The sequence below is a fragment of the Streptomyces sp. NPDC030991 genome (genome assembly GCF_055571235.1).
On the sequence record NZ_JBVIFR010000001.1, the window covers coordinates 167,528 to 280,469 of the forward strand.

The 112,942-nt window shown below is 72.4% G+C and carries 98 protein-coding genes and 2 pseudogenes (2 of these 100 cut by a window edge); 50 read left to right on the top strand and 50 right to left on the bottom strand.

Annotated elements, in window-relative coordinates; genetic code table 11:
* A protein-coding gene (locus ACZ45E_RS00785) for a beta-xylosidase/alpha-l-arabinosidase (protein WP_468214837.1) crosses the window boundary here: on the top strand, positions 1-834 show its 3' portion. 1,551 nt of this gene lie to the left of the window's left edge; 834 of the gene's 2,385 nt are visible here — the last part of the coding sequence; the start codon falls outside the window, past its left edge; the stop codon is at positions 832-834.
* A gap of 146 nt (positions 835-980) precedes the next feature.
* On the opposite strand, the gene ACZ45E_RS00790 is transcribed toward ACZ45E_RS00785, so the two are convergent.
* On the bottom strand, positions 981-1,247 hold the full coding sequence (locus tag ACZ45E_RS00790) for a hypothetical protein (RefSeq protein WP_468214839.1): 267 nt from the start codon (positions 1,245-1,247) through the stop codon (positions 981-983).
* A 143-nt stretch (positions 1,248-1,390) separates the two neighbouring features.
* Between ACZ45E_RS00790 and ACZ45E_RS00795 the strand changes: the two genes are divergently transcribed.
* Together ACZ45E_RS00795 and ACZ45E_RS00800 are read left to right on the top strand one after the other, a co-directional pair.
* Positions 1,391-2,071, top strand: a complete 681-nt coding sequence (locus ACZ45E_RS00795; RefSeq protein WP_468214841.1) for a M15 family metallopeptidase — start codon at positions 1,391-1,393, stop codon at positions 2,069-2,071.
* Between the two features lie 66 nt (positions 2,072-2,137).
* The gene (locus ACZ45E_RS00800; RefSeq protein ID WP_468214843.1) at positions 2,138-2,707 is read left to right on the top strand and encodes a DinB family protein; all 570 of its coding nucleotides are present in this window, start codon (positions 2,138-2,140) and stop codon (positions 2,705-2,707) included.
* Between the two features lie 16 nt (positions 2,708-2,723).
* Here the strand turns inward: ACZ45E_RS00800 and ACZ45E_RS00805 are convergent, their stop codons facing one another.
* The 3 genes from ACZ45E_RS00805 to ACZ45E_RS00815 form a co-directional block, all read right to left on the bottom strand.
* Complete coding sequence (locus tag ACZ45E_RS00805; protein ID WP_468214845.1) at positions 2,724-3,785, bottom strand: PP2C family protein-serine/threonine phosphatase; 1,062 nt, start codon at positions 3,783-3,785, stop codon at positions 2,724-2,726.
* 90 nt (positions 3,786-3,875) lie between these two features.
* Positions 3,876-5,693 (bottom strand): bifunctional sugar phosphate isomerase/epimerase/4-hydroxyphenylpyruvate dioxygenase family protein, encoded by a 1,818-nt coding sequence (locus ACZ45E_RS00810; protein WP_468214847.1) that lies wholly within the window; start codon positions 5,691-5,693, stop codon positions 3,876-3,878.
* Positions 5,694-5,745: 52 nt separating this feature from the next.
* Complete coding sequence (locus ACZ45E_RS00815) at positions 5,746-6,648, bottom strand: shikimate dehydrogenase (RefSeq protein WP_468214849.1); 903 nt, start codon at positions 6,646-6,648, stop codon at positions 5,746-5,748.
* Between the two features lie 165 nt (positions 6,649-6,813).
* Between ACZ45E_RS00815 and ACZ45E_RS00820 the strand changes: the two genes are divergently transcribed.
* Positions 6,814-7,482, top strand: coding sequence for a TetR/AcrR family transcriptional regulator (locus ACZ45E_RS00820; protein WP_468214852.1), 669 nt, complete (start codon positions 6,814-6,816; stop codon positions 7,480-7,482).
* Between the two features lie 177 nt (positions 7,483-7,659).
* Positions 7,660-9,021 carry an MFS transporter gene (locus ACZ45E_RS00825; RefSeq protein ID WP_468214854.1) on the top strand — a complete coding sequence of 454 codons (1,362 nt, stop codon included), beginning with the start codon at positions 7,660-7,662 and terminating at the stop codon, positions 9,019-9,021.
* A gap of 61 nt (positions 9,022-9,082) precedes the next feature.
* On the opposite strand, the gene ACZ45E_RS00830 is transcribed toward ACZ45E_RS00825, so the two are convergent.
* The gene (locus ACZ45E_RS00830) at positions 9,083-10,471 is read right to left on the bottom strand and encodes an MFS transporter (protein ID WP_468214857.1); all 1,389 of its coding nucleotides are present in this window, start codon (positions 10,469-10,471) and stop codon (positions 9,083-9,085) included.
* A 157-nt stretch (positions 10,472-10,628) separates the two neighbouring features.
* Positions 10,629-11,504, bottom strand: a complete 876-nt coding sequence (locus ACZ45E_RS00835) for a LysR substrate-binding domain-containing protein (protein ID WP_468214858.1) — start codon at positions 11,502-11,504, stop codon at positions 10,629-10,631.
* Between the two features lie 135 nt (positions 11,505-11,639).
* Here ACZ45E_RS00835 and ACZ45E_RS00840 point away from each other — a divergent pair, with 135 nt between their 5' ends.
* Together ACZ45E_RS00840 and kdgD are read left to right on the top strand one after the other, a co-directional pair.
* Complete coding sequence (locus ACZ45E_RS00840) at positions 11,640-12,812, top strand: L-talarate/galactarate dehydratase (RefSeq protein WP_468214860.1); 1,173 nt, start codon at positions 11,640-11,642, stop codon at positions 12,810-12,812.
* 44 nt (positions 12,813-12,856) lie between these two features.
* A complete protein-coding gene (gene kdgD / locus ACZ45E_RS00845) occupies positions 12,857-13,810 on the top strand; it encodes a 5-dehydro-4-deoxyglucarate dehydratase (protein WP_468214862.1) in 954 nt (317 codons plus the stop codon).
* Here kdgD and ACZ45E_RS00850 read toward each other — a convergent pair.
* Complete coding sequence (locus ACZ45E_RS00850) at positions 13,752-14,072, bottom strand: YkvA family protein (protein WP_468214865.1); 321 nt, start codon at positions 14,070-14,072, stop codon at positions 13,752-13,754. The genes kdgD and ACZ45E_RS00850 overlap by 59 nt on opposite strands.
* A 40-nt stretch (positions 14,073-14,112) precedes the next feature.
* Positions 14,113-14,907: an SDR family NAD(P)-dependent oxidoreductase gene (locus ACZ45E_RS00855; protein ID WP_468214868.1), complete on the bottom strand. Its 795-nt coding sequence runs from the start codon at positions 14,905-14,907 to the stop codon at positions 14,113-14,115.
* 66 nt (positions 14,908-14,973) lie between these two features.
* Here ACZ45E_RS00855 and ACZ45E_RS00860 point away from each other — a divergent pair, with 66 nt between their 5' ends.
* Entirely contained in the window at positions 14,974-15,189 is a 216-nt protein-coding gene (locus ACZ45E_RS00860; RefSeq protein WP_468214869.1) for a hypothetical protein, read from the top strand.
* Positions 15,190-15,221: 32 nt separating this feature from the next.
* Here ACZ45E_RS00860 and ACZ45E_RS00865 read toward each other — a convergent pair whose 3' ends face one another.
* Together ACZ45E_RS00865 and ACZ45E_RS00870 are read right to left on the bottom strand one after the other, a co-directional pair.
* Complete coding sequence (locus ACZ45E_RS00865; protein WP_468214870.1) at positions 15,222-15,728, bottom strand: DUF5709 domain-containing protein; 507 nt, start codon at positions 15,726-15,728, stop codon at positions 15,222-15,224.
* Positions 15,729-15,819: 91 nt separating this feature from the next.
* A complete protein-coding gene (locus ACZ45E_RS00870) occupies positions 15,820-16,236 on the bottom strand; it encodes a hypothetical protein (RefSeq protein WP_468214873.1) in 417 nt (138 codons plus the stop codon).
* An 85-nt stretch (positions 16,237-16,321) separates the two neighbouring features.
* On the opposite strand from ACZ45E_RS00870, the gene ACZ45E_RS00875 reads away from it, so the two are divergent.
* On the top strand, positions 16,322-17,647 hold the full coding sequence (locus ACZ45E_RS00875; protein ID WP_468214874.1) for an SLC13 family permease: 1,326 nt from the start codon (positions 16,322-16,324) through the stop codon (positions 17,645-17,647).
* Positions 17,648-17,838: 191 nt separating this feature from the next.
* The gene (locus ACZ45E_RS00880) at positions 17,839-18,273 is read left to right on the top strand and encodes a Ser-Thr-rich GPI-anchored membrane family protein (RefSeq protein ID WP_468214876.1); all 435 of its coding nucleotides are present in this window, start codon (positions 17,839-17,841) and stop codon (positions 18,271-18,273) included.
* A 26-nt stretch (positions 18,274-18,299) separates the two neighbouring features.
* Here the strand turns inward: ACZ45E_RS00880 and ACZ45E_RS00885 are convergent, their stop codons facing one another.
* From ACZ45E_RS00885 to ACZ45E_RS00895, 3 genes are read right to left on the bottom strand one after another with little or no spacing between them, the layout of a single operon-like run.
* A complete protein-coding gene (locus ACZ45E_RS00885; RefSeq protein ID WP_468214879.1) occupies positions 18,300-20,945 on the bottom strand; it encodes an FUSC family protein in 2,646 nt (881 codons plus the stop codon).
* Entirely contained in the window at positions 20,942-21,412 is a 471-nt protein-coding gene (locus tag ACZ45E_RS00890) for a MarR family winged helix-turn-helix transcriptional regulator (RefSeq protein WP_468214881.1), read from the bottom strand. The genes ACZ45E_RS00885 and ACZ45E_RS00890 overlap by 4 nt, the downstream gene beginning before the upstream one ends.
* 55 nt (positions 21,413-21,467) lie before the next feature.
* Positions 21,468-22,268 (bottom strand): helix-turn-helix transcriptional regulator, encoded by an 801-nt coding sequence (locus tag ACZ45E_RS00895; protein ID WP_468214883.1) that lies wholly within the window; start codon positions 22,266-22,268, stop codon positions 21,468-21,470.
* 127 nt (positions 22,269-22,395) lie between these two features.
* Here ACZ45E_RS00895 and ACZ45E_RS00900 point away from each other — a divergent pair, with 127 nt between their 5' ends.
* The 5 genes from ACZ45E_RS00900 (at position 22,396) to ACZ45E_RS00920 (ending at position 29,128) form a co-directional block, all read left to right on the top strand.
* Complete coding sequence (locus tag ACZ45E_RS00900) at positions 22,396-23,133, top strand: SDR family oxidoreductase (protein ID WP_468215964.1); 738 nt, start codon at positions 22,396-22,398, stop codon at positions 23,131-23,133.
* A gap of 89 nt (positions 23,134-23,222) precedes the next feature.
* Complete coding sequence (locus ACZ45E_RS00905; protein WP_468214885.1) at positions 23,223-25,823, top strand: ATP-binding protein; 2,601 nt, start codon at positions 23,223-23,225, stop codon at positions 25,821-25,823.
* A 98-nt stretch (positions 25,824-25,921) separates the two neighbouring features.
* The gene (locus ACZ45E_RS00910) at positions 25,922-27,337 is read left to right on the top strand and encodes an FAD-binding oxidoreductase (RefSeq protein WP_468214888.1); all 1,416 of its coding nucleotides are present in this window, start codon (positions 25,922-25,924) and stop codon (positions 27,335-27,337) included.
* 58 nt (positions 27,338-27,395) lie between these two features.
* Positions 27,396-28,028: a DUF6629 family protein gene (locus ACZ45E_RS00915; RefSeq protein ID WP_468214891.1), complete on the top strand. Its 633-nt coding sequence runs from the start codon at positions 27,396-27,398 to the stop codon at positions 28,026-28,028.
* Positions 28,029-28,168: 140 nt separating this feature from the next.
* Positions 28,169-29,128 (top strand): NAD-dependent epimerase/dehydratase family protein, encoded by a 960-nt coding sequence (locus tag ACZ45E_RS00920; RefSeq protein ID WP_468214894.1) that lies wholly within the window; start codon positions 28,169-28,171, stop codon positions 29,126-29,128.
* A gap of 304 nt (positions 29,129-29,432) precedes the next feature.
* Here the strand turns inward: ACZ45E_RS00920 and ACZ45E_RS00925 are convergent, their stop codons facing one another.
* Positions 29,433-29,975: a helix-turn-helix domain-containing protein gene (locus tag ACZ45E_RS00925; protein ID WP_468215967.1), complete on the bottom strand. Its 543-nt coding sequence runs from the start codon at positions 29,973-29,975 to the stop codon at positions 29,433-29,435.
* 131 nt (positions 29,976-30,106) lie between these two features.
* Between ACZ45E_RS00925 and ACZ45E_RS00930 the strand changes: the two genes are divergently transcribed.
* The 4 genes from ACZ45E_RS00930 to ACZ45E_RS00945 all read left to right on the top strand — a co-directional run bounded on the left by ACZ45E_RS00930 (position 30,107) and on the right by ACZ45E_RS00945 (position 34,265).
* Positions 30,107-31,438, top strand: a complete 1,332-nt coding sequence (locus ACZ45E_RS00930) for a benzoate/H(+) symporter BenE family transporter (RefSeq protein WP_468214896.1) — start codon at positions 30,107-30,109, stop codon at positions 31,436-31,438.
* Between the two features lie 365 nt (positions 31,439-31,803).
* On the top strand, positions 31,804-32,658 hold the full coding sequence (locus tag ACZ45E_RS00935) for a fructosamine kinase family protein (RefSeq protein ID WP_468214898.1): 855 nt from the start codon (positions 31,804-31,806) through the stop codon (positions 32,656-32,658).
* Between the two features lie 39 nt (positions 32,659-32,697).
* Entirely contained in the window at positions 32,698-33,780 is a 1,083-nt protein-coding gene (locus ACZ45E_RS00940; RefSeq protein ID WP_468214900.1) for an NAD(P)H-dependent amine dehydrogenase family protein, read from the top strand.
* A gap of 5 nt (positions 33,781-33,785) precedes the next feature.
* Complete coding sequence (locus tag ACZ45E_RS00945; protein ID WP_468215970.1) at positions 33,786-34,265, top strand: carboxymuconolactone decarboxylase family protein; 480 nt, start codon at positions 33,786-33,788, stop codon at positions 34,263-34,265.
* Positions 34,266-34,305: 40 nt separating this feature from the next.
* On the opposite strand, the gene ACZ45E_RS00950 is transcribed toward ACZ45E_RS00945, so the two are convergent.
* Together ACZ45E_RS00950 and ACZ45E_RS00955 are read right to left on the bottom strand one after the other, a co-directional pair.
* Positions 34,306-35,940: a GMC oxidoreductase gene (locus tag ACZ45E_RS00950; RefSeq protein WP_468214902.1), complete on the bottom strand. Its 1,635-nt coding sequence runs from the start codon at positions 35,938-35,940 to the stop codon at positions 34,306-34,308.
* A 244-nt stretch (positions 35,941-36,184) separates the two neighbouring features.
* Positions 36,185-36,970 carry an SAM-dependent methyltransferase gene (locus ACZ45E_RS00955; RefSeq protein WP_468214905.1) on the bottom strand — a complete coding sequence of 262 codons (786 nt, stop codon included), beginning with the start codon at positions 36,968-36,970 and terminating at the stop codon, positions 36,185-36,187.
* Positions 36,971-37,221: 251 nt separating this feature from the next.
* Between ACZ45E_RS00955 and ACZ45E_RS00960 the strand changes: the two genes are divergently transcribed.
* Entirely contained in the window at positions 37,222-37,686 is a 465-nt protein-coding gene (locus ACZ45E_RS00960) for a cupin domain-containing protein (protein ID WP_468214907.1), read from the top strand.
* Between the two features lie 17 nt (positions 37,687-37,703).
* Here the strand turns inward: ACZ45E_RS00960 and ACZ45E_RS00965 are convergent, their stop codons facing one another.
* A complete protein-coding gene (locus tag ACZ45E_RS00965; protein ID WP_468214909.1) occupies positions 37,704-38,666 on the bottom strand; it encodes a D-2-hydroxyacid dehydrogenase family protein in 963 nt (320 codons plus the stop codon).
* A gap of 227 nt (positions 38,667-38,893) precedes the next feature.
* Here ACZ45E_RS00965 and ACZ45E_RS00970 point away from each other — a divergent pair.
* A pseudogene (locus ACZ45E_RS00970) lies at positions 38,894-39,742 on the top strand (glycoside hydrolase family 16 protein); the annotation flags it as partial.
* 69 nt (positions 39,743-39,811) lie between these two features.
* Here the strand turns inward: ACZ45E_RS00970 and ACZ45E_RS00975 are convergent.
* The 4 genes from ACZ45E_RS00975 to ACZ45E_RS00990 all read right to left on the bottom strand — a co-directional run bounded on the left by ACZ45E_RS00975 (position 39,812) and on the right by ACZ45E_RS00990 (position 43,252).
* On the bottom strand, positions 39,812-40,522 hold the full coding sequence (locus tag ACZ45E_RS00975) for a ribonuclease H family protein (protein WP_468214911.1): 711 nt from the start codon (positions 40,520-40,522) through the stop codon (positions 39,812-39,814).
* A 7-nt stretch (positions 40,523-40,529) separates the two neighbouring features.
* Positions 40,530-42,176, bottom strand: a complete 1,647-nt coding sequence (locus ACZ45E_RS00980) for an acyl-CoA dehydrogenase family protein (protein WP_468214913.1) — start codon at positions 42,174-42,176, stop codon at positions 40,530-40,532.
* Positions 42,160-42,783, bottom strand: coding sequence for a TetR family transcriptional regulator (locus ACZ45E_RS00985; protein WP_468214915.1), 624 nt, complete (start codon positions 42,781-42,783; stop codon positions 42,160-42,162). Before ACZ45E_RS00985 ends, ACZ45E_RS00980 begins: the two co-directional genes overlap by 17 nt.
* A gap of 73 nt (positions 42,784-42,856) precedes the next feature.
* Complete coding sequence (locus tag ACZ45E_RS00990) at positions 42,857-43,252, bottom strand: nitroreductase/quinone reductase family protein (protein ID WP_468214916.1); 396 nt, start codon at positions 43,250-43,252, stop codon at positions 42,857-42,859.
* Between the two features lie 139 nt (positions 43,253-43,391).
* Here ACZ45E_RS00990 and ACZ45E_RS00995 point away from each other — a divergent pair, with 139 nt between their 5' ends.
* Entirely contained in the window at positions 43,392-44,735 is a 1,344-nt protein-coding gene (locus ACZ45E_RS00995) for a S41 family peptidase (RefSeq protein WP_468214919.1), read from the top strand.
* Between the two features lie 211 nt (positions 44,736-44,946).
* A complete protein-coding gene (locus ACZ45E_RS01000) occupies positions 44,947-45,774 on the top strand; it encodes an endo alpha-1,4 polygalactosaminidase (RefSeq protein WP_468215973.1) in 828 nt (275 codons plus the stop codon).
* On the opposite strand, the gene ACZ45E_RS01005 is transcribed toward ACZ45E_RS01000, so the two are convergent.
* Entirely contained in the window at positions 45,758-47,635 is a 1,878-nt protein-coding gene (locus ACZ45E_RS01005; RefSeq protein ID WP_468214922.1) for a hypothetical protein, read from the bottom strand. The two genes, ACZ45E_RS01000 and ACZ45E_RS01005, sit on opposite strands and share 17 nt — an antisense overlap.
* A 123-nt stretch (positions 47,636-47,758) precedes the next feature.
* Positions 47,759-48,703 carry a helix-turn-helix domain-containing protein gene (locus ACZ45E_RS01010; RefSeq protein ID WP_468214924.1) on the bottom strand — a complete coding sequence of 315 codons (945 nt, stop codon included), beginning with the start codon at positions 48,701-48,703 and terminating at the stop codon, positions 47,759-47,761.
* Between the two features lie 74 nt (positions 48,704-48,777).
* On the opposite strand from ACZ45E_RS01010, the gene ACZ45E_RS01015 reads away from it, so the two are divergent.
* Both ACZ45E_RS01015 and ACZ45E_RS01020 read left to right on the top strand, forming a co-directional pair.
* Entirely contained in the window at positions 48,778-49,578 is an 801-nt protein-coding gene (locus ACZ45E_RS01015) for an alpha/beta fold hydrolase (RefSeq protein ID WP_468214926.1), read from the top strand.
* 38 nt (positions 49,579-49,616) lie between these two features.
* Positions 49,617-49,856, top strand: a complete 240-nt coding sequence (locus ACZ45E_RS01020; protein WP_468214929.1) for a hypothetical protein — start codon at positions 49,617-49,619, stop codon at positions 49,854-49,856.
* Here ACZ45E_RS01020 and ACZ45E_RS01025 read toward each other — a convergent pair.
* From ACZ45E_RS01025 to ACZ45E_RS01050, 6 genes and pseudogenes are all read right to left on the bottom strand, one after another.
* Positions 49,853-50,808, bottom strand: a pseudogene (locus tag ACZ45E_RS01025) (IS481 family transposase). The gene ACZ45E_RS01020 and the pseudogene ACZ45E_RS01025 sit on opposite strands and share 4 nt — an antisense overlap.
* A gap of 144 nt (positions 50,809-50,952) precedes the next feature.
* Positions 50,953-51,993 (bottom strand): SDR family oxidoreductase, encoded by a 1,041-nt coding sequence (locus ACZ45E_RS01030; RefSeq protein ID WP_468214930.1) that lies wholly within the window; start codon positions 51,991-51,993, stop codon positions 50,953-50,955.
* Between the two features lie 112 nt (positions 51,994-52,105).
* Positions 52,106-53,470 (bottom strand): GH1 family beta-glucosidase, encoded by a 1,365-nt coding sequence (locus ACZ45E_RS01035; protein ID WP_468214933.1) that lies wholly within the window; start codon positions 53,468-53,470, stop codon positions 52,106-52,108.
* 41 nt (positions 53,471-53,511) lie between these two features.
* Positions 53,512-54,393, bottom strand: a complete 882-nt coding sequence (locus tag ACZ45E_RS01040) for a carbohydrate ABC transporter permease (RefSeq protein WP_468214935.1) — start codon at positions 54,391-54,393, stop codon at positions 53,512-53,514.
* A complete protein-coding gene (locus ACZ45E_RS01045; protein WP_468215975.1) occupies positions 54,386-55,387 on the bottom strand; it encodes a carbohydrate ABC transporter permease in 1,002 nt (333 codons plus the stop codon). The genes ACZ45E_RS01040 and ACZ45E_RS01045 overlap by 8 nt, the downstream gene beginning before the upstream one ends.
* Positions 55,388-55,407: 20 nt before the next feature.
* Positions 55,408-56,724 carry an ABC transporter substrate-binding protein gene (locus ACZ45E_RS01050; protein ID WP_468214936.1) on the bottom strand — a complete coding sequence of 439 codons (1,317 nt, stop codon included), beginning with the start codon at positions 56,722-56,724 and terminating at the stop codon, positions 55,408-55,410.
* A 179-nt stretch (positions 56,725-56,903) separates the two neighbouring features.
* On the opposite strand from ACZ45E_RS01050, the gene ACZ45E_RS01055 reads away from it, so the two are divergent.
* The 3 genes from ACZ45E_RS01055 to ACZ45E_RS01065 all read left to right on the top strand — a co-directional run bounded on the left by ACZ45E_RS01055 (position 56,904) and on the right by ACZ45E_RS01065 (position 59,348).
* Complete coding sequence (locus ACZ45E_RS01055; RefSeq protein ID WP_468214939.1) at positions 56,904-58,250, top strand: ROK family transcriptional regulator; 1,347 nt, start codon at positions 56,904-56,906, stop codon at positions 58,248-58,250.
* Positions 58,251-58,318: 68 nt separating this feature from the next.
* Positions 58,319-58,837 carry a GNAT family N-acetyltransferase gene (locus tag ACZ45E_RS01060; protein WP_468215978.1) on the top strand — a complete coding sequence of 173 codons (519 nt, stop codon included), beginning with the start codon at positions 58,319-58,321 and terminating at the stop codon, positions 58,835-58,837.
* A gap of 43 nt (positions 58,838-58,880) precedes the next feature.
* Complete coding sequence (locus ACZ45E_RS01065) at positions 58,881-59,348, top strand: pyridoxamine 5'-phosphate oxidase family protein (protein WP_468214940.1); 468 nt, start codon at positions 58,881-58,883, stop codon at positions 59,346-59,348.
* Positions 59,349-59,407: 59 nt separating this feature from the next.
* On the opposite strand, the gene ACZ45E_RS01070 is transcribed toward ACZ45E_RS01065, so the two are convergent.
* Both ACZ45E_RS01070 and ACZ45E_RS01075 read right to left on the bottom strand, forming a co-directional pair.
* A complete protein-coding gene (locus ACZ45E_RS01070) occupies positions 59,408-61,012 on the bottom strand; it encodes an MDR family MFS transporter (RefSeq protein ID WP_468214942.1) in 1,605 nt (534 codons plus the stop codon).
* Between the two features lie 157 nt (positions 61,013-61,169).
* Positions 61,170-61,808, bottom strand: coding sequence for a TetR/AcrR family transcriptional regulator (locus ACZ45E_RS01075; RefSeq protein WP_468214945.1), 639 nt, complete (start codon positions 61,806-61,808; stop codon positions 61,170-61,172).
* 126 nt (positions 61,809-61,934) lie between these two features.
* Here ACZ45E_RS01075 and ACZ45E_RS01080 point away from each other — a divergent pair, with 126 nt between their 5' ends.
* Both ACZ45E_RS01080 and ACZ45E_RS01085 read left to right on the top strand, forming a co-directional pair.
* Entirely contained in the window at positions 61,935-62,486 is a 552-nt protein-coding gene (locus ACZ45E_RS01080; protein ID WP_468214947.1) for a DUF4232 domain-containing protein, read from the top strand.
* 313 nt (positions 62,487-62,799) lie between these two features.
* A complete protein-coding gene (locus ACZ45E_RS01085) occupies positions 62,800-64,581 on the top strand; it encodes a coagulation factor 5/8 type domain-containing protein (protein WP_468214949.1) in 1,782 nt (593 codons plus the stop codon).
* 6 nt (positions 64,582-64,587) lie between these two features.
* Here ACZ45E_RS01085 and ACZ45E_RS01090 read toward each other — a convergent pair whose 3' ends face one another.
* Together ACZ45E_RS01090 and ACZ45E_RS01095 are read right to left on the bottom strand one after the other, a co-directional pair.
* Positions 64,588-64,848: a DUF5133 domain-containing protein gene (locus ACZ45E_RS01090; protein ID WP_468214952.1), complete on the bottom strand. Its 261-nt coding sequence runs from the start codon at positions 64,846-64,848 to the stop codon at positions 64,588-64,590.
* Positions 64,849-64,965: 117 nt separating this feature from the next.
* Positions 64,966-65,685, bottom strand: coding sequence for a PP2C family protein-serine/threonine phosphatase (locus tag ACZ45E_RS01095; RefSeq protein ID WP_468214954.1), 720 nt, complete (start codon positions 65,683-65,685; stop codon positions 64,966-64,968).
* A gap of 344 nt (positions 65,686-66,029) precedes the next feature.
* Here ACZ45E_RS01095 and ACZ45E_RS01100 point away from each other — a divergent pair, with 344 nt between their 5' ends.
* Positions 66,030-67,763, top strand: a complete 1,734-nt coding sequence (locus ACZ45E_RS01100) for a sensor histidine kinase (protein ID WP_468214956.1) — start codon at positions 66,030-66,032, stop codon at positions 67,761-67,763.
* Between the two features lie 8 nt (positions 67,764-67,771).
* On the opposite strand, the gene ACZ45E_RS01105 is transcribed toward ACZ45E_RS01100, so the two are convergent.
* Positions 67,772-68,476 carry a response regulator gene (locus tag ACZ45E_RS01105; protein ID WP_468214958.1) on the bottom strand — a complete coding sequence of 235 codons (705 nt, stop codon included), beginning with the start codon at positions 68,474-68,476 and terminating at the stop codon, positions 67,772-67,774.
* 96 nt (positions 68,477-68,572) lie between these two features.
* Positions 68,573-69,031, bottom strand: coding sequence for a cyclic nucleotide-binding domain-containing protein (locus tag ACZ45E_RS01110; protein ID WP_468214960.1), 459 nt, complete (start codon positions 69,029-69,031; stop codon positions 68,573-68,575).
* A 506-nt stretch (positions 69,032-69,537) separates the two neighbouring features.
* Between ACZ45E_RS01110 and ACZ45E_RS01115 the strand changes: the two genes are divergently transcribed.
* From ACZ45E_RS01115 to ACZ45E_RS01155, 9 genes are all read left to right on the top strand, one after another.
* Complete coding sequence (locus ACZ45E_RS01115) at positions 69,538-70,401, top strand: universal stress protein (protein WP_468214964.1); 864 nt, start codon at positions 69,538-69,540, stop codon at positions 70,399-70,401.
* Between the two features lie 74 nt (positions 70,402-70,475).
* Positions 70,476-72,083, top strand: coding sequence for an alpha-amylase family glycosyl hydrolase (locus tag ACZ45E_RS01120; RefSeq protein ID WP_468214966.1), 1,608 nt, complete (start codon positions 70,476-70,478; stop codon positions 72,081-72,083).
* Positions 72,084-72,228: 145 nt separating this feature from the next.
* Positions 72,229-73,134, top strand: coding sequence for a TIGR03619 family F420-dependent LLM class oxidoreductase (locus ACZ45E_RS01125; protein ID WP_468214968.1), 906 nt, complete (start codon positions 72,229-72,231; stop codon positions 73,132-73,134).
* Between the two features lie 93 nt (positions 73,135-73,227).
* Entirely contained in the window at positions 73,228-74,241 is a 1,014-nt protein-coding gene (locus ACZ45E_RS01130; RefSeq protein WP_468214970.1) for a LacI family DNA-binding transcriptional regulator, read from the top strand.
* Between the two features lie 242 nt (positions 74,242-74,483).
* Complete coding sequence (locus ACZ45E_RS01135; protein WP_468214972.1) at positions 74,484-75,902, top strand: extracellular solute-binding protein; 1,419 nt, start codon at positions 74,484-74,486, stop codon at positions 75,900-75,902.
* Positions 75,903-75,938: 36 nt separating this feature from the next.
* Positions 75,939-76,889, top strand: a complete 951-nt coding sequence (locus ACZ45E_RS01140) for a carbohydrate ABC transporter permease (protein ID WP_468214974.1) — start codon at positions 75,939-75,941, stop codon at positions 76,887-76,889.
* 42 nt (positions 76,890-76,931) lie between these two features.
* The gene (locus tag ACZ45E_RS01145) at positions 76,932-77,807 is read left to right on the top strand and encodes a carbohydrate ABC transporter permease (RefSeq protein WP_468215980.1); all 876 of its coding nucleotides are present in this window, start codon (positions 76,932-76,934) and stop codon (positions 77,805-77,807) included.
* Positions 77,808-77,894: 87 nt separating this feature from the next.
* On the top strand, positions 77,895-79,490 hold the full coding sequence (locus ACZ45E_RS01150; RefSeq protein WP_468215983.1) for a glycoside hydrolase family 13 protein: 1,596 nt from the start codon (positions 77,895-77,897) through the stop codon (positions 79,488-79,490).
* Positions 79,491-79,730: 240 nt separating this feature from the next.
* Positions 79,731-81,167 (top strand): PP2C family protein-serine/threonine phosphatase, encoded by a 1,437-nt coding sequence (locus ACZ45E_RS01155; protein ID WP_468214976.1) that lies wholly within the window; start codon positions 79,731-79,733, stop codon positions 81,165-81,167.
* An 18-nt stretch (positions 81,168-81,185) separates the two neighbouring features.
* Here ACZ45E_RS01155 and ACZ45E_RS01160 read toward each other — a convergent pair whose 3' ends face one another.
* Positions 81,186-82,676 (bottom strand): DNA-binding protein NsdB, encoded by a 1,491-nt coding sequence (locus ACZ45E_RS01160; RefSeq protein WP_468214978.1) that lies wholly within the window; start codon positions 82,674-82,676, stop codon positions 81,186-81,188.
* Positions 82,677-82,908: 232 nt separating this feature from the next.
* On the opposite strand from ACZ45E_RS01160, the gene ACZ45E_RS01165 reads away from it, so the two are divergent.
* Both ACZ45E_RS01165 and ACZ45E_RS01170 read left to right on the top strand, forming a co-directional pair.
* On the top strand, positions 82,909-84,060 hold the full coding sequence (locus tag ACZ45E_RS01165) for an aminoglycoside phosphotransferase family protein (protein WP_468214981.1): 1,152 nt from the start codon (positions 82,909-82,911) through the stop codon (positions 84,058-84,060).
* Between the two features lie 307 nt (positions 84,061-84,367).
* The gene (locus ACZ45E_RS01170; protein ID WP_468214983.1) at positions 84,368-86,347 is read left to right on the top strand and encodes an N-acetylmuramoyl-L-alanine amidase; all 1,980 of its coding nucleotides are present in this window, start codon (positions 84,368-84,370) and stop codon (positions 86,345-86,347) included.
* Positions 86,348-86,365: 18 nt separating this feature from the next.
* Here ACZ45E_RS01170 and ACZ45E_RS01175 read toward each other — a convergent pair whose 3' ends face one another.
* The 3 genes from ACZ45E_RS01175 to ACZ45E_RS01185 all read right to left on the bottom strand — a co-directional run bounded on the left by ACZ45E_RS01175 (position 86,366) and on the right by ACZ45E_RS01185 (position 90,537).
* A complete protein-coding gene (locus ACZ45E_RS01175; RefSeq protein WP_468214985.1) occupies positions 86,366-86,863 on the bottom strand; it encodes a hypothetical protein in 498 nt (165 codons plus the stop codon).
* Positions 86,864-86,921: 58 nt separating this feature from the next.
* Positions 86,922-89,804 carry an ATP-binding protein gene (locus ACZ45E_RS01180; RefSeq protein WP_468214987.1) on the bottom strand — a complete coding sequence of 961 codons (2,883 nt, stop codon included), beginning with the start codon at positions 89,802-89,804 and terminating at the stop codon, positions 86,922-86,924.
* Between the two features lie 100 nt (positions 89,805-89,904).
* Entirely contained in the window at positions 89,905-90,537 is a 633-nt protein-coding gene (locus ACZ45E_RS01185) for a CGNR zinc finger domain-containing protein (RefSeq protein WP_468214990.1), read from the bottom strand.
* A gap of 91 nt (positions 90,538-90,628) precedes the next feature.
* On the opposite strand from ACZ45E_RS01185, the gene ACZ45E_RS01190 reads away from it, so the two are divergent.
* A complete protein-coding gene (locus ACZ45E_RS01190; RefSeq protein WP_468214992.1) occupies positions 90,629-91,351 on the top strand; it encodes a leucine-rich repeat domain-containing protein in 723 nt (240 codons plus the stop codon).
* An 11-nt stretch (positions 91,352-91,362) separates the two neighbouring features.
* On the opposite strand, the gene ACZ45E_RS01195 is transcribed toward ACZ45E_RS01190, so the two are convergent.
* The 6 genes from ACZ45E_RS01195 to ACZ45E_RS01220 all read right to left on the bottom strand — a co-directional run bounded on the left by ACZ45E_RS01195 (position 91,363) and on the right by ACZ45E_RS01220 (position 97,137).
* The gene (locus ACZ45E_RS01195; protein ID WP_468214993.1) at positions 91,363-92,331 is read right to left on the bottom strand and encodes a universal stress protein; all 969 of its coding nucleotides are present in this window, start codon (positions 92,329-92,331) and stop codon (positions 91,363-91,365) included.
* A gap of 136 nt (positions 92,332-92,467) precedes the next feature.
* Positions 92,468-92,710 carry a DUF397 domain-containing protein gene (locus tag ACZ45E_RS01200; RefSeq protein ID WP_468214995.1) on the bottom strand — a complete coding sequence of 81 codons (243 nt, stop codon included), beginning with the start codon at positions 92,708-92,710 and terminating at the stop codon, positions 92,468-92,470.
* Between the two features lie 105 nt (positions 92,711-92,815).
* Positions 92,816-93,991: a thiolase domain-containing protein gene (locus ACZ45E_RS01205; protein WP_468214997.1), complete on the bottom strand. Its 1,176-nt coding sequence runs from the start codon at positions 93,989-93,991 to the stop codon at positions 92,816-92,818.
* Positions 93,988-95,052 carry a thiolase domain-containing protein gene (locus tag ACZ45E_RS01210; protein WP_468214999.1) on the bottom strand — a complete coding sequence of 355 codons (1,065 nt, stop codon included), beginning with the start codon at positions 95,050-95,052 and terminating at the stop codon, positions 93,988-93,990. Before ACZ45E_RS01210 ends, ACZ45E_RS01205 begins: the two co-directional genes overlap by 4 nt.
* Positions 95,052-96,014 carry a Zn-ribbon domain-containing OB-fold protein gene (locus ACZ45E_RS01215; protein WP_468215001.1) on the bottom strand — a complete coding sequence of 321 codons (963 nt, stop codon included), beginning with the start codon at positions 96,012-96,014 and terminating at the stop codon, positions 95,052-95,054. The genes ACZ45E_RS01210 and ACZ45E_RS01215 overlap by 1 nt, the downstream gene beginning before the upstream one ends.
* A gap of 322 nt (positions 96,015-96,336) precedes the next feature.
* The gene (locus tag ACZ45E_RS01220) at positions 96,337-97,137 is read right to left on the bottom strand and encodes a crotonase/enoyl-CoA hydratase family protein (RefSeq protein ID WP_468215003.1); all 801 of its coding nucleotides are present in this window, start codon (positions 97,135-97,137) and stop codon (positions 96,337-96,339) included.
* 186 nt (positions 97,138-97,323) lie between these two features.
* Here ACZ45E_RS01220 and ACZ45E_RS01225 point away from each other — a divergent pair, with 186 nt between their 5' ends.
* Positions 97,324-98,961, top strand: coding sequence for an acyl-CoA synthetase (locus ACZ45E_RS01225; protein WP_468215006.1), 1,638 nt, complete (start codon positions 97,324-97,326; stop codon positions 98,959-98,961).
* Positions 98,962-99,076: 115 nt separating this feature from the next.
* The gene (locus ACZ45E_RS01230; RefSeq protein ID WP_468215008.1) at positions 99,077-99,934 is read left to right on the top strand and encodes a GNAT family N-acetyltransferase; all 858 of its coding nucleotides are present in this window, start codon (positions 99,077-99,079) and stop codon (positions 99,932-99,934) included.
* Here ACZ45E_RS01230 and ACZ45E_RS01235 read toward each other — a convergent pair.
* Entirely contained in the window at positions 99,868-100,707 is an 840-nt protein-coding gene (locus ACZ45E_RS01235) for an alpha/beta fold hydrolase (protein WP_468215010.1), read from the bottom strand. The genes ACZ45E_RS01230 and ACZ45E_RS01235 overlap by 67 nt on opposite strands.
* Positions 100,708-100,867: 160 nt before the next feature.
* On the opposite strand from ACZ45E_RS01235, the gene paaK reads away from it, so the two are divergent.
* A complete protein-coding gene (gene paaK / locus ACZ45E_RS01240; RefSeq protein ID WP_468215013.1) occupies positions 100,868-102,169 on the top strand; it encodes a phenylacetate--CoA ligase PaaK in 1,302 nt (433 codons plus the stop codon).
* Between the two features lie 189 nt (positions 102,170-102,358).
* Here paaK and ACZ45E_RS01245 read toward each other — a convergent pair whose 3' ends face one another.
* Together ACZ45E_RS01245 and ACZ45E_RS01250 are read right to left on the bottom strand one after the other, a co-directional pair.
* Positions 102,359-103,015, bottom strand: a complete 657-nt coding sequence (locus tag ACZ45E_RS01245; RefSeq protein ID WP_468215015.1) for a class I SAM-dependent methyltransferase — start codon at positions 103,013-103,015, stop codon at positions 102,359-102,361.
* A gap of 64 nt (positions 103,016-103,079) precedes the next feature.
* Complete coding sequence (locus ACZ45E_RS01250; RefSeq protein ID WP_468215016.1) at positions 103,080-103,589, bottom strand: hypothetical protein; 510 nt, start codon at positions 103,587-103,589, stop codon at positions 103,080-103,082.
* Between the two features lie 447 nt (positions 103,590-104,036).
* Here ACZ45E_RS01250 and ACZ45E_RS01255 point away from each other — a divergent pair, with 447 nt between their 5' ends.
* The 3 genes from ACZ45E_RS01255 (at position 104,037) to ACZ45E_RS01265 (ending at position 108,609) form a co-directional block, all read left to right on the top strand.
* Entirely contained in the window at positions 104,037-104,786 is a 750-nt protein-coding gene (locus tag ACZ45E_RS01255) for a DUF6879 family protein (protein ID WP_468215018.1), read from the top strand.
* 15 nt (positions 104,787-104,801) lie between these two features.
* Positions 104,802-105,653 (top strand): helix-turn-helix domain-containing protein, encoded by an 852-nt coding sequence (locus ACZ45E_RS01260; RefSeq protein ID WP_468215021.1) that lies wholly within the window; start codon positions 104,802-104,804, stop codon positions 105,651-105,653.
* A gap of 535 nt (positions 105,654-106,188) precedes the next feature.
* Positions 106,189-108,609 (top strand): penicillin acylase family protein, encoded by a 2,421-nt coding sequence (locus ACZ45E_RS01265; RefSeq protein ID WP_468215023.1) that lies wholly within the window; start codon positions 106,189-106,191, stop codon positions 108,607-108,609.
* Positions 108,610-108,715: 106 nt separating this feature from the next.
* Here ACZ45E_RS01265 and ACZ45E_RS01270 read toward each other — a convergent pair whose 3' ends face one another.
* Positions 108,716-110,272: an acyl-CoA synthetase gene (locus tag ACZ45E_RS01270; RefSeq protein ID WP_468215025.1), complete on the bottom strand. Its 1,557-nt coding sequence runs from the start codon at positions 110,270-110,272 to the stop codon at positions 108,716-108,718.
* 259 nt (positions 110,273-110,531) lie between these two features.
* Entirely contained in the window at positions 110,532-111,632 is a 1,101-nt protein-coding gene (locus ACZ45E_RS01275; protein WP_468215027.1) for an NAD(P)H-dependent flavin oxidoreductase, read from the bottom strand.
* Between the two features lie 168 nt (positions 111,633-111,800).
* Here ACZ45E_RS01275 and ACZ45E_RS01280 point away from each other — a divergent pair, with 168 nt between their 5' ends.
* On the top strand, positions 111,801-112,942 hold the 5' portion of the coding sequence (locus ACZ45E_RS01280; protein ID WP_468215029.1) for a serine hydrolase domain-containing protein. It continues 637 nt past the right edge of the window; only the first 1,142 of its 1,779 coding nucleotides appear in the window; its start codon is at positions 111,801-111,803; the stop codon falls past the right edge of the window.

Here is a 112,942-nt window from a genome sequence, read left to right on the forward strand (position 1 = left end):
GGCGACCGGGCCGGCCTCTTCGGGCGCGGCACCAGCGGCGAGGGCTGCGACGCCGCCTCCCTCGACCTGCCCGGGGCGCAACAGGAGCTGCTCGACGCGCTGTTGGACACCGGTACGCCCGTCGTCGTGACGCTGCTCGCCGGGCGCCCCTACGTCCTGGGCCGGGCGGCGGACGAGGCCGCCGCCGTCGTGCAGACCTTCTTCCCCGGCGAGGAGGGCACGCGCGCGCTGGCCGGCATCCTCAGCGGTCGCGTCCGCCCCTCGGGCCGGTTGCCGGTCGGTGTCCCCCGACAGGCCGGGGCGCAGCCCGCGACGTATCTCGCGGCGCGGCTCGGGCACGCCTCCGAGGTGTCGAACCTCGATCCGGGCCCGGTCTTCGGGTTCGGCCACGGGCTGACGTACACGACGTTCGAGTGGAGCGAGCTGGAGGTGGCGAACCGCGTGGCCGCCACCGACGGCGAGTTCGAGATCGCGTGCACGGTCCGCAACACCGGGGCGCGGCCCGGCACCGAGGTCGTCCAGCTGTATCTGCACGACCCGGTGGCCTCGGTGGTGCAGCCCGTCCAGCGGCTCGTCGGCTACGTACGCCTCGACGAGCTGGCGCCGGGCGAGGCGGTGCGGGTCCGGGCGAGGGTCCCGGCCGATCTGGCCTCGTTCACCGGGCGCGCGGGCCGGCGGATCGTCGAGCCCGGCGAGCTGGAGCTGCGGCTGAGCGCGTCGAGCACCCGGCCCCTGCTGACCGCGCGCGTCACGCTCACCGGCGCCGTCCGGGAGGTCGACCACCGTCGCGGGCTGCACGCCCGGCTGACGTCGGAGCCGGCGCCGGGCGCCTGACCGGGCCCGTCCGTCCGGCCGCCGGTCAGGGGCGGCCGGATGGGAGCCGCCCGACCTGCCGAAAAACTTTCGGCGATCGCGCGCCCCGCGGCTGCGGACGTCACGCCGCTGTCAGGTCGACGCGCTCACCCTCCCTCCGCCCGGCGTCACGGCGCATCGCCCTGCCAGGCGAGACGGCGCCCGGCGGCGTCCACCGGCCCGTACAGCGCGCGGCCCCCGGGGCCGAACGCGCCCAGTTCGGTCAGGAGCGCGACGACACCGCGCGCTTCCTCGGCGGACCGCTCGGTGACGTCCAGGAGCAGCCCGTCGAGCGGGCCGCCCACCAGCTGCGCGTAGGTACGCCAGGGCCGCGGGCCCGCGTCCTCGTGGTCCGCCCCGTACACCCGGCCCCGCATGAACTCCTCCTCGTCCATGCCCTCCACCCTCGCAGGCGCCACTGACAATCGGCCGCCGCGCCTCCCGCGGGGCGTGGCCCGGATGGTGCCAGGGGGTCTCGTACGCAGCAGTCCCGGCGTTTCACGGGGGCCGCGCGGGACGCGCCCTCTACGTTGACCCGGTGCCCCACCGATTCCGCTTCCTCCTGTTGACGGCCGCTCTCGCCGCGGTGCTCGCCATGGTGTCCGTTCCGCCGGCGGGCTCCGCCCCGGCCCGCGCCGCGGCTGCCCCACCGCCCCGTTTCACGTACGAGGTCAGTGGTGTCACCGCCGCCCAGCTGGGCCGTACCTGGCATCGCGGCTGCCCGGTCGGCCCGGACCGGCTCCGCCTGATCCGGCTCGACCACTGGGGGTTCGACGGGCAGGTGCGCCGCGGCGAGATCGTCGTGCACCAGGCCGTGGCCGACAAGGTGGTGTACGTCTTCGAGAAGGCGTTCGCCGCACGGTTCCCGATCCGCAGGATGCGGACCCTGGCGGCGTACGACGGCAGCGACATCGCGGCGATGGCCGACGACAACACCTCCGCCTTCAACTGCCGTGAGGTGACCGGGAATCCGGGGGTGCTCTCCCAGCACTCCTACGGTGACGCCGTCGACATCAACACCCTGGAGAACCCGTACGTGGACGTGCGCGGCCAGGTGCATCCGGCGGCCGGTGCCCCCTTCCTCGACCGGCGCAGGCGGGACCCGGGCATGCTGCGCGCCGGGGACGCGGTGACCACGGCGATGCGCGACATCGGCTGGCCGTGGGGGGCTCGCTGGGCGCACCCCGACTACCAGCACTTCTCCGCGAACGGCCGCTGAGCCGCGACTGCCCGCACCCGGTGCCCCCCTTGGGCCGGGCCGGGGGGGGCAGGGCAGACTCCCGGCATGAGCGAGAGCGAACAGAAGAAGGACCTGCTCCTGTACCTCCAGCAGGCCCGCGACGCGCTGCTGTGGAAGCTGGAGGGCCTCTCGGAGTACGACGTCCGCCGCCCGCTGACGCCGACCGGCACCAACCTGCTGGGCCTGGTCAAGCATGTGACCGCGGTGGAACTGGGGTACCTCTGCGACACCTTCGGCAGGCCGCACGGCGAACCGATGCCCGGCCCGGACGACGATCTGTACGCCACCCCCGACGAAACGCGCGAACTGATCGTGGAACGCTACCGGCGAGCCTGGGCCCACGCCGACGCCGCGATCCGTGAACTCCCCCTGGACACGGTCGGCACGGTGGCGTGGTGGCCGCAGGAACGCAATGCGGTGACGCTGCATCACGTGCTGGTCAGGGTGCTGGGCGACACGCAGCGCCATGCCGGGCACGCCGACATCCTGCGGGAGGGCCTCGACGGCGCGGTGGGGTGGCGCGAGGACAACGACAGTCTGTCGTCGAACGATCCGGCCTGGTGGCAGCGGTACCGTGACCGGCTCCAGCAGGTGGCCGAGCAGGCCGCGACGTAGCCGGACGCCGGGCGGGTCAGGGCTCGCGGTGGCGGAGCAGCAGCATCGCCGCGTCGTCGTGCAGCGGACCCTTCGCGTGGTCCACGAGGTCCGAGCGCAGCCGCTCGATGGCGGCTTCGGCGTCGGGGTCCTTGAGCAGGGCCCCGCGCTCCGCCAGCGGGTAGAAGTCGCCGGCCCCGTCCCGTGCCTCGCTCACCCCGTCGGTGTACAGCAGGAGTTGGTCGCCGGGTGCGAAGGGGACGGTGTACGGGGTCGGCCGCTCCCCGCCGTGCATGCTCAGGCCGAGCGGCAGCGCGTACTGGGGCGGCTCCGGGAACAGCGCGGTGCCGTCGGCGCGCACGATCAGCGGGGCGGGGTGCCCGAAGTTGAGGAAGGTGACGTCGCGGCCGCCCCTCGGCACCTCGACGAGCAGGGCGCTGACGAACCGCTCGCCGTCCAGCTCCCGGTCGACGGCGCGCGCCAGTCTGCGGCCGAGGCCGGCCAGTCCGGGCTCGTCGTGGGCGGCCTCGCGGAAGGCGCCGAGGACGAGCGCGGCGGTCTCCACGGCCTCCAGGCCCTTGCCCTGTACGTCCCCGATGACGGCCCGGGTGCTGCCGGGGGCCACCACGACCTCGTACAGGTCGCCGCCGATCCGCGCCTGGGCCACGGCCGAGGTGTAGGAGACCGCCACGCGCAGTTCGCCCGCGACGCGCGGCACCGGCCGCAGCAGCACCCGCTGTGCGACCTCCGCGATGGAGCGGACACTGGCCAGTTCGGCGTCGCGGCGCTCCCTGAGGGCCACCGCGAGCAGCCCGGCCGCGGTCACGCCGGCGATGCTGACCGCCGCGATGTAGACGCGTCGCCGGCCCAGCGTGCCGTCGCAGGCGGCGAGCCCGACGCACAGCAGGACGGCCAGGGCGCCGATGCGGGCGGTGCGTCGTTTGCTGCCGACGAGGCCCGCGAAGGCCGGGCCCAGCGACATGAGGGGCAGCAGGCCGAACCCGGTGGGCGTCGCCGCTTCGACGGCGGCCACGAAGGCCATCACGCAGTACGGCAGAGCGGGCAGCACCCGCCCGTCACGCCCCGTCGTCCCGCTCATGCGCTCCCCGCCCGGCGTCTCGTCAGTCGCTCCCGTCGTTTCTTGAGCGTATGCCGGTTCTCTTGGGGTCAGATGAGATCGCGGTGCTCGTTATCCGATCGCAGTCCGTGGCACCGCCCCCGATCCGTGCTGGGCCGCGAGCCGCACGGGGGCGTTCTGCGCGCCGTACCCGCGGTAGCCCGTGGAGCGCTGGGTCAGTTCGAAGAAGACGCGGCCCAGGGTGTGCGTGTAGCAGTGCCGGAAGACACCGTGGCTGTCCCGGTCGTAGAGGATGTCGAGCTCCTGGTACGTCTCCAGCTCGCCCGGGGCGAACTCGTACCGTGCGGCGAGGTCGTCGTAGTAGTTGGCCGGCATGGGCAGCAGGTGTCCGCCGGCCGCGCGGAAGCGGCGGGCCGCCGCGACGACGTCGTCGGTGGCGAGGGCGATGTGCTGGGCGCGGGCGTGCTCGTCGCCGGGGGCCGGGCCGACGCCGAGGGCGATGCGGACGGCGCCGTCGGCGCTGGTGAAGGCGCGGCTGCGGAGCAGTCCGTAGGGGTCGGCGACGTCGACGCTCTGCTGGGCGTCGAGGCCGAGGACGCCCCGGTGGAACAGGGTCGCCTCGTCGAACTGGTGCCAGGGCTGGCTCAGTGCGAGGTGGTCGATGCCGCGGACGCCGGTGTCTTCGTCCGGCTGTTCGCCGGTGGGCGTGAAGTCGCCGGTCCAGCTGGGGAGCCCTGGCCGGTCGGTGGCGCAGAAGAAGAGTTCGGTGCCGTCGGGGGCGGCGACGGCGTCGAGCAGGACGTCACCGGTGGAGCGGCGGCGCGGCAGCACGGGCGCGAGCAGCGCCTCGGCGCGGCGGGCGGCGGCGGCCGGGTCGGGGGTCTCCAGGCCGACGGCGGCGAGGACCGTGCCGTCGCGGCGGGCGCCGGGCCCGGTGTTGAGCAGGACGCGGGCGGCGCCCTGCTCCCACAGGTCGACCGGTTTGCCGCGGTGGCGTCCGGTGCGGGTGAAGCCGAGCGCGGTCAGCAGGGCGGCGGCGGGTTCTACGTCGGGGGTGACGACTTCGGCGAACGCGACCCCCGTGGGCGCGGCGGCAGGCGGCAACTCCCCTTCGCCGACGGCTCCTTGGAGGACGAGGAGGGAGCGCAGGGCGTCCACGGCCGTGGGCCCCGCCTCGGCCTGGCGGAAGACGTCGTTGAACACTTCCAGGGAGAGCGGCCCCGCGTAGCCGGTACGCAGCACCTGGCGCAGCAACCCCGCGACGTCGAGGTCGCCCTGGCCGGGGAAGCAGCGGTAGTGGCGGCTCCACTGGAGGATGTCCATGGCGAGCAGGGGCGCGTCGGCGAGCTGGAGGAAGAAAACCTTGTCGCCGGGGATGTCCGCGATGCCTTCGAGGTCCTTGGGGTCGCGGCTGCGGGAGAGGATGTGGAAGCTGTCGAGGCAGGTGCCGAGGGCCGGGTGGTCGGCGGCCTCGACGATGCGCCAGGCGTGGTCGTAGGTGTTGACGTGGCGGCCCCAGGCGAGCGCCTCGTAGGCGACGCGGACCCCGGAGTCGGCGGCGAGCTCGGCGAGTTGCCGCAGTTGCCGGGTGGCGAGGGCGTCGTCGTCCACCGCGTGCGGGGAGACGCTGGAGCAGACGAGGACGGTGTCCGCGCCGAGGCGCCGCGCCACGCGGAACTTGTGCTCGGCGCGGCGCAGGTTGTCGGCGAACAGGTCGGCGGGCACGGCCTCGATGTCGCGCACCGGCTGGTACAGGTCGATGCCCAGGCCGAGATCGGCGCAGAGGCCGCGGATCTCCTCGGGGGTGAGGGGGCTGGCGAGCAGGTCGTTCTCGAAGATCTCGACGCCGTCGAACCCGGCGCGGGCGGCGGCGGTGAGCTTCTCGGTGAGCGACCCGCTGAGCGAGACGGTGGCGATGGAGGTGCGCACGACGGACTCCTGTGGGGGTTCGGGACGGCTGGTGGGCTCGACGGAGGTGCGGTCAGCTGGTCCTCGCCGCCGCCCCCGAGCTCCTCAGCTCGCCGTCCGGTGAGGTGAGCCGGGCGAAGTGGTCGAGCATCCGCCCGGCGTCCGGCTCGCGCCCGGTGAAGAGCCGGAACGCGTCGACGGCCTGGAAGACCGCCATGCCGCCGCCGTCGAGCACCGCGCAGCCGAGGGCGCGGGCGGTGCGCAGCAGTTCGGTCTCCAGGGGCCGGTACACGACCTCGGCGACCCACAGGCCGGGGTGCAGCAGGGCGGCGGGGAACGGCAGTCCTGGGTGTGCGGCCATGCCGGTCGGGGTGGCGTGGACGATGCCGTCGGCGCCGGCGAGCAGGGCGGCGAGCGCGTCGGGCGTGGCGGCGGATGCGCGTCCGGCGCCGAAGTGCTGTTCGAGGGAGGCGGCCAGCGCGGCGGCCCGCTCGGGCGCCGCGTCGACGAGGGTGATCCGGCCGGCGCCGAGGGTGAGTACGGCGTGTGCGACGGCGGCGCCCGCTCCCCCGGCGCCCAGTTGCACCACGTGGTCCATGCGGGCCTCGGGCAGGCCGCGGGCGAAGGAGGCGGCGAACCCGGTGACGTCCGTGTTGTGGCCGGTGGCGCGGCCGTCCGCGATCACCACGGTGTTGACGGCGCCGAGCGCCTCGGCCCCCGGTGACAGGGCGTCGAGGTGCTCGATGACGAGTTGCTTGCACGGGTGGGTGATGTTCAGCCCGTCGAAGCCGAGGTCGCGGGCGGCGCGCAGCAGTTCTCCCACGCCGTCCGGGCGCAGGCCGAGGGTGTCGATGTCGAGGAGGCGGTAGAGGTAGCGCAGCCCCTGCCGGTCGGCCTCGCGCTCGTGCAGGGCGGGGGTGAGCGAGGGGCCGATCCCGGCTCCGATCAGGCCGACGAGATACGAGTCCTGGGGCACGTGGGACCTCCTGGCCGGGTGGGGATCCGGCGCTAATGTACGAACTGGTTCGTTACTCATATCAAGTCGAGCGCCGCGAGGGAAGGGCCGCGCCAGGAGCCGCCTCGCGTTCTGCTTCTACAATCACCTGCACAGGCCCGCCGTCCGCCCGCCCGAAGGATCCTGATGACCACTGTCGAAGAACCGGCGCGACGCGAGGGCCGCATCCGCGACGCGGCCCGTACGAAGGCCGAGATCCTCACGGTCGCCACCGAGGAGTTCGCCCGCGCCGGGTACACCGGGGCGCGCGTCGACGAGATCGCCGCCCGCACCCGCACCACGAAGCGGATGATCTATTACTACTTCGGCGGCAAGGAGCAGCTGTTCACGGCCGTCCTGGAGCGTTCGTACGCGGTGATCCGGCACGCGGAGCGGGATCTGGACGTCGAGCACCTCGACCCGGTCGCCGCGATCCGCCGGCTCGCCGAGCTGACCTTCGACCACCACGAGGCCCACCCGGACTTCATACGGCTCGTCAGCATCGAGAACATTCACGACGCCGAGCACATCGCCGCCTCCGAGACGCTGAGTTCCCTCAACTCGCCCGCCATCGACGTGATCCGGCGGATCCTGGAGGCGGGCCGCTCGCAGGGGCTTTTCACGGCGGACGTGGACGCCGTCGACCTGCACGCGATGATCAGTTCGTTCTGCTTCTTCCGGGTCTCCAACCGGCATACGTTCGGCGCCCTGTTCGGCCGCGACCTGACCGCAGGCGACCGGCGCGAGCACTACCGCACCATGCTCGGCGACATGGTCATCGCCTATCTGACGGCGGAGCGCCCGGCAGGCCGGTGAGCACCCACCGGCGCCGCACGACCTCTTGACAGGCGGGAAACACCGGCGCAACATCCGTAGCCACCCGCTACTAACTATCCAGTGGGTTAATTAGCCGGACGCGCTTCCGGCCCGCCGACCCGCTCACCCCACCGGGCCCCGGCACCTCTCCCCTTCCCGTCCCCCGAAGGAGCCCGTGTGTCCGTCCCCGCCGCGCCGCCCCGCACCCCGCAGGGCCAACCGCGCAAGGCCGCGCTCGCCGCTTGGATCGGCAGCGCCCTGGAGTACTACGACTTCTTCATCTACGGCAGCGCCGCCGCGCTGGTCTTCCCGAAGGTGTTCTTCGACGAGTCGGACCCGGCGAACGCGACGCTGCTCTCGCTCGCCACGTTCGGTGTCGCCTACGCCGCACGCCCGGTCGGCGCGTTCTTCCTCGGCCATGTCGGCGACCGGCTCGGCCGCCGCAAGATCATGGTGTTCACGCTGGTCCTGATGGGCCTCTCGACGTTCCTCATCGGCTGTCTGCCCTCGCGCGGCCAGGTCGGCGCCCTCGCCCCCGTGCTGCTGGTCCTGTGCCGGGTGCTCCAGGGCATCTCGGCCGCCGGTGAACAGGCAAGCGCCGGATCGATGACGCTGGAGCACGCCCCCGCGCACCACCGCGCCTACTTCACGAGTTTCACGCTCAGCGGCACCCAGGCCGGGCAGCTCCTGGCCACCCTGGTCTTCCTGCCGATCGCGGCCCTGCCGGAGGACCAGCTCCTGTCGTGGGGCTGGCGTGTCCCGTTCTGGCTGAGCGTCGTGGTCGCCGTCGTCGGCTACGTCATCCGTCGCACGCTGCACGAGACCCCGGAGTTCTCCCGCCAGTCCGCCGCCTCGGACGGGGTGGCGCGGCTGCCGCTGGTGGTGCTGGTGCGCGACCACTGGGCGGACGTGCTGCGGGTGATCGGGGGCGCGCTCGTCGCGTCGGTCAGCACGATCTTCACCGTGTGGGCGCTGTCCTACGCGACGAGCGACGCGGTCGGCATGGACCGGTCGGCGATGCTCTGGGTCGGCGCCCTCGCCAACGTCGTGGCGCTCGGCGCGATCCCGCTCTGGGCCCGCCTCGCCGACCGCGTCGGCCGCCGTCCCGTCTATCTGACCGGCGCCGTGGGCAGCGCCCTGCTGATGTTCGGCTACCTCTGGGCGATCTCGACGGGCTCCTACCCGCTGACGTTCCTCTTCGGCATCCTCGCCTTCGGCGTCGTCTACAGCGCGGCGAACGCGGTGTGGCCGTCGTTCTACGGCGAGATGTTCCCGACGCGGGTGCGCCTGTCCGGCATGGCGATCGGCACCCAGATCGGTTTCGCCGTGGCCGGGTTCGCGGTGACGTTCGCGGCGCGGATCGCGGGGCCCGACGGCGCCGACTGGTTCGCGGTGGCGCTGTTCACGGCCGCGCTGTGCGTGCCGCCGGTGATCGCGGGTGTCACGGCGCGGGAGACCCACAAGGTGCCGACGGAGCAGCTCGGCGAGCGGCGGCCCGTGGCCGCGGAGGCCGAGGACGCGCGGCCGGTGGGGGTCTGAGGGGCAAAGACGGCGAGGGCGGGCCGTGTCCTACGGCCCGCCCTCGCTGTCGCGGTGGTCGTCAGACGGCCTGGGGGGTGCGCGGGGCGCCCGCGTTCTCGAGTTCGCCCAGGTCGAGCCGTTCGATGTCCTTGACGATGACGGCGTAGCTGACGACGGCCAGGGCCGCGCAGACGCTGACGAAGGCGAGGGCCAGGTCGAAGGAGCCGGTGGCGTCGATGAGGTAGCCGACGACCAGGGGCGTGACGATGCCGGCGACGGCTCCGAAGGCGTTGAAGACGCCGCCCGCGAGGCCCGCGATCTGCTTGGGGGCGACATCGCCGATCACGGCCCAGCCGAGGGCGCCGAGCCCCTTGCCGAAGAAGGCGAGCGACATGATGAGGACGACGAGCCAGGACGCTGTCACGTAGTTGCAGACCATGATGGTGGTGGAGAGCAGCAGACCCGTGATGATGGGGATCTTCCGGGCCCTGGTGAGGCTGACGCCGCGCCGGGCGAGCAGGTCGGAGAGGTAGCCGCCGAGGACGCCGCCGGTGAACCCGCACAGGGCGGGCAGTGACGCCACGAACCCCGCTTCGAGGATGCTCATGCCGCGCTCCTGGACCAGGTAGACGGGGAACCAGGTCAGGAAGAACCACGTGATGGTGTTGATGAAGTACTGGCCGACGAAGATGCCGAGCAGGTTGCGGTTGGTCAGCAGCGTCTTGAGGTGGCGCAGACCGCCGTCGTGTCCGGCCGCGGCCGTCGCGGGGCTGTCCATGTCGATCAGCGCGCCGCCGGCGCCTATGTGGTCGAGTTCGGCGGACGTCATGCGGGGGTGGCTGCGCGGCGGGTGGATGACCCGGGTCCAGATCAGCGCCAGGACGACACCGACCCCGCCGATCACGGTGAAGACGTGCTCCCAGCCCAGGGCCGTCACCAGCCAGCCCATGAGGGGGGCGAAGGCGACGGTGGCGAAGTACTGCGCGGAGTTGAACAGCGCGGACGCGAAGCCGCGCTCCTTCGTCGGGAACCAGGCGGCGACGATACGGGAGTTGCCCGGGAACGAGGGGGCTTCGGCGAAGCCGACGACGAACCGCAGGACGAACAGCAGCACGACCGCGGCGCCCGAGAAGAACCCGATGGCGCCCTGCGCCATGGTGAACACGGACCACAGGAAGATGGCCACGCCGTAGACCCTCTTCGAGCCGAAGCGGTCGAGCAGCCAGCCGCCCGGGATCTGCGCGATGAGGTACGACCACGAGAACGCGGAGAAGAGCAGGCCCAGCTCTCCGGAGCTGATGCCCAGGTCCTTCTGCATGGTGTCGCCGGCGATCGACAGGGTGGACCGGTCCGCGTAGTTGATGGTCGTGACCACGAAGAGCATGGCCAGAATGGCGTACCGGAGGCGGCCGGTTCTGGTGGGGGCAGCTGAAGTCACCGGGGCGTCCTGCCGGTTGGGCGCTGTCATTGCGGTCGTTCTCCTAGACCTGGAGGGGCGGCGGCTCTGCCGCGTGTGGTCCGAGCCACATGACCAGTGGCTGGAGTTGACCGTAGGTTCGCCGCCCATTCCCGTCTAGATCGATTTTTGTAGGCTGCGATACCTTCCTTGCATGATCGACGCCGGATCAGAGGTGCTGGAGCAGGGCGTGCAGCGCGGGGTTGTCGTTGGTTCTCCGCCACGCCAGGTGCAGCTCGACCGGGGTGGGGTCGGGCAGTTCGAGCGTTCTGAACGTGATGCCGGAGAAGCGCATCTGCGCGGCCGCCTCCGGTACGAAGGCGATGCCCCAGCCCGCGTTGACCATGGCGAGCAGGCTGTGCACCTGGCTGAGGTACTGGGTGAACCGGGGCGTGACCCGTGCCGTGCGGAAGACGCTGACCAGCAGTTCGTGGAAGTACCGCGCCTCGACCGGCGAGTACATGAGCACCTCCTGCCCGTCGAACTCGCGCATCCGCAACGGCGCTTCGCCCTCGGCCAGCGGATGGTCCAGCGGCACGGCCGCGAGCAGGCCCTCCTGGAGGGCGGGCCGGGTCACGAGGTCGGGGCCGGTGCTGGAGGGGCGGATCATGCCGAGGTCGAGGGAGCCGTCGGCGATGGCCTCCAGCTGGTCGCGGGTCACCTTCTCGCGCAGCACGATCTCCGTACCCGGCATGACCGAGCGGGCGACCTCCAGGAGGGTGCCGAGCGCGGAGTAGGCGCCGGCCGCGGTGAAGCCGACGGCGATGGCCCCGGCCTCGCCCGCGGAGACCTGTTTCGCGGCCAGCGTGGCGGCCTCGGTCTGGCGCAGGATGGTGCGCGCCTCATGGAGGAAGGCCCGGCCCGCCGGGGTGAGCCGGACCGTGCGGTTGGTGCGGTCGAGGAGCTGTACGCCCAACTCGTGCTCCAGGAGCTGGATCTGGCGGCTCAGGGGCGGCTGTGTCATCCGCAGCCGTTCGGCGGCCCGTGTGAAGTGCAGTTCCTCGGCGACGGCCACAAAACCCACGAGCTGAGCGAGCGTGAACAACGATGCCCTCCGGGTATCAACGCATCCAAAAACTATGTTTGACGTGGATCAATCGCCGACCTTAGCGTCAAGGACATCAACGGCGAGCCCTCCCACCCCGCCGTCCGCACATCCCAGGAACACGAAGTGGTGACCATGAAGCACGCAGCCACCCCCGTCGCCGACCTCCGGGGCGAGGCCACTCTCGACTCGATCGCCTGGATCAAGCTCTCCTCGGTCGCCCTGCCGCTGGCCACGCCGATCAGTGACGCCAAGGTGCTCACCGGCCGCCAGAAGCCGATGACCGAAGTCGCCTTCCTGTTCGCGGAGATCGAGACCGCGCAGGGGCGGACGGGTATCGGTTTCAGCTACTCCAAGCGCGCCGGCGGCCCGGCCCAGTTCGCCCACGCCAAGGAGATAGCGGACAACCTGATCGGCGAGGACCCGAGCGACATCGGCCGGCTGTGGACCAAGCTGGTGTGGGCCGGCGCCTCCGTGGGCCGCAGCGGCGTCGCCACCCAGGCCATCGCCGCGCTCGACATCGCCCTGTGGGACCTCAAGGCCAAGCGGGCCGGTCTGCCGCTGGCCAAACTCCTGGGCGCGCACCGCGACTCGGTGCGCTGCTACAACACCTCCGGCGGCTTTCTGCACACCCCCACCGAACAGGTCCTGGACAACGCCACGGCGTCGCTGGCGCACGGCATCGGCGGCATCAAGATCAAGGTGGGGCACCCGGACGGCCGGCAGGACCTGCGCCGCCTCACCGCCGTACGCGAACACATCGGTGACGACGTGCCGTTGATGGTCGACGCGAACCAGCAGTGGGACCGGCCGACCGCCCAGCGGATGGGCCGCGCCATGGAGGAGTTCGGCCTCGTCTGGATCGAGGAGCCGCTCGACGCGTACGACGCCCAGGGGCACGCGGCGCTCGCCGCCTCGCTGGACACACCCGTCGCCACCGGCGAGATGCTGGCGTCCGTCGCCGAGCACTACGAGCTCATCCGGCAGAACGCCGCCGACATCATCCAGCCCGACGCCCCGCGCATCGGCGGCATCACGCAGTTCCTGAAGCTGGCCGCCCTCGCCGACCACCACCACCTGCAACTCGCACCGCACTTCGCCATGGAGATCCACCTCCACCTGGCCGCCGCCTACCCGATCGAGCCGTGGGTGGAGCACTTCGACTGGCTGGAGCCGCTGTTCGAGGAGCGGCTGACGATCAGCGACGGCCGGATGCACGTCCCGGCGCGGCCCGGTCTCGGCATCACCCTCACCGACCAGGCCCGCGCCTGGACCCAGGGCACCCACGAGGTGGGCAAGCGCGCCTGACCCGGTCCCGCCCTCCTCCCCTTCCTCCTCCGGAGCACCCCACCATGACGTCCTTCACCCCGTCGGAGCTCGGCCGCCGCATCGGCTCGGGCCTGCTCTCCTTCCCCGTCACGCACTTCGACGCCGACCTGTCCTTCGCCGAGGACGCCTACCGCGCCAACATCGAGCGGCTGTCCACGTACGAGGTCGGCGGCCTCTTCGCGGCCGGTGGCACCGGCGAGTTCTTCTCGCTGACCGCCGCCGAGACCGAGCAGGTGGTGCGCGCGGCCGTGCAGGCCGCACCGGCGGGCACCCCCATCCTGGCGCCGGCCGGGTACGGCACCCGGACCGCGATCGAGTACGCCCGGGCCGCCGAACGCGCGGGCGCCCACGGCATCCTGCTCTTCCCGCCCTACCTCACCGAGGCCGACCAGGAGGGGCTCGCCCAGCACGTCGAGGCGGTCTGCCGCGCCACGAGGCTCGGCGTCATCGTGTACGGCCGCGCCAACGCCGTCTACAGCGCCGGCACGCTCGCCCGGCTCGCCGACTCGTGCCCGAACCTCATCGGGTACAAGGACGGCATCGGGGACATCGACGCCATGACCCGGATCTACACGCGGCTCGGCGAACGCCTCACGTACGTCGGCGGTCTGCCCACCGCGGAGACGTTCGCCCTGCCCTACCTCGAACTCGGCGTCACCACCTACTCGTCCGCCATCTTCAACTTCCTGCCCGAGTTCGCCCTCGACTTCTACGGAGCGGTACGCGACCGGCGCCACGGCACCGTCATCGAGTACCTCCGCGACTTCGTGCTGCCGTACACCGAGATCCGCAACCGGCGGGGCGGCTACGCGGTCAGCATCGTCAAGGCGGGCATGACCGCCACCGGCCACGGCGCCGGTCCTGTCCGCCCGCCGCTGACCGACCTGACCGCGGCGGAGCTGGCCGAACTGACCGCGCTCATCGAGGGCGTGCCCGCACCTCGTGCTCAGGACCGGGCCGGCTCCGTCCCGGCGTGACGGCGCGCGCCGCGGAGTGCAGCGACTTCAGCGCGACGAGGAGGAGCCCGATGTCGTCGAGGTAGATCGGGTCGGGGAGCAGGTCGACCGGGGAGACCGTGTAGATCACGGCGACCCAGAACAGGGCCTTGCTCCGCAGCGGGATCCCCGCGTCGACCAGGAGTCTGCGCGCCTGGAAGACGCGTACGAGGAGGTAGCCGGCGGCCACCAGCATGATGAGGGCCGCCACCGCCGCCAGGACGAACCACGTGTGGTCATCCATCAGTCCTCCACCCTTGTCCGGTCACTGTGCGGGCACCCGCTCACGGCAGGATGGAGTCCACGTACCCGCCGTCGACCCGTACCGCACCTCCTGTCGTCGCCGAAGCCTGGTCGGAGCCGAGGTAGACGACCATGTTCGCGATCTCCTCCGGCTCGATCAGGCGCTGGAGCAGCGACTGCGGCCGGTGCTCCCGCATGAAGGCGCGCTGTGCCTCGTCCCACGGCAGGTCCCGGTCCACGAGTTCGTACACGAAGTCCTCGACTCCCCCGGTGTGGGTGGGCCCGGCGAGCACCGAGTTCACGGTGACGCCCGTGCCCGCGGCCCGCTTGGCGAAGCCGCGGCTCACGGAGAGCAGGGCCGTCTTGGACATGCCGTAGTGGATCATCTCCGCGGGTACCGCGACGGCGGAGTCGCTCGCGATGAACTGCACCCGCCCCCAGCCGCGCTCCATCATGCCCGGCAGGAACATCCGGGTGAGCCGGACGCCCGCGAGGACGTTCACCTCGAAGTAGCGCCGCCACTCCTCGTCGCTGATCTCCAGCGGTTCCGCGGAGCCGAAGATCCCGAGGTTGTTGACCAGGATGTCGGTCTGCGGGAGCGCCTCGGCCACGCGCCGCGCGCCCTCCTCGGTGGCGACGTCCGCGACCACCGGCACGAAGTCGGCCCCGGGGGTCTGCGCCGCCAGCCGCGCGATGCTCTCCTCCACCCGCTCGGCCGAACGCCCGTTGACCCCCACGCGCGCGCCGGCCCGCGCCAGGCCCGTGGCGATGGCCGCCCCGATGCCCTGGGTGGAGCCGGTGACCAGCGCCGTGCGCCCCTTCAGATCGATCTGCATACGCTTCGTCCTTTCTCGGCGGGGCGCTGCCGTCCGTGTGCGGCGCACCGCGCGTCACGCGAGGATGTGGACCGGCCGGGGGCGGAGTTCCGAGACGAGGAGATCGACGCCGTGCTCATCATCGTCGCCATGGTCCTGGGCGGGATCAGCGTGGTCTGCATCGGCATCACGGCCCGCCAGTGCGCGACGGACGACGTCGCGCCGGGGCCGCCGGTGGTCGCCCTTCTGGCCGCGTTCACCTCGGTCGCGCTGATGCTCACGGCCACCGCCTACGGACACTGAACTCCGCCCGCCGTCAGAGCAGGCCGCCGTCGTCAGAGCAGGTCGTCGTCCTCGTCGACCACGTGGACGGCGGCCTCCTCGGCCGACGCCGCGCCGCCGTCGATGCCGACGTCCTCGGCCAGCATGTCCTTCTCCGCGTCCTCATGGGCGCCCTCGTCGGGTGCCACGAGGCGGCCCGCGCGCCCGTCGCCGACCTCGGCGTCGAGCGGTTCGCCCTCGCCGTCGCGCAGGTCGCCGACGTCGTCGCCCACCGCCTCGCCCGACTCCAGCGCCTCGTACTCGTCGACCACGGGGTCCGTGCGCTCCTCGGCCAGCCGCTCGTCGAGGCTCTCGCCCTCGCGCTGCTCGGCCGCGGTGGTCCCGGTGTGCTCGACGCCGAGCGGACGCTCCGGGGGCGACCACCCTTCGTCGTGCGGGTCGACGCCGCGGTCGCTCAGCATGTCCTCCGCCTCCAGGGCGCCTTCCTCGTCACGCGCCTGCGGCTCGCTCGGCTGGTAGACCTCGTCACCCATGAGCGTCTCGTCGTTCCCGTCGGTCATCCCGTGTCACCTCTTCTCCTTCTCCCCCGTCCCGGTGGGCCCCCGTCCCCGTCACGTAACCAGCCTGCGGCAGGTCACGCATGTCGGCCCCTTATCCGTTTACGCGTGGCGCAATCCCCGTCCGGACGTCGTGAGGCACCACGACGATCTGCACGTCGTCCTCGTAGACGACGCGGCCGGGGTCGGCCGAGGTCACCTTCGCCCAGCGGACGCCGTGCGCGTCGAGGATCTTCAGGTAGCCGTGGATGCGCTCGACGAGATGCGTGGCGGTCGGTTTGAACCAGGCGGTGGCGCCCGGGTTGACCTCGGGGTCGTAGACCGTGGGGTCCACCGTGGAGGGGTCGGTGTACGCCGTGTCGTACCAGGAGTTGCTGGTCCGCCGGAACCGCTCCTGCTCGGGGCTGAGCCGGCCGCTGCGGCCCAGGTTGTTCACCAGCCCGAACACGCCCTTGCCCTGGCCGTGCCGGTTCGTCTCGACTGCTTGGTAGCGCACGTATTCGATCACCATCAGGCGATCTTTTCACGCACACATTGTTGACAGGCTCATGCCTGGCGGGGAAATTGGCTGAGCCACTCATCCACTTGGAGTCGCCGTGTCCGCAGAGCTGCTCTCCATCCTCGTCCTGGCCGTCATCTTCGTGATCGCCACCACCCGCTCCGTCAACATGGGCGCCCTCGCCTTCGCCGCGGCCTTCGCGGTCGGCGGGCTCGCCGCCGACCTCGACGCCGACGCCGTGTTCGCGGGCTTCCCCGGAGACCTGTTCGTAGTCCTGGCCGGGGTCACCTATCTGTTCGCCATCGCCCGCGCCAACGGCACGACCGAGTGGCTCGTGCACGCCTCGGTCCGGCTGGTCGGCGGCCGGGTCGCGCTGATCCCGTGGGTGATGTTCGCCGTCACCGCCGCGCTCACCGCGATCGGCGCCGTCAGCCCGGGGGCGGTGGCCATCGTGGCGCCGCTGGCGCTCGGGTTCGCCGCACAGTACGGGATCAGCCCGCTGCTCATGGGGATCATGGTGGTGCACGGTGCACAGGCGGGCGGCTTCTCGCCGACCAGCGTCTACGGCTCGACGGTGAACAGCATCGTCGAGCGCGAGCACCTGCCCGGCAACGCGGGCGTCCTCTTCCTCGCGAGCCTCGTCGTGAACACGGTGGTGGCAGGCATCGTCTACACCGTGCTGATGCGGCGCGGCGGCGTCCCCGCCCGCGTACCGGAGCCCGCGGCGGCGACGGTCGGCGGCGACCCGGCCGCAGGCTCCTCAGCGGCGCAGGAACCGCCTGCGGAACCCTCGCGGAACGAGGCCCCGGCTCCGGCCGGTCCCCGCCTGGACGGCCCGCGCGCCGTCACCCTCGCGGGGCTCGTGGCCCTGATCGTCGGCGCGCTCGTCCTCGACCTCGACGTCGGCCTTACGGCCATCACGATCGCGGTCGTCCTCAGCGTCGTGTGGCCCGCGACGAGCAGGACGGCGGTCGCCGACATCTCCTGGCCGACGGTCTTCCTGATCTGCGGCGTGCTCACCTACGTCGGCGTGCTCGACGAGATGGGCACGATCGAATGGGCCGGGGAGGCCGTCGGCGACATAGGTGTCCCGCTGCTCGCCGCGCTGCTGCTCTGCTACATCGGCGCGATCGTCTCGGCGTTCGCCTCGTCCGTCGGCATCATCGGCGCGCTGATCCCGCTGGCCGTGCCGTTCCTCGCGGCGGGTGAGGTCGGCGCCGTGGGCATGGTGGCGGCGCTCGCCGTCTCGGCGACCGTGGTCGACGTCAGCCCGTTCTCCACGAACGGGGCGCTGGTGCTCGCCAACGCGGAGGACGTCGACCGGGACCGCTTCTTCCGGCAGCTGATGCTCTACGGGGCGGCGGTCGTGGTCGTCGCCCCCGCCGTGGTCTGGCTGGCGTTCGTGGTGCCGGGCCTCGGCTGAGAGGTGGTGGCGCGGCGCGAACGCAGGGTGCGCCGTCCCGGCCACCCTGTCCAGCCGAGTCGTCCGCTTCGGGGACAACGGCGTACCCCGTGGGGTGGCGCTGTCCGCCGCCCCCTTACGGATCTTGCCGGGGTGGAAGGGCTGACCAGGTCGGCATTCTCACGCGTCCCCTATCGGAACGAGGTCGTCGCATGCGCCGTACCGGATTCCTGGCCCTGGCCGCCGCTCTCGCGCTCCCGCTGTTCGCCTTCGGTCCCGCGGCGGAGGCCGGCCCGGCCGTCACCGTGACCGCGCCGGCCGCGGGCTCCGTGTACCCGTCGGGCAGCAGCACCGTCGTGACCTGGCGCAACAGCACCGGCCGCGAGGTGGACATGTGGCTCGTGCACGACAGGACGACGCGCGTGGCCCAGCTCGCCGCGAAGGTCAGCGACGCCCCGTCGGGCGAGAAGGCGACGGTCCTGCCCGACGTGAAGCAGGGGGCGGGCTACGCCATCGAGGTCGTGGCCCGCGACGGCGGCGAGCACGGCTACAGCCCGTCCTTCACCGTGGGGCGGCCGCCCCAGGGCGCGCCGGCCCGGCGCGCCACCGGGTCCATGCTCCTGGGGCAGCTGATCGGCGCCCGCTAGACAGGGGCCCGCCCGCTGGACAGGACCTAGCCGCGCAGCTCGACGTCGTGCCGTACCGTCCCCGACCGGCCTTCCACCGTGACCAGTTCGGCTCGCGGCGCGTGCCGGGAGGCGGAGACGACCAGCGTGTGTGTCCCGGGCGGCAGCGCCTCCACGGAGTAACCGCCCGCGGTCACCGGTGACTTGGCGAGGCGCTTGCCGCGGGCGCTGATCACCGTCACCCACGCGGCACAGCCCTCGGGGTGCGCGGGGCAGTGCACGCGGCCCTCGACGCGGGCCGCTCCGGTGGGCGCGGGTGCGCGGTGGCGCGGTTCGCTCCAGGCCGCCACCACGGTGCGGGTGCGCCGCTGCATGGGCGAGGCGGGGGCCTGCGCGGTGCGGCCTTCCGCGGCGACCGGCAGACCGGCCTGCTCGGCGTAGGCGGCGAGGGTCTCGTCGACGGCGTCGAGTTCGCGCAGCGCGGTGGCCAGGCGCCGGGCGCGGGGTCCGGGCGGGGCCGGGGCCAGTTCCGCCTCCAGTTCGCGTACGAGCGGGCCGACCCGGCGCCAGGCACCGGCGTCGGCGCTCTCGGGGGCGCCGCTCGCGAAGAACCGGTCGAGTTCCTTGAGGGAGGCGGTGAGGGTCGTGGTGATCAGCCGGGCCCGTTCGGCCAGGCGCGGCGGCAGGTCCACGTCGATGTCGGCGGCCACGGCCAGCGCCCGGGCGTGCCCGGTCGCCGTGGCGAGGAGTGCGGCCCGGTGCTCGGCGGCGGGCCCGCGGACGCCGACCGGCATCCGTACCAGCGGGCGTACGACGCTCTGCACCTGGCTCAGCGCCGCGTCCACGGCGCGGGCGGCGCCGCGCAGCCGCACGGGTTCGTCCGGATGGGTCCAGCGCTGCTCGACCTGCATGACGACCTGGGCGAGCGCGTCGACGTAGCCGCGTTCGGCCTCCTTGACGACCGTGCGGCGCGACAGGGGGAAGATCAGGGCGGCGCAGGCGGTGGCGACGAGGACGCCGATGCCGTTGTCGAGGAGCCGCTCCCCCAGCAGATGGTTCATGCCGCTGTCGGGCGTGGTGAGGGCGTAGAGCTGGGTGAGGGCGACGACGAGGCCGACGACCCAGCAGGCGTAGGCGCGCTGCATGCCCCAGGCGCCGAAGGCGAGTCCGGCGACGATGACGGCGAGCGTCGCGTACACGTGGTCGCGGCCGATGAGGTGCAGGACGACGATGCCGAGCACGGCGCCGATCACCGTGCCGACCATGCGGTGGCCGAACTTGCGCAGGCGTTCGTGGGTGGTGTTGGTGCCGAACAGCGTGATCATGACGCCGACCAGGCCCCAGTAGAAGCGGTGCGGGTCGATGGCGTCGGCGATCGGGCAGACGATGGCGGCGGCCACGGCGGCGTGCGCGGGGACACGGACGAACGGGATGGCGCGGCGCCAGCCGGACTCCGACCCCGCGGCGAGGACGCGGCGGGTGGGGCCCGCCGAGCCGGGCAGCCGGTTGTTCTCCAGGGCGACGGTGGGCTGGAAGGGGACTTCCGCCGGGGTGGCCGAGGTGGTGTGGCCGAGGGCGAGCCAGCTGCGGAGGGACGCGGCGAGCGAGTCCAGGAGGTGGCCGATGCGGCGGGCGAGCACGGCGGCCTCGACGTCGTCGGCCGGTGCCGCGGCGTCGCGCAGGATCGTCTCGGCGCGCTCCTGTACGTGGGCGGCGACCGGGTGCAGCCCCTCCGCCTGGCCGAGCGGGGTGTCGCGGGCCAGCACGAGGCCGACGGCGAGGGCTTCGCGCAGCGGTGCGGGGACGGGCCGCCGGGCCAGTTCGGCGGTGGCCTGGCCGATGCCGCGCAGGGCGAGTTCGGCGTCGAAGAGGTGGCGGTGCAGCAGTTCGGCGGCGGCCGGGTCGGCGGCCACCTCGGGCTGGGCGAGGCGCCCGTCGATGGTGACGGTGGTGATGTTCAGCCGGCGCAGGGAGCGGTCCATGCGGCGCACCGCGCGCTCCGGGTCGGCGTCGGGGTCGAGGGCGTCGACGGCGGCGTCGGCCACCCGCCGGGCCTCGACGACGAAGGCCCGCTGGGTGCGCAGCAGGTCTTCGCGGGGCATGGGGTAGCAGAGCAGCAGCCGGGTAGCGAGGACGGCCGCGGCGGAGACCAGGGCGACGGCGAACGCCTTGCCGACGAGCGCGGCGGGGATGCCCGCGAGCATGCCGACCATCAGCCCGTTGAAGAGCATCATGCCGGTGATCAGGGCCATCGGCCCGAACCTGGCGAGGAAGAAGGTGAGGGCGAGCGCGCCGATCATCAGGATCATCTGCGGGACGCGCTGTCCGTTCAGGGTCGCGCAGAGCCAGAGCACGGCGGTGTACGGGAACGGCATCCACAGGATGGCGCGGGCGAGGCGGTCCCAGGTGTTCTCGGCGACCGCGAACGCGCTCATCAGGCCCATCATCCCGGCGACCATCATGCCGATCATGACCGGGATCTTCAGCGTCTCGGCCATCCCGTAGCCGACGGCGAGGGAGGTGACCATGGCGACCAACGACCGCCAGCCCGCCTGGAGTTGGCCGAGTCCCGGGTCGGCGGCGAGTACCCAGTCCCACCATCTGCGCGGTCCCGCGACCCGGTGGGGGGCGAGATCCGCGGCGGCGACCGCGGGCGGGGCGGCGGTGTCCGGCAGTGTGTCCGGGGTGGTCAACTGGTCTCCGATTCCATGGCGTCGACGAGTACGGCGATGGCATCCCGCGCGGATCCGACCGCGCGCTCCGAGTCGTCGATGCCGCCGTCGAGGGCGGCGAGCAGGGCGCCGGCCATGCGCTGACGGCCGCGTTCGAGCAGGTCGCGCCCGGCGGGCGTCAGCTCGGTGCGCACCGCGCGCCGGTCGTCCGGGCAGCGCTGCCGTTCGACGAGCCCGGCCTCCTGGAGCTTCTGCAGGATCACGGTGACGCGCGGCTGCGCCATCCCGGTGCGGGCGGCGAGCTCGGTCACCCGGCGCGGCCCCGGTTCGAGCGCGTCGAGCAGGGCGACCTGGCTGCGCGTGAGGCCGAATTCGCCGGCCTTGAAGAGTGCCTGGGTCAGTTGCCCGATCCCCCGCAGGAGGCCGCGAGCGGCGCCTTCGATGCGCTGGGCCTCGGCGGGTTCGACGGACCCCGAGGATAGATGCATATGGAAATTATATACATGTCACATACAAACACCTAACCGCGCCGGTCGCGCGGCCCTACTCCCCGGCCCCGGCCGCCTCCGCGTAGATCACGAGCGTGTGCTCCGGCCGGCCGGCCACATGGAACGCGGTGTAGTCGTACGCGACCACGCCCCGCTCCGGGGTCCGCAGCCGCTTGCGCCCGCCCGATCGCGCCTCCACCTCGAATCGGGGCCACCAGTCCCGCACCTCCGCGCAGCCCTCGTGCAGCTCCTCGACGAGGCGCGCGTGGCGGGCGTCGCCCGGGTGCGCTCCGGCCAGGGTGCGCACCCGGGCGAGCAGGCCCCGCGCCTCGGCCTCCCAGTCGACGACGACGTCCCGCGCCAACGGCTCCAGGAAGGTCCAGCGCGCGAGGTTGGGGCGGCGGCCCCCGCCGGTGACCAGACCCGGGAACACCTCCTCGGTGGCCGGGTTGTGACTGAGCACGTCGTACGTGCCGTCGATGACGTACGCGGGGTGCGGCTGGAGCAGCAGCGGGACCGCCGCCACCTCGGGGGCGAGCGGCTCGGCGTCGGCGAGTCCGGCGGCCGGGGCCCGTCCGGCGAGCCGGAACAGGTGGCCGCGCTCGTCCGGCGCGAGCCGCAGCGCGTTCGCGAGGGCGTCGAGGACCTGGTCGGAGGCGCGGATGTCCCGGCCCTGCTCCAGATACGTGTACCAAGTGGCGCTCATCCCGGCGAGCAGCGCCAGCTCCTCCCGGCGCAGCCCCGGCGTCCGGCGCCGGCCGGTCATCGGCAGCCCCGCCTCGACGGGCGTGACGCGGGCCCGGCGGCTGCGCAGGAACGCGCCGAGTTCCCGCCGGCGCTCAAGCGTCCGGGACATGGTCCTACCACCTTTGGTTCCAGAATAAAGCGGCTCTGGATACCAGGCTAAAGCCTGCTCAGACTGGCACCGCGGCATCGGCAGAACCATGAGGAGCAAGGAGAGACGCATGCCAGAGATCACGGGCATCACGGGCATCACGGGCAAGGTCGTGGCCGTCACCGGGGCGAGCAGCGGGATCGGCGCGGCCACCGCGCTGTTGCTCGCCGAGCGCGGAGCACGCCTGGTCCTGGGCGCGCGGCGTGCGGAGCTGCTGGCGGAGCTGGTCGCCCGCATCGAGAAGGCGGGCGGCGAGGCGGTCGCCCTCCGCACGGACGTGACCCGCCTGGACGACGTCCGCGCGCTGGTCGGGCTCGCCGGCGAGCGGTTCGGCCGGCTCGACGTCCTGGTCGGCAACGCCGGGGTGGGCACCATCTCGCCCCTGGACGATCTGCGCGCCGAGGAGTGGGACCACATGGTCGACGTCAACATCAAGGGCGTCCTGCACGGCATCGCCGCGGCCCTGCCGGTCTTCCGGGCCCAGGGCGGCGGCCACTTCGTGACGACCGCGTCGACCGCCGCGTTCCGCGTCGTACCGGCGATGGCCGTCTACGCCGGGACGAAGGTCGCCGTACGGGCCATCTGCGAGGGGCTGCGCCAGGAGGCGGGGCCGACGGTACGGGTGACCACCGTCTCGCCCGGGGTGATCGACACGGACTTCGCCGGAGCGTCGTCGAACGAGCGGGTCCGCGCCGACGTGGCCCGGATGCGGGACCAGGTCGCGATCGCGCCCGGGGCCGTCGCCCGCGCCATCGCGTTCGCGGTCGAGCAGCCCGCCGACGTGGACGTCAACGAGATCGTCGTCCGGCCGACGGCGCAGGCCTGAGACAGGCTCTGAGCGGCGCGCCTCGGTCGAACGGCGTATCCGGGCCGCCAACGCGCCCGCGGACGCCGCCGCGGTGGGAGGATCCGGACGTGGACGGGGGGATCCTCGAGCGGGATCTCGAACTGGAGCGGCTGGCCGCCGCCGTGCGGGACGCCACGGCGGGCGCCGGCTCCGTCGTGCTCGTTCTGGGCGAGGCCGGGATCGGCAAGTCCTCCCTCGTACGGGCCCTGCCGGGCGTCCTGCCCCCCGGCGCCCGCCTCCTCGTCGGGCAGTGCGACGACCTGGTCACCGGTCGCCCCCTCGGGCCCCTGCGGGACCTCGTCGGCAGCGTCGGCGCCGAGCTGGCGCGGGCGCTGCGCGACGCGGGCGACCGGCACCGGGTCCACGAGGCGCTCCACGCCGAGCTGGCCGGCGCTCCGCACCCCGCCGTGCTGGTCGTGGAGGACGTGCACTGGGCGGACGAGGCGTCCCTGGACGCGCTGTGCTACCTGGTGCGCCGGGTCGAGGCGCTGCCCGTCGTGCTCGTCCTCACCTACCGGGACGACCAGCTGGGCCGCGGGCACCCGTTGCGCCAGCTGCTCGGACTGGTGTCGGGAGCCGCCCGGGTGCACCGGCTGCCGCTGGCCCCGCTCTCCCCCGAGGCGGTGCGAGCCCTGAGCGCGGCGGCGGACCTCGATCCGGCGCAGGTGTACGCCGTGACGTCGGGCAACCCGTTCTTCGTCGCCGAGGTGATCGCGGCGGGCGGCACCGGGGTGGTGCCGCCGACCGTGGTCGACGCCGTCCTGGCCCGGCTGCGCGGGCTCACCGACGTGACCCGGGACGCGCTCGAACAGCTGGCCGTGGTCCCTTCGGCGGTGGAGCGCCCCCTCGTCGACGCCCTGCTGCCGGACGGTGACGACGCGCTCGCGGCGGCCGAACAGGGCGGGCTGCTGGTGGTGGCGGTGGACCGGGTGGCGTTCCGGCACGAGATCATCCGCCGTGCGGTGGTCGACTCGCTGCCCGCGGCGCGGCGGATCGCGCTCGACCGGGCCGTGCTCGCCGCGCTGGTGGCCACCCCCGGCGCCGACCGGTCGCGGATCGTGCACCACGCGGCCGCCGCCGGGGAGACCGGCGCCCTGACGCGGTTCGGCCCGGGGGCCGCCCGGGACGCCGCGCGGGCGGGTGCGCACCGGGAGGCCGCCGCGCAGCTGCGGCTCGTACTGCGGCACCGGCACCGGTTCGGCCCCGCCGAACGGGCCGATCTGCTGGAGCAGTTCGCGGTCGAGAGCTACACCATCGGGGACTCGGTGGCCGCTGTCGCCGCCCAGGGCGACGCCGTACGACTGCGCCGGGAGCTGGGTGATCTGCGGGCGCTGGGGGCGGATCTGCGCTGGCTGTCGCGCATCCACTGGTGGGCCGGGGACGCGGACGCGGCGCAGGAGGCCGCCCGCGAGGCGCTCAGCGTCCTCGAACAGGCCGGCGACGACCGCCTGCTGGCCCTCGCCCTGAGCAACACGGCCCAACTGCGCATGCTCTCCGACGAGTACGCGCAGGCCGTCGAGTACGGCGAGCGGGCCATGGCGCTGGCCCGCGCGGTGGGCGACACGGCGATCCTCGCGCACGCGCTCAACAACGTCGGCAGCGCCCGCTGGCGCTCCGGGGACCCGTCGGGGCAGCGGCAGTTGGAGGAGAGTCTGCGGGTGGCGCTGGCCGCGGGCGAGGTGGAGCACGCCTGCCGCGCGAACGCCAACATCGTCTGGTTCCTCCTCGACGACCTGCGCCTCGCCGAGGCGGACCGCTTCCTCACGCCCGCCATCGAGCTCGCCGACCGCGCCGAGCACCTCGGCTTCCTCACCTACCTCCAGGTCGAGCGGGCGCTGCACCGGTTCGCCGAGGGCGACTGGGCGGCCGCCGAGCGGTTCGCGCTGCTCGGCACCGACGTGTTTCCGCCCGCCCGCTGCCCCGCCCTCACCGTCCTCGCGCGGGTACGGATCCGGCGCGGCGCCCCGGGCGGCGGCGAGCTCCTCGACCGGGCGTGGGGGATCGCCCTCGACACCCGCGAGCTGCAGCGCACCGGGCCCGTGGCGGCGGCGCGGGCGGAGGCCGCCTGGCTCCGCGGTGATCCGGCCGGCGTCGTCGCGGCGGTCGAGCCGGTGTACGCGCGGGCCAAAGAGCTGGCCGCTTCGCCGTACGCGGCCGAGCTCGGCTACTGGCTGGCCAAGGCGGGCCGGTCCGTGCCGCCGGACCGCTCGGGTCATCCCTACGCGTTGCAGGCGGCGGGCCGGTGGGACAAGGCGGCCCGGCTCTGGCAGGAGGCGGGCTGCCCGTACGAGCACGCGGCGGCCCTCGCGGAGAGCCCGGATCCGGCGGACAAGCTGAGCGCGCTGGGGGCCCTGGACGGCCTGGGCGCGGTGCCGCTGGCCCGGCTGGTCCGGGCCGAGCTGCGCGCGCTGGGGGTGCGGCGCGTACCGCGCGGCCCGCACGCGACGACCCGGCGCAACCCGGCGGGGCTGACGGCCCGTCAACTCCAGGTGGTGCGACTGCTGGTGGCGGGGCTGACCAACCCGGAGATCGCGGACCGGCTCGTCGTCTCCGTCCGCACGGTCGACAACCACGTCCGGGCGGTCCTGGAGAAGCTCGACGCGCCCACCCGGCGGCTGGCCGCCGCGCGGGCCAGGGAGCTCGGGCTGCTGGGTGACGACGAAACGTAGGTAGGCCGCCGGCCAGAGGTAGGTGTCCGGCACGCATGCCGGGAGCGCCCGGCGGCCGTAGAACGGTCGGACCACATCCATCGCTCTCGGGGGACCGCATGACCATCACGCCCGCACAGGCAGCGCGCCGTGAACTCGCCGATTTCCACGGCGAGTTGACCGGACCGCAGGATCCGGGGTACGACGCGGCACGCGCCGTCTACAACGCAATGATCGACCGGCGCCCCGCGCTCGTGGCGCGCTGCGCCGACGCCGATGACGTCGCGCGCGTCATCGCCTTCGCGCGGCGCCACGAGCTGCCGCTCGCCGTACGGGGTGGCGGCCACCACGGGGCGGGCCTCGGCACCTGCGACGGCGGCGTCGTCGCGGACCTGGCGCCGATGGACTCCGTCGAGGTGGACGCCGCGGCCCGCACCGTGCGCGTCGGCGGGGGCGCCACCTGGGGGCAGGTCGACGCGGCCACGAACGAGCACGGGCTCGCCACCCCCAGCGGCATCATCTCCACGACCGGGGTCGGCGGCCTCGCGCTCGGCGGTGGGCTCGGCCACCTCACCCGGCGGTGCGGCCTGACGGTCGACAACATCCTGGCCGCGGAGGTCGTCCTCGCCGACGGCACCCGTGTGCGCGCGGACGCCGACGAGAACACGGACCTGTACTGGGCGCTGCGGGGCGGCGGCGGCAACTTCGGCGTCGTCACCGAGTTCACGTTCCGGCTGCACGAGGTGGGCACGGTCGTGGCGGGCCCCACGTTCTGGGCCGCCGAACAGAGCGCCGAGGTCCTCGCCGCCTACCGGGAGTTCCTCCCCTCCGCTCCGCGTGACGTCAACGGCTTCTTCATGTTCGCGACCGTGCCGCCGGCGCCGCCCTTCCCCGAGGAGCTGCACCTGCGCAAGGTGTGCGCCGTCGTGTGGTGCCACACGACCGACGACCCCGAGGCGGCCGGCCGGGCGATGGCCCCGCTCCTCGACCGGCTCCCGGCGCCTCTCCTGCACGCGGTCGCGCCGATGCCGCACCCGGTTCTCCAGTCCATGTTCGACGGCCTCTACCCGCCGGGCGACCAGTGGTACTGGCGGGCCGACTTCGTGCGGGACATCCCCGACGAGGCCGTGGCGCTGCACGCCAAGTTCGGGCCGCAGGCGCCCAGCATGCAGTCCACGATGCACCTCTATCCGATCGACGGCGCCGCGCACGACCGCGGCGCGAGCGACACCGCGTTCCATTACCGGGACTCGCGGTGGGCGAGCGTCTACGCGGGCGTCGACCCCGACCCGGCCAACGCCGAGCTCGTCAAACGCTGGACGGTCGACTACTTCGAGGCCCTGCATCCGTTCTCGGCGGGCGGCGCCTACGTCAACATGATGATGGACGAGGGGCAGGAGCGCGTACGGGCGAGCTACCGCGGCAACTACCCGCGGCTCGCCCGCGTCAAGGCGGCCCTGGACCCGGAGAACGTCTTCCGCCACAACCAGAACATCGAGCCGGACCCGGGCGCCCGCTACGAGGCCCGGCCCTGACCGCTCGTGGTCCGCTGTCGACGCGCCGCATGAGCTGGGGGAACGTAGCGTTGCCCGCATGTGCTGGAGCGCGACGGCCGATCTCGTGGCGGGCAGCGCGGTCGCCGCGGTGGGGGTCGCCTGTGTGGTGCGGGCGGCCCGTACCCGGCCCCGCGCGCTGCCGCTCGCGGCGCTTCCGCTGCTCCTCGGCGCCCACCAGATCATCGAGGCGGTGATCTGGAACGACGGCGGTGGGCGCGGGCCCGCCGTCGTCGTCTGGGCGGTGATCGCACTGCCGCTGCTGCCGCTCTGGGTCCCGGCGGGCGTGCTGTGCGCGGCGCCGCCCCGGGCCCGCCGCCGTCTGGCGGTGCCCCTCGCGTGCGGCGTGGTGACCTCCGCCGCTCTCGCGTACGTACTGGCCACGAAGAACGTCACGGCCACGATCCGGGGCCACACCATGGCCTACGAGATCGGACTGCCGCACGGCGGGTGGCTGGTCGCCGGCTATCTGGCGGCGACGATCGGCGCCCTGCTGCTCTCCGGCGACGCGGGGCTGCTCCTGCTCGGCGTGCTGGTCGCGGTCGCCGCCGCCGTCTGTACGGCGCTGTGGCGGTGGGAGTTCCTCTCGACCTGGTGCGCCTGCGCCGCCGTCTGCTCGCTGGTGCTGTACGCCTGGTCGGGCCGACGCGCGCCCGTCCCCCGCGACGCATGAGACCTCCGCGCCTCACCTCCTGACGTACGAGACCTCCCCCCACCCCTTCTTGCGATAGCCATACGCAAGCGTTAGAGTCTCTAACAGACGCGATGAGCAGTAACGCCAATGCCGCCGAGCGGCTCTCGAAGGGACCCCTCATGACCAGCACCCAGCCCCCGCACGCCGTCCTCGGCTCCGGCCCCGCCGGGACCGCCCTCGCCGAGGAGCTTGTGCGCCGCGGCCATCCCGTACGTCTGGTCGACCGCAAGGGCGAAGGAGCCGCCCTCCCCGGGATCGAGCGACTCGCCGCCGATGTGGGTACCGCGCAGGGCGCGCGCGCCGCCGTCGCAGGCGCCGCCGTCGTGTACCACTGCGTCAACGTCGCCTACCACCTCCAGGTCGCGGTGATGCCGGGCATCCAGGAGGCGGTGCTGGCCGCGGTGGAGGAGAGCGGGGCGCGTCTCGTCGTGCTCGACACGCTGTACCCGTACGGGGAGACCGGCGGGGCGGTGATGACGGAGGACTCTCCCTGGCACGCCACGTCGCAGAAGGGACGGATGCGGGCCGACCTCGACGAGAAGTATCTGGCGGCACACCGTGCGGGGCGCGCCCGCGTGGTACTCGCCCGGTCCGCCGACTTCTTCGGGCCGGGTGTCCTGAACTCGACGCTGGGAGGCGCCGTCTTCCCGGCCGCGCTGACCGGCGGCGAAGTACCGGCCTTCGGTGACATCGACCAGCCGCACAGCTACACCTATATAGGGGACGTCGCGGCCGGGCTCGCCACGCTCGGCGAGCGCCCCGACGGTGACGGCCGTGTCTGGCACCTGGCGACCGCCGCGGCCCTGACCACCCGCGACGTCCTCGCGATGGTGGAGGCCCGCACAGGGCGGCCGATGCGGCTGACGCCCGTGCCCGAGCCGCGGCCGTTCGGCCCGTTCGACGAGGAGTTCATGGCCGCGTACGCCGAGATGTTCTACCAGCACACCGAGGCACAGATCATGGCGTCGGCCGCCTTCGAACGGCACTTCGGCGTCCGCCCCACGCCACTGGCCGATGCGCTGGACGCCACAGTGGCGTGGTACGACGCCTGGCTCGCCGCGCGGCCCGCCGGTCGGTGACGGTCACGCGCGGCAGGCCGACGCTCTCCGCGCTCGACGTGCCGGCATCGTCGGGATCAGGCCGGACTCGGGCATCCGTACGTGCGCGAGGGCACCTCGGAGTTACCGCCGCCTGAACCGGCGGGCCGGGCGTGCTCTCCGCCGAACGTACGCCGGTACGCCTACGGGTTGAGAGTTGTCCGGCGACCGGCTCGGCTGGAAGCAGGCCGTCACCAAGCCGCTGCGGCTGAATCTGGGGTTCACCGTGACCGTCGACGGCGACACCCTCGCGGGGAGGGCGGCAGCGGGGCCCCGGACCGCGTTCCTAGGCGCCGCTCCTCGGATACCGCACGAAGAGGATTCCGTGGACCTCGCCGTGCGGCGCGGCGTAGTGGTGCGGGGCGTCGGCGTGCCAGTGGGCGTGGCCGCCGGGGCCGACGGTCTGCGGTGCGCCGGGCAGGCCGACGACCGCGGTGCCGGAGAGCACCATGAGGCTCTCCGTGGTGTGCGGGACATGCGCGGCCGACTCCTGGGTGGCGCCGTCGGCGATGGTGACGCGGAAGACGTCCGTGGCGGCGGCGTCGTCCTCGTACCGCTCCAGGAGTACCGCGGTGACGGCGCTGCCGGAGACCCCGCCCGCGCCGTCACGCACACCGGCCGGCGGATCGTCCAGTACCGCGCTCAGCGGGCTGCCGAGCGCGGTGGTCAGCGCGTACAGGGTCTCCAACGTCGGGTTGCGCCGCCCGACCTCCAGCTCGGAGAGGGTGGCTTTGCCGACGCCCGAGCGGCGGGCGAGTTCCGACAGGGACAGGCCGCGTTCCCGGCGCAGCCCTCTGAGTCTGCGCCCCACCTCGTCGTTGAGGCCCATCGCCGCCGCTCCTGTCTCCCGCCCGGCACTTTGTTGACGGTTCACCGTCCGCCTCCTTAGTGTTCCATATACAGAACGTTCCGTTTATGGAACACCTCGCTCCATGCCGCGCCCCCGGAAGTGATGCCCGCATGTCCCTCCTCGCCCGCATACGCGCCCTCGCCCCGCCCTCCGCCGTGGCGGCGGGGCTCATCGCCGTCACCGTCGGCGTGACGAGCTCGGCCGCCCTGGTCTTCACCGCCGCCCGGGCCGCGGGCGCGGACGCGCGGGAGATCTCGTCGTGGATGCTCGCCCTGGGCATCGGGCTCGCCGTGACGTCCGCGGGGCTCTCGTTGCGGTTCCGGGCGCCGGTGGTCACCGCCTGGTCCACGCCCGGGGCGGCGCTGCTGGCCACGGGGCTCAGCGGGGTCTCGATGGGCAAGGCCGTCGGGGCGTTCGTCCTCAGCGCCGTACTGATCCTGCTGAGCGGGGTCACCGGCTGGTTCGCCCGCGTCATGGACCGCGTCCCGGTACCGCTGGCAGCGGCGCTCCTCGCCGGGGTCCTGCTCCAGTTCGGCACGGGGCTGTTCGCCGAGATGGACGGCAGTTTCGGCGTCGCCTTCCCGATGTTCGTGCTCTATCTGCTGGGGCGCAGGTTCCTTCCGCGGTACGCGGTCCTGCTCGCCCTGGGCGGTGGGATCGTCGCCTCCGCCCTGACCGGTGGCTGGCACCTGGAGAAGGTCCGGCTCTCCCTGGCTCAACCGGTGTTCACGGCGCCGGAGTTCGACTGGAAGGTGCTCGTCAGCGTCGGCGTGCCGCTCTTCGTGGTCACCATGGCCTCGCAGAACCTGCCGGGCGTCGCCGTGCTGCGCGGCTCCGGGTACCAGGTGCCCGTCTCGCCGCTGCTGACCTGGACCGGCGCGGTGCAGGCGGTACTCGCCCCGTTCGGCTCTTTCGGCATCAACCTGGCCGCGATCACCGCCGCGATCTGCACCGGCGAGGAGGCCCACCCGGACCGCGAGCGGCGCTTCCTCGCCGCTGTGTGGGCGGGCGTCTTCTATCTGTGCGTGGGGCTGCTCGGTGCCACCGTCGCCTCGCTGCTGGTCGCGATGCCGCACGCGCTGGTGCTGGCCGTCGCAGGCGTCGGGCTGCTCGCCACGATCGAGGCGTCGCTGGCCTCGGCCCTGAGCGATCCGGCCTCCCGGGAGGCGGCGGCCGTCACGTTCCTCGCGACCGCGTCCGGCATGACGCTGCTCGGCATCGGCTCCGCGTTCTGGGGGCTGCTGGCGGGAGTGCTCACGAGCGTCATCGCCGCACTCGGCCGCCGCAGGCGAAAGACCCCGGCGGTCCCCGACCCCGGCGCGCCGGCGTCCGACGGACCCCCGGCCGACATCTCCCGGGGGCCCCAGGCGCCGCTGCGGAAAAACCCGGCGAACACGAGCACCAACGGCGCCTCGACGACCACCGCCGACGCGAGCCACTGAACCCGGGGCCGATCGGCCCAGCCGTGCGCGCCGGCACCCGCCCCGAGCCCGATCGGCTCAGCCCACGCGCACCGACCCCCAACCCGAGCCCGACCGACCCACCCCGCCCACGCGCACCGGCACCCGCCCCAGGTCCAGCCGACCCACCCCGCCCGCACCGACACCCAACCTGAGCCCGACGGACCCGGCCGTGCGCGCCAGCATCCGCCCCGGACCCGGCCAGCCCAGCCCAGCCCGCCCGCACCGATACCCGCCCTGCCCGGGCACGCCGCCGCCACGTCCACGCCGGGGCCCGGGCGCCCAGCCCGCCGGGGCAACGGCAACGGCACCGGCGTGGCCCGGACCGCGGTCGTACGCTGAGGCACATGTCCCATCCCGCTGCCGCCGCCGCACACCACACCGGACGCCGGGCCGTCGAGGAGCGCCGCCTCTCCGCCGAGCTGACGGAGGTCTTCCTCGACGACGGGCGGGTGGTCATGGCCAAGCACGCCGACCGGCCCGGTGCGGTGCGGGCGGAGGCGGCGGGCCTGCGGTGGCTGGCGGCCTCGGGCACCGTCGCCGTCCCCGAGGTGTACGGGCACGACGAGGAGTGGCTGGTGACCGACCGCGTGGCCGGTGGGAGCGCGACCGTGCGGGGCGCGAGGCGGTTCGGCGCGGACCTGGCACGGCTGCACGCCGCGGGCGCCTCCGCCTTCGGCGCGGCCCCGCCCGGCGGCCCGACGGACGCGTTCATCGGTCTCGCCCCGATGCGCAACGTCCCCGGCCAGGACTGGCCGCGGTGGTACGCCGAGCACCGCGTGCTCCCGTATGTCCGGCTCGCGGTGGACGCGGGCACTCTGCGCGCCGCCGAGGCCGCGACCGTCGAGGAGGTCCTCGATCTGCTGCCGGGGCTCGCGGGCCCCGCGGAGCCGCCCGCCCGGCTCCACGGCGACCTGTGGAACGGCAACGTGCTGTGGGGCCCGGACGGCGGCGCGTGGCTGATCGACCCGGCCGCGCACGGCGGCCACCGCGAGAGCGACCTGGCGATGCTGCACCTGTTCGACGCCCCGCATCTCGACCGGATCCTCGACGGCTACCAGGAGACGGCGCCCCTCGCGTCCGGCTGGCAGGACCGCGTCCCGCTGCATCAGCTGTTCCCGCTGCTGGTGCACACGGTCCTCTTCGGCCGGGGCTACGCCGAGCAGGCCCTGACCGCGGCCCGCGACCAACTGGCCCGGTAAGTCTATGAACTGACGGCACGTCAGGTTACTCTCCGGCGCATGACTTCCACGGTGGTCTGGGGCACAGGGAACGTGGGCCGCGCGGCGATCCGGGCCGTCGACGCCCACCCCGGGCTCGAACTCTGCGGCGTGCTCGTGCACGACCCCGCCAAGGACGGCCGCGACGCGGGCGACCTGGCCGGGCTCGACCACGCCCTCGGTGTCACCGCGACGACCGATGTCGACGCGGTGCTCGCGGCCCGGCCCGGCGCCCTCTTCTACGCCGCCTCCGGTGAACTGCGCCCCGACGAGGCCCTCGCCGACATCTGCCGCGCCCTGCGCGCCGGCGCCGTCGTCGTCAGCCCGGCCCTGTACCCGCTCTACGATCCGCGCAGCGCGCCCCCGGACTTCACCGATCCGGTGCGCGCGGCGATCGACGCGGGCGGCGGCTCGCTGTTCGTGTCCGGCGTCGACCCCGGCTGGGCCAACGACGTCCTGCCCCTCCTCGTCAGCGGCCTCGGCACCCGCGTCGACGTCCTGCGCTGCCAGGAGATCTTCGACTACTCGACGTACGACCAGGAGGACTCGGTCCGCCATCTCGTCGGCATGGGGCACCCCATGGAGTACGAGCCGCTGATGCTCGCCGAGTCCGTCCCCACGATGGTGTGGGGCGGGCAGCTGCGGCTGATGGCAAGGGCGCTCGGCGTCGAACTCGACGAGATCCGCGAGTCGTTGGAGCGCCGCCCCCTGGAGAGCGCGGTGACGACGGCGGCCATGGGCGACTTCGCGGCGGGCACCCAGGGCGCCGTCCGCTTCGAGGTGCGCGGCATCGTCGACGGCGAGGCCCGCATCGTCGTCGAGCACGTGACGCGGATCCATCCGTCGTGCGCGCCCGACTGGCCGGTGCCGCCCGGCGGCGGGGCCGGCGCGCACCGCGTGATCGTGGAGGGCCGGCCGCGCATCGAGGTCACCGTCCAGGCCACCGACGAGGGCGGCAACCACGCGGCGGGCGGCAACGCGACCGCGGTCGGCCGGCTCGTCGGCGCGATCGACTGGCTGCTGGCCGCGCCGCCCGGACTGTACGACGCGCTCGACGTGCCCGTGCTCCCCGCCGCCGGCCGACTCGGAAGGAAGCAGCCATGACAGTCATGCGGATCGACGTACCCGACGGCGAGGAGCCGATCCCCTACGTGTGGGGCGAGATGGTGCCCGGCATCGGACCGGTGGCGGCCCAGTTCTCCATGGCGGTGTACGACCGTTCGTCCTTGGGGCTACGGGAGTTCGAGGCGGCACGGCTGCGTGTCGCGCAGATCAACGGCTGTCTGTTCTGCCTGGACTGGCGTACCGAGCGGGACGGCGAGAAGGTCGAGGAGTCGTTCGCCGACGCGGTGGCCGACTGGCGTGCCACCGCCGCGTTCGACGAGCGGACCCGGCTGGCGGCCGAGTACGCGGAGCGTTACACCGTCGACCACCACGGGCTCGACGACGCGTTCTGGGAGCGGATGACCGCCCACTACAGTCAGGCCGAGATCGTGGAGCTCAGCATGGCCATCGGCTCGTGGCTGGCCTTCGGCCGGCTCAACCACGTGCTCGGGCTCGACACGGTGTGCGCCCTGCCCGGGCCGTGAACCGCCCGGCGGCGGCCGCGACCCGGGCAGGGCCCGGCCGTCACAGGTCGGTGGCGACGATACGGTCGATGTTGCGCTCGGCGAGCGCTGTGATCGTCACGAACGGGTTGACGCTGGTGTTGCCCGGGATCAGCGAGCCGTCGATGACGTAGAGGCCGGAATAGCCGTGCAGGCGCCCGTAGTTGTCGGTCGCCCTGCCCAGCACGGCGCCGCCCAGCGGGTGGTAGGTGAGGTGGTCGCCCCAGATCTTGTACGTGCCGAACAGGTCGGTGCGGTAGATCGTGCCCTCCTTCGAGTTGATCTTGTCGAAGATGGTCTTGGCCGCGTTGATCCCCGGCTGCTTCCACGCGGTCTGCCAGTCGAGGTCGACCCCGCCCGACGCCGGGTTGTACGTGAACTGCGCGCGGTTCGGGTTCTTCGTGATGGACAGGTAGAACGACGCGAACGTCTCGATGCCGGTCGGCAGCGGCGCCACCTCGGCGAACGCGCCGCCCGCGGCCCAGTTGTCGATGCCGCCGGTGGGGATCGCCGACTGGAGCGCACCGGTCGGGTCCCACAGATGGTTGGCACGTCCGCACATGACGTTGCCGTTGTCGCCCCAGCCCTTGCCGATCTCACCGTTGAGCGCGGGCAGCGCGCCGGTCGCCTTGAGCTTGGTGAGGAGCTTGCTCGTGCCGACGCTCCCCGCGGCGAAGAACACGCGCTCCGCGGTGACCTCCTTGGTGGCAGTGGTGGCGCCCGTGGTGTCGAGCTGGTCGATCCGCACGGTGTAGCCGCCGCCGGGGGCCGGGCTCACCGACGTCACTTTGTGCAGCGGTGAGATGGTGACCCGGCCGGTGGCCCTGGCCCGCGGGAGGTAGGTCTTCTGCAACGACTTCTTGCCGTGGTTGTTGCCGTACAGGATCTCGCCGGCCAGCGCGGACCTGGGGGCCGTGCCCGCCTGCTCCTGCTTCATGTACTCCCAGTCGTAGACGTCCGGGACGAAGACGAAGGGGAAGCCCGAGCGCTGGGCTTGCTTGCGGCCGACGCGCGCGTACTGGTAACACTCCGCGCTCTCGAACCAGTTCGGGTCGATGGTGGCGACCCCCAGGCCGGCGTTGGCCCGCGGGTAGTACGTGCCGTACATCTCGTTCGCGTCGACGGAGGGCAGGATGGCGGCGAAGTTCTCCCGCTTCGGCGTGACGGCCATGCCACCGTTGACGAGTGAGCCGCCGCCGACGCCCCGGCCCTGGTAGACGGTGATGCCGGCGAAGTCCTCGGCGTCGAGGATGCCCGTGTAGCGCGGGATGTCCTTGTCGATCGGGAACCCCAGGAAGTTGCTCAGGGGTTGCTTCGTGCGCGTTCTGAGCCAGAAGGATCTGTTGTCGGGGCTGGTGGTGTTGGCGAAGATCTTGCCGTCCGCCCCCGGGGTGTCCCAGGCCATGCCCATCTCCACCATCTGCACGTCCACACCGGCCTCCGCGAGCCGGAGCGCGGCGACAGAGCCGCCGTATCCGGTGCCGATGACCAGGGCCGGGATGCGTGCGCCGTCGGCGACGGCCGAGGTGGCGCCGCGCTCCGCGGCGACGGCGTGCCCGGACAGGGCCACGGCCCCGAGAAGAGAACCTGTTCCTGCGAGGAAGCCACGACGGGAGACACCGTTGCGGGCCACTTCAGGGCGGGTCGAGTCGGTCATTCTGTGTTCCTCACTCTCGACGGAATAGGAACGAGTTCTACTGTTTATCGCCTATCAAGTCGATGCATACCGATTGGTAATGTGCGCGCATTTCTGCCGACTTCCCCTGATCTTGTCCACTGCCGACTTCCCCTGATCTTGTCCATCTGCCGGGGTGGAGCGGGAACGACGGAGCGGTGTGGCAACCATGCGTCGCCACACCGCTCCGTTCGGATCGCCCCCGGCCCGGTTCAAAGACAGGCTCTCAGGGCTTGCGGGCCACTACGGCGTAGATCCCGCTGGCCTCGGGTTCGGGCGCTTGCCCTTCCTGGTACCACTCCGTCGCCGTGACCAGGCCCGGCGCCACCGGCTCCAGGCCCTCCAAGAACCGGGCCACGCCGTCGCGGGTACGGAAGCCCAGCTTGATGCCGCCCTTCGCGTACTCGGCGGTCACCTGGTCCGACAGCTCGGGGAAGATGTCGGACGAGGCGTGCGACAGGACGAGGTGGCTGCCGGAGGGCAGCGCGGAGACCAGCGTCGACACGATCGCGTACGGGTCCTGCTCGTCCGAGATGAAGTGCATGAGCGCGATCAGCGACAGCGCGATCGGGCGGTCGAAGTCGAGGATCGTGCGGGCGTGTTCGAGGATCGCCTTCGGGTCGCGGACATCGGCCTGGATGTAGTCCGTCGCACCCTCGGGGGTGCTGACGAGGAGGGCCTCCGCGTGCCGCAGGACGATGGGGTCGTTGTCGGTGTAGACGACCTTCGCGGCGGGGACGACACGCTGCACGATCTGGTGCAGGTTCGGCGCGGTGGGGATGCCGGTGCCGACGTCCAGGAACTGGTCGACGCCCTGGCCCGCGAGCCAGGCGGACGCCCGGTGCATGAACTCCCGGTTCTGCCGCGCCGCGTCGCGCGCCTCGGGCGGCAGCTGCGCGCCGACGGCCTCGTCGACGGGGTAGTTGTCCTTGCCGCCGAGCAGCCAGTCGTAGACCCGTGCGGGGTGCGCCTGGCTGGTGTCGATCCGGGGCCGGGGGGCGGGTGCCGTCATGGGCGGGCTCCATCGTCGCGAGGGGCGGGACGGGTCGGATGACCTTGGTGGCAGTCTGCCATGTCAACTCTCCTCGCTGATCAGGGCGTTGGCAGTTCACGCCTGGTACGGGCCCGTGCGCGGACGGTGGCGGCGATCATGCGGCGGCGCGCGCCGCAGCGCCGAGAGCGCCGGGCGCCCGTAGGGTGACGGGAACGCCCGTGCGGTGACGGGTGCGCGGAGGAACCGCGGAGCGGCCGGAGGGAGCCCAGGTGCGTGACTGGCAGAGGGAACTGGGGCTCGAACGGCACGGCGAGGGCGGATACTTCCGGCGGATCTACAGCGGGCCGCGGGGGATGGCGACCGCCCACGGCCCGCGCCCCTCGGCGACGTCGATCTACTACCTGCTCGACGCCGCGCAGCCGAGCGGCCTGCTGCACCGCAATCGCAGCGACATCCTGCACTTCCTCATCGACGGCGGCCCGCTGGAGTACGTCACGGTCGACCCCGCGGGGACACTTTCGCGGACCACGCTGGGCGCGGACGCCGAGCGGTTCCTGCTGGTGCCCGGGGGGTGGTGGAAGGCGTCGCGGCTGACCGGCGACGCGCGCCACGGTCTGGTGGCGGAGGTCGTCACGCCCGGGTTCGACTACGCGGACCACGAGTTCGCCACGCCTGCCGTGCTGGACGAACACCCGCAGCTGGCCGATGAGTTGCGGGCGTTCGTGCGGGCGTAGGGCCTGCGGTCCGTGGTTCAGCCGAGGGTACGGACCGGGGTCCCTGCCAGGTATGCCTCGATGTCCTCGACCGCGCCCTGGAAGTAGCCGTCGTAGTTGCGGCGGGTGACGTAGCCGAGGTGGGGCAGGCCGAGGAAGTTCGGCGCCGTGCGCAGCGGGTCGTCGAGGGGCAGCGGCTCGGTCTCGAAGACGTCGCTGCCGGCCCCGGCGATCCAGCCCTCGCGCAGCGCACGCAGCAGCGCTTGTTGGTCGACGATCGCGGCGCGCGAGGTGTTGACGAGATAGGCGGTGCGGCGCATCCGCCGCAGTTCGTCGGCGCCGACCAGGCCGCGGGTCCGCTCGCTCAGCACCAGGTGGACGGAGACGAAGTCGCTGGTCCCGAGGAGTTCCTCCTTGGAGGCGGCGAGGGTGGCCCCGGCCTCGGCGGCGCGCTCCGCGGTGAGGTTCTGGCTCCAGGCGGCGACGTCCATGCCGAAGGCGGCGCCGACGCGGGCGACCCGGGTGCCGATCTTGCCGAGTCCGAGCAGGCCGAGGCGGCGGCCGTGCAGGTCGGCGCCGAGGGTGGACTGCCAGGGGCCGCCGGAGCGCAGGTTGCCGTTCTCGGTGACGACACCGCGGGCGAGGCCGAGGAGCAGGGCCCAGGTCAGCTCCACGGGCGGCTCGGAGCCGCTCGGGGTGCCACAGACGGTGACGCCGTGCGCGGCGGCGGCGTCCAGATCGATGGAGGCGTTGCGCATGCCCGAGGTGATCAGCAGCCGCAGCTTGGGCAGGCGCGCGAACAACTCGGCCGGGAACGGGGTGCGTTCGCGCATCACGACGACGATCTCGCACTCCCCGATCTCCGCCACGAGGTCGTCGTGGGCCGTGATGTGGCGGTGGAGGAAGCGGACGTCGACCCGGTCCGCGAGGCGCGCCCAGTCGCCCCGGTCACGGGCGACGTCCTGAAAGTCGTCGAGTACGGCACAGCGCAGCGTGGTCACCAACACTCCCCGGTTCGATCTTGTGCGGACAGCCTAGTACGGGGTCCACCGGTGCGACTTCTCTGAACCGCTCGACGACTTGGTACGGACGCATACCTTGACGGGGCTTCTGCCCGTCTCTTAAATCAACTCTTGAAGTTAACGCACCACGCGCACCCCCCTTGTCTTCACTTTCTGGCGCGCCCGAGACAGGCGCGATCCCCCTACCCGAAGTGACGTGATCCCCCATGCGCATACCCCTTCGTCACCGGCTCCCCCTGGCCGCCGCCGCGCTCCTGTGTCTGGGCGCCGGCCTGGCGCCCACGGCACACGCCGCCGACGCCGACAGCCGCGCCGCGGCCGCCGCGGTCACCTTCTCCGACGACTTCGACGGAGCCGCGGGCTCGGCCGTCGACGGTTCGAAGTGGCAGACCGAGACCGGCGACAACGTCAACAACCACGAGCGGCAGTACTACACGTCGGGCAACAAGAACGCGGCGCTCGACGGCCAGGGCCACCTGGTGATCACCGCCCGCAAGGAGAACCCGGGCAACTACCAGTGCTGGTACGGCAGTTGCCAGTACACCTCGGCGCGCCTGAACACGTCGGGCAAGTTCACGACGACGCACGGCCACGTCGAGGCGCGGATGAAGATCCCGCGCGGGCAGGGCATCTGGCCGGCGTTCTGGATGCTCGGCAGCGACATCGGCTCGGTCGGCTGGCCCAACTCGGGCGAGATCGACATCATGGAGAACGTCGGCTTCGAGCCCTCGACGGTGCACGGCACGATCCACGGCCCCGGCTACTCCGGCTCGGGCGGCATCGGCGCCGGCTACTCGCTGCCCGGCGGACAGGCGTTCGCGGACGACTTCCACACCTTCGCCGTCGACTGGTCGCCGAACTCCATCAAGTGGTCGGTGGACGGCACCGTCTACCAGACGCGCACGCCCGCCGACGTCGGCGGCAACCAGTGGGTGTTCGAGAAGCCGTTCTTCGTCATCCTGAACCTGGCGGTCGGCGGGTACTGGCCGGGCGACCCGGACGGCAGCACGCAGTTCCCGCAGCAGCTGGTCGTGGACTACGTGCGGGTCTCCAACTAGCGAATGCGACGGGGCTCCGCCCGGTCGCCGCGCCCCTCGCGGTGACCGGACGGAGCCCCGGCTCGCTCAGGCCGACGCGCGGCACTCCGGGTGGCCCCAGCCGTCGGGGTTCTTGGCGATCTCCTCGCCCGCCGCGTACGAGCGGCCGCAACGGCAGCGGCCGGGGAACTTCGCCTTGAGCGTGCGCGACGAGGCGGCGGAGCCCTGCGTGGAGCCGGCCGTGCGCTTCCTCGCGCTCCCCGCGCGGGTCGAGCCGCCCGATGCCTTGGGCGCCTTGGACGACGGGGACGAGGGCGGCGGCACGGGCGAGCCGAGGGCGCTGCCCGCGTCCTCCTGCTGGACCGCGGCCTGGCTGGCGGCGCGGTCGGCGAAGTCGTTGAGCGGGTCGCCGTCGACCTGGTGCGCGGGCACGTACTTGAACTCGACCTCACGCCCATCGAGCAGCGCGTCGATCCGGGCGACCAGCTCCTGGTTGGCGACGGGCTTGCCGGAGGCGGTCTTCCAGCCCTTGCGCTTCCATCCGGGCAGCCAGGTCGTGACCGCCTTCATCGCGTACTGGGAGTCCATCCGGACCTCCAGCGCCACGTCGGCGGCCACAGTGCTCAACAGCCTTTCCAGGGCGGTGAGTTCGGCGACGTTGTTCGTCGCGGTGCCCAGCGCGCCGGCCTCCCACTGGACGGGCCGCTCGTCACCGTCGGCGACGACCCATGCCCATCCCGCGGGTCCGGGGTTTCCTTTCGACGCGCCGTCACACGCGGCGATCACACGTTCTGCCATGCCCCGATCATGCCAGGGTCCGCGCCCGATCGAGGATTGCTGACGTGTCCACGCCCAGCGGAAGGGTGCCGAAGGCGACGCCCCGGTCCCGGTCGAGCCGGGAGGCGCAGAAGGCGTCGGCGACGGCCGGGGCCCCGTGCCGCACGAGGAGGGAGCCCTGGAGGACGAGCGCCAGCGACTCGACGAGGGCGCGGGCGCGGAACTGGAGGGCGTCGGGGTCGGCGCCGAGACCGGCGAGGTCCTTGCGGAGCCGGGTCGTGGCCTCGTCGAGCCGCCGGTCGGCGCCGGCGGCCAGGTCGACCTCCTCGAAGTACGCCTCCACGGTCGCGGGCTGCCGGGCCATGGCGCGGAGCACGTCGAGCGCGGCCACGTTGCCTGAGCCCTCCCAGATCGAGGGCAGCGGCGCCTCGCGGTACAGGCGCGGCATGCCGGACTCCTCGACGTAGCCGTTGCCGCCGAGGCATTCGAGGGCCTCGGCGGCGTGCGCGGGGGCCCGCTTGCACACCCAGTACTTGGTGACGGCGAGGCCGATGCGGCGCAGCAGGTCCTCGGAGTCGTCGCCGCGGGCGGAGCGGTCCACGGCGCCCGCGAGGCGCAGGGCCGCGACGGTGGCGGCCTCCGCCTCGACGGCCAGGTCGGCGAGGACGTTGGTCATCAGCGGCTGCTCGACGAGCCGGGCCCCGAAGGCGCTGCGGTGCGTGGCGTGGTGCACGGCCTGGACGAGGCCCTGGCGCATACCGGAGGCGGAGCTGACGGCGCAGTCGAGGCGCGTCATGTTGACCATCTTGATGATGGTGGCGACGCCCCGGCCCTCCTCGCCGACGAGGGTGGCGAGCGCGCCCTCGTACTCGATCTCGGAGGAGGCGTTCGACCGGTTGCCCAGCTTGTCCTTGAGGCGCTGGAGGCGGAGCGCGTTGCGGGTGCCGTCGGGCAGGACGCGTGGCACCAGGAAGCAGGAGAGGCCGCCGGGCGCCTGGGCGAGGGTGAGGAAGACGTCGGACATGGGCGCGGAGGTGAACCACTTGTGCCCGGTCAGCGCGTACTGCCCCTCCTCCCCCGTCGGCACGGCGCGGGTGGTGCCCGCGCGGACGTCGGAGCCGCCCTGCTTCTCGGTCATGGACATCCCGGCGATGAGACCACGCTTGCCGGTGGGCTCGCGCAGCCCGAAGTCGTAGACACAGGAGGTGAGCAACGGCTCGTAGACGGCGGCCAGTCGCGGTGCGGTGCGCAGGGCGGGCACGGCCGCGTAGGTCATGGAGATGGGGCAGAGGTGGCCGGGGTCGGCCTGTCCCCAGACGTAGATCTTGGCGGCGCGGGCGACGTGGGCGCCGGGCCGGTCGTCGGCCCAGGGCGCGGCGTGCAGGCCGCGCTCGACAGCGACGGTCATCAGCTCGTGCCAGTACGGGTGGAACTCGACCTCGTCGACGCGGTGGCCGTAGCGGTCGTGCGTGTGCAGGACGGGGTGGTTCCGCTCCGCCAGCCTCCCCCACTCCTGGACCTTCTCCGATCCGGCGAGGGTGCCGAGGTCGTGCACTTCGGGTTCGGCCCAGGCGGCGCCCTCGCGGCGCAGGCCCTCCAGGAGGGCGGGGTCGGCGGCGACATCGTGCCCGGTCAACGGCGGTACCTGGTTGGTGACTTCATGCGTGGTCGGCATCGACGGCTCCCATGGTTCCGAGGGCTCGCAGGGTGAAGGTGAGCAGGGCGGGTACGGCGTCGGGCCCCCGGTCCGGGTCGGACAGCGGGCCGATGAGCGCCTCGGCACCCGCGCCGACCAGTGCGGAGGCCGTCAACTGAGCATCCTGAGGCGGCAGTTGTCCGGCCCGTACGCCGTCGGCGATGTGCTCGGCGAACACGTCGCGGAACGCGCGCCGGAAGACGAGGCGCTCGGTGTCGACCGCCGGGTCGACGGGTTCGGCGAGCAGCGCGTACGCCAGGCGCGGCGACTTCAGGGCGCGGCGCGCGAACGTCTCGACGACGGCGACGACCCGCTCGGCCGGTGCCTCGGCGGGCCGGGCCGCGGCCTCCCGCACGGCGGCCACCTCGCGGGTGACGACGCGCCGGAACAGCTCGACGGACAGCTCGGCCTTGCTGGGGAAGTGCCGGTACACACTGCCGGTGGCGATGCCCGCGCGCGCGGCGACGGCGGACATGGAGCAGCCCGCGTAGCCCTGCTCGGCGAGCAGGGTGGTGGCCGCGTCGAGGACGGCGGTGCGCTGGGCGTCGATGCGGGCCTGCACGGCCGGGGTCCGTCGGTAGGGCACGTAAGAAGTGAAGCACTGATTCATTGCTTCAACAAGAGGTGCGCCGGGTGCCGCCCTTGTGCGGCGGGCCGGTTCAGGTGGTCAAGTCGATCCGGATCGTGAGGAGTTGCGTACCGAAGGCGCGGACGGCCGCGCTGTTGTAGCGCGGCAGGGTCTTCAGGCGGGCGCGGGCGTCGTCGTCGGGGAGCAGGTGGGCGGTGCCGGAGTGCCAGCGGCCGCCGAGGCGGACGCGGACCGTCGGATCGGCCTGGATGTTGCGCACGTACTGCGAGGCGAGGCCGAACTCGGAGACGAGCCAGAACGAGTCGCCGACGCGCCGCCCGCCGACCGGGGTGCGCCGGGGCAGGCCCGAGGTGCGGCCCGTGGTCTCGACGAGCACCTGGCCGGGCAGCCGGGTCGACAGCGGGTTGGCGACCTTGCGCTGGAACGTGGTGACGATGCGGTGTTTGGTCTCCTGGGCGCGCGTCATGTCGGCACTGTAGCGGGGGTTGTCCCCCGTGCCGATCGACCGGGAGGCCCGATGGTGTCGGGCGGCCCGGTCGGAGATCGTCGATCTACTCGAACAGCACGCGACGGACTCGGCACGAACGTACGGGGAGAAGATGACGGTGCGGCAGAAGAATTTCAGGACGGCGGCGGCTCTCGTGGCACTGGCGCTCGCGGGCGGCGCGGTGGCGCCCGCGGCGGCGGCCGGGCGGCCGTCCGTCGAGGGCGTCTGGCGGGTGACCGGCTACGGCACGGTCCTGTCGATCACGGACGGGCGGCTCCAGGAGTACCAGACGTCGGAGGCCGGCTGCGTGCCCGGCGACACCGCGCGCCGGACGGCGCCGGGCACGTACACGAACGACGAGGGGACGGTGCTGACCGTCAGGGCGCGGGGGACGCTCCAGGTGTCCGGTTCGCCCGGCCACCGGGAGCTGCGGCGGATCGGGGCCCTGCCCGCGGAGTGCGACCGTCCGCTGCCCGCGGACCCGGTGGCGGCGTTCGACGTCTTCTGGCACTCCTTCGAGGAGAACTACCCCTTCTTCGCCGCCAAGGGCATCGACTGGCACTCCGTGCGGGACACCTACCGGCCGAGGGTGCACGCCGGGACGACACGGGACGAACTCTTCACCGTCTTCAGCGAGATGGTGTCACCGCTCTACGACGCGCATGTGGCCGTCCTCGACGGCGACCGCCACTTCGCACGGATCCGGCCGGGCACCACGATGCCCAGCGAGGAGCTGGACACCAAGGTCAGAAAGTACGTCGAGCGCCGCGACCTCGGCGGCAAGGGACTGCGGGAGTTCGCGGGCGGCCGGATCGGCTATGCGGACCTGCCCGGCGGACAGGGCTATCTGCGTATCTCGGGATTCGCGGGCTACGCCGGTCAGCAGCGCTCGTACGCGGCTCATCTCGCGGAGCTCGACAAAGCGCTGGACGCCGTCCTCACCGCGGACCGCACCGCCTCCCTCAAGGGGCTGATCATCGATCTGCGGATCAACGGGGGCGGTTACGACTCCCTCGGCCTGCACATAGCCGAGCGGCTCACGGACTCCCCGTACGTGGCCTACCGCAAGCGGACCCGGTACACCCGCCCGCAGCCGATCACGGTGGAGCCGGCGCGCGGCGTCCCGCGCTACACGGGTCCGGTCGCCCTGCTGACGGGCGGCTCGACGGTGAGCGCGGGTGAGACGTTCACCCAGGCCCTCATGGACCGGCCCGGCAGGACGGTCCGTGTCGGCGAGGCCACCCAGGGCGTCTTCTCGGACACGCTGGACCGGAAGCTGCCCAACGGGATGGAGGTATGGCTCCCCAACGAGGAGTTCCTGACCCGCTCGGGGCGGACCTTCGACGGCACCGGCATCCCGCCGCACCTGCGTACGCCGGTCTTCACCGATGAGGAGTTCGCGAAGCACCGCGACTCGGCCTTCGACGCGGCGGTCGCGGCGCTCGCCCACCGGGGCCGCTGAGAATCCGCGGCAGGGCGGCCACGGCGGCGGCGGGACGGCTTGAGGATGAGCACGGATGGCGGTCGCCTCTCGGCGGGGGGCTCCGCAGGGCTTCAGCCGAACGATCTTCCCTGCGGGCTATGGGTGAGGCCCGCCACCTGCGCCCAAAGGGCCGTGCTCCTGCCGTACTCCCCCGCTCTGTGACCCGCCCGTGAGGACATAGGGTGCCGTGGTGATCTTCGTCCCGGTTTCCCGTCGGCTGTCCGCCCTGTGCCTCGTCCTCACCGCCGCCCTGCTGTCCGCCTGTTCGTCGGCCCCTTCCTCGCAGGAGGAGCGGCCGCGCGTCGAGCGGCCCACGGCGGACATGGCCTTCGACTACCAGATCGGCGGCGCCTACCGGCCGCCCTCCGGGGTCCGCGCGGTCTCCCGCGACCGGAGCTCGGCGCCGGCCCGCGGGCTCTACAACGTCTGCTACGTCAACGCGTTCCAGGCCCAGCCCGACGCGCTGCGCTGGTGGCGGAAGAACCACCCCGACCTGCTGCTGCGCGACGGGGACGGCGACCTGGTGATCGACGAGGACTGGGACGAGGCGCTCCTCGACCTCTCCACCGCGGGCAAGCGGGCCCGGCTCGCGAAGATCGTCGGGCCGTGGATCGACGGCTGCGCGGACGACGGCTACCAGGCCGTCGAGCCCGACAACCTCGACTCGTACGAGCGTTCCGACGGTCTGCTGAAGCCCGCGGACGCGGCCGCCTTCGCGAAGCTGATCGCCGACCGCGCGCATGCCGCGGGGCTGGCCGTCGGCCAGAAGAACACGGCCGAGCTGCTGCCCGAGCACGCCGCCATGGGGCTCGATTTCGCCGTGGCGGAGGAGTGCGCCCGCTACGACGAGTGCGGGGCCTACGCGTCGGCGTACGGCGACCGGGTCTTCGTCATCGAGTACCGCGCCGCCGATTTCACGCGTGCGTGCCGGGCGTGGGGCGAGCGGTTGTCGATCGTCCTTCGGGACCTGGACGTGCGTCCGGCGGGCTCCAAGGGGTATGTCAGGAAGGCTTGTTGACCGGTGCCGCGCCGAGCGCGTCGAGGCGGCGCCGGATCGCCTCCAGCGCCCCGGGGCGCCGTCCCGGGACCTGACGGCGCAGGGCGGTGAGAGCGTCGGCCTGGGCGTGGGCGCGGACCGGGTCGCCGACCTGCTCCCACTGATGGTGGGCCCGGTCGACGGCGGCCTCCACGTCCTCGTCGGTACGGGCCTCACCGCGGGCGAGCCGGGCCTGGGCCACCGCCGTCCACAACTCGCAACTGCGGGGCGGGTCCTGGGCGAGCCGCGCCAGATCCGCCCGCACCTCCAGCCAGTGGATGGCCTGCGGCGAACCGGCGCCGTGCGCGCGCAACGCCTCGCTCTCCCACATCGCGGCGATCGCGGAGGCCTCCCCGTGCCGCCCGGCCTGCGCCGCGGCAAGCAGCACCACATGCGGATCGGCCCCACCGGCCGGAGTCCGGGACGCCGGTACGGAGGCGGGCGCCGGGCGGGTCGGCGCGGCCGGGGCTCGGAAGGCTCCGGCGGTCGTCGCCGGCACGGCCGTCACCGGATCCACCTCGGCGGGCAGGGCCTGCGCACGGGCCGCCTGGGTGGGAGCTACCGGGCCGGGGGCGGTCGCGGCGGGCCCGGCCGGGGGCGCGACGACCGGTGCCGGGGCTGCTTGGACGGGGAGGGTCCGGGCTGGTGCGGCCTGGGCGGCGGCGGGATCGGCGGCGGTCGGCGCTGGAGCGGCCTGAGCGGGGGCGGCCTGCGCCGGGGCGGCGTGTGCTGAGGCAGCTTGAGCCGGGGTGACCTGCGCTGGAGCGACCTTGGCGGCGGCGACCTGCGCCGGGGCGGCGTGTGCTGGGGCAGCTTGAGCCGGGGTGACCTGCGCGTACGGGACCTGAGCGGGCGCGGCTCCGGCAGACCCCGCGTGCGCGGACACGGCCTGGCCCGGAAGGGCGTGAGCGGACCCAGTCTGACCAGGCGCGGCATGATCGGACCCAACCGGACCAGGCATGGCGTGAGCGGACCCGACCTGACCGGGCACAGCCCCACCAGCCGTAGCCCGCCCAGGGGCGACCCCACCAGCCGCGACCTGCCCAGGCGCAACCCCGGCAGGGGCCACCTGTGTCGGTCCAGCCTGGGCGGACGTCGCCCGCACCGGCCCCGCCGGCCCCGCCGGCCCCGTATGCCCCGCCGGCCCCGCGGCACCCCGCGCTGTCGGCATCGCCGGGTACGACGTGTCCTGTGCCAGGAACAGCGCGTTCGCCGGGCCCGAGCGCGCGGCCGCCGTCTCGTGCAGGTGGGCCCGCGCGGGACGCTCGCCGCTGCGCCAGATGTCGGCGTAGGCCTTGAGGTAGGCGGGGGTCAGGACGGTGCGCCGGGGCGGCGGCGGGGTCACACGGCCGTAGAGGCGTACCCCGTGGCCGAGGCCGAGGCCGCCCGTGCCGACGTGCTCCCAGGCGGCCGCGTCGGTGACCAGGTCGAGGACGACGGTGGTGGTGTGCGGGCGCCGCAGGGCGAGTTCACCGGTGAGCCAGTGCCAGGGCAGAGCGGTGTAGCGCAGCGTGGCGGGGGTGGTGCGGGCCAGCGCGAAGTGGAGCAGGCGCTGGCGGTGGTCGAGGTGGAGCTGGCCGGTGACGTACAGGTGGAGCGGTCCTGGCAGCGCCGCGGCCGTGCGGATACGGGTGAGGACGGTCTGCGGGTCGAGCGGGTCGGCGAGTTCGACGACGGTGGCCGCGGCCGTGCCGGTGAGCGCGCTCGGCGGGACCGCCGCGAGCGTCGGCAGGACTGCGGCCGCGTCGATGAGGCACCCCTTGCCCGCGGGCGCGGCCGCCAGCAGCAGCGCCGTCCCCGGCTCGGTGGAGTGTGCCTCGTATGTGCCTTGCGCGTTGATCACCCCAGCACCGTAACCGCAATCCGGCAGGGTGCGCGCCCCGAAGCAGCACCCCAACTGGTCCGGCTACGGGTGATTTTCGGCCTCTTTGACCGGCCGGGCTCGGCCGCTCGTACCGAGCCAGGATCAGCCGGTCGCGGGCACCCCGGGGCGGGTTCGCAGCGCCGCGCAGAGCCAGTCGTGGGCCGCGCCCATCGTGGGCGGCGCGGACGGGTCGACGGCGGCGGCCAGCTGCCAGTAGTGGTCCACGGCCCGGTCGGTGGTGCGGGCCAGGAGCACGCGCAGCCGCGACCTGAAGTCGTCGGTGTCACGCCCGCCCTGGGCGTCGGCGTGCGCGGCGACGAACGCGTCGAGCGCGGGCCCAGGCCCGGGTGCGCGCCCCGCGGCCACGGCGGCGGCGCCCAACTCGTAGGCCACGCCCAGCCCTTCGTACAGGGTGACCGGGTCGCAGCCCGCGTCGCGAGCGGGCAGTGCGGGCCCCGGCGTGGTGCGGGCGAGGGCGTGCAGCCGGGCGTAGGCGAGCAGCCGGTCCGGGGCGGGGTCCTGCGCCGGGGTGCGGACGGCGGCGTCGACGATGGCCGTGGCGAGCGGGCGCGGCAGCCGGCGCAGCGGCAGTCGGCGACGCCAGAACCGGGCGAGTTCGGTGGTGTCGGGCGGCAGCGGCGCGGCGGCGAGCACGGCGAGCCGGTCGGCGCGCTCCGCCGGGGAACGGGACTCCTCGACGAGTCGCAACGCGCTCTCGCGCCAGCGCAGCGCGGTGAGTTCGCCCTGGATGTCCGTGAGCCGGCGGGCGACGGCGTCGCGCAGCGCGCTCTCCTTCCGCACGGCACGCTCGATGTCGGGCACCGGCACGTCCAGCGCGCGCAACCCCCGGATCGTGCGCAGCTGTTGGAGCGCCTCGTCCCCGAAACGGCGGTGGCCGCCGGCGGTGCGGGGGCGCTGGGGCAGCAGGCCGCGGTCCGCGTAGAAACGGACGGTCTTCACGCTCGTCCCGGCGCGCTCGGCGAGTTCTCCGATGCCCATGTCACCCGGAGCGGCGTCCGGATGGTGCGGGTCGTGGTGCGGGGTCACGCTTGAATCTCCCTCCGGGGGAGTTCCTACGGTACGGCCGTCGCACACGTATTGAAGGAGAAGGGGCACGCATCATGACGGCATTCGTGCTGGTGTCAGGGGGGTACACGGCGGGCTGGATCTGGCGGGACGTCGCGGCGGCGCTGCGCGCGGACGGGCACCAGGTGCATCCGGCGACGCTGACGGGCCTGGGCGACCGGCGCCATCTGGCCCTGCCCACCACGGACCTGGACTCGCACATCGAGGATCTGATGCAGCTGGTCGACCACGTGGAGGAGCGGGAGGTGGTCCTGGTCGGGCACTGCTACGGCATCCATCCGGCGCTCGGCGCCGCGTCGCGCCGGCCGGAGCGGATCGCCCGGCTCGTCTATCTCGACGCGGGGCTGCCCGGCGAAGGGGACAGCGCCATGGACCTGGTGACCGAGGACGTACGCGCGTATCTGCTTGAGCGGGCGCGCACCGAGGGCGACGGGGTGCGCGTGCCGCCGCCCGCGCTGTCGCAGACGCGGGTGTGGGGGGACCTCCAGGACCTCGGGCCCGCCGAACGCGAGCGGCTCGCGAGGTTCGCGGCGCCGATGCCGATGGGTGTGCTGACGCAGCCGCTCCGGATGGAGTCGGCGCTGGACCCGGAGCTGCCGACGACCGGGATCTTCTGCACGCTGGGCGGTGGGCCCGGCATCGGCACGATCGCGTCGCTGGTGGCCACGGGCGATCCGCGGTTCGCCGTGCTGGCGCGGCCCACCGTGGGGTACTTCGAGCTGGCGACGGGGCACTGGCCGATGCTGTCCGCTCCACGGGACGTGGCGAAGGTGCTGGTCCGGGCCGCCGCGGACGAGGGAGAGCGGCTGTCGCCGGCCGCGCCGCCGGCCGGCTGAGCGTGCGGACTCTCCCCCGAAGTACGAAGCTGAGGGGCATGGACGGACTCGACGGATACCCCTCAGTAGTCGTGCACGCGGCACAGCCCGGCGGGCGACGGGTCGCCATCCGCGGCGAGGACGCGGGCCTCGCGACCTCGCGGGCGGACGTGGTGGAGTTCCTGCGCCGCGCCGGGCTCCAGGACGCACCGCTCGACGACCCCGACTTCATCGAGTGGCGCGGCGGCGGCAGCGCGATCTGGCCGACCCGGATCGACGACCCGGACGACGGGATCTAGGTGTATTGACCCGCAGCGTTGTTGACGCGGCTGATCGGTGGGTGGCCTCCGAGTGCGGTGTGGCAGCGGTGGTGGTTGTAGGTATGGAGGAAGTCTGCCAGGGCTGCTGTGCGTTCGTCGTTCGAGGTGTAGGGCCGTAGGTAGGCCCATTCGTCGAGCAGGGTTCGGTTGAAGCGTTCGACCTTGCCGTTGGTCTGGGGCCGGTAGGCGCGGGTGAGTTTTCCGGCCGCGCCGAGGTCGGCCAGCGCCTGGCGCCAGGCGAAGCTTTTGCGGTAGGGCCAGGCGTTGTCGGTCAGGACCCGCTCGATGCGGTCGATGCCCGTGGTCTGGAAGAAGGCCGCGGCGCGGCGGAGGAAGGCGGCGCAGGTGTCGGCTTTCTCGTCGGGATGGACCTCGCTGTAGGCGAGGCGGGAGTGGTCGTCGACGGCGGAGTGGATGTAGTCGAAGCCTGCCCCGCTGCGGGTGGCGCGGCCGGCCTGCCGGCCCAGGACCTTGTGGCCGCCGCCGTCGGGGATGCGGCCGAGTTTCTTGACGTCGACGTGGATGAGTTCGCCGGGCCGGTCGCGTTCGTAGCGGCGGATGAGCTGGCCGGTGGGCCGGTCCATGTGGGTGAGCCGGTTCAGGTGGTGGCGGACCAGGATGCGGTGCACGGTCGAGGCGGGCAGGCCCAGGATGGGGCCGAGGCGGGCGGGGCCGAGTTTGCGGTCCTGGCGCAGCCGGCATACCCGGGCCTCGGACTCGGCCGGTGTCCGTGCGGCGTCGTGCGGGGACGGCTGGAGCGGTCGTGCAGCCCCTGCTCGCCCTCTGCCCGCCAGCGGCGGATCCATTTGTGGGCCGTGGCCCGGGAGATGCCCATTTCCGCCGCGACATGCGCGACGGGGCGGCCTGCGCAGACACGTTCCACGAGCAGGCGCCTGCCGTGAACGGTCAGCCGGGCATTACGGTGGGACACGAAGACCTCCGTGTGGTGCGTTCCTAGACAGCTCCACCACACCGGAGGTCTTCGCCATGATCAAGCACCGATGAGTGTCAACAACGCTCGTGATCAATACACCTAGGGCGTGTTTCGAAAGTCCCGCCTGCCCCGCCTCCCGGGTCACCGGTACCCGGTGACGTCGGCGGGCTTGCCCGCGTCCTGGACCTCGACGAGGTAGCGCCACGCGTCGGGCCTGCTGCCGTCGAGGTCGGTGAAGCCGTGGACCTGGGCGAGGCCGCCGCTGGACAGTGAGGTCCCGTTGTGGCGGTGGACGTCCGGGTCGGCGGCGAGGGCGGCGACCGCGCGGCCGACGTAGCGGGGGGACTCGGAGATGGCGAAGTGCGGCTCGACCTCGATGGCGTCGCGCCAGGTCTCCTCGGTGACGCCGAAGTGGTCGAGCATGATCTCCGAGCGCATCCAGCCGGGTGTGAGTGCCACGGCGGTGGCGCCGCGCGAGCCGAGTTCGTGGCCGAGGGAGAAGGCCATCCGCAGCACGGAGCTCTTGGCCAGGTCGTAGAAGAAGGAGTTGCGGTAGTTCGCGCGGTTGTACTCGGCGGTGCCGTCTGTCATCTCGATGACCAGCCCGCCCGGCCGGCGCAGCAGCAGGGGCAGCGCGAAGTGGCTGGTGATGGCGTGGGTCTCGACGGCGAGGCGGAGCAGCCTGATCCCCTTGTCGAGGTCGTGTTCCCAGAGGGGGGCGGACCAGGCGAAGAGCAGTTCGCCGCCCCAGACGTTGTTGACCAGGAGGTCGAGGCGTCCCTGCTCGGTGTCGACCCGCTCGACCAGGGCGCGGACCTGGTCGGGTTCCAGGTGGTCGGCGGGGACGGCGATGCCGTGCCCGCCCGCCGCGGTGACCAGGTCGGCGGTCTCCTCGATGGTCTCGTCGCGGTCGTACTCGGAGCGCCGGTCGCGGGTCGTGCGGCCGGTGACGTAGACCGTGGCGCCGGCCGCGCCGAGCTCCACGGCGGTGCCGCGGCCCGCGCCCCGGGTGGCGCCCGCGACGAGGGCGACCTTTCCGGCGAGCGGTGTCCGCGGGTCCGCCGGGCTGTCCTGCCGGCCTTGCTGCTGCGAGTGCGTCACGTGTGTCTCCCGGGTCGTCGCCGCGCTGTCCGCCGCGTCGTCCGCGGCATCTTCGTCCAGCGTCTGCGCGAATCCCGACATCTGCTGTCCGGTTTCCGGCCCGGGTTCACCCGTGCGGCACGCCGCGTCCTCGCGTACGTCCCTGACCGTGCGGGCGGGGCCGTTCCCGGCGGCTCCGCCCGCACAGCGGCTGTCAGGCGGCGCGCCGGGCGCGGGTCCCGTGGCGGCGCACGATGTCCGCGTACCGGTGGCCGCTGCCCTTGATGGTGCGTGCCTGGGTCGCGTAGTCGACGTGGACGAGACCGAACCGCTTGTCGTAGCCGTACGCCCACTCGAAGTTGTCCAGCAGCGACCACGCGAAGTAACCGGCGAGCGGGGCCCCCTTGCGGGCCGCGCGGGCGCAGGCCGCGATGTGGTTCACGAGGTACTCCTCGCGCTCCGGGTCGTCGACGGTGCCGTCGGGGCGTACGACGTCCGGGAAGGCCGAGCCGTTCTCGGTGACGTACAGCTTGCGGGCGCCGTACTCGTGGGTGAGGCGGAGCAGCAGCGTCTCCATGCCGTCCGCGTCGATCTCCCAGTCCATGCCGCTGCGCGGGACGCCGAGCCGGCGCACGGCCTGCGCGTACGGGGCCGGGCCCGCCGGGTGGTCGGCGATCGTGGACGGGAAGTAGTAGTTGAGGCCCAGCCAGTCGAGCGGTTCGGCGATGGTCGCCAGGTCCCCCGGCTTCTCGGGGAGTTCGACGCCGTACACCTCGACCATGTCGGCGGGGAAGCCGCGGCCGTGCACCGGGTCGAGCCACCAGCGGTTGGAGTGGCCGTCCATGCGGCGGGCCGCGGCGATGTCCTCGGGGCGGTCGGTGGCGGGTTCGACCTGGGCGAGGTTGTTGACGATGCCGACCTCGGCGTCGGGCACGGCGGCGCGGATCGCCTGGGTGGCGAGGCCGTGGCCGAGCAGCAGGTGGTACGAGGCCTGGACGGCGGCGGTCAGATCGGTCCAGCCGGGCGCCATCCGGCCTTCGAGGTGGCCGATCCAGGCCGAGCACAGCGGTTCGTTGAGGGGCGTCCAGTGCTTCACGCGGTCACCGAGCCGCTCGGCGACGACGGCGGCGTACGCGGCGAAGTGCTCGGCGGTCTCGCGGGCCGGCCAGCCGCCCCGGTCCTGGAGCACCTGGGGCAGGTCCCAGTGGTAGAGGGTGACCGACGGGGTGATGCCCTGGGCGAGCAGCGAGTCGATCACCTCGTCGTAGAAGTCGAGGCCCTTGGCGTTGACGGCGCCGTCGCCGCCGGGCACGACGCGCGGCCAGGCGACGGACAACCGGTAGGCGTTGGTGCCCAGTTGACGCATCAGGCCGATGTCCTCGCGCCAGCGGTGGTAGTGGTCGCAGGCGATGTCACCGTGGTCGTCGTTGTCGATCTTGCCGGGGGTGTGCGAGAACGTGTCCCAGATCGAGGGCGAGCGGCCGTCCTCGCTGACGGCTCCTTCGATCTGGTACGCCGACGTGGCCGTGCCCCACAGGAAGTCGTGCGGGAAGGCGGCGAGGTCAAGGGGGTCGGACACAGGGTTCCTTTCACGGATACGTGCGCTGGTACGGGGGTCGGTCACTTGACGGCGCCTGCGGTCAGTCCGGTGACGAGGTAGCGCTGCAGCAGCAGGAAGCCGGCGACGACGGGCACGCTCACGACCAGGGAGGCGGCCATGATCTGGTTCCAGTACACGTCGTTGAGGTTGGCGTAGGCGCCGAGGCCGACCGAGAGGGTGCGGGTCGTCTCGTTCGTCATGACGGAGGCGAACAGCACCTCGCCCCAGGCCGTCATGAACGAGTAGACGGCGACCGCGACGATGCCGGGGATCGCGGCCGGCACGATGATCCGGAACAGGGCGCCGAGCGGGCCGCAACCGTCGACGAGGGCGGCCTCGTCGAGGTCGCGCGGCACCGACTCGAAGTACCCGATCAGCATCCAGATCGAGAACGGCAGCGTGAAGGTCATGTAGGTGAGGATCAGTCCGCCGCGCGAGCCGAACAGGGCGATCCCGGTGGCGTTGCCGATGTTGACGTAGATGAGGAACAGCGGCAGCAGGAAGAGGATGCCGGGCAGCATCTGCGTCGACAGGACGGTCACCGTGAAGACGCGCTTGCCGCGGAAGCGGTAGCGGCTGACCGCGTACGCGGCGAACACGGCGATGACGACCGAGCAGACCGTCGCCGTGCCCGCCACGATCACCGAGTTCGTGAAGTACCGGGCGAGCGGGACGGTCGACCAGATGTCGATGTACGGCCGGATGGTCAGCCCGCTGGGGATCCAGTGGAACTCGCCCTGGACGTCCTCCAGCGGCTTGAGCGAGCTGGAGACCATGACGTAGACGGGCAGCAGGACGAAGCCGGTGAGCAGCGTCAGGAAGATCCGCCGGCCCCAGACGAAGGAGTGGGGCGCGGCCATCGGGGACCTGTGCCGTGCGGCGGCCGTTCGTGTCTCAGACATCGGCGGTCTTCCTTCCCCGTGACGTGAGCGCCAGGTACACGCCCGTCACCACGAGCAGGAACAGCAGGAGCAGGACGGACATGGCGGAGCCGCTGCCGAAGTTCCAGGTGACGAAGGACGATTGGTAGATGTGGACCGAGATCAGGTCCGCCGCTTTCGGCGCCGCCTTGCCGAACATCACGTAGGGCGTGTTGAAGTCGTTGAAGGTCCACAGGAACAGCACGAGCACGAGGACCTGGTTGACGGGGCGCAGCGAGGGCAGGGTGATGCGGCGCAGCTGCTGCCAGAGTCCGGCGCCGTCGAGGGCGGCCGCCTCGTACATCTCCTTGGGGATGTTCTGCAGTCCGGCCATCACGATGAGGAAGGCGAACGGCCAGCCCTTCCAGACGGAGACGGTGAGCAGCGCGTAGAAGCTGTTGTCGCCGATGAGCCAGAACGACGGCTTGTCGGTGACGCCGAGCTGGTCGTGCAGGACGTGGTTCACCAGGCCGTTGTCGTGCTGGAACATGAAGACCCAGGTGATCACGGCGGCGTAGACGGGCAGCGCGTACGGGATCAGGAACAGGGCGCGCAGGATGCCGCGTCCCTTGAACGTCTCCTGCATGTAGATCGCCGCCGCGGTGCCGATCGCCCAGCACAGGGCGACGGACAGGACGGTGAACAGGCAGGTGACGAAGAAGGAGTGGAGCAGGGCCTGGCCGACGGGGGCGTCGAAGTCGACGGCCACCTTGAAGTTGTCGAGTCCCGCCCATGGGGCGGTGCCCCAGTCGCGGATGTAGAACTGGGTGAGCTCGCGGAAGCTCATCACGATGCCGATGACCATCGGCACCAGGTGCACGAGGAGTTCGAGGGCCAGGGCCGGCAGAAGCAGCAGATACGGCAGGCCGATCCGGCGGATCCGCCCGGGGCGGCGGTTCTTGCCGCGCGCCGCCCCGGGGGAGTTCTTGCCGACGGCCTGCCCCTCCCCCGCCTCGGCGGGGGTGGTGGCGGTCATGGTCATGTCGGTCTCCGCACTCACTTCGTCGGCATCGACTGCTGGGCCTTGGTCAGCGCGGCCTTCACGGACTCCGTGGTGACCGGCTTGCCGGCGGCGGCGTCCGCGAAGAGCTCCTTCACGGCCGTGCCGACGGCCGTCTCGAACTGCGACTCGTCCGCGACCTGCGGCAGCGGTGCCGCGCTCTTGGCGAGGGTGTCCTTGACGATGGAGGTGGACGGCGTGCCGAACGCCGTGTCCGCCTGTGCGGCCTTGACCGGCGGGACCGAGCCGTAGGCCTTGTTGAGGATCTTCGACTCCTCGTCGCTGGTCATGAACTTCACGAACTTCGTGGCGCCGTCGAGGTTCTTGGTGTTCTTGAAGACGGCGATGTTGATGCCGGCGACCATGGAGTTGACGCTCTGCCCCGGCCCGGGGGTGCCGGACTGCACGGGCGCGGGCACGACGCCCCACTCGTCGTCCTTCATTCCCTGCGAGGCGAAGGTGGACGCGGCGGCCTGCCAGAGCACCATCGCGGTCTTGCCCTTGGAGAAGTCGCTCAGGGACTGGTTCTGCGCGTACTCGGCGTTGCCCGGCGCGATGATCTTGTCCTTGGCCATCAGATCGACGTACTGCTTCACGCCCGCTACCGCTCCGTCGGAGGTGAAGTCCGGCTTGCCGTCGGCGGTGAACCAGTCGGCGCCGTGCTGCTTGGCGAGGACGAAGATCTGGTGGATGTTGTTGGACAGGTTCGACCCCTCGGCGGCCAGTCCCCACTTGCCGCCCTTGGAGATCTTCTTGCCGTCGGCGACGATCTCGTCCCAGGTCGTCGGGGGCTTGGCTATCCCCGCGTCCTTGAACATCTTCTTGTTGTAGAAGAGCGCGTACGACAGCGAGTACAGCGGTACGGCGGCGGGGTCCTTGCCCACGGCGCCGGCCGACTCGACCGCAGACTCGACGAACCGGTCCTTGCCGCCGATCTTCTCGAAGTTCTTCGCGTCCCACGGCAGCAGCGCGCCGCTGGCCTGGAGCGAGGCGCTCCAGGAGTTGCCGATGTTGAGGATGTCGGGGCCCTGTCCGGAGGTGGTCGCGGTGAGGATCCGGTTGAGCAGGTCCGACCAGGGGACGACCTCGAGCTTGACCTTGATCCCGGTCTGCTTCTCGAACTTGTCGATCTCGGGCTGGAGGACCTTCTTGTCGACCGAGATGCTGGGGCCCTGGTTCGACGCCCAGTACGTGAGGGTCTTCGGGGAGTCGTTGGATCCGCCGCCCGAGGACGAGCCGCCGCCGCAGGCGGTCGCGGCGAGGGCGAGCGAGAGGGTGGCGGCGCCGACGGCTGCGGCTCGGATTCTGGTCATGGCTCCAGGTGTCCCTTATCCGGAGGAACCCCGACCGCGTTCAGGTAATGAACGCCCTCAGGGCTTAATTTAGGCTGTGAGTTAAGCCGCACAGGAAGAGGGCGTCAAGGGATCGCGCACGGGTATCTTGCGCAAGTCGGGGGTTGTTGGCGTCTTGTCGACGCAGGGAGAGGGAGATCATGGCCGGGCGGAACGGGCGTACGGTGCACGACCTGCGGCGCGAGAATCGCGCGGCCCTATTGCAACAGTTGTATTTCGATGGACCGTTGAGCCGGTACGAGCTGGGCCCGGCGACCGGGCTGAGTTCAGGTTCCGTCAGCAATGTGGTGGCCGAGCTGGCCGCCGAAGGGCTGGTGGAGGAGGCCGGCAGCGTCGAGTCCGACGGCGGGCGGCCCCGCACGCTGCTGCGGATAGCCCCGGGCAGCGGCCTGCTGATCGGCGTGGACGTCGGCGAGAACCTGGTCCGCGTCGAGCTGTTCGACCTGGTCCTGACCGAACTCGCGCGGGTGGAGCGGCCGTTGGCGGTACGGGACCGCTACGACGTCGATCTGGTGGTGCGGCACATCCGGGACGGTGTCGCCGACGTGCTCGCCGCGGCGGACGCGGACCCGGGGCAGCTGCTCGGCGTGGGCGTCGGCGTACCCGGCATCGTGGCGCGGGAGCCCGAACGCGGAGCGGTGGTGCACGGCCAGACCATCGGCTGGCGGGCGGTGCCACTGGAACAGCTGCTGCGCGAGGGATCCCAACTCCCGTCGTCCGTCCCGTACTTCATCGACAACGGCGCCAAGACGCTCGGGCAGGCGGAGATGTGGTTCGGGGCCGGGCGGGGCGCCGGCAGCGCGGTGGTGGTGCTGTTCGGCTCCGGCGTCGGGGCCTGCGTGGTCGCCGAGGACGGGGCCGAGGGGCGGGCCGTCGAATGGGGCCACCTGACGGTGCGGGTGCGGGGGCGGCGCTGCCGGTGCGGGGCACTCGGCTGCCTGGAGGCGTACGCGGGAGCACAGGCGCTCGTCGAACGGTGGCGGGAGGCGGGCGGGGCGCCGAGCGGCGACGACGGCGAGGAGGCGGCGCTGACCGAACTCCTGGAGACCGCGTACGGGACAGGGCTGCTGGAGACCTCCGCGCTGGAACGGGCGCTGGCGCTCTCGGTCCTGGAGGAGACCGCCGAGTACCTGGGCGCGGGCCTGTCCGACCTGATCAACCTCTTCCAGCCGGAGCGCATCCTGATCGGCGGCTGGGCCGGACTGCGGCTCGGTCCGCGGTTCCTTGAGTCGGTGCGGCGCCACATCGGGACGTACGCGCTCGAGTACCCGGTGGGGCGGGTCGGCGTTGAGCTTGGCCGCCTCGGCCCCGACGCGGTGACGGTCGGCGCGGCCACGCTGCCGCTCGCGGGGTTCTTCGCCCGCGGTGGGCGCCGTGCGGAACCGGCCCCCGCGCAGGAACTCGCCGGGTGGCAGCGGGCGTTGGTGGCGCGACGGAGTGTGCGGGGACGGGCCCCGGCGGCGGGCGGGCAGCTTCCGGGGCAGTGAAGCGGCGGGCGGACAGCTTCCGGGGCAGCGAAGCGGCGGGCGGGACGTGTTTCCATGAGGCCGTGCCAATGATCTCCAGCCTCTCCCGCCCCCTGGTCAGGGCGCGCCGCGACGACGATCTCGGGGCGTGCGTCCGCGTGCTGGCCGCGGTGCACGCGGCCGACGGATACCCGGTCAACTGGCCGCCCGATCCCGCCGGTTGGCTGAGCGGCGCCGGAGCCGGGGCGGCCTGGGTCGCCGAGTGGGACGGGCAGGTCGCCGGGCACGTGGTGCTGGGGCGGCCGGGCCCGGGCGATGCGGCGCCGGGCCTTCTCGGGCGGGCCACGGGCACCGAGGCGGCCGTCGTCCGCCGGCTGTTCGTCGGCCCCGCGGCCCGCGGGCACCGGATCGGGGCGGCGTTGCTCGACCGGGCCGTGCGGGAGGCCCGGCGGCGCGGGGCACGCGCCGTCCTCGATGTCGTCGCGACCGACCGCGCGGCCGTCGCCCTGTACGAACGGCTCGGGTGGGAGTTCCTGGCCGCGGCGCGCCAGGAGTGGGGGCCGGGTGATTGGGTGGACGTACGGTGTTACGCGGCGCCAACGCCCTGACGGCGCGCACCCTTTCGACGATCCCCGCCCCGAAGGAGCTTTCATGGAGCAGGTGGCGCCCGCCCGTTCGGCCGAGCAGCGCAAGCAGGACACCCTCGCCCGGCTGGAGACGGACGTCGACGCGTGGGTGGCGACGGCCGGGCCCGGAGGCGGGCAGCCGTATCTCATGCCGCTGTCGTTCCTGTGGCAGGACGGAACGGTCTACGTCTCCACCCGCGCCACGAACCCGCTCGCCCGCAACCTCGTCGCCACCGGGAAGGTGCAGCTGACCATCGGGGGCACCCGGGACGTCGTGCGGATCGTGGGCGAGGCCGAGGTGCTGCCCGACGCGGAGGTCACGGCCGCGTTCGGCGACACGTTCGCGAAGAGGTCCGGGTTCGACCCGCGCACCTGCGACGGGCCGTACCCGTACTTCCGGATCCGCCCGCTGCTCATCCAGGCATGGCGCGAGGTGAACGAGATCGCCGGCCGGGACCTGATGCGCGACGGCGAATGGCTCGTCGCGGGCTGACACACGTGTGCCCCTCGCCGCGCGGGCGGCGAGGGGCACAGCGGGCTGTTCGGGACGCGTCAGCCGACCGGGGCCGGCTCCTTCTCGCCGACGGCGTCGCCGGACGCCGTGTTCTCGGCGTGCCAGTCGGCGTTGTCGGCGAGCGGCTTCTCCTTCAGGACGAAGGCGAGGACCAGGCCGACCGCGAAGACGGGCACCAGGTACAGGAAGATCGGGACGAGCGCTTCCTGGTACGAGGTGACGACGGTCTCGCGCAGGTCCGTGGGGAGGGCGCGGACCAGGGCGGGGGTGAGCGAGTCGCTGTCGCCGACCTTGGCCGCGGCCTCCGCCGGGATGCCGGCGGCGAGCTTGTCTGTGAGGCGGCTGGCGAACACGGCGCCGACCACGGCCACGCCGAGCGTCGCGCCGATCTCCCGGAAGAAGTTGTTCGCGGAGGTGGCGGTGCCGACCTCCGAGGCCGGGAAGTCGTTCTGCACGGCGAGGACCAGGGTCTGCATCATCAGGCCGACACCGGCGCCCGCGAGGCCGACGTAGACGCACACGAGCCAGACCGGGTCGGAGACGTCCAGGGTTGACATCAGGTAGGCGACGATCATGATGACGGCGGTGCCGGCGATCGGGTAGATCTTGTAGCGGCCGGTCCTGGACATGATCGCGCCGGACGGCAGGGCGGTGGCCATGATGCCGACGACCATGGGGATCAGCAGGAGGCCGGACTCCGTGGCCGTCTTGCCGTAGACCATCTGCAGGTACGTGGGCATGTAGCCGACGATCGCGAACATGCCGAGGCCGATGACGATCATGCCGAGCAGCGTGGCCACGTTGAAGATCGGGCTGCGGAACAGGTGCGGCGGGATCACCGGCTCGGCGACGCGCTTCTCCACGGCGAAGAACAGGATCCAGGCGACCACCGCGCCGACGCCGAGGCCGATGACCAGCGGGTCGGACCAGGCGTACTGGGTGCCGCCCCAGCTCGCGAAGAGGACGGTGCAGGTGACGGCGGCGGCCATCAGCGCGGTGCCGAGGTAGTCGAGCGTGACCTGAACGGCCTTGCGCGGCAGCTTGATGGCGACGGCGGCGACGAAGAAGGCGAGGACGCCGAGCGGCAGGTTGACCCAGAACGCCCAGCGCCAGGAGTGCTCGTCGGTGAACCAGCCGCCGAGCAGCGGCCCGACGACGGAGGACAGACCGAAGACGGCGCCCATCGGCGCCATGTACTTGGCACGCTCGCGCGGCGGCACCAGGTCGGCGATGATCGCCTGCGAGGTGATCATGAGGCCGCCGCCGCCGAGACCCTGGAGGGCGCGGCCGGCAATCAACGTGCCCATGTTCTGGGCGAGTCCGCAGACCACCGAGCCCACCAGGAACAGGGCTATGCCGGCGAGGAAGATGTTCTTGCGGCCCATGAGGTCGCCGAGCTTGCCGTAGACGGGCATGCCGATGGTGGCGGCGAGGATGTACGCGGTGGTGATCCACGCCATGTGCTCGATGCCGTTGAGCTCGCCGACGATGGTCGGCAGGGCGGTCGACACGATGGTCTGGTCGAGGGCGCCGAGCAGCATGGTCAGCATCAGCGCGGCGAAGATCAGCCCGAAGTTGTGCGGTTTGGCGGTGCTTTCGACGGACTCGGTGTCGATGCCCTCGGCTGCGGGGGCGTGCGTCATTGCGTGGTTCTCCGATGTACGGGTGCGGATGTGTCTGCTGACCGTGCGGCCGCGGGGAGAGCGGTGGCCGCGTACGGGTGGTGCGGGGTCCGGGGCAGCGGTGCGGGGCGGCCGCTCGGGGGTGGCCGCTCGGGGCGGTCGTGGAGTGTGGGTGCGCCTACCGCACCGCGGCCTGCCCGAGCAGGGTGCGCAGTGTCGTGAAGGAGTCCCGCACACAGGTGGCGGGGCCGCCCTGGTGGTCGCTCGACTGCGACCACCGTTTCAGCGCGCTGCGGACGGTCGCCATGGCGATGCCCGCGAGCAGTTCGGCGGTCTCCCCGTCCGCGGGGGTGCCGGTGCGCCGGGCGATGGTGCCGGCGAGGTCGCGCTCCACCGCTTCGCACTGGGCGAGGAAGGTGGCGAGGACGGACGGCACGCCTTCGGCGATGCGCAGCATGTCCTCCAGCTCCCGGGGGCTCGGGGTGGCCTCCTGGAGGTGGTCGGCGAGCACGTCGCCGAGGTCGCGCAGGACGGCGTCGGTGTCCTGGCCGGTTCCTCTCGCGAACCGGTCCGCGAGGGCGGCGGGCAGGGTGCCGGGCAGGGCGAACAGCGCGGCTTCCTTGCTGGGGAAGTAGTTGAAGAAGGTACGGGGTGAGACCCCGACCTCCGTGCTGATCATCTCGACCGTGACGTGCGCGAAGCCGAGTTCGCGGACGAGCCGCACCGTGGCGGCGTGCAGTTCGGCCCGCGTACGGCGGCGCCTGCGGGCGCGCAGCCCTTCGGCGGGGGCGCTCTGCTGCGGGTCGGTGGTGATCACGCCGAGGATTCTTGCACACCGTGCAAACTTGCGGTCACTCCACCCCCGGGCCTGTGGCGATGTACAGGGCCGCCCGTCCGGGCTAGCCTGATATGTCCGTATTGCCGGAACGATCTGGGGATTCCGATGCGCGCACGTCCAGCCACGGCGGCCACCATCGCCGCAGTCGTCCTGACCGCTCTCGCCGCCCCCGCCGCCTGGGCGGGAGCCTCCGCCGCGAAGCCGTCGCCCTGCGCCGAGAAGAACCTGACGGTGCGCGCCGAGCCGTCCGACGACAGCGACGGTGTGCTGAAGCTGAGCGTCCGCAACGATTCGGCGCGGGCCTGCCTCGTCGACCGCGTCCCGACCGTCACGTACGGCGACCTGGACGGGGCGGCCCTCCCGGTGCCGGCGATGCCGCACGCGGGCCGGACCCTGGCCGCGCACGGCACGGCGCACGCGGCGGTCCGCTCGATGTCGGACTCCGAGGACGGCGAGAAGGAGGCCCGCACCGTGATGTCCGTGCACGTGGCCGCCGTCCCGGACCATGACGGCCGTACGTTCCAGGTGCTGAAGCTGGGCGCCCCGGCCGGGCTGCGCGTCTGGGAGCCGGTGACGACCCTGTGGCAGACGTCCGCCGGCCGGGCGGCCGAGGTGCTCCAGGAGGAGACGACGGGCCGGGGCGTCCTCGCCGTCTAGCCTGGCGGCGCCCGAAGCCGGGGTATGTCCAGGGCCTGGCGGCGTCCAGGGCCCGGCGTCCCGTTCCCTCCCCGTCCCGGGTGTCAAGCAGGGCGGCCGGGACCGATGCGAAGGCGGCCCCTTACCGTCACTTCCTGAACCGCCGGTACCAGCCAACTGCCCACTCTGGGCGTTTTGTTGGGTCTACGGCCGCGTAATCGCCGCGAAGTTCGGTCACAACTCTTGACGCCCGTTTCACGTACCTGAAACATGCGTCGCCAGGAGAGCGCTCCCACACCCCCACTCGTTCACTTCATGAACCAGGAGAGCCGCTGTGACCCACCTCCCCCTGCCCCCCTCCCGCCGCACGGTCCTCGGCGCGGCCGCCGTCTCCGCGGCACTGCCCGTGCTCGGCTCGACGGTCGCGTCCGCGGCGCCGGCCGCGTCCTCGACGGCATCGGCGAAGCCGCTTGCCGGTGGCGGCGATCTCGGCCCCAACGTGATCGTCTTCGACCCCTCCACCCCCGGCATCCAGGCCAAGCTCGACGAGATCTTCAAGAAGCAGGAGACAGCGCAGTTCGGCACCGGCCGCTACGCGCTGCTCTTCAAGCCGGGTACCTACAACGGCCTCAACGCCCAACTGGGCTTCTACACCTCGATAGCGGGCCTGGGCCTGTCCCCCGACAACACCACCATCAACGGGGACGTCACGGTCGACGCCGGCTGGTTCAACGGCAACGCCACGCAGAACTTCTGGCGCAGCGCGGAGAACCTGGCGCTGGTTCCGGTCAACGGCACGAACCGGTGGGCGGTCGCGCAGGCGGCCCCGTTCCGCCGGATGCACGTGCGCGGCGGCCTCAACCTGGCGCCCGCCGGCTACGGCTGGGCCAGCGGCGGCTACATCGCCGACAGCCGGATCGACGGCAGCGTGGGGCCCTACTCCCAGCAGCAGTGGTACACCCGTGACTCGTCCGTCGGCGGGTGGGCCAACGCCGTCTGGAACATGGTGTTCTCGGGCGTCGAGGGAGCGCCCGCGCAGGGCTTCCCCAACCCGCCGTACACCACGCTGAACACCACGCCGGTCTCCCGCGAGAAGCCGTTCCTGTACCTGGACGGCGCCAACTACAAGGTCTTCCTGCCGGAGAAGCGGACCAACGCGCGCGGCACGAGCTGGGGCAACGGCACACCGCGCGGTACGTCGGTACCGCTCACCCAGTTCTACGTCGCCAAGCCGGGGGACAGCGCGGCCACCATCAACGCCGCCCTGTCCCAGGGGCTCCACCTGCTGCTGACGCCCGGCGTCTACCACCTGAACGCGCCGATCCAGGTGAATCGCGCGGGCACGGTCGTCCTCGGTCTCGGCTACGCCACGCTCGTGCCCGACGGCGGAGTCACCGCGGTCAAGGTGGCCGACGTCAACGGCGTACGGCTCGCCGGATTCCTCATCGACGCCGGGACCGTCAACTCCCCCACTCTGCTGGAGGTCGGCCCGCAGGGCGCGTCCGCCGACCACTCGGCCGACCCGATCACCGTGCAGGACGTGTTCGTGCGGATCGGCGGCGCGGGCGCGGGCAAGGCGACCACCAGCATGGTGATCAACGCGCGGCACACCATCGTCGACCACACCTGGGTGTGGCGCGCGGACCACGGCGCGGGCGTGGGCTGGGAGACGAACCGCGCCGACTACGGCATCGTCGTCAACGGTGACGACGTACTGGCCACCGGCCTGTTCGTCGAGCACTTCAACAAGTACGACGTGCAGTGGAACGGCCAGCGCGGGCGCACGATCTTCTTCCAGAACGAGAAGGCGTACGACGCTCCCAACCAGGCGGCGATCCAGAACGGCTCGGTGAAGGGGTACGCCGCGTACAAGGTCGCCAACTCCGTGACCAGTCACGAGGGTTGGGGCCTCGGCTCGTACTGCTACTACAATGTGGACCCGACGATCCGGCAGGGCCACGGCTTCGCGGCGCCGAACACGCCGGGCGTGAAGTTCCACGGCCTGCTGGTGGTGTCGCTGGGCGGCAACGGCCAGTACGAGCACGTGATCAACAACATCGGGGCCGCCACCTCGGGCACCTCCACCGTGCCGTCGACGGTGGTGTCCTACCCCTGACCGGGGTCACACCCCGGTCAGCCGCGCCGTCCTGGGGCGGGCCGCCCCGATGAGCGAGTCGTCGTGGACCCGGGCACCGGGCAGCCGGTGCCTGGCCGCGATGAGGGCGGCGTCGATGTCACGGGTGCCGGTCGCGACACAGAGCGTGTAGGTCACGTCGTCCAGGCGGCGCCGCGCCTCGGCGCCGCCCTCGTCGGCGTCGAGCAGGCTGAGCGCCTCGTACTCGCGGACGAGATCGGCCAGCAGGGCGGGGTGGGCCAGCAGCATCGTGAGGGCTCCTTGTCGTCGCGGGGTCCTCGCCCTTGTGCCCCGCCGATCACCACACAAACGGACGGAAGTACCCCGCCTTGAGGCGGCCTTGAGGCCCGCGCGCCATGCCGGCCGCTACACCGTGGAGGGCGTGGGCGCCGCCTCCACGGCGAGGAGTGTGGCGTCGTCCTGCAAAGGACCCCGTACGTAGTGCAGCAGATCCGCGGCGAGGGCCGCGGTGAAAGCGGCGAGAGGGACCTCGCTCAGCTCGGCGGCGCGCTCGGCGAGGGGGTAGAAGGTGCCGGTGGCGTCGCGCGCCTCGGAGGCGCCGTCCGTGTGCAGCAGCATCCGGTCCCAGGCGGTGTGCGGGACGGGCTGGGCGGCGCACCAGCCGTGCGCGAGGTCGAGCAGGCCGAGCGGGGGCGCCGGAGCGGGGACGGCGGCCGGCACCGCGCCGCCGCCGCGCAGCAGCAGAGGCGGCGGGTGACCGCAGCAGACGAGCTCGGCGGAGCCGTCGGGGGCGACGCTCAGCAGGGTCGCGGTGACGAACCTGTCGGGTTCCTCGGAGTGGGCGACCAGAGAGTGCAGGCGCACCGCAAGCACCTCCAACGACCGCTGCCGTACAGCCAGTTGACGCCAGGCGTCGAGAACGGCGTCGGCGGTGCGGGACAGCTCGGGGCCCTTGCCCATGACATCCCCGATGAGCAGCCGGGTGCCGAACGGCGTGGCGACGGCGCCGTGCACGTCGCCGCCCCTGCGGTCGTGCCCGGCGCCCGAGGTCAGACGGCGGGCACAGACGCTGAGGGTGCCGACCGTCTCAGGGAGGGGGCTCGTCGTACGCGGACGGGTGGTCATGGGAGCCTTCCGAGGGCGAGCCGGGCGGGCGGTTCCGGCGGGAGAGGGCGTGGCTGTTTCGATGTTCCGGAGAGTGTAGTCATCCGGGAGCGCTCTGTGACGGTTTCCCCGAAGCATGCACCGAATGTGCCCGGGGCATTCCGATCGTGGCACGCGCGCGGCCCTCGGGAGAAGGAAGTTTCCCGTTTTCGTCCCCCGTACGAGGGGTGGTCCGGTGAGCCGCCCGGTGCGCGGCGGGGCCGGACGCCGGGGTTCCACCGCCCAAGGCGTGACGAAGCAGGTCATGACGGCGGCCGGGGCCGCTACGGTGAGTACAAGGACGTGCGAGGTCCCGTGGAGGGCGGATGGGCGACGATGCTGCACGGGGGCCCGGGCCGATGCCGAGGCTGCGGCTCGACGAACTGCTCGAGGAACTCCAGTCGCGGATCGATGCCGTGCGCGGCACCCGCGACCGCCTCCAGGGTCTGCTGGAGGCGGTCCTCTCGGTCGGCCAGGAGCTGAACCTCTCCCAGGTGCTGCGCCGCATCGTGGAGGCGGCGGTGGTCCTGGTCGACGCCGAGTACGGCGCCCTGGGCGTGATCGGCGAGGACCGGCGCAAGCTCTCCCAGTTCCTGCCCGTCGGCATCAGCGACCACCTGCGGGCCCGCATCGGCGACCTGCCCTCGGGGCACGGCCTGCTCGGTGAGCTCATCCGGCACCCGGAGCCGCTGCGACTGCCCGAACTCGCCGACCACCGGGCCTCGTCGGGGTTTCCCCCGCACCATCCGCCGATGCACACCTTCGTGGGCGTTCCGATCCGGGTGCGCGACGACGTGTTCGGGAATCTGTACCTCACCCAGAAGCGGGGAGGCATGGACTTCGATGACGAGGACGTGGCGGTACTCCAGACGCTGGGCGCCGCCGCGGGCGTCGCGATCGAGAACGCACGGTTGTACGAGGAGGTGCAACTGCGGGAGCGCTGGCTGAGGTTGAGCGCCGAGTTCACCGGCAGCCTGCTGTCCGGCGCGGCGGAGATGCCGGTGCTGCGGCTGATGGTGGAGCGCGCGCGGGATATCGCCGCCGCGGACCTCGGCATGGTGGCGCTCGTCATCCCGGACAGCGAGGAGCTGCACGAGACGCTGGCCCTCGGCCAGCACGCGGCGCCCCACCACGATGTGACGCTGCCACGCAAGGGCACCTTCGCGGGCGCCGCACTGGCCGCCGGGGAGCTGGTCACGTCGGACGACGTGCGCCAGGACCCGAGGATCACGTACCAGCCGGCCCGCTGGGAGGGGCTCGGCCCCGCCGTCGCCGTGCCCATCGGCACCCCCGCCACCGTGCGCGGCGTGCTGACACTCGCTCGCCGGGCGGATCAACAGCCCTTCTCCGCCGCCGAGTTGGTGCCGCTGGTCGGGTTCGCCGGCCAGGCCGCGCTCGCCCTGGAGCTGGCGGACCGGCGCCGCGACGCGGAGCAGATGAGCCTGCTGGAGGACCGTGACCGTATCGCCCGGGACCTGCACGACCTCGCGATCCAGCGGCTCTTCGCGACGGGCATGACCCTGCAGAGCGCCCAGCGGTTCGTCCAACATCCGCAGGCGTCGGAGCGGCTGACGCGGGCCGTGGACGACCTGGACACCACCATCAAGATCATCCGTTCCACCATCTTCGGACTGCGCGAGCAGGAGGCGCCGCCGACCGGCGCCGGACTGCGGATCCGCACGGTGCGGGCCGTGGAGGACGCGGCGCGGGTGCTCGGCTTCACCCCGGCGCTGCGCATGGAGGGCCTGATCGACGTGGACGTGCCGGCGCCCGTCGCCGACGACGTCGTGGCGGTGCTCGGCGAAGCGCTGACGAACGTGGCGCGACACGCGCGGGCGTCCTCCGCCGAGGTGGCGCTCGTCGTGCGCGGCGGCGCCCTGTCCCTGACCGTGGAGGACGACGGTGTCGGCATCCCGGACGTGGCGGACGAGCACCGCAGCGGCCTGGCGAACATGGCGGCGCGCGCCCGCGACCGGGACGGCACACTGACCGCCACGGCGCGGGAGAGCGGCGACGGCGCACGCCTGACCTGGCACGTCCCGTTGCGGCACGAGGACTGAGACGCCGGTCACCGGGGGCGCGGCGGCAGCCGGCTGGCCATCACGGCCGCCTGGATCCGCCGCTCCACCCCGAGCTTGGCCAGCAGCCGCGAGATGTTGTTCTTCACCGTCTTCTCGGAGAGGAACAGCCGCAGGCCGATCTGCCGGTTGGTGAGCCCCTCCCCCACGAGGGCCAGGATGTCCCGTTCCCGCTCGGTGAGGCCGGCGATCCGGCCGTCGGCCGTGGTGTCACCGTCCTCCTGCTCCGCGCCGCGGGCCTCGGGTCCGCGCAGGCTCCGCATCAGCCGCGCCGTCGTCGCCGGATCGAGCATCGACTGGCCCGAGGCGACGGTGCGTACGGCGGAGACCAGGTCGGAGCCCTTGATCTGCTTGAGCACATAGCCGGCCGCGCCCGCCATGATGGCGTCGAGCAGCGCATCGTCGTCGTCGAAGGACGTCAGCATCAGACAGCTCAACTCCGGCTGCATGGAACGTAGTTCCCGGCAGATGGTGATGCCGTCGCCGTCGGGCAGCCGGACGTCGAGCACGGCCACGTCGGGCCGTAGCGCAGGCCCCCGGACGAGGGCCTGCGCCGCGGTGGCCGCCTCCCCGACGACCTCCATGTCCGGCTCGGCGCCGAGCAGGTCACGCAGGCCGCGGCGGACCACCTCGTGATCGTCGAGGAGCAGGATGCGAATGGGACGGTCCGCGGAGAAAGCGGGTGGCTGAGGCATACGTCCCCCTCGGATGTGATGTCCCTCGATCATGTGACGGTGAGGGGTGATCCGCCAGGGCCGAACGGTCCCGATCGCTGAGGTCCTGCGGGGCCGTCAGGCCGCGTCGTAGCCGTAGGGGGCGTACAGGTCGAGCAGCCGGGAGCGAGTGACGCTCAGCCGGTGGGCGAGGATGCCGCCGACCCACTGGGCGACGAACGAGCCGAGCCCCGGGTCCGAGACGCACATCAGACGCACGGTCACGGCGTCGAACTCGTGGGCGCGCACCGGGGTCTCGGTCTGCGCTCCGAGCTGCCACACGTACGGCGGGAACAGCCAGGACCAGCCGATGAGTTCGCCGCGTCCGAGCGATTCGACGATGGGCGCCCGCCGGCCCGGCACCCGCATGTCGAGGGCGACGCTGCCGCTGCGCACGATCCAGAAGCGGTCCGCCCGCGAGCCCTCCTCGAAGAGCCGACGGTCCTGCGGGAACGCCACCTCGCGGGAGATCCTCATCAGCCGGCCGCGGTGCTCATCGGACAGGGTCTGGCTCATGCGCGGGGCCATGGTGGTCATGAGCTGCCTCCTTTCGGGGGCACGGCACGGTGGCGGGGAACGCTTCCCTCCGGCGTCCGCCACCCGGGCCGCGTGGGTCGGTACGGGGCCCGATGGCGGTCGTCGCGATTTCCGGACTGCCGCCGTGCGATACCTCGACGATCGCGGCCCGGTGCCGCCCGGACCAGGGGCCGAACGGCTCTGGCCAGGGGGCCTCTCGGATCCGGGTCGGGTCCGGTCCGGGTCGGATCCGGTCCGGGTACGGGGGTGGGTGTCGCGGTGATCGTGCGCGCGGCCCGGCCGCAGCCCACGGGGGCCGAACGTCCCCCGCCCGAGGGCCGGTCCGCCTCTCCCTGCGGGAACGGCGCGGATGACAAGGTCCGAGGCACGCCTGATCCTGCACGCAACGGCGTGCCCGGCGCACGGGGTCCCCTGTGCACCCGGTTCCTGGGACGGACACGCGTGACCGCTCTTTTGCGTGGAACCCGCTGCGGAGCACATCACCCATGCCATCGAGAGGTCCCGTCATGACCAGCATGCGCGTCCTGACCGTCGGGACGGACGGTTCACGCGAGAGCATGTACGCCGCCGACTGGGCGGCTCGCGAAGCGTTGCGCCGCGGCCTGCCCCTGCGTCTGCTGCACGCCGACAGCGGCGAGCGGCCGGCGCCGCCGCCACCCGACGTCGACCTTCCCGGACGCGGGGTCCTCGACCGCGCCGCGCTCCAACTCGCCTACCTGCACCCCTCGTTGGAGATTTTGGCGCGCCGCCGGCCCGCGCCCGCCGTCGCCGCGCTCCTGGAAGCGGCCGCCGAGTCCGAGACACTGGTGCTTGGCTCGCGCGGCTTCACCGGGTACTCCGGGTTCCTCGTCGGCTCGGTGGCGCTCGCCGTGACGGCGCGGGCCGAGCGGCCGATCGTCCTGGTGCGGGCCGGCGGGCTCCCGCAGGACGAACAGGCCGTTACCGGCGGCGGGTTCCTGCCGGTGGTGGTGGGGCTGGACGTGACCGGGCCCGCCGACGAGGTGCTCTCCTACGCCTTCGAGGCGGCGGCGCTGCGCGGTACGGAACTGCACGCCCTGCACGCGTGGATGCTGCCGCCTCTGCGGAGCGAGGCGTCCGGAGCGGCCCCGCGGGGGGACGCGGCGCGTCGGGAGACGCTGCGCCGCCGGGCTCTCGCGGGCGCGCTCCAGGTGTGGCACGCGAAGTACCCGGAGGTGCCTGTGGTGCAGCGCCTGGTGTACGGGCAGGCGGCCCACCACCTCATCAAGGCGTCCACGGCGGCCTGCCTGACGGTGATCGGGCGCGGCCTCGACGCGGGCCGGCTGGGCCGTACGGGCCACTCGGTGGTGCACCACGTGACCAGCCCGGCGGCCGTCGTCCCCCACACCTGAGGTCCGTGGGGCTGCGCGCGCCGCGCCGCCGCTCGTAGGCTCGGTCCCACGCGACCGAAAGGCAGTGGCGCCCCATGCCCACGTTCCGTCCCGCCCCGGCCTGGCTCTCCGACGCCGTGTTCTACCAGATCTATCCGCAGTCGTTCGCCGACTCGAACGGGGACGGCGTCGGCGATCTGGGCGGCATCGTCGAGCGGCTCGACCATCTGGCCTGGCTCGGGGTCAACGCCGTCTGGATCAATCCCTGCTTCGTGTCGCCCTTCCGCGACGCGGGCTACGACGTCGCGGACTACTTCTCGGTGGCGCCGCGCTACGGCACCGACGACGATCTCGCCGAACTGGTGGACCTCGCGGGACGGCGCGGCATCAGGGTCCTCCTCGATCTGGTCGCCGGGCACACCTCCGACCAGCACCCGTGGTTCCGCGCGGCCGTGGACGACCCCGCCGATCACCGCTACATCTGGAGCGCGGACGGGGTCCCCGACGGTTTCGTGCCCTCCCCCGGCTCCCGGCCCGGCGCGTATCTGCCGAACTTCTTCGACTCGCAGCCCGCTCTCAACTTCGGTTACGCGCGCGAGAGCGCGGCCGAGCCGTGGCGGCAGCCGGTCGACGCCGAGGGGCCGCGCGCCAACCGCGCGGCGCTGCGCGCCGTCATGGACCACTGGCTGCGCCGGGGCCTGGCCGGGTTCCGGGTGGACATGGCGGCGTCGCTGGTGAAGGACGATCCGCAGAAGCGGGCGACCTCGCTGCTCTGGACCGAACTGCGGCACTGGCTGGACCGCGCCCACCCGCAGGCCGTGCTGCTGTCCGAGTGGGGCGACCCGCAGGTCTCCGTGCCGGCCGGTTTCCACGCCGACTTCTTCCTCCAGTTCGGCGGTCCCACGGACGGCCTGGCGATGCGCTCGCTGTGGAACAACGGGGCCGGCACGAGGAACGAGGCGTGGGCGCCGCTGGACTGCTTCTTCGACGCGTCGGGGCTCGGCTCGCCCAGGCCGTTCGTCGAGGCGTGGCGCGCGGCGACCAGCGCCCTGGGCGAGACCGGATTCGTGTCGCTGCCCACCGCCAACCACGACTTCTCCCGCCTCAACTGCGGCCCGCGCGACGCCGGTCAGCTGCCGGCGGCGTTCACCTTCCAGCTCACCTGGCCGACGCTGCCCGCGATCTACTACGGGGACGAGATCGGCATGCGGTACGTGCCCGGTCTGCCCGACACGGAGGGCAGTGTGCTCGGCCCGTACTACAACCGGGCCGGTTCCCGTACGCCGATGCAGTGGGACGAGGGCCCCGGCGCGGGATTCTCCGCCGCACCCGAGGACCGCTTCTACCTGCCGCTCGACCCGGACCCGCGGCGCCCCACGGTCGCCGCGCAACGCGCCGACGAGGGCTCCCTGCTGCATCTCGTACGGCGTCTCGTCAAGCTGCGGACGTCCACCCCGGCCTTCGGTCCGCGGGCGCCGGTCGAGGTGCTGCACGAGGGCCACCCGTTCGTGTACGTGCGCGGGGCACGGTTCCTCGTGGTGGTCAACCCCGCTGCCGAGGCCCGGAGTTGGGCGGCATCCGACGCGTCGCGCCTGGCGGGGGCGCGGGCCGTGGAGGTGTCCGGGGTGCGCGTGGCCGCGGACGGCACAGCTGTCGAGGCGGACGGATTCGCGTACGGCGTCTTCGCACTGACGAGGAGCTGAGACATGGCCGCGACGATGAGTGCGTACCCCGGCCGGGCGGGGCCCGCGGCGGTCGGGGCCCGGGGCGGTCGCGATGGGGAACGCTCGCGGCCGGGAGCGATGACCCGGATCGACACACGGCCGTAAATGATCAACACTTCACTCCATGCGATACGGCGTCAATCTCCTCAACTTCGGCTCCGGAACGACCCCCGAGAGCCTGGTCCGTCAGGCCACGGACGCCCGTGACCTCGGCTTCACCTTCGCGATGATCTCGGATCACATCGCGGTCACCCCGGATGTGCACGCGGCCTATCCGGCCCCGTTCTACGACCAGTTCCTGGCCGCGGCCCATCTCGCCGGGCGGGTGCCCGGTCTCGCTCTCGGCACGACGATCACCGTGATCCCCTATCGGCATCCGCTGCAGACGGCCCGGCTCGCCGCGAACCTCGACCGGATGACCGACGGCGGCTTCATCCTCGGTGCGGGCGTCGGCTGGTCGGCCGCCGAGTACCGCACCCTGGGCGTGCCGTTCGAGGAGCGCGGGGCGATCACGGACGAGTACCTCGCGGCGATCCGGGCGGCGTGGACCCAGGACCCGTGCACCTTCGAGGGGCGGTACGTCTCCTTCGAGGGCGTCCGCACGGCACCGGCCCCCGCGACCTCCCCGCACCTGCCGGTCTGGGTGGGCGGCGATTCCCCCGCGGCACTGCGCAGGGCGGCGCGGCTCGGCGAGGCGTGGCACCCGTTCCGCCCGACGCTCGCGGCGCTGCGCCGGCAGTTGCCCCGGCTGGCCGAGGAGGCCGACCGGGCGGGGCGCCCGACACCGGAGTTCGCGCCCCGCATCCAGGTGGCGGTGGGGGCGGTGCCGGAGACGGAGGACCGGCCGCTGGGGCACGGCAGCATCGAGCGGATCCGGGCCGATGTGGAGACGCTCGCCGAACTCGGGGCCACCCACGTGCTCTTCGACACGTACCCCGGGGACCCCGCCTCGCGCGGCAGCGCCGAGGACGACCGGCGCGTACTCGAACTGATCAGCTCCAGCCTTCCCGCGGGCACCGACTCGCGCTGAACCGCCCTGACGTCCGGGGCCCTGCCCGACCGCTCGAAGCGGATGCCTCCGTCACGCAAACGAACCGCAAGTCTTGCGCTAATCTTGCGTTCCATGACGCGCAGACTTGCTCAGGTGGCGAAGAAGGTCGGAGTCAGTGAGGCCACGGTCAGCCGGGTGCTCAACAACAAGCCCGGCGTCTCGGATGCCACACGGCAGGCGGTACTCACCGCGCTCGACGTGCTGGGCTACGAGCGGCCGACGCAGCTGCGCGGTGAGCGGGCCCGCCTGGTGGGCCTGGTCCTGCCGGAGCTGCAGAACCCGATCTTCCCGGCGTTCGCGGAAGTGATCGGCGGCGCGCTCGCCCAGCAGGGACTCACGCCGGTGCTCTGCACCCAGACCAAGGGCGGGGTCTCGGAGGCGGACTACGTGGAGTTGCTGCTGCAACAACAGGTGTCCGGCGTGGTGTTCGCCGGCGGTCTCTTCGCGCAGGCGGACGCCGAGCACGGGCACTATCGGCGCCTCGCCGAGCGCAAGGTGCCGGTGGTGCTGGTCAACGCGACCATCGAGCGGCTCGGCTTCCCCTGCGTGTCCTGCGACGACGCGGTGGCGGTCGAGCAGGCGTGGCGGCACCTGACCTCGCTCGGGCACGAGCGCATCGGCCTGGTCCTCGGCCCCGACGACCACATGCCCTCGCGCCGCAAGCTCGCCGCCGCGAGCACGGCCGCCCGCGCCCTCGACGGAAAGCTCCCGGACGAGGCGGTCGAGCGGGCCATGTTCTCCCTGGAGGGCGGGCACGCCGCGGCGACCCGGCTGCTGGAACGCGGCATCACCGGCATCATCTGCGCCAGCGACCCCCTCGCACTCGGCGCCGTGCGCGCCGCGCGCCGCGCGGGGCTCTCGGTGCCCGGCGACGTGTCCGTGGTCGGCTACGACGACTCGGCGTTCATGAACTGCACGGAGCCGCCCCTGACGACGGTGCGCCAGCCCATCGAGGCGATGGGCCGGGCCGCGGTCGAGCTGCTCGTCGCACAGATCCAGGGCGGCGCGGTCCCGCCCGGGGAGCTGCTCTTCGAGCCGGAGCTGGTGGTGCGCGGCTCGACGGCGCCGCCCCCGGCGACCGCCTGACGGCGTGGGCCGACCGGCGGGAACCGGACGCCAGGGGTCCGCCGTACGCAGATGACCCTCGGGTGTCGACTCCCCCACGACCCCCGCCTGTTCATTTTTTGCGGAGTACGCGCGACATCTTGCGGACATCCGTTGTCGGTGCTTGAGTGTGGCACGCCCCGGCACGCACCTCCCCGTGCATCCAGTGCCGCGGGCCTCCACGTTCCTGCCTGCACAGGCTCAGGCCCGAAGGGGACCCACCGATGAGAAGCAGCACCTGGTCACGTCCTGCCCGCCGAACGTCCGCGGTGGCCGTCGCCACCGTCCTCGCCCTGGGCTCCCTCTCGGCCTGCGGCACCAGCAGCAGCTCCGACGACGAGGGCTCGGGCGGTGCCGGGTCGAAGGCCGACATCACCGCTCCGCTCGACCCCAAGACCAAGGTCACGCTGACCATCGACTGCATGCCGGCGAAGGCCAAGGCGGCCGAGCTGAAGGAGTGGAAGGAGGACGTCAGGACGTTCAACAAGAAGTACCCGAACGTCACGATCGACGGGAAGTCGACCGCGGGGCAGTGCGAGGAGCCGGCCCGGTTCACCGCCGCGCTCAAGGCGAAGTCGCAGCCCGACGTCTTCTACACGTACTTCACCGACCTCCAGCAGGTCCTCGACAACAACGGCGCCGAGGACATATCGGCGTACGTCACGTCGAAGACCGTCCCTGCGCTCGACTCGCTCGACCCGAACGTGATGAACGCCCTGAAGAAGGACGGCAAGCTCTACGCCCTGCCGACCAGCAACTACACCATGGGCCTGCTCATCAACCGCAAGCTCTTCAAGCGGGCCGGTCTCGACCCGGACAAGCCGCCGGCCACCTGGGGCGAGGTGCGCACCGCCGCGAAGAAGATCGCCGGGCTCGGCAACGGCATCGCCGGATACGGCGAGTACAGCGCGGAGAACACCGGCGGCTGGCACTTCGCGGCGGCCCAGTACGGCCTCGGCGGGGACATGGTCACCGCCGACGGCAAGAAGGCCGCGTTCAACGACGCCACCGGCAAGCGGGTCGTCCAGCAGCTGCACGACATGCGCTGGACCGACAACAGCATGGGCAAGACGCAGCTGCTCAAGTGGGGCGACCTGCAGAAGCAGATCGCGTCCGACAAGCTCGGCATGTTCCTCGCCGCGCCCGACGACGTGACGTACATGGTCCAGCAACTGGGCGCCGAGTACGACAACTTCGGGATGGGCCCCATCCCCGGCGGCAAGGCCACCCTGTTCGGCGGCAACGACTACATGATCAAGAAGGGGTCGTCGCCCGACAAGATCAAGGCGGCCGTCGCCTGGCTGAACTTCAAGACGCTCACCCCCGGCAAGGGCCAGTTCCAGTGGGAGCGGACCAAGGCCGACAAGCTGCCCGTCGGACTCCCGCAGCCCAACTTCTTCACCGGTGCGACCAAGGAGCAGGACCTCACGTCCCGTACCGACAACGCCACGATGCCCGTGGAGAACTTCAAGCCGTTCATGGACAACCCGGTGCCCGGCAAGGCGGAGCCGCCGAAGGCGCAGGAGATCTACAAGGTTCTCGACAACGTCATGTCGGGCGTCCTCACCAATGAGAACGCCGACATCGACAAGCTCCTGTCCACCGCCGAGCAGCAGGTCAACCAGGTGCTGGCCAACCAGTAGGACGCCCCACCGGTACCTGTGATCCGAGGAGTGACCATGTCGGCCCCGACGCTGCCCGCGAAGCCCCCGCAGGCCGCACCGCCCGCCAAGCGCCATCCCAAACAGTCCGACGGCTCGTTGGCGCGCGCCGTGAGACGCAACATCTCCGCTCACGGCTTCCTGATCGGCGCGGTGCTCTGCTTCTCCTTCTTCTCCTGGTATCCGATGGTCAGGGAGTTCGTCCTGGCCTTCCAGAAGACGAAGGACGGACGCACCACCTGGGCCGGCTGGTCCAACCTCACCTACGTCTTCAACGACCCGGCCTTCTGGCAGGCCTGGCGCAACACCCTCCTGTTCACCGCCCTGGCCCTGGTCCTCGGCTTCGCCGTCCCGTTCTTCGTGGCGGTGCTGCTCAACGAATTCCGGCACGGCCAGGGCTACTTGAGGATGCTCGTCTATCTCCCGGTGATGCTCCCACCGGTCGCCTCCGTCCTGCTGTTCAAGTACTTCTACGACCCCGGGTACGGCCTGTTCAACCGAGTCCTCGGCGTCTTCGGGATACCGGAACAGCAATGGCTGCAGTCCACCGACACCGCGATGCTCTCCGTCGTCATCGCGGCGACGTGGATGAACATGGGCGGGGCGACCCTCATCTACCTGGCGTCGCTCCAGGGCATCCCCGGCGAGCTGTACGAGGCGGCCGAGCTGGACGGCGCGGGCCTGTGGCGCAAGATCTGGCACGTGACGATCCCGCAGACGCGGCTGATCCTCTCGCTGATGTTCCTCATGCAGATCATCGCGACGATGCAGGTCTTCACCGAGCCGTTCCTGCTGACCAACGGAGCCGGCCCGGAGGGCTCCACCACGACCGTGGTGTACCTCATCTACCAGTACGCCTTCAACTTCAACAACTACGGCGGCGCGGCGGCCCTCGGTCTCGTCCTGCTCGTCCTCCTCGCGGCCTTCTCCGCGGTCTACGTACGCCTCAGCCGCTCATCGGACGACTGACCGCCAAGGGAGTTGGGATCCACCGACATGGCAACCGACACGATGCGCCCCCGCACCCTGATCTCCCCGGCCTCGCTCGGCCGGCGCCGCGGAAAGATCATCTACTGGACCGTCTTCGGCGTGACCATCGCCCTGTTCACGCTCGTCTTCCTCGGCCCGCTGTACTGGATGGTCACCGGCGGCCTCAAGACGACCGCCGAGATCGTCCAGTCCCCGCCGACGCTGGTGCCGCACAGCACGCACCCGGAGAACTACCAGGACGCCTGGCGCGTGATGGACCTCGCCAAGCTCCTCTTCAACACGCTCTACTACGCGTTCGGCGCGCTCGCCTTCCAGCTCGTCCTCGACGTGGCCGCCGCGTACTCCCTGTCGAAACTGCGGCCCGTGTTCGGCAACGTCGTCCTCGGCATGATGCTGGCGACGCTGATGATCCCGGCGACCGTCCTCGTCGTCCCGCAGTACCTGACCGTCCTCGATGTGCCGATCTTCGAGCGCAACCTGCTCAACAGCCCCTGGGTGATCTGGCTGCCCTCCGTCACCAACGCGTTCAACATCTTCCTGCTCAAGCGGTTCTTCGACTCGATCCCGCAGGAGCTGCTCGACGCGGCCTCCATCGACGGCGCCTCGCCCGTGCGCACCCTGCGCTCCGTGGTGCTGCCGATCTCCCGGCCGATCCTCGGCGTGGTCTCCATCTTCGCGGTCGTCGGCGTGTGGAAGGACTTCCTCTGGCCGATGCTGACACTGCCCGACCCGGCCAAGCAGACCCTGAACGTCGGGATCTACTCGCTGTCCAACGGGGTCCCGCAGAACCAGCTGATCGCCGCGCTCACCATCGCCTCGGTGCCGACACTGCTCCTCTTCCTGCTCTTCCAGCGCAACATCATGAGCGGCCTGACCGCCGGCGGCCTCAAAGGCTGACGCCCCGGTCCTCCCCCTCACTTCTCCTGTGTGCGCCGCCGCGGCCCGCCGCGGCGCGCCTCCCCCTGCCCGAAAGGACCCTTCGTGGTGGCCGACGACTGGTGGCGTTCCGCAGCCATCTATCAGGTGTACGTCCGCAGCTTCGCCGACGGCGACGGCGACGGGACGGGAGACCTCTCCGGCGTCAGAGCGCGCCTGTCCTACCTGGCAGAGCTCGGCGTCGACGCGATCTGGTTCACGCCCTGGTACCGCTCACCGCTCGCGGACGGCGGGTACGACGTCGCCGACTACCGCGCGATCGACCCGGCGTTCGGCACCCTCGCCGAGGCCGAGAAGCTGATCGCCGAGGCCCGGGACCTCGGCATCCGCGTCATCGTCGACATCGTCCCGAACCACGTCTCCGACCAGCACCCCTGGTTCCGGGCGGCTCTGGCGGCGGGGCCGGGCAGCCCCGAGCGCGAGCTGTTCCACTTCCGGCCCGGCCGCGGCCCGGGCGGCGCGCTGCCACCCAACAACTGGCCCTCTCAGTTCTCCGGTGACACCTGGACACGGGTGCCCGACGGGGAGTGGTACCTGCACCTGTTCACCGCGCAGCAGCCGGACCTCAACTGGGCGCACCCCGCGGTGCGTCAGGAGCACGAGGAGGTGCTGAGGTTCTGGTTCCAGCGGGGCGCGTCCGGGGTGCGGATCGACTCGGCCGCGCTCGTCGCGAAGGACCCTGCTCTCGCCGACGCCGCCGACGGCGACGAGAGCGGCTACGTCGACCGCGACGAACTCCACGACATCTACCGTGCCTGGCGTGCCATCGCCGACGAGTACGACGGCGTCCTGATCGGCGAGCTGTGGGTGCCGGACCCGGAGCGCTTCGCCCGCTACCTGCGCCCGGACGAGCTGCACACCGCCTTCAACTTCGACTTCCTGACCCGCGCCTGGGACGCGGCCGAACTGCGCGCCTCGATCGACCGCACCCTCGCCTACCACGCGCCGGTCGGCGCGCCCGCCACCTGGGTGCTCTGCAACCACGACGTGACCCGCACCGTCACCCGCTACGGCCGCGCCGACACCCGCTTCGACTTCGCGGCCAAGCGGTTCGGCACGCCGACGGATCTGACGCTCGGGCTCCGCCGCGCCCGCGCCGCGGCCCTGCTCTCGCTCGCCCTGCCGGGCGCCGTATACCTGTACCAGGGCGAGGAGTTGGGCCTGCCCGAGGTCGAGGTGGCGCGCGACCGCATCGAGGATCCGATGCACTTCCGCTCCGGCGGGGTCGACCCGGGACGCGACGGCTGCCGGGTGCCGCTGCCGTGGTCCGCGCACGGGCTGTCGTACGGCTTCGGGCCCGAGGGTGAGCCGTGGTTGCCGCAGCCGGCGGACTGGGGGACGTACGCCGCCGAGGACCAGGAGAGGGACCCCGCCTCGATGCTGTCGCTCTACCGTGCGGCTCTGCGACTGCGCGGCGGCCAACCGGGCTTTGCCGGGGCGGAGTTGACGTGGCTCCCGGCCCCGGAGGGCGCGCTGGCCTTCGGCCGCGGGGACGGCCTCGTCTGCCTTGTGAACCTCGGGGCCGCGGGGCCCGTGGAACTGCCGCCGCACGAGCGGGTGCTGTTGGCCAGCGACGCCCTCGACGACGGCGAGCGGCTGCCGCCCGACACCGCGGTGTGGTTGCGGACGTCTCCGGCGACGTAACGGGCCCTACGGCGTTCGGCCCGGCGCTGACCGGCGGTTGAACGAGCGCGGCCTACGCCTCACCCGGCCGTCCGTTCGACCGCGGCGGCCGGGACGGGCGGCCCGGAGGACAAGGGCATATGCCAGAAGCACCACCGCATCGTGTACGGCGAAATCCCTTACGAGGCCAGGCGGCCTGTGCCACAGTCGTAACCGGTCCTCCCGTCCGCCGTGGCCCCTGTGCCTGCATCGGAGTTCGTCATGCCCCCCCATGTCTTCGCGGACCGCCCCGCCGGCCAGTCGCCGGAGCGAGGCACGGTCGACGCGCTGATCTCGCAGACACGTCGGCTGCTCGGCGACGTCGACGCGGTGCGCCGTGAGGCCATGGAACCCACCGCGGGCGAGACGGACCCCGAGGCCCGGTGGCAGCGCGCCCTGTACGAGCTGGCGGCCCATCAGCTCAGCGACCTCGACAAGCACCTGGCCCAACTGCGCGACGGCCCCGCCATCCGTACCGGGCCACCGCCCCGGCGGGCGGCGGCCGGACGGCAGCCGGGTTCACTGCTGAGCCGGGTCGGCAGCGCCGAGTGGAATCTGCTGACCGACGAGGCCAACTGGTCCGGGGAGCTGTACCAGATCCTCGGCCGGGACCCGGCCGCGCCCGCCCTGACCCTCGACGAGCTGCCGGCTCTCGTGCACCGCGAGGACCAGCCGATGCTGACGGCGATGGTCACGGACTGCCTGATCGACGGCAAGCCGATCGACGGGGAGTTCCGCGTCGTGCGCCCGGACGAGTCCGTGCGCACGGTGCACATGATGGGCGAGCCCGTGCTCGACGCCGACGGCTCGACGGCCTCCATGTGGGCGGTCGTGCGGGACGTCAGCGAACTGCGGCGCAGCCAGCGCGCGGTGAGCGAGACCCGTGACTCGCTCCAGCGCCAGCGGCATATCGCGCAGACCGAGCACCGGCTCGCGGTCGAGCTGCGGGAAGCCGTGCTGCCGCCGTGGCGTGGCTCCCTGCGGCTCCCGCACAGCGCACCCGACGCACCCGGCACCGCCGCGGGCGGCTTCGAGGTGGCGGCCCGGCACCTCCCCTCCGCCGCCGGCGGCTCGATCGGCGGCGACTGGTACGACGTACTCGAACTGCCGGACGGTCAGGCCCTGTTGACGGCCGGGGACCTCCCCGGGCACGGCGCCGCGGTCGCCTCGGGCATGGCGATGCTGCTCGGCGCCGTCCGCGGCATGGCCGTCTGCGGCACGGCCCCGGGCGAGCTGCTCTCCCGGCTGAACCACCTCCACGCTGCCTCGGCGGCGCCCTCCCCGGCCGGCGCCGTGTGCTGTCGGTACGACCCGGCGGCCCGCACACTGGCGTGGGCGCAGGCGGGACACCCTGCCCCGCTGCTCTTCCGCGACGGGACGGGGCGTGCGCTCACGCCACCCGAGGGCGCACCCCTCGGGGCGGCCCCCACCGCCGGATACGGGCAGGCGGAGGTGGAGCTGCACCCCGGTGACGTGCTGTTGCTGCACACCGAGGGCCTGTTGGCACCGCACGACGACAGCGCCGCGGGCCGACTGCTCGCTCTGGCACCGGACCTGACCGCGGCCGGGGACGCGCAGGAGTGCCTGCGCGTGGTGCTGGACGCGTTCGACGCGGTTGAGCGCGAGGCCGACGCCAGTGTGCTCGTCGCCCGGTTCTGAGGTCGGGCCGGCGGGGCCCTATGCCCGGACGCGCTTCCCGGGTGTCGCGGGCAGGGCCAGTTTGATCTCCCGGCGCAGGTCCTCGATCTTCGGATAGCCCGCGAACTGGCCGGTGAGCCGGTACATCTCGCGCAGCCGGTCCCAGGTGCGATGGGACGAGTTCGACCCCATCGAGGAGAGGGCCAACCGCGCGTACCGGTCCGCCTGTTCGGGGTCGTCGGCGATGAAGCAGGCCGACGCCATGGAGAGATGGTCGAAGATCTTCGAACGGTCACGGCCGCCCGCGCGCAGGGCGAGGGCCTCTTTGGCGTGCCGCTGCGCGATGATCGCGGCGCCCGGCTCGTGCTCGGCGAGGGTGCGGTAGGCGAGGGCCTGCATGCCGTGCAGGTCCGCCTCGTCGAACATCTGCATCCAGCTCGGCGGCTCCACGTCGCCCCGGTCGGAGACGAAGAGGTCCTCCGCCTCGCCGAGGGTGCGGCGCATCGCCTGCCCCTTGCCCAGTGACGCCTGCGCCCAGGCCTCGACGGTGTAGAGCATGGCCCGGGTCCGGGGCTGCACCTCGTCGCCCGAGCCGGACTTGGCGAGCTTCATCAGCTCGAGCGCCTCGTCGGGCGCGCCCAGATGGATCTTCTGGCGGGCGGCCCGGGAGAGGGCTTCGCCGGCCCGCGGCCGGTCACCGCCCTCGCGCGCGGCGTGCGCGGCGATGACGAAGTACTTCTGGGCCGTGGGTTCGAGGCCGACGTCGTGGGACATCCAGCCGGCGAGGACGGCGAGGTTGGCGGCGACGCCCCAGAGGCGCCGCTGCAGATGGTCGGGGTGCCGGTAGGAGAGCATTCCGCCGACCTCGTTGAGTTGGCCGACGACTGCCTTGCGCTGCAACCCGCCGCCGCGGGAGGCGTCCCAGGCGCGGAACACCTCGACCGAGCGCTCCAGCTCCTCGATCTCCTGCGATCCGATGGGGGCGGCCTCGTAGCGGTCGAACCCAGCGGGGTCGGCGTGCAGGGGATCGGTGTTCCTCGGAGCGTCGGCCGCGAGGGCCGGATCGGTGTGCAGCCAGTCGTGCATGGCGCTGCTGAGTGCGGAACCTGCGGCGAGCGCGGCGCCCGCGCCCACCAAGCCGCGTCGGTTGAGCATGAGGTCCATTCCCGTGAATTCGGTGAGGACCGCAGCTGTCCGCTCGGGCGCCCACGGCACTCCGTCGGGGCTCTGTTGTTCCAGGCCACCGCCGCCCTGCCGTTTCCCCGTGCGCCCGCGTCGGACGAGACCGAGATCCTCGATGGTCACGACACGGCCGAGTCGCTCGGTGAACAGCGCCGCCAGCACCCGTGGCACCGGATCGCGCGGGATCTCTCCCGTGTCGATCCAACGCCGCACCCGCGAGGTGTCCGTCGCCAGCTGCGGGTGGCCCATGGCCGCCGCCTGCCGGTTGACGAGTCGCGCGAGTTCACCCTTGGACCAGCCGGCCAGGCCGAACAGGTCGTTCAGGCGGGTGTTGGGTTGTCCGTTCACGTAAGCCCCCAGGTTCTCGGCTGAAATCGACAGTAGCCCTCTGTCAGTTGCTGAGCGACTATTCGCCAGGGTTCGCCAGGGTGCGCCAGCTGTTGTGCTCCTGCCCCTGGGGTGTCAGGTAGGAATGCGCCACCCCGACCCGGTCGCCGCAGGGCATTCCCCAGGGTGTACCGCTTCGGCCGGGGCGGGCGGCGCAGGCAACTCGTCGGCACGCGAAGGGATCTGTTCGCCCATGTACGCAGCATCGTCCTCCGTGTCCGCCCCGCTCCGGTCGCACCGCCCCAACCGTCCGGCGGTGCCCGGCAGCGGCCCGTACCTCGACCCCCTGCGGCCCGCGAACGGGGCGCTCGGTGGCGTCGGCCGGCCGCGTCGCGCTCCGGGGCTCGGCACACCTCCGCTCAGCGGGAGACTCGACTTGTCCGGCCCTCAGGGCGCCCAGCTGCGCACGGCGATCGCCTCGGTGCACCGGATCTGTCCGGAGTTCCATCCGGTGCAGGTGCTGCGGCGCAGTCCGCGCTCCGTACTGTTCGTCGGAACGACCGGGCGCAGCACCGCCGTCGCGAAGTGCTTACTGGACCAGTCCCCCGCGTGGATGGAGCGGGTCCGGCACGAAATAGCTGCATACCGATCGTTCGTCCGACACCGGCCGCCGGTGCGGGCGCCGCGTCTGATCGCGGCGGACCCGGACAACGGCACGCTGGTGATCGAGCGGATGCCCGGCCGGGTGGCAGCCCTGCAGCGCCACCCCGCCGAGGCACCGCCGCGGGCGGACGTACGCGCCATGCTCGGCGCGGTCTGCCGGCTCAACCAGTGGCGGCCCCCGGCGGGCACCTTCGACGCGCCGCTGGACTACGCGCAGCGGATCAACCGCTTCCACGACCTGGGTCTGCTGACCGACCGGGACATGGGTGATCTGCAGAAGCTCATGCACGGCATCGCCCACACCGCGGGCCGCGGCGGCATGGGGCAGTTCTGTCACGGTGACGCGCTGCTGTCGAACATCCTGCTCGCCCCGACCGGTCCGGTGCTCGTGGACTGGGAGCACGCGGGCTGGTACCTGCCGGGGTACGACCTGGCGACCCTCTGGGCCGTCCTGGGTGAATCGCCGGTGGCGCGGCGGCAGATCAGTCAGCTCGCGCAGTCCGGCGGTCCCGCCTCGCGCGACGCGTTCCTGGTCAATCTGATGCTCGTACTGACATGGGAGATCCGTACGTACGAGACGGCCGTGCAGCGTTCCCTGCACGAGCAGACCCCGGCGGCACCGGGCCCGGCCCATCCCGGTGCTGCGCCGTCCGGCGAGGAGCAGCGGCTGTTGCTGCGCCGTCTGCACGACGACTGCAACATGGCCCGCAAGGCGGTCCGGGCGGCGGTCGGCACTCGCTGAGGGGGGCGTCGTTCCGCGGTGTGCCGAAGGACATGGCGCACCGCGGTTCTTCGCCGTCCGGGGCCGAACGCGGTCGGGACAACTCCCCTGCCACGGGCGCCTATTGGTCTACGCCACTGACGCGCCGCAGGCGATCGCACCACCGCGCGGGAAACCCCGGCACACGCCCGTTGACATGGGAAATCCTGGAGAGTTCCGTTGCCCGCCGGATGATTGACGGATGGTCGGCCAGCCGATACCACTGACGCACAAGGCGCCCGCACGCCCCGCGCTTCCGTCCGATCTTCCGCGCTCCCAGGAGGCACCGTTGCACCGGTCCACTCGTTCCCTTTCCGGCAGACGTCCCCGTGCGGGAGTGCGGGCGGCGGGCACGCTCGCCACAGCGGCGCTGCTGCTGCCATTGCTCGGCGCGGCCCCGCCCCAGGACGCGGGGGCAGCCCCGGCCGGGCGGTTGCAGGACGCGTTCGCCGCCGCGGCGGCCGAGTACCAGGTACCGCAGAGCGTGCTGCTCGGCGTCTCGTACCTGCAGTCCCGGTGGGACGCGCACGGCGGTACGCCGAGCGTCACCGGCGGCTACGGCCCCATGCACCTGACCGACGCGCGGACCGCGATCGCGAACACCGTGGCGCACAGCCATGCGGAGGGTGATGCCCGAGGCGACGACTCGCGCGCCCCGCTCAAGGCCGCCCGGTCCGTGCCGACCGACTCCCAACTGCCGGCCAGGCTGAAGACGTTGACCCGCGCGGCGGATCTCACCGGCATCCCGGCCGGGGAGTTGCGCAGCGATCCGGCGGCCAACGTGCGCGGCGGCGCCGCACTGCTCGCCGCGGCACAGAAGCGGCTGGGCAAACCGCTCAGCGGAGCCCCGGCCGACTGGTACGGGGCGGTCGCGACGTTCTCCGGGGCGGACGACACGGCGACCGCGGCGACGTACGCCAACGACGTGTTCGCGGTGATCCGCGACGGCGAGCGGCGGACCACGGACGCGGGCCAGCACATGACGCTCGCCGCGGATCCGGCCGCGCGGCCGCGGGCGGCGCAGCTCGCGGGCGCGGGCCTGCGCAAGGCGGACACGTCCGGCACCGAGTGCCCGAGGACGGTGTCGTGCGAGTGGATCCCGGCGCCGTACGAGGAGTTCGGCGACGGCGACTACGGCAACCACGACCTGGCGGACCGGCCCAAGGACCAGAGCATCGACTACATCGTCGTCCACGACACGGAGGCGACGTGGGAGCAGACGCTCAAGCTGGTCCAGGACAAGACGTATCTGGCCTGGCACTACTCACTGCGCTCGACGGACGGGCACATCGTGCAGTCCATCAAGGCGAAGGACGTCGGCTGGCACGCGGGCAACTGGTACGTGAACGCCAAGTCGATCGGTCTGGAGCACGAGGGGTTCCTCGCGCAGCCCGACTCCTGGTACACGGAGGAGATGTACCGGTCCTCGGCGCGGCTGGTGACGTACCTCGCCAAGAAGTACGACATCCCGCTGGACCGGCAGCACATCCTCGGCCATGACACGGTGCCGGGCCCGACGACCTCGACGATCCCGTCCATGCACACGGACCCCGGCCCGTACTGGGACTGGGCGCACTACTTCACGCTGATGGGCCGTCCGTTCCACCCCACGGCGGGGGCGAACGCCGGTGTCGTCACCATCAGGCCCGACTTCGCGAAGAACCGGCCGGCCTTCACGGGTTGCGCCAAGGCCGGTGAGGCGTGCGCACCGCACGGTTCGAGCGCGGTGCGGGTGTACACGGCGCCGAGCGAGGACGCCCCGCTCGTCAAGGACATCGGTCTGCGGCCGGGTGGCCAGGACTCGACGACCGACGTGAACGACATGGCGTCGCGGGTCTCGACGGGCCAGCAGTACGCGGTCGCCGGCCGTCAGGGCGACTGGACGGCGATCTGGTACCTCGGCCAGAAGGCCTGGTTCAAGAACCCGAAGAAGCAGCCGGTCACCGTCGGCGCCAAGGGGCTCGTGGTCACGCCGAAGGCGGGCGCGACCGAGGTTCCGGTGTACGGGCGGGCCTACCCGGAGGCGGCGGCCTATCCGGCGGGGATGACTCCGCAGGCGGTCTCACCGCTGCCGTACAAGCTGCTCTCCGGCCAGCGCTATGTGATCGGCGGGCGGACGACCGGCGAGTACTTCTACTCGCCGACGTTCGACACGTCGACGCACAAGGTGGTCAAGGGCACGGACGTGTACTACGAGATCCAGTTCGCGCACCGGGTCGCCTATGTACGGGCCGCGGACGTGCGGGTGGTGCCGTCCACGGTGTCGTGACCGGCTCTCCGCGCCCCGTCAGCCCTGCTGGAAGAGGTCCGCGGGCAGCGGCTTGAGCAGCGCGTACAGATCGTCGGTGATCGGACGGTCCCAGGACGCGATGGTCACGAGCACCTGGTCACTGCGGTCGAACTGCACGCAGGAGATGCGCGTCTCGGAGAGCTTGAGGCGCCGCACGATGAGGAGGTTGTCGCCCTGCATCACGGGGACGTCCTCGACGCCGGTGACGGTGACCTCCTCGTCGTTCTCCAGAGCGATGAGGAGCTGGGCGACCTCGAAGGGGATCTCGCCCTCGGCGGTCTCGCGGGCCGGTGAGCCCTCGGGCAGGTTGCCGATGATCATCGCGGGGCCGCGGCCGCCGAACAGGTCGTAGCGCAGGAACACGCCCTGGCAGCTGCCGTCGGGGGCGGGCAGCAGGCCCGCGCCGAGGTTGCCCGGCCAGTCGCCCGGATCCATGGCCAGGACGTCGAAGTCGGGGCCCGCGGGGGTCGCTGCGCGGCGGCGGAGGAAGGACATGCCCTCCATCGTACGTCGCCGCGACGGATGGGCCGCCCCGGGGTTTGGCCCGACAGGACTATTCCCCGAGGGCCGCCGCGAGGCCGCTCCGATCGGTGCCGACCTTGCGGTAGACCGCCGAGAGGAGTCGCACCACCGTCTGCTCGTCGAGGTGCAGCTCCGCCGCGATCTCGGCGGGGTCCAGTCCGCGGGCAGCGCACCCCGCCGCCGTCCGTTCCCGCCCGGTCAGCGTGTCCGTCGCGGCGCCGCGCAGCTGCCGGGGCCGCAGTCCGGCGGCGGCGAGTTCGTCGCGGGCCCGCTCCACCAGACCGTCCGCGCCGCAGACGGCCGCCGTGTCGAGCCCGCGGTAGAGCTGGTCGGCGGCCGCCTTGACGCGGCCCGTGCGGCGCAGTTCCGCGCCGAGAGCGACGAGTGAGCAGGCCAGCTCGTAGCCGGCCGGGGAGCGTTCGAGGTAGCTGACGGACTCCTCCAGGAGCTTGCCGCGGGCCGCTCCGGAGGAGACCTCGGCGGCGACCCGCAGGGCCTGCCCGATCCCGGACGCCGCCCCGAAGTGGCGGGCCCGGTCGACGGCGTCGTGGGCGGTGGCGACGGCGGCCCCGGGGACGTCGTGGGCCTCGGCGCGGGCGAGGTGCAGCTGCCAGGGGCACCAGGAGGGGTTGCGCATGCCGCGCGGGTCGAGCCGGCGCCCGGCCGCGGCGAGCTCGACGGCGGCGTCCTTGGTGCGGCCGAGAGCGAGCAGCAGTTCGCCGTACACGGTCTGCGCGTCGGGGAAGACGACGGCGGCGGGGAACGGCGCCCCGAATCCGTACGTCTGCGCCACCTCCTGCGCCTCGGGGACCCGGCCGCGGGCGAGGAGCACCTCGACGAGGGTGCCGACGGCGTACCAATGGGCGGGGGTGTCGGGTCCGACGCGTTCGGCGAGGCGCAGGCCCGCGCGGGCGAAGTCCTCCGCCTCGGACAGCCGCCCGCGCCGGAAGCGGACGTAGCCGAGCAGGGTGTACGCGAAGGAGAGGTGGCCGCCGTGCCAGCCGGCGTGCTCGAAGTCGGCGATGCCCTCGACGAAGAGTTCCTCGGTGCGGCCGGGCCGGTCGGCGTAGAGGAAGGACAGGGCGACGAGGACGGGGACCTCGAAGCCGCGGTCCTCGTCGGCGGCCCAGCGCAGCCCGCCGGCCAGGGCCCGCTCGGCGTGCCGGATCACGGTGGCGGCGGGTTGGCCGCGCAGGGTGGCGTCCCAGGTGCGCAGCCCGATGATGTAGCGCTCGGTGAGGTCGCGGCCGGTGAGCCGGTCGGCGAGTCTGGCCAGCCGCCGGGAACGGGCCGGGGACTCCGGTTCGTCGGCGCGGAAGGCGTCCCACATGAACTGTTCGGCCTGGAGGCGCAGCCGGACGCGGGAGTCCGTGGCGAGCGACATCTCCCGGGCGAGGGTCTCGGAGGCCTCGGCCAGCCGGTCGCTGTGGGCGAGGACTTGGCAGAGGCGGTAGACGATGCCCTGGCGCAGCGCCGGGTCGGTGATGGGTTCCTCGAGGGCGGCGCGCAGGTGGTTGACGGTGGTGGCGGGTTCGGTGAGCAGGGAGGCGCTGCCGAGTTCGTAGAGGACGACGGCGCGGTCCTCGAAGGGCGGGGGTTCGCGCAGGGCGCGGGCCAGATAGCGGCGGGCCGCGTCGGGGGCGCCGGCCCGGACGGTCTCCCGGGCGGCGGCGCGCAGCTGGTGCACGACCCAGCCGTCCCCGTCGGGGTGGGTCTCCAGGAGGTGGCGGGCGGCGGCGGACGGTCCGAGTCCGGCGTCGACGACGGTCCAGGCGGCCTGGCCGTGCAGGGCGACGCGGACGCCGCCCGGGATGGCGCGGTAGACGGCGGTGGCGATCAGCGGGTGGACGAACTCCAGGGTGTCCACGCCGGTGAGGACGCGGGCCGTGCGGAGCCGGTCGACGGCGTCGGCCGCCTCCTCGGCTCCCAGACCGGCGACGCTCGCGGCGAGCTCGGGGGAGATCTCGGTGCCGAGGACGGCGCAGGCCCAGGCGAAGCGGACGGTGGAGCTGCCCAGCCGTTCGAGGCGGGCGATCAGGCCGCTGCCCTTGACCGCGGCGGCGAGATCGCGCAGCAGGTGGGCGCCGGTCCCGGTCGGGGCGAGGCCCCGGTCGTGGACCTTGGCGGTCAGCTCGACGGCCTCGAAGGGGTTTCCGGCGGTGACGGCCCAGCATTCGCGGCAGAACGCGTCGTCGGCGTGGGAGCCGAGGGATTCGCGGACCATACGGGCGACGGCGGGCGCGCTGAGCGGTTCGAGGCCGAGGGGGCGGCGGCCCGCGCGGCCGGGCAGGCCGCGGAACGCCTCGGCGTGGTCGGGGAGTTCCTCGGGGCGGTAGGCGACGACGAGCAGCAGCGGGAGTTCCTCGGCGCGCGGTGCGAACGCGGCGAGCCAGCCGAGGGATTCGGGGTCGGCCCAGTGGGCGTCGTCGAGGACGAGGACCATGGGGGCGCGCTGCACGGCGAGGTCGGTGAGCACCCAGTCGAGGCCGTCGCGCAGCCCCTGCGGGTCGGGCGGGGCCCCTTCGGCGGCGGCGCACAGGCCGAGGGCGGGGCCGACGATGGCGTACCAGCTGCCGAGGCGGGAGCGGAGTTCGGCCTCGGGCACCCTGGCGAGCTGGGGCTGGACGAGCTGGCGGGCGACGTGGAAGGCGACGCCCTGCTCCTGTTCGCCGCCGCGGCCGTAGAGGACGGTGCAGCCCTTGGCGGCGGCGCGCCTGCGCACCTCGGCGAGGAGCGATGTCTTGCCGAGTCCGGCGGGTGCGGCGACGGCGAGCAGTGCCCCGCGGGGCCGCTCGGGCGGTTCGACGCCGCCGGGGCGCAGTCCGGCCAGCTCGCCGAGCGCCTCGTCGACGGCGGACAGTTCGCGCTCGCGCTCGAACAGCGTCCGCCTGCCCCGGCCTCCGCGCTGCACCATGGCGCACCCCCAGTCGCGGTGGTGCGCCCGGCGTGAGGAGCCGGTGCACGCCGCGGGTTCCAGGTCTCTCACCCTACGCCGAAGCGCCCGGCCCGGAGTGTCATGTGGCTTTCTGCGCAAGGGAGTTGTGGCGCCCGTGGTGACGGGCGACGCGAGCCCTGTTCCCGCAGGACGGCTTGCACCACTCCTGGCGCGGGTGTTCCTTGAGGAAGTACCGCACGCAGCGCGGCGCGTGACAGGCGCGCAGCCGCTGCCGGTCGGGGCCCGCGAGGAAGGTGAGCGCGGCGCGGGCCAGCGCCGCCGGGAGCAGGTCGGCCTCGGGCGCGTCGGCGGTGGCCGTCTCCCGTACGGCCGGCGCGGCGTCTCCTGCGGGCCAGTGCAGGACGGGCACGGTGGGCACGCGGGCGGCTGCCGTGTTGAGCCGGGCCAGGGCGGTGGCGGCGGGCAGCAGGCGGCGGGCGTCGGCGGGGCTCGGCTCCCCCGGCCGCACGGCGCGGGCGAAGAGGGCGCGTACGGCGGCGCGCACGTCACGGACGTGCCGCAGGTGCTCCGGGTCGGCGGTGAAGCCCGCCTCCAGGGGCAGCGCGGCGGCGTGTTCGCGTACCCAGGCGGTGAGGCCCTCGGGGGTGTGGAGGTCGTCGGCCACGCCCCCGTCACCGTCGTGGCGGACGGTGAGGGCGAGGTCGAGGGCGAGCCGGGCGGCGTCGGGGCCCGCCGTACTGATGTCGCGCATGCCGTCGATGGTAGTCGCCGCTAATGCTAGGTTCCCAGTCAACCATTACAGCTGAGGTTGTTCCCGCGGGGGACGAAGGGGGCAGGGGCTCATGGCCGACCGCACACTCACCTACTGGCGCACGGGGCTGGACTCCGTACCGGACGAGGTCTGGCGCCATCCCGCGCTCGAATCCCTGCTGCTGCCCGACAACCGGCTCACGCGGGTGCCCGACCGCATCGGGACGCTGACCCGCCTGCACACCCTGGATCTCGGCCACAACCGGCTGACCGCGCTGCCGTCGAGCCTCGGCGACCTCACCGGCCTGTCCCGCTTCCTCTATCTGCACGACAACCTGCTGACCGAGCTGCCCGAGAGCCTCGGCGCCCTCGACCGGCTCACCTATCTGAACGTCGGGGAGAACCGGCTGACCGCGCTGCCCGCCGCGCTCGGCTCGATGACCGGCCTCGTCGAACTGCGCGCCCAGCACAACTGGCTCACCACCCTGCCCGAGACCGTCGGCGGGCTCACCTCGCTGCGGGAGCTCTGGCTGCGCGGCAACCGGCTCACCGCGCTGCCCGCCTCCATGCGCGATCTGCGGGAGCTGCGGGAACTGGAGCTGCGGGAGAACGCCTTCGAGGCCGTCCCCGAGCCGCTTCGCGGTCTGCCGCTGCTGCGCCGGCTCGATCTGCGCGGCAACCGGCTGCGGGAACTGCCCGACTGGATCGCGGAGTTGCCCGCGCTGGAGAAACTCGATCTGCGCTGGAACGACGTCCGCGTCGCGCCCGGTCTGCTCGCCGGGCTGACCGGGCGCGGGTGCGTCGTGCTGCGCTGAGCCGAAGGGCCTCAGCCGTGGCCGGACCGGCCGGGCGGGACGACCGCGACCGGGCTCGCGGCGTGCAGCAGCACCGCGTGGGTGACCGAGCCGAGGATCGGGGCGGGGCGGGTGAGGCGGCGGCGATGGCGGCCGACGACGACCAGATCGGCCTCGCGCGAGTTCTCCACGAGATGGCCGGCCGCGTCACCGGGTGCCACAGAGAAGTCGACCTCTACTTCAGGGTGAGACTTCCGGTGGGCGGCGACGGCGTCCTGGGCCGTTCGCAGCGTCAGGTGCCGGGCGGCCTCCTCGTCGACCGTGGTCGGTGTGAAGTCGCCGAACGCCGACTGGGCGGGCGTCGGCCACGGATAGGCGGCGACGACCTGGAGCCGCGCCCCGGTGCGCGCGGCGTGCGCGAAAGCGAAGCCCAGCACGGTCTCGTCCGGGTCACCGGCGGCGTCGGTGCCCTCGGTGCCGTCCGTGCCGACGGTCTCGTCCGTCTCGTCGGGCCGCAGGCCCACGACGACGCGCGGGCCGGCCGGCACGGGCGCGTCGCCGTGCACGGTGCGGCCCGGTGGCGGCACCACGACGACCGGGCAGACGGCGTCGCGGGCGGCCGCCACCCCGTTCGAGCCGAGCAGCAGACCGGCGAAGCCGCCGCGGCCGCGCGAGCCGAGGACCAGCAGCCGCGCCTCGGTGCCCATCTCCGGCAGCACCGCTGCGGGCACCCCCTCGCGGCTGATGAACTCCAGCGGCGGCGGGTCGTCCCGCTCCTCCAGCGCCTTGCGTACGTTCCCGATGACCGGGTCGTCGGCGGGCTCGTCGGGGCCTGCGACGAGCACGGCGGGCTGCAGGTGCGGCGCGTACTGCCGCACGTGCACGATGCGCAGATCGGCACCGCGCCGGGCCGCCTCGGCGAGCGCCCAGTCCAGGGCGCGGTTGCTGTGGTCGGACCCGTCGACCGCGACGACGACGGGCAGGGGGTGCGGCGTGCTCATGACTTCTTCGCCTCCGACACAGGGCACGCTCGACGTGCCCTCATTGACCGGCTGTTCCTGTGGCCAGGCTCGCGCACCCGGGAGCCACAGGACAGGGCCGGAGGTCACGTGTCGGAGACCGAACGGGACATCGTCCCTACGTCAGATCGAACTCGCCCTCACGGGCGCCGAGCACGAACGCTCCCCATTCGTCCGGCGTGAAGATCAGCGAGGGGCTCTGTGGGCTCCCGCTGTTGCGCATCGCGATGAATCCCTCCACGAAGGCGATCTGGACATCGCCCGCCCCCCTGCTGCTGGAGCGCCAGTCCGCCTTGCTCAGGTCCAGGTCCGGCTTGTCCCACCCCATGAGCGGGTGCTGGTCGATGGTGCTTTCGGCCACGTCCGTGCTCCTCCCGGTTCGTCGTCCGTGCGCCAGCCTAGCGATCGGCGCGTACCCCGCACAGGCCGCGACGGCAGCGATCGTCCGATGGCCGGTCATCGGGGGTCATCGCGTGGGCGGTTCGGCGCCGACGAGCCACATGGAGAAGAACTGCGAGCCGCCTCCGTAGGCGTGGCCGAGGACCCTCCGAGCGCCGTCGATCTGGTGCTCCCCGGCCTGTCCGCGCACCTGGAGGGCGGCCTCGGCGAAGCGGAGCATGCCGGAGGCGCCGATGGGATTGGTGGACAGGACGCCGCCCGACATGTTCACGGGCAGGTCGCCGTCGAGTTCGGTCACGCCCGCCTCGGTGAGTTTCCAGCCCTCGCCCTCGTCGGCGAAGCCGAGGTTCTCCAGCCACATCGGCTCGTACCAGGAGAACGGTACGTACATCTCGACGGCGTCGATCTCGCGGCGCGGGTCGGCGATGCCCGCCTGCCGGTACACGTCGGCGGCGCAGTCCTTGCCGGCCTGCGGCGACACGAAGTCCTTGCCGGCGAAGAGGGTGGGCTCGCTGCGCATGGCGCCGCCGAGCATCCAGGCGGGTGGCCTCGGCGAACGGGCCGCTCCCGCGCGGTCGGTGAGGATCATCGCGCAGGCGCCGTCGGAGGAGGGGCATGTCTCGGAGTAGCGGATGGGGTCCCACAGCATGGGTGAGGCCTGGACCTTCTCCAGGGTGATGTCGTGCTCGTGCAGGTGGGCGTAGGGGTTCTTCAGCGCGTTGCGCCGGTCCTTGTACGCGACGAGGGAGCCGACGGTGTCGGGCGCGCCCGTGCGCCGCATGTAGGCGCGGACGTGGGGGGCGAAGAAGCCGCCGGCCCCGGCGAGCAGCGGCTGCTGGAAGGGGACGGGCAGCGAGAGCCCCCACATCGCGTTGGATTCCGACTGCTTCTCGAAGGCGAGGGTGAGGACGGTGCCGTGGACGCGGCCCGCGACGAGGTTCGACGCGACGAGCGCCGTCGAACCGCCCACGGACCCCGCGGTGTGCACGCGCAGCATGGGTTTGCCGACGGCGCCGAGCGCGTCGGCGAGGTAGAGCTCCGGCATCATGACGCCCTCGAAGAAGTCGGGCGCCTTGCCGATGACGACGGCGTCGATGTCGGCCCAGTCCAGCTCGGCGTCGTCCAGCGCCTGCCGGGCCGCCTCGCGGACGAGCCCGGCGAGGGAGACGTCGCGGCGGGCGGCCACGTGTTTGGTCTGTCCGATCCCGACGACGGCCACGGGCTCCTTGGCGGTGCTGCTCATCGCTGGTCCTCCCCTTCGAGTACGGCGACCAGGTTCTGCTGGAGGCAGGGCCCCGAGGTGGCGTGGGCGAGCGCCCGGTGGGAGTCGCCGCGGTGGATGCGGGCGGCGGCCTCACCGATGCGGATGAGGCCGGCGGCCATGACCGGGTTGGCGGCGAGGGCGCCGCCCGAGGGGTTGACGGTGACGTCCTCGCCGAGCCTCAGCGCCTTGCGCAGGACGACCTCCTGCGAGGTGAACGGGGCGTGCAACTCGGCGGTGTCCACCGGCCGTTCGAAGGCCCCGGCGTTCTCGGCGGCGAGCCGCGCGGACGGTGAGTCGGTCAGATCGCGCACGCCCAGGCTGTGGGCCTCGATGCGGTGGGCGATGCCCCGGATCCAGGCGGGCCGTTCGCACAGGTCGCGGGCCCTGTCCCCCGCGGCGAGGATGACGGCGGCGGCGCCGTCCCCGACCGGCGGGCAGTCCCCGGTCCGCAGTGGATGCACGACGTACTCGCCGTGCGGGACGTCCGGGCCGCGCAGTTGGGCGTGCGGGTTGTCTCCGGCGGCCCGGCGGCTGCGGGCGGCGATCCCGGCGAGGGCGGGTTCGTCGGTGGCTCCCGCGTCGATCAGGGCCTGGGCCTGCAAGGCGGCGAGGGCGACGGAGTCGGGCCAGAGCGGGGCCAGATAGTACGGGTCGAGCTGCCGGGTCAGCACGTCGCGCACCGACCCCGGCGACGACTTCCCGTACGCGTACACGAGCGCGGTGTCGGCCTCACCGGTCAGCAGTTTCGTCCACGCCTCGTACAGCGCCCACGCGCCGTCCATCTCCACGTGCGACTCGGAGATCGGCGGCCAGGCGCCGACGCCGTCGAGCGCCATGGTGAACGAGAAGGCGCGCCCGGCGAGGTAGTCGCTCGACCCCGAGCAGGTGAAGCCGATGTCGCTGGTCCGCAGCCGTGTCGCGTCGAGCACCTCGTGCAGCACGGGCATCAACATCTCGACCTCCGACTCTTCGTCGGTGGTGCGCCGGTGGTCGGTCTGCCCGAAGGCGACGACGGCGATGTCCCGGATCGGTGGCCGCATCAGATCAGCTCCTTGTACGCGTCGTAGTCGGCGTCGGGTTCACCGGTCGGCCGGTAGTGGTCGGGGAAGCGCCCGCCCTCGCTCCACACGGGTTCGACGCGCAGGCCCATCCGCACCTCGTCGTAGGGGATCCCGGCGATGCGGCCGTGCAGGGCGAGATCGGCGCCGTCGAGGGCGATGTGCGCGTAGACGTACGGGACTTCGATGTCGAGGTTCTTCGCCTTGATGTTGACGATGCAGTACGTGGTGACGGTGCCGGCCGGGCCGACCTCGACCTGCTCGGTGGTGGCGACGCCGCACGTGGGGCAGGCGCCGCGGGGCGGGACGTAGACCTTGTGGCAGGAGGGGCAGCGTTCGCCGACGGTGCGGTTGTCGGCGAGGGCGTTGATGTACCGGCTCTGGGCGCCGCCGGGGCTGTACGTGTAGTCGAGACGGGCGGGCGCGACGATGCCCGTCACCGGGTTCTCGAACTGCCCGCCGTGCGCGACGGCTCGGGCCTCTCCGGCGCCGGTGTCGTCCGGTTCGAAGCAGGCGATGTCCGTGATGGCGCCGACCCGCTCCCCGGCCCAGCGGACGCGGACGCGCTGCCCGGTGCGGACGGCCTCGGGGCCGGGGGCGTCAAGGGCGTGCAGCAGGGCGGTGTCGGCGCCGTCGAGCTTGACCAGGACCCAGGCGAAGGGGGTGTCGAGGGGCTGCCCCCGGCGGGGTTCGGGGTTCCACGCCCAGGTGGTGACGGTGCCGGTCGCGCCGACCTCGACCAGGTCACGGAGTTCGGCCGCGGTGACGGGGTCGTACTCGACCGGCGGCACGAGGACGCTGCCGCTCGTGGTTCGTACGCCGAGGATCGTGCGGTGCCGCAGGCCGGTCAGAAACTCGCTCTGCACGGGCCCCAGGGAGCGGGTGAACGGAAACTCCACGATCAGTGGGGCGCGGAGTACCTCCGGACGGGGGGAGGTTGTCATCTGGGCTCCTTTGAAGGTGCGGATGTATGCCGGGGGCGGGGCCGGTGGGGATGTGTAGCCGGGTGGAGGCCGGTGTGCGGATGTATGCCGGGTGCGGGCCGGTGGGGGCCGGTCGCGCAGTTCCCCGCGCCCCTGAGATGCGCACTAGGTGCTCCATCTCAGGGGCGGCGCCGTATGTGCGCCGCCTCAGGAGGCGCGGCTCTGCGCGGCTCATGGGGCTGCGGCGGAGCCGCATGCTCCAGGGGCGCGGGGAACTGCGCGACCGGCCCCCACCGGACCCGCACCCGGCGACAGACCCGGCGAGGGCAGTCGCGGGGCCGCGCTACTCCCGCCGAAACACCGGAGGCCTCTTCTCCGCGAAGGCCCGGGCCCCTTCCTTCGCATCAGCCGTGTCGAACACGGGCCACCCTCGCTTCAGCTCCGAGGCCAGCCCCTCCGCCTCGGAGAGCCCGGCCGTCTCGTAGACGGAAGCCTTCACCGCCTCCACCGCCAGCGGCCCACACGCGTTGACGCGCTCGGCGATCTCCAGTGCCGCCTCCAGGGCCGTACCGTCCGCGACGACCCGCCCCACGAGCCCGATCGCGGCCGCCTCCGACGCCGGATACGACCGCCCGGTCAAGAGCATCTCCAGCGCATGCGTCCGCGGAATCTGCCGCGGCAGCCGCACCGTGGAGCCGCCGATGGGGAACAGCCCCCGCGCCACCTCGAAGAGCCCGAACGTCGCCGATTCCCCCGCGACCCTGATGTCGGTGCCCTGGAGGATCTCGGTGCCGCCGGCGACGCAGTAGCCCTCGACCGCCGCGATCACCGGCTTGCGCGGGCGGTGGTGGCGCAGCATCGCCTTCCAGTGCAGGTCGGGGTCGGCCTTGAGGCGGTCGCGGTACTGCTCGCCGCCCATGCCCTTACCGGCCAGCGCCTTGAGGTCCATCCCCGCGCAGAACGATCCGCCGGCCCCGGTGAGCACGACGGAGCGGACCGTGTCGTCGGCGTCGGCCTCCAGCCATCCGTCGTACAGGCCGACGAGCATCGGCAAGGACAGGGCGTTCTTGGCCTCGGGCCGGTTGAGCGTGAGCACGAGCGTCGCGCCCTCGCGCCGTACATCGAGATGTTCGGTCCCACCCATGACTGCCCTCCAGTCGGCCGGCGGCGCCGCGAGGCCCCTGAGACGAGAACAGGTTGCAGGAGGCGGCGAGCCAGTACAAGAGTTTTCTGACACTCAGTCAGATTTCTTGGCGGGGCCTCTTCCCCCTTCAAACCGTCTCTGCTCTGATGACGGCCACACGAGATGCGGCCAGGGTCAGGAGGAGCGGTGGAGTACAACCTTGCCGACCTGTTCGAGTCGGTCGTCGACGTGGTCCCGGACCGCGAGGCACTCGTCCACATCGACCACCCCGGCACGGGCGCCGAGCGCCGGCTGACGTACGCGCGGCTCGACGCGGCGGCGAACCGCGTCGCCCACCATCTGCTCGACAGCGGGCTGCGCCCCGGCGAACACCTCGGCCTGCACCTCTACAACGGCGTCGAGTACCTGCAGACGGTGCTCGGCTGTCTCAAGGCACGGATCGTCCCGGTCAACGTCAACTACCGGTACGTCGAGGAGGAGTTGGTCTACCTCTACCGGGACGCCGATCTTGCCGCCCTGGTCTTCGACGCGGAGTTCACCGAGCGCGTGGCGGCGGCGCTGCCACGGACCGAGAAGCTGCGGCACCTGGTTCGGGTGGGGGCCCCGCCGGCGCAGGCGCCACCGCTCAGGTCCGTGGACTTCGCGGAGGCCACGGCCTGCTCGTCGCCCGAGCGCGGGTTCGGCCCGCGCTCGGCGGACGACCAGTTCATCATCTACACCGGCGGGACGACGGGGATGCCCAAGGGTGTGATGTGGCGTCAGGAGGACCTCTTCTTCTCGGGGTTGGGTGGCGGCGCACCGACGGGTGAGCCGGTGTCACGCCCCGAGGAGCTGGCCGAACGGGTCGCGGCAGGCGGCGACGGGATCACCTTCTTCCCCACTCCCCCGCTCATGCACGGCACGTCCACCCTGACCGCGTTCATCGGCTTCAACTTCGGCCAACGCATAGTCATCCACAGCAAGTTCGTGCCGGAGGAAGTACTGCGCACGATCGAGAGGGAGAAGGTGACGAGCGTGTCCCTGGTGGGCGACGCGATGCTGCGCCCCCTCATCGACGCGCTCGGCGGCCCGCTGAAGGGGACGGACTGTTCGTCGCTGTTCAGCGTCTCGTCCTCGGGCGCGATCATGTCGGACACCGTGCGCGCCCAGTTCCAGGCGCTGGTCCCCAAGGTGATGCTGCTCAACAACTTCGGTTCGTCGGAGTCCGGTTTCAACGGCACCGCGACGGACGACTCCGGTGCGGGCCAGGGTTTCCGGCTGCGCGTCAACTCCCGCACCCAGGTGGTCGATCTGGCCTCGCACGAGCCGGTGGCCGTCGGCGAAGTGGGCCGCATCGCCCAGCGCGGGCACGTCCCGCTCGGCTACTACAACGACCCGAAGAAAACCGCCGAGACCTTCTTCCAGAAGGGCGACGAGCGCTGGGTGCTGCTCGGTGACATGGCGACGGTCGACGAGGAGGGCATCGTCACCGTTCTCGGCCGCGGGTCCCAATGCATCAACACCGGTGGGGAGAAGGTCTACCCGGAAGAGGTGGAACAGGCCCTGAAGTCCCACCCGGACGTCTACGACGCGCTGGTCGCCGGGGTCCCCGACGCCACGTGGGGCAACCATGTGGCCGCCGTCGTCCAGCTCAGAGCCGGCGCCCCCGCCCTCACCCTGGACGCCGTCCAGGCCCACTGCCGCGCCCACCTCGCGGGCTACAAGATCCCCCGCCAGCTGGTCCTGACGGACAGCGTCCAGCGGTCGCCGAGCGGCAAGGCGGACTACCGGTGGGCGCGGACGGTGGCCGCGGAGTCCGACGGCGCGGGCACGCTCCCGCGGTAGGGCGGTGCCCGGTCCCCTACCGCCGATGCGTCGGCTCCGCCGCGTCGCGTCCCCCGTCCGCGGGACCGGCCTTTATCCGATTGCCCGCCGCGCGACCGCCTGCTGAAGTGGCCGGATGGATCAAGAAGCGGTACTGGCCCTGTTCGACCGGCAGATGCGGCGCGAGGCGCGGCCCGACGAACCGGGTGCGCGGGTCGAGCGGGTGGGCGACGTGGTGCGGCAGGTCGGACCGGCCGACGGGTGGAACGGGGTGCTCTGGTCGGGGCTCGACGCGGCCGGGGCGGACGCCGCCATCACGCAACAGGTCGCCTTCTACGGCGAGTTGGGCATCGAGGCGGAATGGAAGGCGTACGGGCACGACGAGCCGGGTGACCTGGGGGCGCGACTGATCGCCGCCGGGTTCGTGGCCGAGGAGACGGAGACGCTGCTCGTGGCCGAGACGGCCGGGCTGGCCTTCGACGTCGCGCCGCCCGCCGGGGTCCGGCTGCTGCCGGTGACCGAGGAGGCCCACGTCGGGCTGGTCGAGCGGGTGCACGAACTGGCCTTCGACAGTGCGCGCTCCGCCATCGGGCACCAGGTGCGCCAACAGCTCGCCGCCGACCCGGCGACCGTGCCCGCCGTGGTCGCGCTCCACGGCGACGAGCCGGTCAGCGCCGCCCGGCTCGAACTCCACGAGGGCACGGCGTTCGCGAGTCTGTGGGGCGGCGGCACCGTGCCCGCGTGGCGGGGGCGCGGCTGCTACCGGGCGCTGGTGGCGTTCCGGGCGCGGATCGCGGCCGAGCGTGACTTCCCGTACGTGCACGTCGACGCCTCGTCGTACAGCAGGCCCATTCTCGAACGGCTCGGTTTCGTGGCGCTGGGGACGACCACGCCGTACGTTCTGCGGGCGCCGGACCTCCGCGACGCTCACGCCGCCGCCAGGAACTCCGCCACCCGCGCCACGAAGAACTCCTCGTCGTCCAGCCACGGATAGTGCGCCACGCCGGGCTGCACCACGACCCGTCCCCGCCGGTAGCACCGGGCGGCGCGGCGTACGAGCTCCGGGCACGGGCCGCCGTCCAGTTCACCGGCGATCAGCAGCACCGGGGCGTCGAGGCGGGTCAGCGCCGCGCGGGTGGCGGGCGGGTCGTAGGCGCCCTCGGCGGCGTAGAGCGTCTCGGCGCGCTCGTTGGTCTGGTCGTCGGTGCGGGCCGCGTGCGCCCGGGCCCGCTCGTCCCACCGCCCGTAGAAGAACGCGTCGTACAGATAGTCCGCGTCGTCCCGTCCCGCGATCATCTTCTCGTACTCGGCGTAGGCGGCCTCGAACCACGGCTCATGGCGGCGCAGCCGGGCCGCGGCGCGGCGTTCGTCGGGGCTTGCCGCCAGGCCCAGGGCGCGCTGTGCGGAGGTGACCAGGACGAGCCGCGCGATCCGCTCGGGGTGCCGGGCCGCGTACAGGGCGGCGAGATTGCAGCCCGCCGAGTGGGCGAGGACGTCCATCCGGTCGAGCCCGAGGTGGACGCGGAGCGCCTCGACGTCGGGGACCTGGCGGTCGCAGCGGTACGTCGCCTCGTCGTCCGGCGCCGCCGACGCCCCGGTGCCGCGCAGGTCGAGGAGGTACAGGGTCCGGTGGGCGGTGAGGCCGCCGAGGTCCCCCAGGTACTCGGAGGCACGCATCGGCCCGCCGGGCAGGCACACCAGGGGCGGGCCCGAGCCGCGGACATGACAGGCCAGTTCGGTGCCGTCCGGCGCGGTGAACGTGAACATGGCGTGATCATCACAGCCGGGCGGCCGCGGCGGCAACGCCTTTGCCCGGGGCCCCGGCCGACACGTCGCGTCGTACGTCTTGACGCGGTCGGTCCCGCCTTGAATTACTGACGGACAGCAGGTCAACCGAATGATCGGTCGGGAACCGGGAGTGCGATCGATGACGTCGACGACGACGCGATGGTGGGACGAGGGCGAGCGCCTGGGCGCGGCGGAACTGCGTGCGCTCCAGCAGGAGCGGCTGCGCGGGACGCTGAGCCGGGTGTACGAGCGGGTGCCGTTCTACCGCGAGGCGTTCGACAAGGCGGGGGTGAGGCCCGAGGACTGCACGTCGCCGGCGGACCTGGCGCGGTTCCCGTTCACCACCAAGGCGGATCTGCGGGACAACTACCCGTTCGGGATGTTCGCCGTGGACCGAACCGAGGTGCGGCGGCTGCACGCCTCCAGCGGGACGACGGGCGTGCCCACGGTCGTCGGGTACACCGAGGACGATCTGTCGATGTGGGCCGACATGGTGGCGCGGGCGATCCGCGCGGCCGGCGGCAGGCCGGGCCACACGGTGCATGTGGCGTACGGGTACGGCCTGTTCACGGGCGGCCTCGGGGCGCACTACGGCGCGGAGCGGCTGGGCTGCACCGTCATCCCGGCGTCCGGCGGCATGACGGCCCGCCAGGTCCGGCTGATCCTGGATCTGCGCCCGGAGATCATCATGGTGACACCGTCGTACATGCTGACGCTCCTCGACGAGTTCGAGCGGCAGGGCGTCGACCCCCGCTCCACCTCCCTGGAGATCGGTATCTTCGGCGCGGAGCCGTGGACGCAGGAGATGCGGCGGGAGATCGAGGAGCGGGCCGGGATCGACGCCGTGGACATCTACGGGCTGTCCGAGGTCGTCGGGCCGGGTGTCGCGCAGGAGTGCGTCGAGACGAAGGACGGGCTGCACATCTGGGAGGACCACTTCTACCCGGAGGTCGTCGACCCGGTCACCGGCGAGGTACTGCCCGACGGCGAGCCGGGCGAGCTGGTCCTCACCTCGCTGACGAAGCAGGCGATGCCGGTGATCCGGTACCGGACGCGGGATCTGACGCGGCTGCTGCCGGGGACGGCGCGGCCCGCGTTCCGCCGCATGGAGAAGGTCACCGGCCGCAGCGACGACATGGTGATCCTGCGCGGGGTGAACCTGTTCCCCACCCAGGTCGAGGAGATCGTGCTGCGCACGCCATGTGTGGCCCCGCACTTCCAGCTCCGACTGACCCGCGAGGGCCGGATGGACGCGCTGACGGTCCGCGCGGAGGCCCGGCCCGGCGCGACGACGGACGAGCGGGCGGCCGCGGCGCGGACCATCGCGGCGGGCATGAAGGACGGGGTCGGGGTGAGTGTGGGCGTCGAGATCGTCGACCCGGAGACGCTGGAGCGCTCCGTCGGCAAGATCAAGCGGATCGTGGATCTGCGGACCGTCTGAATCGTGGATCTACGGGCCGTCTGATCAGCCCTACCGGGCGAACCGGTCCCTGAGCTCCCGCTTGAGGATCTTGCCGCTGGCGTTGCCGGGTACGCGCTGCACACGGGGTGCGCACGGGCCGGGCCATCTACCCAGAAGGCCCCAGCCCGGTGAAGAGCGGGCAAGGGAAATGGCCTCCATCGCGGTGGCTCAGCCGGCTGCGGCCCGGACGATCAGTGTGCCGATGTGGTCCGGCGCCGGCGCCTCGATGATGCGTGCCTCGGCGCTCGCGAACCCAGCGCGGGCCAGGTGCCGCTCCCACACAGCGGGGCGGTAGCTGTAGCGGTAGGTGAACATCGCCTTCCCCGCGAACCCTCCCTTGTACATGCCCTGCGGACCGTAGGCGCCGGGGATCGCCGGGGGCTGGCTGAACACGAACACTCCGCCCGGCGCCAGCCGTTCCCGCACCAGCGGAAACAGACGGCCCGGATCGGTGAACCAGGCTGCCCCGAAGATCGAATACACCGCGTCGTACGTCGCCGTGTCCTCGGCAAGGAAGTCGAGCGCCTCTCCCTGCACGAAGTCTGCGCCGGTGTAAGCCCACCACTCACTGGTCTTCGTGGTCATGACCGGTGAGAGGTCCAGGCCGCGGGCTTTCACGCCGCGCTCCGCGAGGTGGGCCAGGGCGCGGCCGGTGCCGCACCCGATCTCCAGCACGCTGGCCGGCGAGCTGAGCAGCTCCGGGCCGGGGCCGTGGCCGGCGTACTGCGTCCAGTTGAAGGCGGGCTCCATGTCATCGGTGAATGCGGAACCGGCGTAGGCGTCCCACAGCTCGGTCTCTGCGGCGATGTCGTGAGGTACAGGCACGGGTGGGTTCCTCCGTTGGAAGCCCGCCCCTGCATCGGGGGCGCGGGGCGGGCGCTTGCGGTGATCAGTGGCTGTCGGGAACCTTGTCGTCGCACGGCGAACAGTTGGCGCCGTCCACGGCCCACAGCCCTTCGCTGGGCTCGAAGCCCCGGCCGCGGATGACGTCCACGGTCCGGAGCACCAGGCCGTCAGTGCGGCGCTGCACCAGCGGCGCATGGTGCTTGTAGGCGCCACCGTTGTAGACCTCGCAGAACGCGAAGTACACCGGCGAGTCCAGGATGATCTGGTGCACCCCCTCGTCCACGATCTTGCCGACACCGATGTGCAGGTCAGGCCGCTCCATGGCGGTGATCAGGTACATCACGGCGTTGCCCAGGATCTCCTCGGCCCACGGGCGGGTCAGCAGGCGATCGCGCATGAGCAGCGCGATCTCACGGTCCCACAGGTCGCCCTCATTGCCGGGGGCCTCGAAGACGTTGTAGGTGTACTCCGTCACGAACGGACGCACCGCGGTCAGGAGTTCTCGCGGGTCCCGGCTCGCGGTGACGGGCGGGGTCTCGGCCAGTAAGGTCACGGGTTGATCCCTTCTCGGAGGGGTGGTGGACCCTCCCCGACAGCGCAGCGGCGCGAACGGGGCGGGAGTCAGGGAGCGGCAGTGGGGTCCGCTCGGGGATCGGGCGGTGCCGTCCCCCACCGCCGCTCGGCCTCAGGGATGCGGTCCGGGTCGGGCAGCGTCTTGGTGCTCATGCGGACCGCCGCCCCGGCGCCGTCAGGCTCAGCTCCGCGATGCCGGCGCGCGGCAGCTCGGCTTCGTCGGCGGCGCGGACGCGGGCTGGGTCGGTGTGGCCATGAACAGGACGCTAGGGACGGGATGTTCGGCGCTCCAGCGAATGTTCTCGGATGTTCTCGCGGACTGACCGAATGTTCTCTGGTGTTCTCACGCGGGCGGCGAGAACCTGTGGTGCAGGGTCCGGCGCGCAGCCATCCTGGATTGATCAACGTCCCCTGAGAGGACTCGGTCATGAGGCGACTGCGCTTCACCGGCACCGACAGCAAGAACGGCGGGTGCCCGGCCCTGCACGAGGACTTGGACACCCGCGAGATCATCGTCCAGGGCACACCGCTCACCGACCCCGACGACGTGAAACAGCTCCAGCACTTCGGTGCCGGGGACGTGGCTGTCGTCGTACCGCGCCAACTGCTCGTCGACTGGGCACCGAAGGAGCTGGACCGCGTGCCAGAGCTGATCACGCCGGAGGAGTTCGCGCGTCTCTTCGAGACGTTCGAGCACACGGCCTGGCATCTGGAGACGCGGCGCGGCTACGCCTCCGACCGCGAGGACCCCGACTTCGCCGCCTTCCTGGAGACCGGCGAGGTGGCGTGGGATCTGGACAGCGCATGGAACCGGAACATCCGCGCCCAGACGGACGCGGGGAAACGCGTCGGGCGGGTGCGCATCGTCGACCGGCCGCCCACCCAGGGGCAGCGGTTCCTGCTCGGCTACTCCGGGTGCAACGCGGCGGCCGGCGAGGATGTCGGCTGCCTGTGGCGCGAGGACGCGCAGCGGATCAGTCTGCTTGAAGAAGACTTCTGGATCTTCGACTCACGGCTCGTCGCCGTCCTGCACTTCGACGACGCCGACGCACTGACCAGCATCGAGACCATCACGGAGCCCACCGACATCGTGCGGTACTCCATGGCGCGTGACGCCGCGGGGCATCATGCCATCCCTCATGAGGAGTTCGCGGCACAGCTGGCCGCGGCCGAGTAACGGCGAGCGCGACCGGTGAGCACCGACTATCAGCAGGCACGGGAAGCCCTCGGGGCACGTCTGCGGGAACTGAGGGTCTCGCACCCCGAAGGCAAGATCACCGGTCCGCAGCTCGCCGGGTTGCTCGGCTGGCCGCACTCGAAGATCTACAAGCTCGAAGGCGGCAAACAGACGGCCAGCCGCGAGGATCTGCGTGCCCTCGCGGCTGCGGTCGGCCGCCCCGAGCTGTTCGGTGAACTCGCAGCGCGCCTGGCCGGGTTCGAGACCCACATTCAGTCGTGGCGGCGCAGGCTTGCGGACGGACACAGCTCTGTGCAGGAACGCTGGAACGCGGAGGTGGACCGTAGCGCCGTCATCTTCGCGTGGGAGGAAGCGGTCATCCCCGGCATGATCCAGACGGCGGACTACGCCCGCGCGGTGTTCCGGCGCTACGCCGAACTCCACAGGACCGCAGATGATGTCGAGGACGCGGTCCGCGCCAGGGCACGGCGCCAGGAGTGGCTCTCCGAGCGGGGTCACCGCTTCCGTGTGCTCATCTGGGAGGCGGCGTTGCGCTCCCTCATCTGTCCGCCGTCAGTGCTGGCCATTCAGCTCGACCGGCTGACCGCCATGATCGGGATGGACACCGTAGAACTCGGCATCATCCCCTTCACGGCCTCCGTCAAGGTGGCCCCCGCCAATGGCTTCTGGGTGCTGGACGACAGGCTGGTCATCACAGAGGACTGGCACGCCGAGCTCTGGCTCGATGACACCGACAGCGTTGCCCTGTACGGCAGGGTGTGGTCGACCCTCCGCGAATCCGCGGTGTACGGCGCCGACGCGCACAATGTGATCAACGCGGCGCGGCGGGCGCTCGGCTCACGGTGACTGCCGCAACGGCACGCGATCGCAAGCCATGTTGCCCCCGAAGGCCAGGAGACGCACCCGCTCCTGCGTCGGTGAGATGACGGCGACGTAGCTGTACGCCGCCTGGCTGCGCTCTGCTCGCCACGAGGCGGGCCGAAGCGCTCTGAAACACCAGCCCTTCACATCCTTCGCGTCCGAGCCATGGACGCAAACGGCGCCCTTGCCCTGTAAGAACTGGGCGCTCCGGGATCAACGGGCGCAGTAGCACTGCGGAGGTGCGGCAGCCGGAGCAGCAACTGACACCGGGGCGTTCGCGGCAGGCCGGCTCCTCGGCGCAGGTGCTGAGGCCAGGACGGTCTGGACAGGTGCTCCCGGGGCGCTGAGCCGGTAGGCGCCTGAGCCGGTCCGCGAGGCTGGGGTCGATGTGCACCAGGGCGTTGCCGGACTGGCGGACGTTGCAGACGAGGTGGTCAAGACGTGTGCGCACGGCCCTCGGCAGGTGACATACCGATTGGTACGCTCAACCGCCCCTGTCCGCCTCACAGTTGGGAGCACGATGCGCATCCGCCTGAGACAACGGCGCCGCACGGCCGTCTTCATCGCTCTGCTGACCGCGCTCACCACCACGGCCTCGCTGCCGTCGGTCGCGGCCGACCGGCACGAGCGCCCGCACGACGGCCGCCTCTCCGCCACCATCCGCTACACCGAGTACGGCATTCCGCACATCCTCGCCGAGGACCACGCGAACCTCGGCTTCGGCACCGGCTGGGCGCAGGCCGCGGACCAGGTGTGCACGCTCGCCGACGGGTTCCTGACCGTACGGGGCGAGCGCTCGCGCTGGTTCGGTCCCGACGCGGCGCCCGACGGTTCGCTCTCCTCGGCGGCGAAGAACCTCTCCAGCGACCTGTACTTCCGTGGCGTACGCGACACGCACACGGTGGAGAAGCTGCTCGCGGCGCCCGCTCCGGCCGGCCCCAGCAGGGACGTCAAGGACGCGATGCGCGGCTGGGCCGCCGGCTACAACGCGTGGCTGGAGCAGAACCGGATCACCGACCCGGCGTGCAAGGGCGCCGGCTGGGTGAAGCCGGTGACGACGCTGGACGTGGCGGCGCGCGGCTTCGCGATATCGGTGCTCGGCGGGCAGGGACGCGGCGTCGACGGCATCACGGCCGCGCAGCCCCCGACGGCGGGCGCGGGCGCGGGCGGGAAGGCGGCGCCGTCCAGAGCCGAACTGGCGGACGCGGCAAAGGCGTTGTTCTCCCAGGACGATTCCGACATGGGCTCGAACGCGGTGGCGTTCAGCGGTGCCACGACGGCAGGCGGGCGCGGGCTGCTGCTCGGCAACCCGCACTACCCCTGGCAGGGCGGTCGCCGCTTCTGGCAGTCGCAGCAGACGATCCCGGGTGAACTGGACGTCATGGGCGGCTCGTTGCTCGGCACGACGGGGATATCCATCGGGCACAACGCGCACGTCGCGTGGAGCCACACCGTCGCGACCGGCGTCACCCTCAACCTCCACCAGCTGACCCTGGATCCGTCCGATCCGACGGCATACCTGGTGGACGGCGAGCGCGAGAGGATGACGAGGCGGACCGTCACGGTGCCCGTACGAGGCGGCGCCGACGTGACGCGGACGCAGTGGTGGACGCGGTACGGCCCGGTCGTCACCTCGCTCGGCGCCCAGCTGCCGCTGCCGTGGACGGCGACGACGGCGTACGCGCTGAACGATCCGAACGCGGTGAACCTGCGCGCATCGGACACCGCACTCGGCTTCAGCAAGGCCCGCTCGACGGACGAGGTGCTGCGGGCGCTGCGCCGTACGCAGGGCATTCCCTGGGTGAACACGATCGCGGCCGACTCCGGGGGCCACTCGCTGTTCACCCAGTCGCAGGTCCTGCCGCGCGTCACCGACGATCTGGCGGCGCGCTGCTCGACGCCGCTCGGCAAGGTCACCTACCCCGCGTCGGGCGTCGCGGTGCTCGACGGTTCGCGCGGCGACTGTGCGCTCCGCCGGGACAAGGACGCGGTGCAGCCGGGGATCTTCGGCCCCGCGAGAATGCCGGTACTGAAAGACGCCCCGTACGCGGAGAACTCCAACGACAGCGCCTGGCTGGCCAACGCCGACCGGCCGCTGACCGGGTACGAGCGGGTCTTCGGGACCATCGGCACGCCGCGCTCGATGCGTACGCGCGGCGCGGTCGAGGATGTCGCCGCGATGGCAGCCGAGGGCCGGCTGACGGTCGCGGACCTCCAGAAGCAGCAGTTCGCCGACCGGGTGCCCGCCGGGGACCTGACGGCGGCGGACGCGGCGAAGGCGTGCGCTGCCCTGCCGGGCGGTACGGCGACGAGCAGCAAGGGGGCGCCCGTCGACGTCGGCCAGGCATGCACGGTCCTCGCCCGGTGGGACCGCACGATGAGCACCGGCAGCCGGGGCGCGCTGCTCTTCGACCGGTTCTGGCGGAAGCTGACGGCGGCGGTCACCGCGGACAAGCTGTGGAAAGTGCCGTTCTCGGCCGCCGACCCGGTGCGCACGCCGAACACCCTCGACACGAGGCAGCCCGCTTTCCGGGCGGCGCTCGCCGATGCGGTGGCCGAACTGCGGGGCGCGGGCATCCCGTTGGACGCCAAGCTCGGCGACCACCAGTTCGTGGTGCGTGGCGGCGAGCGGATCGCGGTCCACGGCGGCACGGAGTCGCTCGGCGTGTGGAACAAGGTCGAGCCGACGTGGGCCCCGGAGGGCGGCGGCTACACGGAGGTCGTGCACGGCTCCAGCTACATCCAGGCCGTCGGCTGGGACGGCGGGCGCTGCCCCGTGGCGCGCACGCTCCTGACGTACTCCCAGTCGTCGAACCCTGCCTCGCCGCACTTCAGCGACCAGACGCGGCTGTTCGCGCAGAAGCGGTGGGTCACGGAGCGCTTCTGCGAGAAGGACATCCTGCGCTCGCCCGCGCTGAAGGTGGTGCGGGTGCGCGGCTGACACGAACGGAATGGTGAGGGGGGCCGCCCACCTCCCTCACCACCCGCCTCCCTCGCCCTCCGCCTCCCTCACCATCCGCCACCTCTCCCCCGGCGGACGCCATACGTCACACCACCCGCGTACGCCCCTCCCAGTACGGATCCCGCAGCCGTCGCTTGTACAGCTTCCCGTTGGGGTCCCGGGGCATCGTCTCGATGAAGTCGACGCTCTTGGGCCGCTTGTAGCCGGCGAGCCGCGTCTCGCAGTGAGCCAGGATCTCGGTGGCGAGGGCGTCGTCGGCCGCGCGTCCCTCGACGACCTCCACCACGGCTTTGACCTCCTCGCCCCAGTCGTCGTGCGGGATCCCGAACGCGGCCGCGTCGGCGACGGCCGGGTGGGTCAGGAGCGCCGCCTCGATCTCGGCGGGGTAGATGTTGACGCCTCCCGAGATGATCATGTCGATCTTGCGGTCGCGGAGGAAGAGGTAGCCGTCCTCGTCGAGGATCCCGAGGTCACCGACGGTGAAGAAGTCACCGATCCGGTTCTTCCTCGTCTTGTCCTCGTCCTTGTGGTACGCGAAGCCACCGGTCCTCATCTGCAGGTAGACGGTGCCGAGTTCCCCGGCGGGCAGCCGGTTCCCGTCGTCGTCGAAGATGGCCAACTCACTGATGGGCCAGGCTTTTCCGACCGTTCCCGGCTTCTTGAGCCAGTCCTCGGCCGTGGCGAACGAGCCGCCGCCCTCGCTCGCCGCGTAATACTCCTCGACGCACCGCCCCCACCAGTCGATCATCGCGCGCTTCACGTGGTCGGGGCAGGGCGCGGCGCCGTGGATGGCGTGCCGCATGGAGGTCACGTCGTAGCGGTCCTTCACCTCCTGCGGGAGCGCGAGGAGCCGGTGGAACTGTGTCGGCACCATGTGTGTGTGCGTGCACCGGTGGGTGTCGATGGCGCGCAGCATGCCCTCCGGGGTCCATTTGTCCATGAGGACGACCGGGTGCCCGATGTTCAGTGCGGCGCCCGCGAACTGGAGCACCGCCGTGTGGTAGAGCGGTGAGCAGACCAGGTGGACGTTGCCGTCGAACGGCTTGATGCCGAAGATGCCGAGGAATCCGCCGAGGTAGGCCTCCTCGGGGAGCTTGTCCTGCAAGGGACGCCGGATGCCGCGCGGGCGGCCCGTCGTGCCGGACGTGTAGTTCATGACCCAGCCGAGCGTCCGGTCGTCCGGGACCGATTCCCGTTGCCCGTCGAGGAGTTCGGCGTAGGGACGGAAGGTGTCGACCTGCCCGACGGCGTACCGGTGGGTCTCGGGGAGTTTCGCCTCGTCGGCGGCGGACCTGGCCTGTTCGGCGAAGCGCTCGTGCGCGATCAGCACCTTCGCGCCGGAGTCGGCGACGATCCAGGCGATCTCCGGGCCGACGAGGTGGTGGTTGACCGGTACGAGGTAGAACCCGGCCTGCGAGGCGGCGAGGTAGGCGGTGAAGAACTCGACGCTGTTGGGGAGTACGACGGCGAAGACGTCGCCGCGCTCCATCCCGGCCGCGCGCAGGCCGTGCACCAGCTTGTTGGCCGCCGCGTGGAGGCGGCCCGCGCTCCACTCCTCGCCGTCCGGGGCGTGCAGGACGGTGCGGCCGGGGTCGGCGGTGGCCTGCGCCCAGAAGCCGTTCGGGGGGGTCGGGTCGGGCATGGGGGGCGTTCCTTTCTGCGGGGGGTTCGGGGGCGGCCTCTCGTCTGCCGGGTTCTCGGATTGCCGGGTGCGGGTCCGGTGGGGGCTGGTCGCGCAGTTCCCCGCGCCCCTGGAGCATGCGGCTGCGCCGCAGCTCCATGAGGGCGCACGCAGTGCGCCCCTCAGGGGCGCGGGGAACTGCGCGACCAGCCACGACGCACCCGCACCCGCCGACGGCGCCACTCGCCCACGGCGAGACAGCGACCCGGCACCGACAAGGTCACCGGCCCGCGATCCGGTTGACCCGGTCGATCGCCTTCTCGAAACCCCGGGTCAGCTCGTCGAAGACGGCCTGCACGCTGCGCTCCTCGTTCATCCGGCCGACGATCTGCCCGACGGGGGTCCCGAGCAGCGGGTCCACCTCGTACTTCTGGATGCGGGAGACCGCTTCGGCGACGAGCAGGCCCTGCAATGGCATCGGCAGGGTGCCGGGTCCGGCCGGGTCGTCCCAGGCGTCCGTCCACTCCGTACGCAGCTGACGGGCGGGTTTGCCGGTCAGGGCGCGCGAGCGCACCGTGTCGCCGGACCCGGCCGCGAGGAGCTTCTGGGTGAGGGCGGGCGAGCTCATGTCGGCCTCCGTGGTCGTCAGCCACACCGAGCCGAGCCAGACGCCCTGCGCGCCGAGCGCGAACGCGGCCGCGGCCTGCTGCCCGCTGCCGATGCCGCCGGCGGCCAGCACCGGCAGCGGAGCGACGGCCTCGACGGCCTCGGGGGTCAGCACCATCGAGGCGATCTCACCGGTGTGGCCGCCCGCCTCGTAGCCCTGGGCGACGACGACGTCGATGCCCGCCTCCGCGTGCTTGCGGGCGTGCCGGGCGCTGCCCGCGAGCGCGGCGACGAGGACGTCGTGCTCGTGGGCGCGGGCGATGACGTCCGCCGGGGGCGAGCCGAGCGCGTTGGCGAGGAGTTTGATCGGGTAGTCGAAGGCGACGTCGAGCTGGCCGCGGGCGACCTGTTCCATCCAGCCGGTGATGCGCCAGCCGGACGCCTCGCCCGGGTCGAGTTCGGGCACGCCGTGCTTGGCGAGGGTGTCCCGGACGAACTGCCGGTGACCTTCCGGGATCATCGCCTCCACGTCCGCCTCGCTGACGCCCTCGACCTTCTTGGCGGGCATGACGACGTCGAGGCCGTACGGGCGTCCGTCGGCGTGCGCGTGCAGCCAGTCCAGGTCGCGGGTGAGGTCCTCGGGTGCCGTGTAGCGGACCGCGCCGAGCACGCCGAAGCCGCCGGCCCTGCTGATGGCGGCGGCCACCGCGGGGAACGGTGTGAATCCGAAGACGGCGTGCTCGATCCCCAGTTTCTTGCTCAGCTCCGTCTGCATGCGCGCAGGATGCCGCAGCGAGCCCGACGACGGAAGAGGTTTTCTGATGCAGCGTCAGATTCTTCACCGGGTGCGGACGGGCGCGGGGTGGTTGACACGAGGCAGCGCTGACATGAAAGTTTCACCCGTCCATCGAGATCCCGAAAGATAGTTTCAGGAGGCCTGTTCATGAGCTCTGGGGACCAGGACAGATCACGGGGCGGCCTCACCCGACGCCAACTGGGCGCCGCGGGCCTTGCCCTGGGCGGTGCCCTCACCCCCTTCCCCGCGGGCCCCGCCGCGGCCGCCGGGAAACAGAAAGAGCGACGCCCCACCCTGCGCCACGGCTCTCCCGAACGCGCGGGCCTGCTCGCCGGTCACTTGCGGCAACTGGTCGCGGACGCCGAGAAGTTCCTCGGCCCCTCGCCAGCCCACCCGTGGTACGCGGGGGCCGTCCTGCTCGCGGGCCGCGGCGCAACGGTGGCGCTGCACCAGCCCATCGGCAAGGCGGTGCGCTACTCGCACTACGACGAGAAGACCGACACCGGGGTCGAGTTCCCCGCGGACCAGCAGATCGACATGGCCGAGGACACCGTCTTCGACCTGGCCTCCGTGTCGAAGCTCTTCACGTCGATCCTCGCCGTCCAGGAGATCGAGCACGGCGCGCTGGAGCTGGAGGCGACCGTCGCCTCCTACCTCCCCGACTTCGCGGGCGCGGGCAAGCAGGACGTGACCATCCGGCAACTACTGACCCACACCTCGGGTTTCCGGTCCTGGATCCCGCTCTACAAGGAGACGACGCGCGAGGGGCAGATCCGGCTCATCTGGAACGAGGCACTCCTCAACCCGCCCGGCACCACCTACCTCTACTCGGACCTCAACCTCATCTCGCTCCAGCTGGTCCTGGAGCAACTCACCGGCAAGAGCCTCGACGTGCTGCTGCGCGAGCGGATCACGGGGCCGCTCGGCATGACGCGCACCCGCTACAACCCGCCGGTCGGCTGGAAGCCCCGGATCGCGGCGACGGAGGACGCCCGCGCGCCGTGGTCGGGGCTCGACCGCGGCCTCGTCTGGGGCGAGGTGCACGACGAGAACGCGTTCGGCCTCGGTGGCGTCGCCGGCCACGCCGGGGTCTTCTCCTGCGCCTGGGACCTGGCGGTCCTCGGCCGGACGCTGCTCAACGGCGGGGTGTACGGCGCCGCCCGCATCCTCTCCGAGAAGTCGGTGGAGCTGATGTTCACCGACTTCAACACGGCCTTCCCCGGCGACGAGCACGGCCTGGGCTTCGAGCTCTACCAGCACTGGTACATGGGCGCGATGGCGACACCGCG

Coding starts and splice junctions, on each gene's coding strand:
- ACZ45E_RS01050 (WP_468214936.1), bottom strand. CDS start 56,724: ATGACCAGAATCCGAGCCGCAGCCGTCGGCGCCGCCACCCTCTCGCTC.
- ACZ45E_RS00840 (WP_468214860.1), top strand. CDS start 11,640: ATGAAGCACGCAGCCACCCCCGTCGCCGACCTCCGGGGCGAGGCCACT.
- ACZ45E_RS00980 (WP_468214913.1), bottom strand. CDS start 42,176: ATGCCGACCACGCATGAAGTCACCAACCAGGTACCGCCGTTGACCGGG.
- ACZ45E_RS00925 (WP_468215967.1), bottom strand. CDS start 29,975: ATGGGCCTCAACGACGAGGTGGGGCGCAGACTCAGAGGGCTGCGCCGG.
- ACZ45E_RS01195 (WP_468214993.1), bottom strand. CDS start 92,331: ATGAGCACGCCGCACCCCCTGCCCGTCGTCGTCGCGGTCGACGGGTCC.
- ACZ45E_RS01130 (WP_468214970.1), top strand. CDS start 73,228: ATGACGCGCAGACTTGCTCAGGTGGCGAAGAAGGTCGGAGTCAGTGAG.
- kdgD (WP_468214862.1), top strand. CDS start 12,857: ATGACGTCCTTCACCCCGTCGGAGCTCGGCCGCCGCATCGGCTCGGGC.
- ACZ45E_RS01205 (WP_468214997.1), bottom strand. CDS start 93,991: ATGAGCAGCACCGCCAAGGAGCCCGTGGCCGTCGTCGGGATCGGACAG.
- ACZ45E_RS00940 (WP_468214900.1), top strand. CDS start 32,698: ATGACTTCCACGGTGGTCTGGGGCACAGGGAACGTGGGCCGCGCGGCG.
- ACZ45E_RS01100 (WP_468214956.1), top strand. CDS start 66,030: ATGGGCGACGATGCTGCACGGGGGCCCGGGCCGATGCCGAGGCTGCGG.
- ACZ45E_RS01165 (WP_468214981.1), top strand. CDS start 82,909: ATGTACGCAGCATCGTCCTCCGTGTCCGCCCCGCTCCGGTCGCACCGC.
- ACZ45E_RS00955 (WP_468214905.1), bottom strand. CDS start 36,970: ATGACGGCACCCGCCCCCCGGCCCCGGATCGACACCAGCCAGGCGCAC.
- ACZ45E_RS01275 (WP_468215027.1), bottom strand. CDS start 111,632: ATGCAGACGGAGCTGAGCAAGAAACTGGGGATCGAGCACGCCGTCTTC.
- ACZ45E_RS01220 (WP_468215003.1), bottom strand. CDS start 97,137: ATGGGTGGGACCGAACATCTCGATGTACGGCGCGAGGGCGCGACGCTC.
- paaK (WP_468215013.1), top strand. CDS start 100,868: ATGACGTCGACGACGACGCGATGGTGGGACGAGGGCGAGCGCCTGGGC.
- ACZ45E_RS01060 (WP_468215978.1), top strand. CDS start 58,319: ATGATCTCCAGCCTCTCCCGCCCCCTGGTCAGGGCGCGCCGCGACGAC.
- ACZ45E_RS00930 (WP_468214896.1), top strand. CDS start 30,107: ATGTCCCTCCTCGCCCGCATACGCGCCCTCGCCCCGCCCTCCGCCGTG.
- ACZ45E_RS00870 (WP_468214873.1), bottom strand. CDS start 16,236: ATGGTGATCGAATACGTGCGCTACCAAGCAGTCGAGACGAACCGGCAC.
- ACZ45E_RS01095 (WP_468214954.1), bottom strand. CDS start 65,685: ATGACCACCCGTCCGCGTACGACGAGCCCCCTCCCTGAGACGGTCGGC.
- ACZ45E_RS01235 (WP_468215010.1), bottom strand. CDS start 100,707: ATGTTCACGTTCACCGCGCCGGACGGCACCGAACTGGCCTGTCATGTC.
- ACZ45E_RS00865 (WP_468214870.1), bottom strand. CDS start 15,728: ATGACCGACGGGAACGACGAGACGCTCATGGGTGACGAGGTCTACCAG.
- ACZ45E_RS00890 (WP_468214881.1), bottom strand. CDS start 21,412: ATGCATCTATCCTCGGGGTCCGTCGAACCCGCCGAGGCCCAGCGCATC.
- ACZ45E_RS00805 (WP_468214845.1), bottom strand. CDS start 3,785: ATGAGCGGGACGACGGGGCGTGACGGGCGGGTGCTGCCCGCTCTGCCG.
- ACZ45E_RS01105 (WP_468214958.1), bottom strand. CDS start 68,476: ATGCCTCAGCCACCCGCTTTCTCCGCGGACCGTCCCATTCGCATCCTG.
- ACZ45E_RS00990 (WP_468214916.1), bottom strand. CDS start 43,252: ATGACGCGCGCCCAGGAGACCAAACACCGCATCGTCACCACGTTCCAG.
- ACZ45E_RS01030 (WP_468214930.1), bottom strand. CDS start 51,993: ATGTCGGGATTCGCGCAGACGCTGGACGAAGATGCCGCGGACGACGCG.
- ACZ45E_RS01180 (WP_468214987.1), bottom strand. CDS start 89,804: ATGGTGCAGCGCGGAGGCCGGGGCAGGCGGACGCTGTTCGAGCGCGAG.
- ACZ45E_RS00820 (WP_468214852.1), top strand. CDS start 6,814: ATGACCACTGTCGAAGAACCGGCGCGACGCGAGGGCCGCATCCGCGAC.
- ACZ45E_RS01090 (WP_468214952.1), bottom strand. CDS start 64,848: ATGCTGCTGGCCCACCCCGCCCTGCTGGCCGATCTCGTCCGCGAGTAC.
- ACZ45E_RS01040 (WP_468214935.1), bottom strand. CDS start 54,393: ATGTCTGAGACACGAACGGCCGCCGCACGGCACAGGTCCCCGATGGCC.
- ACZ45E_RS01125 (WP_468214968.1), top strand. CDS start 72,229: ATGCGATACGGCGTCAATCTCCTCAACTTCGGCTCCGGAACGACCCCC.
- ACZ45E_RS01055 (WP_468214939.1), top strand. CDS start 56,904: ATGGCCGGGCGGAACGGGCGTACGGTGCACGACCTGCGGCGCGAGAAT.
- ACZ45E_RS01135 (WP_468214972.1), top strand. CDS start 74,484: ATGAGAAGCAGCACCTGGTCACGTCCTGCCCGCCGAACGTCCGCGGTG.
- ACZ45E_RS01265 (WP_468215023.1), top strand. CDS start 106,189: ATGCGCATCCGCCTGAGACAACGGCGCCGCACGGCCGTCTTCATCGCT.
- ACZ45E_RS00790 (WP_468214839.1), bottom strand. CDS start 1,247: ATGGACGAGGAGGAGTTCATGCGGGGCCGGGTGTACGGGGCGGACCAC.
- ACZ45E_RS01120 (WP_468214966.1), top strand. CDS start 70,476: ATGCCCACGTTCCGTCCCGCCCCGGCCTGGCTCTCCGACGCCGTGTTC.
- ACZ45E_RS00915 (WP_468214891.1), top strand. CDS start 27,396: ATGTGCTGGAGCGCGACGGCCGATCTCGTGGCGGGCAGCGCGGTCGCC.
- ACZ45E_RS00920 (WP_468214894.1), top strand. CDS start 28,169: ATGACCAGCACCCAGCCCCCGCACGCCGTCCTCGGCTCCGGCCCCGCC.
- ACZ45E_RS01045 (WP_468215975.1), bottom strand. CDS start 55,387: ATGACCGCCACCACCCCCGCCGAGGCGGGGGAGGGGCAGGCCGTCGGC.
- ACZ45E_RS00935 (WP_468214898.1), top strand. CDS start 31,804: ATGTCCCATCCCGCTGCCGCCGCCGCACACCACACCGGACGCCGGGCC.
- ACZ45E_RS01230 (WP_468215008.1), top strand. CDS start 99,077: ATGGATCAAGAAGCGGTACTGGCCCTGTTCGACCGGCAGATGCGGCGC.
- ACZ45E_RS01215 (WP_468215001.1), bottom strand. CDS start 96,014: ATGACAACCTCCCCCCGTCCGGAGGTACTCCGCGCCCCACTGATCGTG.
- ACZ45E_RS01015 (WP_468214926.1), top strand. CDS start 48,778: ATGACGGCATTCGTGCTGGTGTCAGGGGGGTACACGGCGGGCTGGATC.
- ACZ45E_RS01270 (WP_468215025.1), bottom strand. CDS start 110,272: ATGCCCGACCCGACCCCCCCGAACGGCTTCTGGGCGCAGGCCACCGCC.
- ACZ45E_RS01115 (WP_468214964.1), top strand. CDS start 69,538: ATGACCAGCATGCGCGTCCTGACCGTCGGGACGGACGGTTCACGCGAG.
- ACZ45E_RS00830 (WP_468214857.1), bottom strand. CDS start 10,471: ATGACAGCGCCCAACCGGCAGGACGCCCCGGTGACTTCAGCTGCCCCC.
- ACZ45E_RS01070 (WP_468214942.1), bottom strand. CDS start 61,012: ATGACGCACGCCCCCGCAGCCGAGGGCATCGACACCGAGTCCGTCGAA.
- ACZ45E_RS00880 (WP_468214876.1), top strand. CDS start 17,839: ATGCGCCGTACCGGATTCCTGGCCCTGGCCGCCGCTCTCGCGCTCCCG.
- ACZ45E_RS00975 (WP_468214911.1), bottom strand. CDS start 40,522: ATGGCAGAACGTGTGATCGCCGCGTGTGACGGCGCGTCGAAAGGAAAC.
- ACZ45E_RS00945 (WP_468215970.1), top strand. CDS start 33,786: ATGCGGATCGACGTACCCGACGGCGAGGAGCCGATCCCCTACGTGTGG.
- ACZ45E_RS01185 (WP_468214990.1), bottom strand. CDS start 90,537: ATGCGCGACATCAGTACGGCGGGCCCCGACGCCGCCCGGCTCGCCCTC.
- ACZ45E_RS01255 (WP_468215018.1), top strand. CDS start 104,037: ATGAGGCGACTGCGCTTCACCGGCACCGACAGCAAGAACGGCGGGTGC.
- ACZ45E_RS01065 (WP_468214940.1), top strand. CDS start 58,881: ATGGAGCAGGTGGCGCCCGCCCGTTCGGCCGAGCAGCGCAAGCAGGAC.
- ACZ45E_RS01140 (WP_468214974.1), top strand. CDS start 75,939: ATGTCGGCCCCGACGCTGCCCGCGAAGCCCCCGCAGGCCGCACCGCCC.
- ACZ45E_RS00855 (WP_468214868.1), bottom strand. CDS start 14,907: ATGCAGATCGATCTGAAGGGGCGCACGGCGCTGGTCACCGGCTCCACC.
- ACZ45E_RS01110 (WP_468214960.1), bottom strand. CDS start 69,031: ATGACCACCATGGCCCCGCGCATGAGCCAGACCCTGTCCGATGAGCAC.
- ACZ45E_RS01210 (WP_468214999.1), bottom strand. CDS start 95,052: ATGCGGCCACCGATCCGGGACATCGCCGTCGTCGCCTTCGGGCAGACC.
- ACZ45E_RS00850 (WP_468214865.1), bottom strand. CDS start 14,072: ATGGATGACCACACGTGGTTCGTCCTGGCGGCGGTGGCGGCCCTCATC.
- ACZ45E_RS01020 (WP_468214929.1), top strand. CDS start 49,617: ATGGACGGACTCGACGGATACCCCTCAGTAGTCGTGCACGCGGCACAG.
- ACZ45E_RS01175 (WP_468214985.1), bottom strand. CDS start 86,863: ATGTCCTTCCTCCGCCGCCGCGCAGCGACCCCCGCGGGCCCCGACTTC.
- ACZ45E_RS00950 (WP_468214902.1), bottom strand. CDS start 35,940: ATGACCGACTCGACCCGCCCTGAAGTGGCCCGCAACGGTGTCTCCCGT.
- ACZ45E_RS00800 (WP_468214843.1), top strand. CDS start 2,138: ATGAGCGAGAGCGAACAGAAGAAGGACCTGCTCCTGTACCTCCAGCAG.
- ACZ45E_RS00895 (WP_468214883.1), bottom strand. CDS start 22,268: ATGTCCCGGACGCTTGAGCGCCGGCGGGAACTCGGCGCGTTCCTGCGC.
- ACZ45E_RS01155 (WP_468214976.1), top strand. CDS start 79,731: ATGCCCCCCCATGTCTTCGCGGACCGCCCCGCCGGCCAGTCGCCGGAG.
- ACZ45E_RS01145 (WP_468215980.1), top strand. CDS start 76,932: ATGCGCCCCCGCACCCTGATCTCCCCGGCCTCGCTCGGCCGGCGCCGC.
- ACZ45E_RS01190 (WP_468214992.1), top strand. CDS start 90,629: ATGGCCGACCGCACACTCACCTACTGGCGCACGGGGCTGGACTCCGTA.
- ACZ45E_RS00910 (WP_468214888.1), top strand. CDS start 25,922: ATGACCATCACGCCCGCACAGGCAGCGCGCCGTGAACTCGCCGATTTC.
- ACZ45E_RS01080 (WP_468214947.1), top strand. CDS start 61,935: ATGCGCGCACGTCCAGCCACGGCGGCCACCATCGCCGCAGTCGTCCTG.